This is a genomic window from Variovorax paradoxus, assembly GCA_016806145.1.
Classification (GTDB): domain Bacteria; phylum Pseudomonadota; class Gammaproteobacteria; order Burkholderiales; family Burkholderiaceae_C; genus Variovorax.
Window position 1 is genome coordinate 2,185,148 of sequence record CP063167.1, and the last position, 111,400, is coordinate 2,296,547.

Below are 111,400 nucleotides of genomic sequence, written 5' to 3' on the forward strand. Positions count from 1 at the left end.
TTCGACTTCGCCAGCGCCACCAGCTGGTCGAGCGTCCTGACGTTGAGCGACTCGCGCACGCCGATGGCGATGGGCGTGAGCGCGAGCATGCCGATGGGCGCGAGGTCGGCGAGCTTGTAGGGCTGTTGCGCGGGCTGCAGCACGAGGTTGCTGATCAGCGCGCTGTAGCCGACGCCGAGCGTGTAGCCGTCGGGTGCGGCGCGCGCCACCGCGGCGGCCGCGATCGCGCCGCTCGCGCCGGCCCTCGACTCCACGATGCACGGCTGGCCCCAGGCCTCGGTGAGCTTCTGGCCGACGACCCGCATCATCGTGTCGTGCCCGCCGCCGGCCGGCGTGGGAATGATGAACTTGATGACGTTGTCGGGATAGCCCGGCGCGGCACGCGCGGCCAGGGGAAAGGCGGGCAGCGCCGAGGCGCCCAGCAGGCCGAGGCCGGTGGCCAGCGCGTGGCGGCGGGAGTGGGTCATGAGGCTTGTCTCCTGGTCGGATGGTTTGTGATGTAATTGGTTGAACCATAGCGAAACCAGGGATGATGGTCAATTGGAGCCAGTGCCAAGGCAGGCACAGGCACACTATCGGGCTAGGCATCCAGCCATCGACGTTCGTGATCCAGAGGAGGAAAGGAGCCATGTCGGAATCCGCACCAGTCTTCGCGCCCGTGCGCATGCGCCGCGCCTTCGAGGCGATTTGCGACCAGATCCGCCAGCAGGTGGTGGAAGGCGTGCTGAGTGCCGGCGACCGCCTGCCCAGCGAGCGCGAGCTGTCCGAGCAGTTCGGCGTGAGCCGCAGCGGCGTGCGCGAGGCGCTGCGCAGCCTCGAGATGGCCGGCATGGTCGAGGCCGTGACCGGCATCAACGGCGGCTTCTACATCAAGCAGTCGCATCCCGAGGGCATCACGCAGGCGGTGCGCGACATGGTGGCGCTCAAGCAGGTGCCGGTGTCGGACCTGACCGAGGCCCGCATCCTGCTGTGCGGGCTGGCGATCCGGCTGGCCTGCGAACGCGCGACCGAAGAGGACTTCGCCGCCATCGAGGCCGACATCGAGCGCTTCGCCGAGCTGGTGAAGCAGGGCCGGCCGGTGCGCGACAGCGGGCAGATCACGGAGTTCTATCGCCTGATCGGCCGCGCCACCCACAACGAGGTGATCGTGATGCTGATCGACGCCCTGTCGGAGATCCTGCGCGGCCTGATCGCGCAGCTGCAGACGCCGCACAGCAACGTGGTGCAGGTGCGCCGCAAGGTGCTGCGACTGATGCGCGACCGCGATGCGGACAAGGCCGGCGCCGCGCTGGCCAAGCACCTCAACGCGCTGAACGTGCTGCTGCTCGAGATGGAGCGCAAGAAGCCGGCGCGCTGAGGCGCGCCGGCCCGGGGCGCGTTCAGCGCGGCAGGCCGAGCCCGCGCTGCGCGATCAGGCTGCGCTGGATCTCGTTGGTGCCGATGCTGATCACCCACATCAGCGCATGGCGCAGGTTCTGCTCGATGCGCCCGCGCAGCACCGCGCCGGGACTGCCCTCGCCGAGCGTGCCTTCCATGCCGAGCAGGTCGAGCGCCACCTCGCCGAAGCGCTCCATCAGCTCGCCCGAATAAACCTTGCTCGCGGCCGCGTCGTGCAGCGGCGTCTGGCCCGCGTCGACGCGCTCCGCGCAGTGCATCATCATGCGGCGCCCCGCCTCGATCTGCCCCGCGAGGTCGGCGATGCGCTCGCGCACCAGCGGATCGAGGCGCATCGGCCGGCCGTCGGCACCCGTCGCGCCGCGCAGGTGTTCGCACAGCTGCTCGAAGGCATGCGCCACCTTCATCACGATGCCGCCGCCGATGAAGCCGCGCTCGGTGGCCAGTGCCCCGACCAGCACCTTCCAGCCGCCGTGGAGCTCGCCCACCATCGCCTCGGCCGGCACGCGCACGCCGTCGTAGAAGACATTGGCGAAGCTGCCGCCGTACATCGTGGTCGAGGTGCGGATGGTGATGCCGGGCGTGTCCATCGGCACGATGAACAGGCTCAGGCCGGCATGCGGCGGGCTCGCGTCGGGGTCGGTGCGCGTGGCTAGCAGCATGTAGTCGCCCCAGTAGGTGGTGGTCCAGATCTTCTGGCCGTCGATCACGTAGTGGTCGCCGTCGCGTACCGCGCGGGTGCGCATCGACGCGAGGTCGGAGCCCGCGTCGGGCTCGCTGTAGCCCATGCCGTAGATCGCCTCGCCGCGCAGGATCTCGGGCAGGTAGCGCGCCTGCTGCGCCGCGCTGCCGTGTACCTGCAGCATCGCGGCCTGCACCGGCGCGCCCACGCGCGGTGCCTCGGCGCGTTCCATCTCCTCGACGAAGGCCAGTTGCTCGAAGGCGCCGCGCGCCTGGCCGCCGAAGCGCTGCGGCCACGAGAGGCCGATCCAGCCGGTGCGCCCGAGCGCGCGCGCGAACTCGCGGTCGTACTCGCGCGCCTTGAAGTCCAGCGCCTCGTGCGCGGCCTTGCGCTCGCCCGACCAGTGCGTCTGGAGCCAGGCGCGCACCTCCTCGCGAAAGGCGTTGCCGGCCGGGCCCAGGTCGTATTCGGGCAGCGTGCGCGGCGTCTCGCCGAGGAAGTGATCGGCCAGGGCCTCGCGCGCGCGGCGTCCACCGCCGTGGCGCAGCACGTCGAGATGCACCTGCTTGAAATGGCGCGGCGCCTCGTGCTCCTCGCTGTAGCCGATCGCGCCGAAGGTGTGCTGCGTTTCCAGCGACACCCGGCGCAGCGTCGTCGCGGCCAGCGCGCAGGCCGCCTCGGCGAACACGCGCCAGTTGTCGGCGCCGAGGTCGTGCTGCCGCGCGGCGCCCGCCTGCGTGAGCCGAGCGCCCAGCAGCGCGATGTGGCCGTCGGCGAGCTTGTGCTGGATCGCCTGGAAGCTGCCGATGGGACGGCCGAACTGCCGGCGCTCGCCCGCATAGGCCACGGCGAGCTCGAAGGCGCGTTCGGCGGCGCCGGTGGCGCGCGCGCACAGCGCGAGGCGGGCCGTCGCGTGCAGCGCGTCGAGCTGCTCCTTTGACAGTGCGAGGACGGAGGCGGCGATCCCGTCCAGCACGACGCGGAACAGCCCCTGCGTTCCCATCGCTGGCGTGGCCTCGATGCGCACGCCAGGCGCGCGCAAGTCGATCAGCGCGAGCGCGGGGCCGTCCACCATCACCGCGAGGTGGGTGGCGCTGTCGGCATGCTCGACGAAGGCGAGTTCGCCGTGGAGCCTGCCGTCGTCGTCGATGCGTGCCTCGCCCGCGCCGCGGTCGCCGTCGAAGGCCCCGAAGCACAGCACCACGCGCGCCTCGCCGGCGCGCTGCAGCGCGAGCACCGCGGGCTCCTCGCCCCGTGGCGTGCGCGGCGCCGCTAGGTTCAACAGCGTGCCGTGATGCAGCGGCAGCGTGCAACCCGCGCGGCCCAGTTCCTCCATGACCAGCGCGATCTCGCGCAGGCCGCCCTCCGAGGGATCCGATCCCAATGCGGCAAGGCCCTGCGCCGCGAGCTGCTGCCACAGCGCCTGCACGCGCGCGGGTTCGCGTGCCCATGGCACGGCGGTGGCGGGCGGCCAGTGGCGCTCGAGGAAGCCGCGCACCGAGTCGCGCAGCAGGGCGCGCTCTTCGTCGCCGGGAAGGGTGGTCGGGGGCATGGGCGTGTCTCTCCTGAGTCTCGGAAAATTCAATGGTAGAACCATTAATGAGATACGGCAACAGGCACCACCGCGAGGGCTTGGACTACGGCGGCCCGCGCCACGCCGCCCCTTATCATTTGGCTCAAAGGTCCAACTTTTAGTTTTTCCAACGGAGGATTCCCCATGGACGCCAAAGAACCGTCGCCACCCGCGGCCGACGCACGGAGCGCCAAGTTCCAGCCCATCCGTTCCGCGCGTGCCTTCGAGGAGATCGCCCAGCAGATCCGCGGCGAGCTGTCGCAGGGCCGGCTCAAGGTCGGCACGCGGCTGCCGTCGGAGCGCGCGCTGTCCGAGCAGTTCGGCGTGTCGCGCAACACCCTGCGCGAGGCGCTGCGCTCGCTCGAGCATGCGGGGCTGATCCGGCTGCAGAAGGGCGCCAGCGGCGGCGCCTTCATCAGCGGGCGCAGCGGCGACGCGATCGCCACCGGCCTGATGGACATGTACCACATGGGCGCGATCCAGCCGGCGCAGCTCACCGAGGCGCGCATCTGGCTCGAGTCGATCCTGGTGCGCGAGGCCTGCGCGCGCGCCACGCCCGCCGATCTCGAGGCGCTGGCGGCCAACATCGACGCGGCCGAGGAGGCGCTGCGGCGCGACGACTTCCCCGCGCGCGCGGCGACCAACCTCGAGTTCCACCGCATCCTCGCGCGCATGACCGGCAATCCGATCATGGTGATCGTGATGAACGGCGTGCTCAACGTGCTGGCCGAGTTCATCGGCCAGATCGGCCACGAGGAGAACGCCTACGTGCTGCCCTCGCGCCGCCGCTTCCTCAAGCACCTGGCGGCCAAGGACGCCGACGCGGCCGCCGCGGAGATGGAGTCCAGCCTCAAGCGGCTGCAGCGCAGCTACCTGTCGAAGGTGGGCGAGGACGCCGCGCAGGAAGCTCCGGCCGCGGCGCCGGCGCCACGCAAGGCGGCGGCCAAGGCCCCGGCCGAGAAACCGGCTGCGAAGGCCGCGACCAAGTCCGCCACCCGCGCCGCGAAGACCACGCGCTGAACCCGTGCGGCGCGCGGCGCCGCCCTTCACCCGATCCGACAAGGACCGCCCGCCGCAAGGCGCGCGGTCCTTTCTTCTTGCGCGCCCGGCAGGTGAAATCCGCTTGACAGTGTCATGGTTGATTCCTAGGATCAATGAATGGTTGAACCAAATATCAAGCAAACGACGCCGGGCGACGACAAGCCGTCGACCGGCGAACTGCTCGCCGTGCTGCTGGCACGCGACTTCGCCGATGGCGAGAAGGTCATCATCGGCACCAACTCCGACATCCAGTTGGCCGCCTGCAACCTCGCGCGCGAGATGCAGGCGCCGCGGCTGTGGTGGATCTCGGGCCCCGGCGGCATGGTGAACCCGGTGCGCGACCACCTGCTGTCCACGGCCGACTCGGAGAACATCGAGTCCTCCGAGGCCTGGATGGACCTGCCGAACATGATCGATTTCATCGACTGGAAGATCCACTTCTTCGATTTCGCGATCCTCTCGGCGCTGCAGGTCGATCGCTTCGGCAACATCAACACGGTGGTGGTCGGCGACCAGGCTCGGCCCAAGGTGCGCGGCCCCGGCACGGTGGGCATCAGCGCGCTGTGCGGGCTGGCCAAGCGCTTCTATGTCGCGCTCACGCGCCACGATCCCGGCGCCTTCGTGCCGCGCGTCGACTTCCTCTGCGGACCGGGCCACATGGAAGGCGGCAACTCGCGCGAGGAGGCCGGCCTCCCGCCGGGCGGGCCGCGCCTGGTGGTGTCGCCGCTGGGCGTGTTCGACTTCGAGCCCGTGAGCAAGGCCATGCGCGTGCGCTCTATCCATCCGGGCGTGACGCTCGAGCAGATCCGCAAGGCCACCGGCTTCGAGCTGGTGGTCGAGGGCACGCCGCCCGTCACGCGCATGCCCGAGCCCGAAGAGCTGCGCCTGCTGCGCACCCGCGTCGACACGCGCGGCACCCTGCGCCGCAAGTTCCCCTGAAGAGACGAGCCATGAGTTCCAACAAAAGCAAGCTGACCACCCTCGACGAGGCCGTGTCGGTCATCCAGGACGGCCACCGCGTCGGCCTGGGCGGCTGGATCTTCAATGCCCAGCCGATGGCGCTGGTGCGCGCGCTGATCCGCAAGGGCGCGCGCGACCTCGACCTGGTGCCAGCACCCGGCTCGATCGCGCCCGACATGCTGATCGGCGCCGGCTGCGCGCGCAGCACCGCCTGCGTGTTCATCAGCTTCGAGCAGTTCGGCCTCGCGCCGCACTTCCGCCGCCGCGCCGAGGCCGGCACGCTGAAGGTCTACGAGCTCGACGGGCCCGGCATCGCCGGAGGCTTGCGCGCCGGCATCTGCGACATGCCCTGGACCGCGATCCCCGACCTGGGCACCGACCTGCCGCGCCACACGCCCGAGCACTACTGGCCGCTGCCCTCGAAGCCCGGCGAGCGCAAGATGCTCGCCGCCGCCGCGATCAAGCCCGACGTGTGCCTGCTCCATGCGCAGCAGGCCGACGAGTACGGCAACGTGCAGTACCTCGCGACGCCGTTCTTCGACGCGATGCTCGCGCAGGCTTCGCGCCACGTGATCGTCTCGGTGGACCGCATCGTGTCGTCCGACACCATCCGCCGCTCGAACCACCTGACCAAGCTGCCGAGCGTGATGGTCGACGCGGTGGTGGAAGCGCCCTATGGCGCCCATCCGAGCGCCTCGCCCACGCTGTACCGCGCCGACGAGCGCCACCTGCGCGAGTACGTGAAGGCGAGCGCCGACGAAGCGGCCTTCGATGCCTACCTCGCGCGCTATGCGCGCGGCACCGCGGCGCACGCCGACTACCTCGACGCGCTCGGCGGCTCGCGCCTTGCCGGCCTCGCCGTGACGGAGAGCAACCTTGGCTGAGCCGACCCCGAACCCTACCGTCCCCGCCGCCGCGAAGCCCGGCGTGCTCGACGGCGTGCGCGTGCTCGACTTCACCGCGATGATGTCGGGTCCCTACTGCACGCGGCTGATGGCCGACCTCGGCGCCGAGGTCATCAAGGTGGAGCCGCCCGAGGGCGACCACATCCGGCTGCGGCCGCCGCGGCGCCAGGGCCGCAGCACCTACTTCGCGCAGCTCAACGCCGGCAAGAAGAGCCTCGCGCTCGACCTCAAGAAGCCCGAGGCGGTCGCGCTGGTGCGGGAGCTGGTCGGCCAGTGCGACGTGCTGGTGGAGAACTACCGCCCCGGCGTGATGCAGCGCCTGGGCCTCGACTACGCGACGCTCTCGGCGCTGAACCCGCGGCTGGTGTACTGCTCGATCTCGGGCTTCGGGCAGGAGGGTTCCTGGTCGGGCCGCAGCGCCTACGCCCCGGTGCTGCACGCGGCCAGCGGCTACGACATGGCCAACCTCGACTACCAGGAGGGCGACGTCGAGCGGCCGCTGAAGAACGGCATCTTCGTGGCCGACGTGCTCGGCGGCTCGCTGGCCTTCGGCGCGATCCAGAGCGCGCTGTTCCGCGCCGCGCGCACCGGCGAGGGCGACCACATCGACCTCGCGCTGATGGACGCGATGCTGGGCCTGCTCGTCTACGAGTGCCAGGAGGCGCAGTTCCCGGCCGAGCGGCGCCGCCCGCTCTATCGCCCGACCAAGGCGAAGGACGGCTTCCTGCTGATCGCGCCCGTGAGCCAGAACAATTTCGAGGCGCTGGCGCGCGGCACCGGCCATCCCGAATGGATCACCGACGCGCGCTTCGCGACCAGCCAGGAGCGCGAGCACCACTGGGGCGCGCTGATGCAGCTGCTCGACGACTGGGCCGCCGATCGCAGCGCCGCGCAATGCGAGGCCGAGATGAATGCCGCGGGCGTGCCGTGCTCGCGCTATTTCACCGTGCGCGAGGCGATGAAGCTGCCGCCGCTGGTGGAGCGCCAGGCCTTCCAGACCATCGACGACGGCGCCGGCGCGTTCCAGGTGCCCAACCCCGCCTTCCGCTTCGCCCGCACCGCGGCGCATGCGCGCGGCAGCGTGTCCGAGCTCGGTGCCGACGGCCCCGCGCTGCTGGGCAGCCTGCTCGGGCTGGGCGAGGAGCGCATCGCGGCGCTGCGCGAGAGCCGCGCGCTGCACGTGCGCGGCTGAGGCAGGAAGCGGCTGCCGCGCCGCCCGCCAGACCAGACACACAACGAAGGAGACAGACATGATGAACAGCTGGATGCGCCTGCCGGGAGTCGCCGGCAAGGCGGAGGGCCCGATGCGCGCCGCGGCCCGGGGCTTCTGGGCGGCGTTGCTCGCGGCCGGCGCGCTCGCGCTGCCGCAGGCCGGCATCGCGCAGTCCGCGGCGTCGGATTTCCCGAACCGCCCGATCACCATCGTCGTGCCCTATCCGCCGGGCGGCACCACCGACGTGCTCGCGCGCGTGCTGCAGGAGCCGATGCAGCGCTTCCTCAAGCAGCCCGTGATCATCGAGAACAAGGCCGGCGCCTCGGCCGTGCTGGGCACCAAGTTCGTCGCGAAGGCGCCGGCCAACGGCTATACGCTGCTGTTCCCCAACAACGGCCTGGTGATCTCGCCGCAGGTCTCGAAGGAGGCCGACTATGCGCCGCTGAAGGACTTCGCGCCGGTGTCGCTGGTCTCGCTGCAGCCGATGATCCTCGCGATCAATCCCTCGGTGCCCGCGAAGTCGGTGCAGGAGCTGATCGACTATGCGAAGGCCAATCCGCGCAAGCTCGATTTCGCGACCGCCGGGCCAGCCTCCTTCGGCCACCTCGCCACCGAGCTCTTCAGCCGGCGCGCCGGCGTCGAGATGACCCACATCCCTTACAAGGGCCAGGCTCCGACCACCCAGGCGATCCTGACCGGCGAGTCGAAGGTGCTGCTGAGCACCAGTTCGTCGCAGATGAATGCCTTCATCAAGGAGGGCAGGGTGCGGCTGCTCGGCGTGTCCTCGCTGCAGCCTTCGCCGCTCGCGCCCGGCGCGCCGCCGATCGCCAACACCTTGCCGGGCTTCAACCCCGAGGTCTGGTTCGGCCTGTTCGCCCCGGCCGGCACGCCGCGCGAGGTGGTGGCCCGGCTCAACGACGCGATCGTGAAGTCGCTGGCGCTGCCCGAGGTGAAGGAGAAGTTCGAGACCGCCGGGGCGGCGGCCACTGGCAGCACGCCCGAGCAACTGGGGGCGCGGATCGCGGAGGAGTATGCGACCTGGACTTCGGTGATTCGCGAAGCCAACATCAGGACGGATTGATTCGAGAATAGGAGGCCGGCTGTTTCCTTGACATCCATGCACAAAGAAAGAACATCGGGAGATGGATCGACTGCAGCAAGGTGAACCCGGTAACAAGCAGCTCGACCTTCACTCGGAGGTGGGAGTTTTCCGTGAAGAAAAAGAAAATCGTTGAGCGTGCCGCAGCTTCGACGGAACGTACATTGAACGAATCCATCGTCGGCGGTCCGCAGGAAGCGGCGGCGAAGATTGTGTTGGAGCACGAGATCATTCATCTGAGTCGAGAGGAACAGATTACTTTTGTGAGCGCTTTGCTCGCGCCGTCTGAACCAGGGCCGCGCCTCGAAACAGCGATCAGGAGTTACCGCCAAAAGATGGGGCAGTGATAACCGCTCCACCTTGACTCGAAGTACATCGATCCCGCTCGAGGAGACGAGCGGTCTCCGCTCGTTCGACTATCGCAATGGGGATTTGACTGGATGCTGGAGGGAGTGCGAAAGTCTGCCGAAGAGCAGATGCTCGCACTTTCCGCTTCGGCCTGGTCAGCCGTTGCAACTGGCGTAGATCGCCTTGGAAGGGGGGCGGTGGTTCCCGCCCAAGATCGGGTGTGGAAGACCATCAGGCGAAGCGCCTCCAATTGCCTTCGTTTTCTCGCGTTCAAGCCGGCGCAAACATCGGCACCGCGAACCCGCCTTCCGCCGGCTTGAAACACACCTTCACCCGATCGCCGATGCGCAGCGCATCGAGATCGGCATCGACGATGTTGGTGAGCATCGTCACTCCTTCGTCGAGCGTGACGTAGGCGATCGCATAGGGGATCGGGCCGGCGCGGCGCGTCACGCTGACGCTGTAGATCGTGCCGAGACCGCTGGCGTCTTCCCATGCGGTGTCGCCCAGGCAGTAGGGGCACAGCGCGCGCGGATACCAGTGGGCCTTGGCGCAGGCGGTGCAGCGCTTGATGCGCAGCACGCCTTCGCGCGCGGCGTTCCAGTAGGGCTCGGTGGCGGCGTCGACGATCGGCGCGCCGAGCGCGCGGTCCTGGTAGGGGGTGCTCATCTTCAGTTCCTTTCGAGGATCAGGGTGGCGCTGCCGTGGCGCGAGCCGAGCAGGCCGCCCGTGCCCTGCGCGAGCGCGAGGCCGCAACCGGGGACCTGTACCTTCGGATGCGCCTCGCCGCGCAGTTGGCGCACGGCCTCGATCACCTTGGTGATGCCGCCGCGGTTGGCGGGATGGTTGTTGCACAGGCCGCCGCCGTCGGTGTTGAACGGCAGCTTGCCGACGCCCGAGATCAGGTTGCCGTCGGCCACGAAGCGGCCGCCCTCGCCCTTGCGGCAGAAGCCCAGGTCCTCGAGCTGCATCAGCACGGTGATGGTGAAGCTGTCGTAGATCGACGCGTACTGGATGTCGGCCGGCGTCACGCCCGCTTCGGCGAACGCGATCGGGCCCGAGACGGCGGCGCCCGACCAGGTGAGGTCGAGCTGGCCGTTGGCCTGGCCCTTCACGGTCTCGCCGGCACCGAGCACGCTGACCACGGGCCGCGCGAGCGAGCGCGCGATCTCGGGGCGCACCACCAAGAGCGCGCCGCCGCCGTCGCTCACGACGCAGCAGTCGAGCTTGTGCAGCGGGTCGGAGATCATCGGCGAGGCCAGCACGTCCTCCACGGTGACGGGATCGCGCAGCATCGCGTTCGGGTTGTGCTGCGCATGCGCGGCGGCGGCGACCTTGATCCAGGCGAGCTGCTCGCTGGTGGTGCCGAACTCGTGCATGTGGCGCGCCGCGGCCAGCGCGTACATGTTGACCGTGACCGGCGCATAGGGCATTTCCCAGGCCACGTCGGGCGTGGCCGCGGTCACGTTGCGCGGGCCGGTGCCCACGCCGCTGGCCTCGGTGCGCGGGCGTCCCGCGAGCGTGATCAGCGCCACGTTGCACTTGCCCGCGGCGATGGCCTGCGCGGCATGCGAGACCTGCACCAGGTAGGCGGAACCGCCGGTGTCGGTGCTGTCGACATGGCGCACCTTGAGGCCGAGGTAGTCGACCATGCTCAGCGGGCCCAGGCCCGGCGCGTCGCCCGCGCAGAAGTAGCCGTCGACGTCCTGCAGCGACAGGCCGGCGTCGGCCAGCGCGCCGCGCGCGCATTCCGCATGCAGCTGCGGCACCGTCTTGTCGGGCGCCTTGCGCGTGGGGTGTTCGAAAGCGCCTGCGATGCAGGCCTGTCGCTTGATGCTCATTCCAATGGCTCCAGTGACTCCGTGTGGTCTCCCGTTGCCGGGATCGTGGTGCCGCGCGCCGGCCGGATCGTTGCCGCTCTGCCTTGACGCTGCGTCGTCGGCCTGATTATCATTGGTTCAACCAAAATAAATCAACAGGCAAATCGGCGGCGCTGTCTCGCGCGATGCCGCGGCCCGGCGAAGACCAAGGACGACAGCCATGACCCCGCACGATTCGAAGCACTGGCCGCGCACCCTGCCGCGCGACATCGACGTTCCGCCCACCAACCTGTGCGCGAACCTGCTGGTGTCGGCCATGCGTTCTCCGCAGCGCGCGGTGGTGGTCGACGATTTCGGCAGCCTGTCGTACGCGGCGCTGGTCGAGCAGATGGAACGCATCGCGGCCTTCCTGCAGCACGAACTGGCGGTGCGCCTGGGCGACCGCGTGCTGCTCTACCTGCCCAACGGCCGCGGTTGGATCGCGGCCTACTTCGCGATCCTGCGCATCAACGCGGTCGTGGTGCCCGTCAACCCGATGAACAAGCGCGACGAGCTGCCGCACTACCTCGAGGACAGCGAGGCGGTGGTGGCCTTCTGCGGCGCCGACAACGTGGCGGAGCTGCTGGCCGTGCCGGGCGCGCACCGGCTGCGCCGCGTGGTGATCGTCGGCAGCCCGGGGCCGGTGGACGACCTGGTGGAAGCCGCCGAGCCGTCGGATGCGGCATCCGGCGCGTCGCGCACCATCGGCCTGCGCCGGGTGCTGGCGGCCGCCGGCGCGCCCGCAGCCCCGCTCGAGCACCTGCCCGATGCGCTGGCGCTGATCCTCTACAGCTCGGGCTCCACCGGCGTGCCCAAGGGCTGCATGCACACGCACCGCACGCTCAATGCCAGCACGGTCGCGGTCGCGCACTGGATGGGCATGGTCCCGCATTCGGTGCAGCTGGTGGCGCTGCCGTACTTCCACATCACCGGCATGCAGAACCTGCTGAACGCGCCGATCTACGGCGGCGGCACGCTGGTGCTGATGAAGCGCTGGGACCGCGACCGGGCCGCGGCGCTGATCGCGCGGCACCGCGTCAGCCACTGGACGGCGATGCCGACCATGGTGATCGACTTCCTCGCGAGTCCGCGGCTGGCCGAGTACGACCTGAGCTCGGTGCGCCGCATCGGCGGCGGCGGCGCGGGCATGCCCGAGGCCGTGTGCGAGCGCCTGAAGCAGTTGACCGGGCTCGACTTCCTCGAGGGCTATGGGCTGTCGGAAACGGCGCATGTCTCGGGCAACCCCGCGCATGCGTTCAAGCGCCAGTGCCTGGGCATACCGCTGTTCGGCACCGACCTGCGCATCGTCGATCCCGAAACCCTGCGCGAGCTTCCGCCCGGAGAGGTCGGCGAGATCGTGATGTCGGGGCCGCAGGTGTTCGCGGGCTACTGGCGCAACGAGCAGGCCACGCGCGCGGCGCTGCTTGAGATCGACGGGCGGCGCTTCGTGCGCAGCGGCGACCTCGGGCGGCGCGACGAGGACGGCTACTTCTTCATCGTCGACCGGCTCAGGCGCATGGTCAATGCCTCGGGCTACAAGGTCTGGCCGGCCGAGGTCGAGGCGATGCTGCACGAGCATCCGGCCATCGCCGAGGCCTGCGTGATCGCCGCGCACGATCCCTATCGCGGCGAGACCGTGAAGGCGGTGGTGGTGCTGCGCGAGGCGCATGCGGGCCAGGTGCGCGAGGCCGACGTCATCGAATGGGCGAAGCAGAAGATGGCCGCCTACAAGTACCCGCGGCTGGTCGAGTTCGTGCGCGAGCTGCCCAAGTCGCCGACCGGAAAGATCGCCTGGCGCCAGCTGCAGGACGCCGAGCGCGCGAAGGCCCCGATGGCGTCCGCCTGAGCGAACCGCACCGCCTCGTACACCCAGTTCAACCCCCCATCCATCATCCAACGGAGACCTATGCAGAACCTCGTCAATCTCGAAGGCCGCACCATCGTCGTGACCGGCGCCGGGCAGGGCATCGGCAAGGCGATCGCGACGCTCGCCGTGCAGCTCGGCGGCAACGTCGTCGCGCTCGACCTCAACCCCGACACGCTGGGCGCGGCGATGTCCGCGCTGCCCGCCAACCGCGTGCAGCAGGTGGTCGGCAGCGTGACCGACGCGGACCTCGCCGCGCGCGCCGTCGCCGAGGCCGTGGAGCGCTTCGGCGGCGTGCACGGCCTGGTGAACAACGCCGGCATCACGCGCCCGGCCATGATCGAGAAGATGACGCCGCAGCAATGGCAGGAGGTGATCGACGTGCACCTCACCGGCACCTTCTACTGGTTGCAGGCCGTGGGCCGCCACATGGTGGCGCGCGCGAAGGCGGGCGACACCAGCGGCGGCGCCATCGTCAACATCTCCTCCGACGCCGGCCGCAAGGGCTCGATCGGCCAGGTCAACTACGCGGCCGCCAAGGCCGGCATGCTCGGCGTCACGATGACGGCGGCGCGCGAATGGGGCCGCTACAACATCCGCACCAACTCGATCTGCTTCGGCGTGGTCGAGACCCCGATGACCGAGGTGGTGCGCGGCGAGAAATTCCGCGACGGCATGCTCGCGCAGATTCCGCTGGGCCGCTGGTCCACGCCCGAGGAGGTGGTGAAGACGGTGTGCTTCCTGATGTCGGACGCAGCCTCCTACATCACCGGTCAGCACCTGGGGGTCAACGGCGGCTTCCACATCAGCCTGTAGCTACGGGGCGAACCATGTACATGCCGCCCCACAGCAAGCTGCGGCTCGATCCGCGGGACGAATACAACCACGTGCCCGAGGCCGTGTCCAACTACAACGAGAGCGCCTACTTCAACGCCTTCGACAGCGCGCGCGGCATCGGTGCCTGGATGCGCCTGGGCAACCGGCCGCACGAGGGGCATGCCGAGCTCAGCTGCTGCGTCTACCTGCCCGACGGCCGCGTGGGCTTCATGCACCAGCGCCCGAAGATCGCGCACAACGAGGCCCTGGACGCGGGCGGCATGCGCTTCGAGGTGATCGAGCCTTTCAGGCACCTGCGCGTGCACTACGAGGGCGAGCTGCTGCTGATGGACGACCCGCATGCGATGGCCGACCCGGGCAGCGCCTTCAAGCGCTATCCCAAGCGGCCCGCCTCGATCGCGCTCGACTTCCGCGGCGTCTCGCCGATGCACGGCGGCGAGATCGTCGCGCTCGACGGCAGCCCGATCGTGCTGGACCCCGAGCATGCGGTGTACCGTGGCCACATCGAGCAGAACATGGCGGTGGCCGGCCACATCGCGGTGGACGGCCTGCGCTTCGACATCGCCGGGCACGGCTACCGCGACAAGTCCTGGGGCCCGCGCCACTGGCACAGCTTCTACTGGTACAAGTGGCTGCCCGTGACCTTCGGCGACGACTTCGGCGTGCTGCTGTCGATCAAGGGCCGCAAGGGACAGCCGAACCACGTGAGCGGCAACGTGCTGCGCGACGGCCGCTACGAGCCGGTGGTCGACGGGCGCATCGAGACCGACTACGACGCGCAGCACTATCCGCGCGCCTTCACCGCGCAGGTTCGCACGGCCGAGCGCAGCTACACCCTGACCGGGAAGGTCGGCGCGCTGGTGCCGCTGCGGCATCGCCGCGTGGCAGGCGGCGCCGGTGACTACACGCGCATCACCGAGGGCATCACCGAGTACCGCTGCGAAGGGCGTGGCGCGCTGGGCATGTCGGAGTACTGCGACGTGATGGTGGACGGCGTGCCGATCTCGGTGCGCGAGACGGAGGCGCGATGAAGACCCTCGACTACCGGCTCGACGACGGCGTGGCGACGCTCACGCTCAACCGTCCCGAGGCGAAGAACGCGCTCGATCCGACGATGGCCGACGAACTCGGCGAATGTCTCGCCGCGATCCGCGCCGACGAGTCGGTGCGGGTGCTGGTGCTCGCCGGCGCCGGCGGCGCGTTCTGCGCGGGTGGCGACGTCAAGGCCATGGGGCAGGGCGGGCCGCGCACGCCCGAGCAGCGGCGCGCCGGCATGGCGCGCTACACGCGCATCTGCACCGAACTGATGGCGCTCGACCGCCCGGTGATCGCCGCCGTCGACGGCGTGGCCTACGGCGCCGGCTTCAGCCTGGCGCTGATGTGCGACATCGTGCTGCTTTCTGAACGCGCGCGCCTGTGCATGGTGTTCCAGCGCATCGGCCTCGTGCCCGACATGGGGGCCTTCTACACGCTGCCGCGCGTGGTGGGCCTGCAGCGCGCGAAGGAGCTGATCTTCTCGGCGCGCGAGATCGACGCCGCCGAGGCGCTGCGGCTGGGCCTGGCGATGGAGGTCGTGCCCGCCGAGGCGCTGGCGGCGCGCGCGCAGGTGATTGCGCGCAGCTTCGCGGGCGCTTCGCCGGTGGCGATGAGCATCGCCAAGCGCGCCTTGCAGGCCTCGCTCGGCAGCGACCTCCAGACGCTGCTGGAGATCGAGTCGTCCGGCCAGGCGCTGGCCTCGAACAGCGACTACGCGAAGGAGGCGGTGCGGCGCTTCGCGGCGCGCGAGCCCGCGCAGTTCCGCTGGCCGCCTGCCGCGTGAAGCGCGGCGACCTCGACAGATTTACCGACACGACAAGGCAAGCGACGATGCTCGACTATCAGAAGGCCCGCGACTGGCAATCCGGCGAGGTGCGCCACGACTACGCACCGAGGGACACCATGCTCTATGCGCTCGGCCTCGGCCTGGGCGCCGATCCGCTCGATGAGCGGCAGCTGCGCTTCGTCTACGAGAAGGAGCTCGCGGCGCTGCCGACCATGGCGGCGGTGCTGGCCTCGCCGGGCTTCTGGATGCGCGAGCGGCGCGAGATCGGTATCGACTTCATGAAGCTGGTGCACGGCGAACAGGCGCTGCGCCTGCATGCGCCGTTGCCGCCATCGGGCACGGTGCTCGGGCGAACGCGCGTCACGCGCGTGGTCGACAAGGGCGAGGGCAAGGGCGCGGTGCTGCATGTGGAGAAGGAACTGGCCGATGCCGAAGGCCGGGCGCTCGCCACCGTCGAGAGCGTGTATTTCCTGCGCGGCGACGGCGGCTTCTCCCAGGCCGATGGGCGCAGCGACGAAGCCGCCGCGCCGGCGCCGGCCACGCCCGAGGGCGCGCCGGAGCATGTGCTGGACCTGCCCACGCGGCCCGACCAGGCGCTGCTCTACCGGCTCTCGGGCGACCTCAACCCCTTGCATGCCGAACCGGCCTTCGCGGCCAGGGTGGGCTTCGCGAAACCGATCCTGCATGGCCTCGCGACCTGGGGCATCGCGGGCCGCGGCCTGCTCGAGGCGCATGCCGGCCTCGATCCGGCGCGGCTGGTGGCGATGCGCGCACGCCTGTCGGCGCCGGTCTATCCGGGCGAGACGATCCGCCTCGAGAGCTGGCGCAACGGCAACGAGGTGGCGTTTCGCGCGCGCGTGCTCGAGCGCGACCTGCTGGTGCTGACGCACGGCCGCGCCGAGCTGCGATGAAGGCCTGGCGCGTCGAGGCGATCGGCGATCCGGCCGGCCTGCGCCTCGCCGACGTGCCCACGCCGACACCGGCCGCCGACGAGTACCTCGTGAAGGTCGAGGCGGCGGGCCTCAACTTCCTCGACACCTTGCTGGTCGAGGGCCGCTACCAGGTACGGCCCGCGCTGCCGTTCACGCCCGGCATGGAGGTGGTCGGCACCGTGGTCGGCGGGCCCGAGGCGGGGCTGCGCGTGGCGGCCGCGACGCCATCGGGGCGCCTCGGCCATCGGCGTGCTGTGGGGCGAGGTGCGCAAGCGCGAGCCGGCCCTGGCGAGCCGGCTGGCGCAGGAGATCCGCGACTGGTGGCGCGAAGGGCGGCTGCGCCCGCTCGAGGCCACGGCTTTCGACTTCGCGCGGCTGCCCGAGGCGCTGGCCGCCCTGGCGCAGCGGCGCACCCGCGGCAAGGCGATCCTCACGATGTCCCCGATGTCGCCGACGGAACGTGCAGGATCGAGTTCGCTTGCGTAGAATCAATGGTTCTACCAAAGGAGACATGATGGACTTCAACCTGCCCGCCGACGCCGAGGAGATGCGCGTCGCCACGCGAGACGCCGTCGACGCGCTGCTCAAGCTCGAACCGCGCTACCACGAGACCGGGGAGGTGCCCGAGCAGGTCGAGAGCACCCTGCGCGAGATGGGCTTCTACGGCATGGCGATCCCCGAGGCCTACGGCGGCATGCCGGTGGACCACCTCACGAGCGTGGCGGTGCAGCTCGAGCTCGCGCGGCTGCCGCCGCAGTTCTGGCCCTTCGTGCGCTCGGCCATCGGGCCCGGCGTGCACATCATCGTGGACCACGGCAACGAGGCCCTCAAGAAGAAGTGGCTGCCCGAGATCGCCTCGGGCCGCTCGCGCAACTGCATCGCGATCACCGAGCCGCACGCGGGCTCCGACGCGGCGCGGATGCTGACCTCCGCCAGGCGCGAGGGCGACCACTACGTGCTCAACGGCACGAAGACCTTCATCTCGAACGCCAACCACGCGCACTCGATCACCGTGCTGGCCTCGACCGACCGCGCGGCCGGCAAGCACGGCATCTCGGCCTTCCTGCTCGACACCACCACGCCGGGCTTCGAGGTCGCGCGCACCATGCCGACCATGGGCTGGATGGACGACAGCCTCTGCGAGATCACCTTCACCGACTGCCGCATCCCGGTGGAGAACCTGCTGGGCGAGGAGGGCCGCGGCCTCTCGTACGCGATGTCGGGGCTCAACGAGGGCCGCCTCAACGTGGGCTGCCAGGCACTCGGCCCGGCGCAGATCGCGCTCGACGAGACCATCGAGCATGCGCGCACGCGGGTCACCTTCGGGCAGGCGCTGGCCGAGCATCAGGCGATCCAGCACATGATCGCCGACATGGCGATGGACCTGCATGCCGCGCGCATGGTGCTGTTCGAGGCCGTGTGGCGCGCCACGCGCGGCGAGGATGCGCGCATGAAGGCCTCGATGGTGAAAGTGATCTGCACCGAGGCGGCCTGCCGCATCGCCGACAAGGCGCTGCAGATCTTCGGCGGCTCGGGCTACTGCCGCGGCACCATCGTCGAGCGCGTGTACCGCGACCTGCGGGTGCTGCGCATCTACGAGGGCGCCTCGGAGATCCACCGCAACATGATCGCGCGGCAGTTGCTGGCTTGAAGCAAGGCCGGCGCGGGCGCGATGCCCGCGCCCGGCTTCACCGCATGAGTTCGCGCGCGATCACCACGCGCTGGATCTGGTTGGTGCCCTCGAAGATCTGGTTGAGCTTGGCGTCGCGCATCATCTTCTCGACCGGATAGTCCTTCACGTAGCCGTAGCCGCCGAAGACCTGCACCGCGTCGGTCGTGACCTTCATCGCGACGTCGCTCGCGAAGCACTTGGCCATGCTCGCGAACTTGGGCAGCGCGGCCCAGTCGCCGGTGTCGGCCAGGCGCGCGGTCTCGTAGACCAGGCAGCGCGCGGCCTCGATCTGCATCGCCATGTCGGCCAGCATGAACTGGATGCCCTGGAACTCGATGATGGCGCGCTTGAACTGGCGCCGCTGCTTGGCGTAGGCCAGCGCCGCGTCGAGCGCGCCCTGCGCCAGCCCGACCGAGGCCGCGGCGATGGCGGGGCGGTTGAGGTCGAGCGCGCGCATCGCCGAGCGGAAGCCCTTGCCTTCCTCGCCGAGGCGGTTCTCGGCCGGCACGCGCACGTTGTCGAGGTAGATCGGCACGTTGATCGTGCCCTTCATGCCCATCTTGCGCTCGTTGCGCCCGAAGCTCAGGCCCTTGCTGTTCTTCACGTCGACGATGAAGGGACTGATGTCGTCGGCGCCACCGCCTTCGCCGGTCTTGGCGAAGACCAGGATGTAGTCGGCGCGGCTGCCGAAGGTGCACCACTGCTTCTGGCCGTTGAGCACGTAGCTGTCGCCGTCGGCCACCGCGCGCGTGCGCATGCCGCCCACGTCGCTGCCGCAGTCGGGCTCCGACAGCGCGATCGCCGTCACCGTGCGGCCCTCGGCCAGCAGGGGCAGGAAGCGTTGCTTCTGTTCCTCGGTGCCGAAATGCATCAGCGGCAGCGCGAACATGGTGTTCATGCCGGCCATCAGCGCGCACGACTCCGACACGCGCGAGATCTCCTCGCGCGCGATGCACACCATCGTGAGGTTGGCGCCGGGGCCGCCATAGGCCTCGGGCACCCACAGCTGCAGCAGCCCCATGTCGCCGTAGATCGGGATCAGCTCCTCGGGAAAGCGGTCGTTCTCGTCGATCTCGGCGGCGATGGGCGCCACGTGGCGTTCGACCATGCGGCGCACGCTGTCGCGAAAGGCGATCTGTTCTTCGGTGAAGTTCATGGCGGGGTTTCCTTGGTGATCCAGCGGGGGTTGTTGATGGCCAGCGCCTCGGCCAGCGCGGCGCGCAGGTGCGCCGCGACGCCGGGCGCGTCGGGGTCGAGCCGGCCGTCGCGCAGCGCATCGGCCAGCGCGAGGGAAGGGGAGGTGGGAGTGGGCGCCTCCTGCAGCAGCGCGAGCAGGCGCTCGTGGGCCGCGGCATCGTGCGCGCCGCCGAGCCGCAATTCGCGCTCGACGATGCGCAGCACGTTGATCGCGATGCGGGTCTGGAAGCGGTGATAGCCCTCGAGCGAGGGCATCAGCTCGTCCTCGAGATAGCGCGCGGTCGCCGCGAGCAGGGTGGGGGCGGACGGTACGCTGTCGGACATGGCCGCGGCTCCTTTCTTCAACGATCGACGAGCTGGAAGAAGTCCCACAGCGGCTCTTCCATGCGCCGGCCCACGGCGCACAGCTCCAGGCTCGCGGACGTGCCGTCGTCGCGGGTGGCGAGGCCGCGGCGCACGCAGCCGATGGCCCACTTGAGGTTGGAGAAGGCTTCCCAGAAGCGCACGCGCGCGGGATCGACCGGCGCGCCGCCGGCGCGCTCGTAGGCCGCGTACAGGTCCTCGCGCGCACCGAAGCCGCCGACCTCGGGCGCGGCGCCGAAGCGCCAGGTCCGCATGCACAGCACGCCGAGGTCCTGCATCGGATCGCCGCGGCGCGCGATCTCCCAGTCGAGCACGCAGCGGATGCCCTCGGGCCCGACGATCAGGTTGCCGGTGCGGAAGTCCGCATGCACCAGCGCGTCGGCATCGTCCGCGGGCAGGTGGCGGCGTACCCATTGCAGCGCGAATTCGAGCGCGGGATGACGAAAGCCCGTGGCGTCGAGCAGGCTCGCGTACACCGCGAGTTCCTGCGCAGGCGAGAGCCGCTGCAAGAAGTCCAGTCCCGTGGTGGGCATGCGATGGATCGTCGCGAGAATCCGCCCGGCCTGCTCCGCCATCGCCGCGCGCGCACCGGCATGCGCGGGATCGGAGACCAGCTTGCGGCCCAGCGTCTCGCCTTCCACATGCTCGGTGACGTAGCCGCGGCCGAGGCCGTCGTGCAGGTCGAGGATCGCGCGCACCCTGGGCGCCGGCACGCCGTGGCTGCGCGCGGCGATCATCAGCCGCGCATCGTCGGCGGCATCGAGCTTGGGTGCCGACGATTCCTTTCTTTCGGGCGCGGCCGCCGGCGCCTGCTGCAGGATCAGCGCGACAGGGCCGTCGGCGGTCGCGAGCTCGAAGGACCAGGTGGTCTTGGTCGCGCCGCCCGTGAGGCGGCGCAGCGCCTCGACGCGGCCGTGCAGTCCCGCATGACGGCTCAGCGCGGCGGCGAGCCGTTGCGCCATCGCTTCCGTGGCGGGCGCCATCTCAGATCCTGCGGCCCGCGCCTTGCCAGAACGGATCGCGCAGGCGGCGCTTGAAGATCTTGCCGCTGTCCTCGCGCGGCAGCGCCGCATGGAAGTCGATGCGGCGCGGTACCTTGTACCTGGCCAGCCGCTCGGCGAGGAAGGCGCGGATCGCTTCCGCGTCGGGCGCGGCGCCGGGCATGCATTCGATGGCCGCGGCCAGCGACTCGCCCATCTCGTCGTCGGGAATGCCGAACACCGCGCAGTCGCGCACCGCGGGGCATTGCAGCAGCACGGCCTCGATCTCGGCCGGATAGATGTTCACGCCGGCCGAGATCACCATGTCGGCGCGGCGGTCGCACAGGTACAGGTGGTCGTCCTTGACGTAGCCCACGTCGCCGCAGCTGATCAGCCCGTCGCGCTCGACCTCGCGGCGCTTCTCGGGATGGTTGTGGTACGTGAAGTCGGCATAGGCCGGCACGCGCACGAAGATCTCGCCGACCTCTCCCGGTGCGACCGGGCGGCCGTCCTCGCCGTAGAGCGCCATGCGCGCGCCGGGCGTCAGCCGGCCCACGCTGCCGGGAAACTCCAGCCAGTCCTGCGGCGTGCTCAGCGTGGCGGTGCCGACCTCGGTGCCGCCATAGGTCTCGTACACCACCGGTCCCCACCAGTCCATGAGCGCGCGCTTGGTATCGGGTGCACAGGGCGCGCCGGTGTGGGTGACCCAGCGCAGCGAGCCCAGGTCGTAGCGGCGGCGCACCGCCTCGGGCAGCTTGAGCATGCGCACGAACATCGTGGGCACCGCCACCATGTGGCTGATGCGGTGGCGCTCGATCGCTGCGAGCACGGCCTCGGGATCGAACTTCGTCTGCATCGCCAGCACCTCGCAGGCGGGCAGCGCCTGGCGTGCGTAGGCATTGGGCGAGGAGTGGTACAGCGGCCCCGCGATCAGCGCGCGCACCCCGGGCTGCAGGCCGTACACGCTGCGCAGCAGCTCGACATAGGCGCGCGCCTGCTCGGGCGTGGCGGCCTCGCGCCGCACGCCCTTGGCGCGGCCGGTGGTGCCCGAGGTGTAGATCATGGTGGCGCGGCTGCGCATCGGCGGACCGTCCCAGGGCGCGAAGCCCGCGAGCCAGGCGTTCCATTCGAGCGCATCGGCCGGCACCGAGGTGGCTTCGCCGGTCAGCGAGAAGGCGCGCGCCGCCTCGGGCGGCGTCGGCACGGTCACGATGAGGGTGTCGGCGGGAATGCGGTGCCGCACCGGTGCGAGCAGGTCGGCATGACCCACGAGCACGCGCGGGCGCACGTCCTCGACGATGTAGAGCACCTCCTCGGGCTTGCCGTGCCAGTTGATCGGCACGGCGTAGGCGCCGAGCGCGGCCGCGGCCTGCTGCGCCTCGAGGAAGGCGAAGTCGTTGCGCAGCAGCAGCGCCACCGCGTCGCCCTCGCGCACGCCGAGCGCATCGAGGCCGCGCGCGGCCTGCAGGGCGCGGCGGGTCAGCAGGTCGCGCTCCATGGCGCGTCCGTCGAGGATCACCTGGCTCATGTCGTCGTGTCTCCGGTGGGGGCGAACGGCGGCTCGGTCCACCAGGGGTAGGGCGCGGGCATGCCGGTGCTGACGGCATCCGGAAAGCGCGCGGGCCGCTTCTCGCGGAACGAGGCCACGCCCTCGGCGGCGTCGGCCGAAGCACCGCGCGAGCGCAGCGCGGTGCTTTCGAGGCGATGGGCCTCCATCGGATGCGACGCGCCGAGCATGCGCCACATCAGTTGCCGCGTGAGTGCCACCGACACCGGTGCTGCATGCGTGGCGATCTCCGCGGCCAGCGATTGCGCGCGTGCCAGCAGCTCGCCGGGTTCGCACAGCTCGCTCACGAGGCCGCCCGCGCGGGCTTCCTCGGCATCGAAGACATGGCCACCCATGCTCCATTCCAGCGCCTTCGAGATGCCGGCCACGCGCGGCAGGAACCAGCTCGCGCAGGCATCGGGCACGATGCCGCGGCGCGCGAAGACGAAGCCGAAGTGCGCGTCGCGCGAGGCGATGCGGATGTCCATCGGCAAGAGCATCGAGGCGCCGATGCCGACCGCCGCGCCGTTCACGGCGGCGATCAGCGGCTTGGTGCTCGCGAACAGGCGCAGCGCGAGCACGCCGCCGCCGTCGCGTCCCGGTTCCTCGCCGGATTCGGCGTCGCGCGCGGCCGCGGCCGGATCGAAAGCCTGCGCGCCTTCCGAGAGGTCGAAGCCGGCGCAGAAGGCACGGCCCGCGCCGGTGATCACGATGGCGCGCACCGCGTCCTGCGCATCCGCGAGGTCGAGCGCGCGACACAGCTCGCGGCGCATCGCACGCGTCATCGCGTTCATGCGCTCGGGGCGGTGCAGCGTCAGCGTGAGCACCGGGCCCGACAGGTCCCAGCGCAGGGTCTCGAAAGTGGAACTGCTCATGCCATCGCCGCCAGCCGTGCCGACTGCGCGTCGACATCGCCGAAGAGCTGGTCGAGCAGCGCGAGGCGGCGCAGGCAATGGCCCACCGCATATTCCTCGGTCATGCCGATGCCGCCATGGAGCTGGATCGCCGCGTGGCACAGGCCGCGGCCGTGGCGGCCGATGATGAGCTTGGCGCGCGCGAGGTCGGCGCGCGCGCCGGGTGCGTCGAGGTCGTCGGCGGCGACCGCCGCCACCAGCGCCATGCTGCGGCACATCTCGAGGCTCACGAGCATTTCCGCGGCACGGTGGCGCAGCGCCTGGTTCTCGCCGATCAGGCGGCCGAACTGGCGGCGCGTCTTCAGGTAGTCGATGGCCAGCCGGTAGGCCGACTCCATGAGGCCGACCGCATCGGCGCAGACCGCTGCGGTGCCGGCCGCCAGCGTTCCCTCGAGCGCGCGCAGCGCGGTGGCGGCATCGCGCGGATCGTGCAGCGGCAGCGCGGTGGCGGATTCGAAGCGCAGTTCACCGGCCGGCGTGTCGTCGACCAGGCGATGGGCGCGGCACTGCACGCCCGGGTCCTGGGCATCGACCAGGAACAGGGCGAGGCCCTGCGCATCGTCGGGCGCGCCCGCCACGCGCGCGCTGACCACGACATGGTGGGCGGCCGTCGCATGCAGCACGTTGCATTTCGCGCCGTCGAGCCGCCAGCGTTCGCCATCGCGGCGCGCGACGGTCTCGATCCACAGCGGGGCCTGGTGCCCGGCCGCTTCGTCGTGGGCCCAGGCCAGGCGGACTTCGCCGCTGGCCACGCCGGGCAGCAGCCGCGCCTGCAGGGCGTCGTCGCCCGCGAGCCGCAGCGCGGTGGCGCCGAGCACGATCGAGGCGAGAAAGGGCTCGAGCGACAGCGCGCGGCCGAGCTCCTGCATCACCGGCAGCAGGTCGACGGCGCCGCCGCCGAAGCCGCCGTGGGCCTGCGGCAAGGGCAGGGCGGTCAGGCCCAGCTCGGCCAGTTGTCTCCACACCGCTTCGCTCCAGCCCGCGGGCGTGGCGGCGATCGCGCGGCGCTGCTCGAAGCCGTAGACATCGCCGAGCAGGCGCGAGAGGCTGGCCTGCAGCGCCTGCTGCTCTTCATTCAGTTCGAAGTTCATGCGGGCCTATCCCAGGATCGTCTTGGAAAGAATGTCCTTCTGGACCTCGCTCGTACCACCGTAGATGCTGGCCGCGCGGCTGTAGAAGTAGCGCATCGCGAGCGGCCCGGCCCAGTGCTCGGCGCCGGGCCCGTCGTGCGCGCGGCGCTCCATTGCCGCGGGACCGGCGATGCGCTGCAGCAGCTGCGCGATCTCCTGCTGCAGCTCGGTGCCCTTGAGCTTGAGCACGGAGGCGAAGCCCGGGTTCTTCCGCGCGGTGTCGTTCGACAGCAGGAAGCGCCAGTTCGTGACTTCGAGCGCGCGGATCTCGGCGTCGAGCACGGCCATCTCGGCGCGCAGCCGCGGGCTGTCGAGCAGCGGCCGGCCGGCCTGCGTGAGGCGGCCGGCCAGCTCGCGCGCATAGTCCAGCCGCTCGCGGCACAGGCCCACGTTGGCGATGCCGGTGCGCTCGTTCATCAGCAGGTACTTGGCGCAGTCCCAGCCGCGGCCTTCCTCGCCCACGAGGTTGCCGACCGGCACGCGCACCGCGTCGAAGAAGACCTCGTTGAGATGGTGCTGGCCGTCGATCGAGGTGATCGGGCGGATCGTGATGCCGGGGCTGCGCAGGTCGATCAGCAGGAAGGAGATGCCGTGCTGCTTGCTGCCCGTGCCGTCGGTGCGCACCAGCGCGAACACCCAGTCGGCCAGGTGCGCGGTGGTGGTCCAGATCTTCTGGCCGTCGACGACGTAGTGTTCGTCCTCGCCTTCGCCTTCCCGCCTGGCCGAAGTGCGCAGCGAGGCCAGGTCGGAGCCCGAGCCCGGTTCGGAGAAGCCCTGGCAGAACCAGAGGTCGAGGTTCGCGAGCCGGGGCATGAAGAAGCGCTTCTGCGCCTCGGTGCCGAACTTCAGCAGCACCGGCCCGAGCATGCCCACGTTGAACACCTGCGGCAGCGGCGCGGGCGCGCGGAACAGCTCGTCGAGCAGGATCAGCCGCTCGGCCTGGCCGAGCTCGGCGCCGCCGTATTCACGCGGCCAGTGCGGTGCCGCCCAGCCTTTCTCGTTGAGGATGCGCTGCCAGGTGACCGTGTCCTGCTTGCGCGGCGGATGGCCCAGGCGCAGGCGTTCGCGGATCTCGGCGGGCAGCCGGTCCTGGATGAACTGGCGGACCTCGCGGCGGAAGGCGGCTTGGTCGGGGGGCGTGGCTAGATCCATCGGGCGAAGCAGCGGTGGCTGAGAGTGGGCTCGGGCCATCATATGCCGGACTTCTAATTGGATCAACCATTGCTTCCCTGAGGCCGAAGCCGGGTTTCGCCGGAACCTGGATGCCTCGGCGGCCCGGGCCGGATCAGCGCTGCCGGGCAGGCGCGCAGGACCGGCCGATGACCAGGTCCCAGTCGACCATCAGCTTGCGCGGATGGGCCGGCGCTTCGTCGGCGACCCGGTCCATCATGAGCTTCACCGCCAGCTGGGCGCTGCGCTCGAAGTTGTAGCGCAGCATCGTCAGCGGCGGGTACATGAGCTCGAGGGTCGAGGCCTCGCCGATGCCGATGACCGACAGGTCGCGCGGAATCTCGAGGCCGGCCTCGTGCGCCACATGGACCGCGCCCGACAGCATGCGGGTGCCCAGCGCGATGATCGCCGTGGGCGGCGCGTCCAGTGCCAGCATCTCGGACATGCGCGTGCTCGACGACTCGATCCAGGAGTTGGGCATGAACACCAGCCGCTCGTCGAACGCGATGCCGGCGGCGGCCAGCGAGGCCTTGTAGCCCGCCAGCTTCTCCCGCCCGGGGCGCAGGCTCGCGCTCGACACGAACAGGGCGATGCGCCGGTGGCCCAGCGACAGCAGGTAGTCGACCGCGCGGCGCATGCCGCGCAGGTGGTCGATGAGCACGCTGTCGAAGGCCGCGCCCATGTCGCGGTCGCAGATGACGACGGGCAGCTTGGACTGCGCGAAGGGGCAGTCCTCGGGGTCGGGGTACTCGAAGGTCGGCGACGCGATGATCCCCTCGAGCCGGCGGTTCTCGAAGAAGGCGACGAGTTCGCGGTCGCGCGTCTGGCGCTCGGAACTGCCGACCAAGAGCGAGTAGCCCGCGGCCTGCGTCAGCCGCTCGACCTCGCTCAGGTGCGCGGCCAGCGAGGGGTTCGCGATGTTGGGCAGCAGGTAGCCGATGGTCTTGCTGCGTCCGGTGCGCAGATGGCGCGCCGTGAAGTCCGGCTCGTAGCCCAGCTTCGCGACCGCTTCCAGCACGCGCCGCCGCAGCTCGGGACTGGCGTAGCCGCTGTCGTTGAGCACGCGCGACACGCTGCCGATCGCCACGCCGGCCGCATGGGCCACATCTCGCACCGAGATCCGTTGTCTCATCGTTTACCAGTATAGAAACGTTCCACACCATTTGCGGAATCGGGTGCCTATCGTAGAGTGAAACGCATATGAAATCGTTTCTAGAAAACCCCCAATGCAGCTGATCGACTCCTTCGACCGCGGCTTGAGCCTCGGCCCCGACGCGCCCTGCCTCGTCGAACCCGGCGGACGCACCCTGAGCTATGGCGAAGTCGATGCGCTGACGCACCGCATCGCCAACGGCCTGCAGGCCGCGGGCATGGATGCGCAATCGCAGGTCGGCCTGCTGACCCAGAACCACCTGCTGACCATGGTCGCCGTGCTCGGCACGGTGCGCTCCAGCGCCGTGTGGCTGCCGGTCAACGCGCGCAACTCGGCCGAGGAGAACGTCAACATCCTCGCGCGCGGCGGCTGCCGCTTCCTGTTCATCCACAGCAGCTTCGAGGCGCAGCTGCCGATGCTGCGCGAGGCGATCCCGGAACTGCGCGGCGTGGTCTGCATCGACCGCGAACTCGACGGCGTGCCCAGCCTGGAAAGCTGGGCGGCGCGCCAGTCCGATGCGCGCCACCGCAGCCCCGCACGGTCCGACGACGTGGTCGCCATCCGCGGGACCGGCGGCACCACGGGACTGCCCAAGGGCGTGCTGGTCACGCACCGCGTCTACGGCGCCATGATGGCCAACTGGTTCGCGGCCATGCCGGTGGTGGGGCGCCCGGTGCACCTGGCCGTGGCCCCGATGACGCATGCGGCCGGTGCCGTCTGCTTCATGACCATGGCCTACGGCGGCTCGACCGTCGTGCTGGCGTCGGCCGATGCCGGCGCCATCCTCGAGGCCCTCGCGGCCTACCGGGTCACGCAGCTCTTCCTGCCGCCGACGGTGATCTACAAGCTGCTGGCGCACCCGGACCTGCGCCGGCACGACTACAGCGCGCTGCGCTATTTCGTCTACTCGGCGGCCCCGATGTCGGTCGACAAGCTGCGCCAGGCGCTCGATGTGTTCGGGCCGGTCATGGTGCAGTGCTACGGGCAGGCCGAGGCCCCGTTCATCTGCACCTGCCTCACGCCACAGGATCACGCCGACATCCTGGCCGACCCCGCGCTGCATGGACGGCTGGCGAGTTGCGGCCGCGCCTCGCCGTTCGTGCGCGTGGCGGTCATGGATCCGCAGGGCGGGCTGCTGCCGGCCGGCGAGCGCGGCGAACTCGTGGTGCAGGGCGACATCGTGATGAAGGGCTACTACAACGACGCCGAGAAGACGGCCGAGACGCTGAAGCACGGCTGGCTGCACACCGGCGACGTCGGCTACATGGACGAGGCGGGCTACTTCTACATCGTCGACCGCCTCAAGGACCTGATCGTCTCCGGCGGTTTCAACATCTCGCCCGGCGAGATCGAGCAAGTGCTGTGGACCCTGCCCGCGGTGAGCGACTGCGCGGTCATCGGCGTGCCCGACGCGGTCTGGGGCGAGGCCATCAAGGCCGTGGTCGAGCTCAAGCCCGGGCAGAGCCTGGACTCCGACGCGGCGCTCGCTTTGTGCCGCGAGCGGCTGGGCGGCATGAAGACACCGAAGACCATCGAGGTCTGGGAGCAGTTGCCGCGCAGCGCCGTCGGGAAGGTGCTCAAGCGCGAGATTCGCGAACGTTTCTGGCAGGGGAGTGCGCGCCGTGTCTGAGCTCTCACACCAACGCGCGGGCAGCGGGATCAGCCGCCGCTCGTGGATCGTCGAAGGACTGTGCGCTTTGGCTGCCGTGGCCTCGGCCGGCCTGCCGCTGGCGGCCCGCGCCCAGGCGACGGCATGGCCCGAGCGCGCGATCACGCTCATCCAGCCCTATGCGCCGGGCACCGCGACGGATGCCTCCTCGCGCTTCATCGCGCAGAAGATCGGCGAGCGCTGGAAGGTGCCGCTCGTCATGGACCACCGGTCCGGGGCCAACGGGCTGATCGGCACCGAGCTGGCCGCGCGCTCGGCGCCCGATGGCTACACGCTGATGATCACCTCGACGGGCTACTTCACCAACGAGGCGCTGATGCAGCGCATCAGCTACGACCCGCTGAAGTCCTTCGTGCCGATCGCCAAGGTCGGCGCGGTGCAACTGCTGCTGGTGGTGCCGGCCGAGTCGCGCTTCCGGAGCGTGCAGGATCTCGTCGCCCATGCCAGGGCGCATCCCGGCAAGCTCAGCTACGCATCCGGCGGCAATGGAAGCTCGCAGCACCTCTCGGCCGCGCTGCTCGCCACGCTCGCCGGCATCCAGCTGCTGCACGTGCCCTACAAGGGCCAGGTGCCCGCCGCCGTGGGCACCTCCACCGGCGAGGTCGATTTCTCCTTTGCCGCGATCACGACGGCGCGTCCGCTGATCGCGGCCGGCAAGCTGCGCGTGCTCGCGGCCAGCGGTGCGAGCCGCTCGGCCTCCTACCCCGACCTGCCGACGATGGCGGAAGCCGGCGTCCCGGGCTACGCCTACGTCGCCAACGCCTTCTTCTTCGCGCCGGCGGGCACGCCCGAGGCCATCGTGCGCAAGATGTCCGACGCGATCGGCGAGGTGGCCAGCGAGCCCGCGTTCAGGGAGTACGCCAAGTCGATCGGCATGGAGCCCGACTTCGTCGGCCATGCGGATTGGCGCAAGACCATCGCGTCGGAGCGCGAGCAATGGCTCAAGCTCGTGCGCGACAGCGGCGCGAAGGCGGAGTAGCGATGCCGGTGCAACGACCCTATCCGGCCTGCATCGTCGGCGCCTACGAACATCCCACGCGCCACGCGCCCGACAAGTCGGTGGCGCAACTGCATGCCGAGTGCGCACGCGGCGCGCTCGACGACGCCGGCCTGGGCTTCGCCGATGTCGACGGCTACTTCTGCGCCGCCGACGCACCCGCCGGCGTTCCCGCGCTGATGGCCGACTACATGAACCTCAAGGTGCGGCACGTCGACGGCACCGAGTCGGGTGGCTGTTCGTACATCAGCCACGTGGGCCGTGCCGCGCAGGCGATCGCCCAGGGGCGCTGCTCGGTCGCGCTCGTCACGCTGGCCGGCAAGCCGCGCAGTGGTGGCCAGGCGACGGGCACCGAGTTGCGCGTGCTGCCCGCGGACCGGCCCTGGTCGGCCTGGGAGAGCCCCTACGGCTGGACCGTGAGCGGCATCTACGCCAACTTCGCCTGCCGCCACATGCACGAGCACGGCACCACCAGCGAGCAACTGGCCTGGGTCAAGGTGGCGGCGTCGATGCATGCGCAGCACAACCCGCATGCGCTGCTGCGCAAGGTCTTCACCGTCGAGGACGTGCTGAACTCGCCGATGGTGGCCGATCCCCTGCATCGGCTCGACTGCTGCGTGATCACCGACGGCGGCGGCGCGCTGGTGGTGACGCGTCCCGAGATCGCGCGAACCCTGCGCCGCCCGATGGTGGCGGTGCGAGGCTTCGGCGAGACGGTGCGCACCGGCGAGGCCGGCGACTTCGACATGCTGCGCACCGGCGCGGCGATCTCCGGGCGCGACGCCTTCGAATCGGCGGGCCTCACGCCGAGCGACGTGAAATACGCGTCCATCTACGACAACTTCACCATCATGGTGATCCTGCAGCTGGAAGACCTGGGCTTCTGCGCCCGCGGCGAGGGCGGCCGCTTCGTCGCGGATGGCGGCCTGGTCTCGGGCGTCGGGCGCCTGCCATGGAACACCGATGGCGGTGGCCTGTGCAACAACCATCCGCAGAACCGGGGCGGCATGACCAAGGTGATCGAGGCCGTGCGGCAGTTGCGCGGCGAGGCGCATGCGGCCGTGCAGGTGCCGAACTGCGACATCGCGATGGCCACCGGTCCCGGCATGGTGTTCGGCATCGGCCATTCGCACGCCACCCTTTTGATGGAGCGCACCTCATGACGAAGCCCGACGTCGAGCAGGCGGCGGCCGGTGCGCTCGAGCGCACGCTGCGGGACCCCTACGTCCAGGCCTTTCCCGAGACCCAGGCCTTCTGGCGTGCCAGTGCCGCGGGGCAACTGCTGCTTCCGCGCTGCCGCGCGTGTTCGCGATGGCACTGGCATCCGCGCGCGTTCTGCCCGTTCTGCCATGCCGATGCGCTCGACTGGATCGAGGCATCGGGCCTGGGCGAGGTCTACAGCTTCTCGATCGTCAGGCGTACCGGCGCGCCCTATGTGCTGGCCTATGTGCGCCTCGAGGAGGGCCCGATCCTGATGACCAACATCGTCGACACCGACCTCGGCGACGTGCGTGTCGGCATGCCTGTCGCGGTGCGTTTTCGCGCGACCGAGCAAGGCCGCATGGCACCGGTGTTCAGCGCCCGGCCCTGAGCCGCTAGTGGTTTTCCCACATAGAAACGTTCCACGGGATTGCAGCGATGTTCTCGCTGCTTCCCAATAGAACGGCAGAGAAAAACGTTTTCAGATTCACCATGCCCAACACCCCCAACGACCCCTCGCGTCCCGCCATCCTGTCGCGCGACACGCGCCTGCTGATCGGCGGCGAATGGACCCCCGCGCGTTCCGGCCAGACCTTCGAGTCGATCGATCCTTCGACCGGCCAGGTCATCGCGCGGCTGGCCCAAGGCGGCGAAGCCGACATCGACGATGCCGTGGCGGCGGCGCGCCAGGCCTTCGAAGGCCCGTGGCGCGGCACCAAGCCGGTGGAGCGCCAGCGCCTGCTGCTGGCCATCGCCGACCTCATCGACCGGCACAGGGAAGAGCTGGCCTACCTGCAGTCGCTGGAATTCGGCGGCCCGATCAGCGTGGTGCGCGCGGGCATGGGCCGCCCCACCGGCCTGCTGCGCTTCTATGCGGGCATGGCGACGGCGATCCATGGCGAGACCATCGAGAACTCGCTGCCCGGCCACTTCCTGAGCTATGCGCTGAAGGAGCCGATCGGCGTGGTGGGTGCCATCACGCCGTGGAACGGTCCGCTGAGCGTGTGCATCACGAAGATCGCGCCGGCGATCGCGGCGGGTTGCACGGTGGTGCTCAAGCCGTCGGAAGAGGCATCGCTCGCCGCCGTGAGGCTGGGGGAACTCGCTGTGGAGGCGGGGGTGCCGCCCGGCGTGCTCAACATCGTCACCGGCGCGGGCGATGCCGGCGCGGCGCTCGCGGCGCATCCCGGTGTCGACAAGCTCGGCTTCACCGGCTCCACCGTCACGGGGCAGGCGATCATCCGCGCCTCGGCGGGCAACGTGAAGCGGCTCTCGCTCGAGCTCGGCGGCAAGTCGCCTGACATCGTCTTCGCCGATGCCGACCTCGACGCCGCGGCGCGCGGCGCCGCGATGGCGGTGTTCGCGAACTCGGGCCAGATCTGCTGCGCGGGGTCGCGCCTGCTGGTCGAGCGTTCGATCCACGACGAATTCGTCGAGCGCGTGGCCGCGGTCGGCCGCTCGCTCAAGATCGGCCACAGCCTGGACCCGGCCACCCAGATCGGTCCGCTGGTCTCGCGCAAGCAGCTCGATCGCGTCTGCGGCTACCTCGACGCCGGCCCGCGCGAGGGCGCGCAGCTCGTCTCGGGCGGCAACCGGTGCGACGACGATGCATTGCGCGACGGCTTCTTCGTGCCGCCGACGGTGTTCGCGGGCGTGCGCAACGACATGCGCATCGCACGCGAGGAGATCTTCGGCCCCGTGATCTCCGCAATTCCCTTCGACGACGCGGACCAGGCCCTGGCGATCGCCAACGACACGCCCTTCGGTCTCGGCGCGGGCGTGTGGACGCGCGATGTGAAGAAGGCGCATCGCGTCAGCGGCGCGCTGCGTTCGGGCACCGTCTGGATCAACTGCTACCTGCAGATGGACCCGTCGATCCCCTTCGGCGGCTATCGCATGAGCGGCTATGGGCGCGAGTTCGGCACGCGCCACATCGACGAGTTCATGCAGCTCAAGTCGGTGGTGCTCGACATGGGCTGAGCGCTTCGCCCCATCCGCATCCTCGAAAGAAACCTCAACGGAGACAACACCATGAAGATCGACAACCCCCTCGCCGGGCACACGAAGCGCCGCCGCCTGCTCGCCGCCACGGCGCTGATGCTGGTGTCGAGCGCGCTGCCCGCGCTCGCGGACACCTACCCTTCCAAGCCGATCCGCATGATCGTGCCCTACCTGGCCGGCGGCGTCACCGACGTGATGGCGCGCCAGTTCGCCACCGTCATGAGCGACAAGCTGGGCCAGCAGATCGTGGTCGACAACAAGCCCGGCGCGAACACGCTCATCGCGACGCAGGCCGCCGCCACCGCGCCGCCCGATGGCTACACCATCTTCTTCATGGACCTGTCGCTGCTCTCGTACAACGCCTACCTCTACAAGCAGCAGCCCTACGAACTCACGCGCGACTTCGTGCCGGTGACCTCGGTCGCGGAGATTCCGCTGGGCCTGGCCGTCAACAACTTCGTGCCCGCGAACAACGTCAAGGAATTCATCGCCTACGCCAAGGCCAACCCGGGCAAGATGAACTACTCCAGCACCGCGTCGGGCGGCCTGCCGCACCTTGCCATGGAGAACCTGAAATCGGTGGCCGGCATCGAAATGACGCACGTGCCGTACAAGGGCGCCGCGGCGGCCATCACCGACATGATCGGTGGGCAGGTGCAGGCCATGTTCAACGACGTGTCGACCTCGGTGCAGTACGTGAACGCGGGCCGCATGAAGGTGCTGGCCATCTCGGGCGACAAGCGCATGCCCCGAATGCCCGACGTGCCGACCTTCGCCGAACTCGGCATGCCCAAGCTCAGCACGGCCGCGTTCATGGGCATCGTGGCACCGGCCAGGACGCCGCCGGCGGCCATCGCCAGGCTCGACGCCGCGATCCGCGAGGCCTCGAAGAGCCCGGCCGTGGTGGAGTACCTGCAGACCAACAACCTGGTGCCGCGCGTCACCTCGGGCGCGGAGCTCGGCGGCATCATGGCCACCGAGCAGAAGAAGTGGCGCGAGCTCGTGACCAGGCTCGACCTGAAGGTCGACTGATCCCATGGACAGTTTCGACTACGTGATCGTCGGTGGCGGCACGGCGGCCGGCGTGCTGGCCTGGCGGCTCGGCGAGGCCGGCCACAGCGTCTGCGTGCTCGAGGCCGGGCCGTCCGACGACAGCGCCTGGACGCGCATCCCCGCCGGCTTCACGCGCCTGCTGCGCGATCCGCGCTACAGCTGGCAGCTCGAGTGCGAGCCCTCGGCGGGCACGGCGGGGCGCCGCACCGCCTTGGTCCAGGGCCGCACCCTCGGCGGCTCGAGCGCGGTCAACGGCGCGGTCTACAGCCGTGGCCAGGCGCAGGACTTCGACGGCTGGGAGCAGCTGGGCAACACCGGCTGGGGCTACCGCGACGTGCTGCCGTACTTCCGGCGCAGCGAAGGCTTCGTCGGGCCGGCGAGCGACGAATACCACGGGCGCGACGGTCCCATGCGCGTGCAGGAAACTCCCTGGCGCGACGCGCTGTGCGAGACCTTCCTGCAGGCGGCGCAGCGGGCCGGCATTCCGCGCACCGCCGACTACAACGGCGCCTCGCAGGCCGGCATCGGCTACACGCAGAGCGTGATCCACGAGGGCCGGCGCTGGAGCACGGCCCATGCCTTCCTGCATCCGGCCGAACGTCGCTTCGGCACGCGGGTCGTCACCGGTGCGCGCGTGAGCCGCATCCTGACCGAGCAGCGCCGCGCGACCGGCGTGGAGTTCCATCGCGACGGCGCGATGCAGCCCGAACGCATCGCCGCGCGGCGCGAGGTCATCGTGAGCGCCGGTGCCATCCACAGCCCGCAGCTGCTGCAGCTGTCCGGCATCGGGCCGGCGGGCCTGCTGCAGGCGCACGGCATCGAGGTCGTGCAGGCGCTGGCAGGGGTCGGCGAGAACCTGCGCGATCACTACTGCCCGCGCTTCGTCGCCCGCACGAGCCCGGGCGCCGACAGCATCAACCGGCGCGTGCGCGGCCTGCGGCTCGCGCGCGAGGTCGCGGCCTGGGCCGTGCGGCGGCCCAGCATCCTCTCGATCAGCCCGATCCTGATCTATGGCTTCTGGAAGACGCGCGCGGAGCTGCCTTCGCCCGACTTCGCGCTGTCCTTCATCTCGGCCAGCTATTCGCTCGGCCGGCTCGGCGAGGTGGACGACGAGCCCGGCCTCACCTGCGGCGCGTGGCAGCTGCGCCCGCAGAGCCAGGGCCATGTGCGCATCCGTTCGGCCGACGGCCGCGACGCGCCGCTGATTCAGCCCAACTACCTGTCGCATGCCACCGACCAGCGCGTGGTGGTGGATGCGCTGCGCTGGGTGCGCCGCATCTTCGAGACCGAACCCATGCGCGGCACGGTGCGCGCCGAACTGCTGCCCGGCCCGTCCGTGCAGACCGACGACGAGTTCCTGGACTTCGTGCGCCGCTATGCCGTCACCGGCTACCACGTGATCGGCACCTGCAAGATGGGCCCCGCATCGGACGCGCTCGCCGTGGTCGATCCGCAGTTGCGGGTGCACGGCATGCAGGGCCTGCGCGTGATCGACGCGTCCGTGATGCCGACCATCACGTCCTCGAACACCTGCGCCGCGACCGTGATGCTGGCGGAGAAGGCCGCCGACATGGTGCTTGGCAGGAACGTCGAGGCGCGGCGGGAGGAGACGGTGCAGCGTTCCGCCGCCGTGCCGAAGGACCATGAGGAGCCGCTCCATGCGTAGCCGCCACGTCTTCGGCCACCTGCGCGGCATCTCGGCCCTGCTGCTGGCGGCCATCGCCGCCGGGCCGGCCGCGGCGCAGAACTGGCCCGACCATCCGATCCGGCTGATCATTCCGCTCGCGGCCGGCGGCGCCACCGACAAGGCGGCGCGCCTGCTGGCCCAGCGGCTGGGCACGGCGCTCGGGCAGCAGGTCGTCGCGGAGAACCTCACCGGCGCCTCGGGCGAGATCGCATTGAAGCGCGTCGCCACCGCGCCCGCGGACGGCTACACCCTCGGCGCGACGGCCAACAGCCTGCACACCGTGGCGCCGCACATGTCCAGGCTTCCCTACGATGCCGTCGACGACTTCACCTGGCTCGGGACCTATGCGTCCTTCGAGTACGTGCTGGTCACGCGCGCCGATGGGCCCGACAAGGACCTGGGTGCGCTGCTCGCGCGGGCCCGCAAGGCGCCCGATGCCGTCTCGTACGGCTCGTCGGGCGTCGGCACCGGCAACCACCTGGCGGGCGCGTTGCTCGGCGATCTCGCGAAGGTTCGGTTCAACGGCATCCCCTACCGCGGCGGCAGCCCGGCAATGATCGATGTGATCGCCGGGCGCACCGACTTCATGTTCGACGTCGTCGGCGGTGCCAAGGCGCTGATCGACGGCGCCAAGGTCAAGGCGCTGGCGACCAGCGGCAAGGCGCGCTCGTCGCGGCTCCCCGACGTGCCCACCGTCGCCGAGACCGTGCCCGGCTACGAGGCGACGGGCTGGTTCGGCCTGGTGGCGCCCGCGGGGCTGCCGGCCGACATCGCGAAGCGGCTCGAGACCGAGGTCGCGCGCATCGCGCAGGACCCCGACTACCGGCGCCAGCTCGAAACCCTGGGCTATCACGCCCAGGCCATCCCGGCCGCCGCGCTCAAGCGCGCGGTCGCGACCGAATCCGAAAAATGGCGCGCCGTCGTGCAGCAGCTGCCCTGCAGCAGCCGTGGTGCGTCCTGCGAAGGCACGAAGCCATGACAAGAAGACTCGAAGGCAAAGTGGCGCTGGTGCTCGGCGCCGGCTGCGTGGTCGACGACTGGGGCAACGGCAATGCCGCGGCCGTGGCGTTCGCGCGCGAGGGGGCGCGCGTCGTCTGCGTCGACATGAACGAGGCGGCGGCCGCGCGCACCGCGGGCCTGATCCACGCGGAGGGCGGCGAGGCGATCCATGCCGCGGCGGACGTCGCCGATGCGGCGCAGGTCAATGCCGTGGTCGACGAGGCCATGCGGCGCTACGGCCGCATCGACGTGCTGCACAACAACGCGGGCATCAACACTCGCGGCGGGGTGGTCGAGACGGCGGAGGAGGACTTCGATCGCGTGTTCGATGTCAACGTCAAGGGCGCCTACCTGAGCTGCAAGGCCGTCATCCCGATCATGAAGGCGCAGGGCGGCGGCTCGATCATCCATGTGTCGTCGATCGCGAGCATCACCTGGACCGGCCATCCCATCGTGTCCTACCAGGCCTCGAAGGCGGCCCTCAACCACCTGACGCGGATGATCGCCGTCCAGCACGGCCCCGACAACATCCGCTGCAACAGCATCCTGCCCGGGCTCATCGACTCGCCGCGCGTCCACGTGACGATGCTGTCCTTCTACGACGGCGACGTCGAGCGCATGCGCGAGGCCCGCTCGCGTTGCGTGCCGATGAAGCGCATGGGCGATGTCTGGGACGTGGCCAACGCCGCGGTCTTCCTGGCCTGCGACGAATCGAAGTACATCACGGGCGCGGCGTTGCCGATCGACGGTGGGGTGACCTGCACGATGGCGCACTGACGCGCGGCGGCTTTCGTTGAAACCGGGGAAGCTCGATAATCGAGGGTTTTCCCCGTCGGGGCGGCCTCACACGTGAAGTCCCACTGCAGCGGTCATCCGACCGACCACCGCCCCGATCAACGACAGAGAGAGATCGAATGGAATTGGTTTTGGAAGAGATGCTCAAGTTGGGCGACATGCGCCCGAACTTCGTGCAGTCCATCCGCGCACTGCGCATCGGCGACCTGCAGGAAGCCGCGCAGCGCGAGCGAAACGTCTTCTGGCGCACATCGCTGCGCGACATGGCCACGAAGGCCGACGCGGTGGCGAAGATCGTCGAGGACTTCGGCCTGGGCGCGCAGAAGGGCCTGACCGAGCTCGGCGCCAGCATCGTGCGCTCGGTCCCGCGCTCGGCGGACACGGGCTTCGTCGTGGTCCTCGAACATCTGCCCACCCGCGCCCAGTACGCCCTGTGCCAGGAGATCCTCGACATGTTCCGCGACGTCGCGGAGGAAATGGGCGACAAGAACGTCGCGTTCCGCTGCTTCTTCTCGGCGGACTAGCGGCTCGGCGGTCATGACCAACCCGTCTCCGACCGTCGCCGTGCATGGCAACTCCTTCCATGCGGACGACGTCTTCGCCGCGGCCGTGCTGATGGCGCTGCATCCCGGTGCAACGCTGATCCGCACGCGCGACATGAAGCGCATTGCCGCGGCGGACTTCGCCATCGACGTGGGCGGGGAATGGGATCCCGCGCGCGGCCGCTTCGACCATCACCAGAAGGGCTTCGCCGAGCACCGGCCCAGCGGCGTCGTCTACGCGAGCTCCGGCCTGGTGTGGCTGGCCCATGGCCTGGACCTGATCCGCCAGCGCCTGCCGGGCATCGACGAGCAGATCGCGCTGCGCGTGCGCGACGCGATCGACGACGAGCTCGTGCAGCACCTGGACATGGCCGACACCGGCGCGCTCAACGCCGCGCCCGGGTACTTCGGCATCTCCGCGATGGTCAGTGCCTTCAACACCTCGCGCAGCGAGGAGGGCGCCGCCGGCGCACCGCCGGCGATCGCCGCGCTCGAGCTCGCGCAGTTCAAGACCGTGATGGGCTTCATGGGCCTTTTCATCGACCGTCTCATGGTGCGGTTCTCGGACAAGTTCGCCGGCGAGTCGCTGGTCCGGCAGGGCGAACTGCTGGCCGACGGGAAGATCCTGGTGCTGAAGACGTCGGGGCTGTCCTGGTCGGGTGTCGTCTGTGCCGAGATGCCCGATGTCCTGTTCGTGGTCTACCCGGAGACGCCGGGCGGCCAGCACCAGGTGCGCGTGGCGCCGATCGAGCCCCAGTCCTTCGTGGCGCGCCGCGACCTGCCGTCGGCCTGGGCCGGGTTGCGCAACCAGGACCTGGCCGCCGTGACCGGCGTCGACGACGCCGTCTTCTGCCACAACAACCTGTTCATCGCCGGCGCCGGGTCCCTGGCTGGCGCGATCGGGCTGGCGCAGGCGGCAGTGGCGCAGCTGCGGGAGGAGGGCGCGCCCCGTGCTCCGGCACGCTAGCCCGTGGCAACTACAGCACTTTATGTCGCGAATCTATAGTTTGCGACTGCTAACTATAATTCCGAACTCAAAGCTATAGTTTGCTGTAATCTCGCGACCTGACCCGGGCCGCAGCCCTTGAGGAGAGATCCATGGCGGACACGGTTTTTCACCGCACCCAGCTGGCCGAACGCATGGCCCAGGGCGTCATGGCTTCGGCCGTCGGCTCGGCGGCCGCTTCGGGCCTGTTTCTCGCCGCGCCCCGGCGCACCGGCAAGTCCACCTTCGTGCGCGAGGATCTCCGCCCCGCGCTGCAGAACCGGGGCGCCACGGTCCTCTACGTCGATCTCTGGGCGAACAAGAAGGCGGATCCAGGCGCCGTCATCGTCGGCGCGGTGCGCGCCGAGCTGGCCCGGCACGAGGGCGTCGTGGCCCGGCTTGCGAGGTCGGCCGGCATGGAGAAGGTCACCGTGGGCGGCGTGGCCTTCTCGCTCGATCGCGTCGGACTGGGCAAGGAGATCTCGCTGAGCGCGGCCCTCGCGGCGCTGTCCGACGAGACCGGGCAGCCGATCGTGCTGCTGATCGACGAGGCCCAGCACGCCATCACCACGGAGGGCGGCTACGACGCCCTGTTCGCGCTGAAGGCCGCGCGGGACGAGCTCAACAGCAGCGCGCACCACGGCCTGCGGATCGTGGCCACGGGATCCAACCGCGACAAGCTGGCGATGCTGCGCAACAGCAAGGACCAGGCCTTCTTCGGCGCTCCGCTGGTCGCATTCCCGCCCCTGGACGCCAACTACATCCAGTGGTTCTGCAAGGGTGTCGGCCTGGCGGGCCCGCTGGATCCGGATGCGGTCACGAAGCTCTTCGAGCGGGCGGGCCACCGGCCGGAGATCCTCGGTGCCGCCGCCGACAGCATCCGCTTCGACTTCAACATCGGGCCGGCCGATGCCGCGGCGGCCTTCGCCAAGGCCGTCGACGAGCAGATCGAGGAAGCCGACCTGCAGACCCTGCGGGTGATCCAGGCGCTCACCCCGCTGCAGTCCGCGGTCCTGCGGGTGCTGGCGCGCGAGGGCGAGAAGTACGCGCCCTTCGAGGCGGGGACCATGGAGCGCTACCGCGCGATGCTTTCGGCACTGGCGCCGGGCGAGGCGATGGTGCCGGAGGTGTCCAACGTCCAGGCGGCGCTCGGCGCGCTGCAGGACAAGTCGCTGGTCTGGAAAGAGAAGCGCGGTGTCTATTCGCTCGAGGAGAGCATGACCGCCGAGCTGATGCGCCGGCACGGCCTGCTGGACGTCGCGGCCTAGGAGCCTGCGCTGCTCAGCCCTCGGCCGCGGGCTTCTCCAGCAGCCGGTTGAGCCGCTCCAGGTGCGCGCGCATTTCCTTCACCGCGCCCTCCGCATCGCGCGCGCGCATCAGCCGCAGCACGTTGCGGCGCACGCCGATCACGTCGCTGCGCGGCACCGGGCTGGCCTTCGCGAGCAGCGCGCGCGTGAGCTCCGACAGCGACTCCACCAGCATGACCATCACCTGGTTGTGCGTGGCCTGCGCGAGGATTCGGTAGAACTCGGTGATGTAGGCATTGCGCCGCGAGAAGTCGCCGCGCAGGGTGAGTTCCTCCGCGCGGTCGATGTCCTGCTCGATGGCCTGGAAGTCCTCCTCGGTCGCGCGCTCGCAGGCGAGGCGGATCGCCTGCTCGGTCAGGATGATGCGCATCTCGGTCACGCTGTGCGAGGGGATCTGGCCGAGCATCACCATGTCGCCGACCGCCTGGGTCACGGTGCTCGAGTCGCGCTTGCGAATGAACGCGCCGCCGCCCATGCCCTGCTGGCACTGCACGATGCCCGCGTTCTCCAGGCTGCGCATGGCCTCGCGCACGGCCGTGCGGCTCACGCCGAGCTGCTCGGCGAACTCGCGCTCGGGCGGCAGGCGGTCGCCGGGCTTGAGCGTGCCCAGCGCCACCTCGCGGCGGACCTGGTCGCACACCGCCTCGAAGGCGCGTTTGGCCTTGATCGGCTGAAAGCTCGGTCCGGCACGGCCAGCCATGCCGGCTTCGGCGTTCTCGATGTCGGTCTGTTCGGCAGTCATGCGGCGCCTCCTCTTTTTTGCAGTTCGGACAAAGGTTATACCTTATGTCCTTGTCTCGATAGAGGGGTGTCTCTGCAGGGATTCTCAGCCCGTGCCATCCCAATTCCTAAAAGGTCTGACCTTAGCACCTAACGCCAAAACGCTTCTGCCGGTATCGGGGTTTGCCTCATGTATAAGGTATGACCTTATTAGCTATCGTACCTTCCATGATGAAGGAGACACGATGAGTACCGCTGGACGTCACCTGGTGGGATGGGCCCTGTCCCTGGCCGCAGGCATGGCATGCGCCGCCTACCCGGACAAGCCGATCACGCTCGTCGTGCCCTATGCCCCGGGCGGCATGGGCAGCACCTTCGGCAACCTGGTGAGCGAGGCGCTGAGCCCGGCGCTCGGGCAGCGCGTGGTGGTCGACTACCGGCCCGGTGCCAACGGCGGGCTCGGCGCGGCCCTGGTCGCCAAGGCGCCGGCCGACGGCTACACGCTGCTGATGGCGGTCAACAGCACGATGGCGATCAACCCGGCCATCTACCCCAAGCTGCAGTACGACCCGATCAAGGACTTCTCGCCGGTGGCCATGGTCTACACCTCGGCCAACGTGCTGATGGTCAATGCCAAGAGCCCGTACCGCAGCGTGGCCGACCTGGTGAGCTACGCCAAGGCCAATCCAGGCAAGCTCAACTACGGCTCCTCGGGCAACGGCGCGACGCCGCACCTGTCGGGCGAGATGTTCCGGCGCATGGCCGGCATCTCGATCAATCACGTGCCCTACAAGGGCATCGGGCCGGCCATCGTCGACCTGATCGGCGGGCAGATCGAGCTGGTGTTCAGCGACACCTCCGCGATGACGCAGGTGACGGGCGGCAACCTGCGCGCACTGGCGGTTACCGGCCCGAGCCGCCTGGGCATGGCGCCGAACCTTCCGACGATGCAGGAGCAGGGCTTCCCGGGCTTCTCGATCCGCTCCTGGTACAGCATCGCCGCGCCGGCGGGCACGCCCAAGGCCGTGGTCGAACGGCTCAACGCCGAGATCGCCAAGGTGGTCCGCTCGCCCGAGATGCGCCAGCGCATGAAGGACATCGGCGTGGACCCGGCCGAGGACACCTCGGTGCACTACCTCGACGCCACCACCCGTGCCGACCTGGCGATGTGGAAGAAGTTCGTGACCGAGGCGGACATCAAGCTCGACTGAGCCGCCGCCACGTTCCCTCCGAGACCTGAAAGGAAAAGCCAAGTGAAGATTGCCGTGTTCGATGACGACCGCGTGGGCCTCGTCGAGGAAGACCTGATCTACGACGTGACCGCGGCCGTGCCCGATGCCGGGCCCGAGTTCCCGCGCGTCTACATGTCGCGGCTGATCGCGCAATGGGACCGGCGCAAGGCCGACATCGAGAAGGCACGCCGCGAGGCGCGGGCGCGCCCCCTGTCCGAGGTGACGCTGCGCGCGCCCAATCCCTTCCCGCTGCACGTGGTGGCCGCGCCGGTCAACTACCGCAAGCACATCGGCGAGATCGGCGCGCGCTCGGTCAGCGGCGGCGCCTCGGCGGTCGAGCGCGGCTTCTTCCTGAAGGCCTCCTCGTCGGTGATCGGCGCGGGCGAGGCGATCCGCCTGCCGCGCGGCTCGACGCGCCGCTTCGATCACGAATCCGAACTCGCCGTGGTGATCGGCAGGCAGGCGCGCAACGTGCCGCGCGAGCAGGCCCTCTCGCACGTGTTCGGCTATTGCTGCCTGATCGACGTGACCCTGCGCATCGAGCCCGGCCGGTTCGAGGAGGAGCGCGTCGCGCGCAAGTCCTTCGACACCTTCACGCCCGTGGGCCCGTACATCGTGACGGCCGACGAGGTCGGCGATCCGGGCGACCTCGCGAACCGCCTGTGGGTCAACGACGAGCTGCGCCAGGACTCGCGCACCAGCGCGCTGATCCTCGACGTGCCCGGGCTCATCGAGTGGGCCTCCTCGGTCATGACCCTGCAGCCCGGCGACATCATCGCCACCGGCACGCCCGAGGGCGTGGGCCAGTTCTCGCCCGGCGACCGTGTGCGCATGGAGATCGAGCGCGTGGGCGCGATGACCTTGCCGGTCGTCGAGGACGAGGACTTCGCGCCGCGGCGCTTCTGAAGACAGGGATGGCGATGCGAACCCTGCGTCTTCTGGCCTGCGCGCTCGCGCTGCACGGCGGCGGCGCCACCGCCGTGCACGCGCAGCAGGACTATCCGTCCCGGCCGGTGCGCATCATCGTGCCGTTCCCGGCCGGCGGCGGCGTCGACGTGCTGATCCGGTCGGTCGCGGCCGAACTGTCGAAGCGCTGGGGCCAGGCCGTGGTCATCGACAACCGCGGCGGCGCCGGCTCGCTGATCGGCGCGGAGGCGGTGGCGCGTTCGGCGCCCGACGGCTACACGCTGATGGCGACCATCAACCAGACGCTGACCTCGAACCGTTTCCTCTACAAGTCGCTGCCCTACGACCCCGACAAGAGCTTCGCGCCGGTCGCACTGATGACCACCAGCGACCAGTTCCTGATCGCCAACCCCTCGGTGCCGGCGAAGGACCTGCGCGAACTCGTCGCGGCGGTGCGCGCCCAACCCGGCACGCTGGCCTACGGCTCGTTCGGCAACGGCAGCCAGCCGCACCTGGTCTACGAACTGCTCAAGGTCAAGGCCTCGCTGGACATCACCCATGTGCCCTACAAGGGCGTGGCGCCGGTCATGACCGGGCTCGTCGGTGGCGAGATCCAGCTGGCCACGGGCAGCGCGAGCGTCGCGGGCGAACTGCTCAAGGCCGGAAAGATCAAGCCGCTGGCGGTGGCCGGCGCCAGGCGTTCCACGCTCTTCCCCGATGTGCCGACCACGGCCGAGCAGGGCTATCCGCAGCTGCGCGCCGCCGTCTGGTACGCGCTGGTCGCGCCGGCCGGCACGCCCGAGGCGGTGATCGAGCGCATCGCCGCCGACGTCAAGGCGATCCTCGGCGAGCCGGAGTTCGCACGCAAGAACGCCACCGCGCGCGGCCTCGAGGTCAACGCCGGCGGGCCGGCCGAACTGCGCCAGGCCATCCGCGACGACGTGGCCGTCACGCGCGAGATGGTGCAGGCCGCGGGCGTGAAGCCCGAGTGAAGAAGACAACGCAAGGCCCACCGCCATGAACACCACCGCCACCGCCCGACCCGATTTCGACAGCGCGAGCGATCTCGCGCAGTTGCACCGCATGCTCGAGGACATCCAGGTGAAGAACGGCTGGAACAAGCCGACGCCCTCGCTCTATCCGCAGCCCAAGCAGCACTACATGCCCGCGCACTGGCAGTACGCCGACGCGCGCGCCGCGCTGCACGCGGCCGGCCGCCTCGTGGGCACCGAATGGGCCGAGCGGCGCAACCTGATCCTGGCCAACCCGATCCCCGGCAACGACTACCCGACCGTGACCACGCTGGTGGCGGCCTACCAGATGGTCAAGGGCGGCGAGGCCGCGCGCAGCCATCGCCACACGCCCAACGCCATGCGCGTGGTGGTCGAGGCCGCGCCCGGCACCTTCACCATCGTCGATGGCACCGACGTGCCGATGGAGCCCGGCGACGTGCTGCTCACGCCCAACTGGAGCTTCCACGGGCACGACAACCGCAGCGAGGTCGATGCCTACTGGATCGACATCCTCGACGCGCCGCTGGTGCAGCTGCTCGGGCCGATGTTCTTCGAGCACCATCCCGACAAGGTCGAGAAGGCCGAGCGCGTCGATCCTGCGAGCCCGATGCGCTTCGCGCTGCGCGACTACAAGCCGCGGCTGCTGGACGCGCCCGAGATCGCGCCGGGCGTGCGCACGCTCGAGCTCGGACCGCCGACGCTCGACACCTTCGACCGCGTGGCGGTGGCGCTTGCGGCCGGCCGCGAGTGGCAGGTCGCGCAGAGCACCGCGAACCAGATCTTCATCGTGGTCGAGGGCGAGGGCAGCTCGCGCATCGGCGAGCACGGCTTCGAATGGCGACGCGGCGACGTGATCGCGGCGCCGGCCTGGCTCGCGCAGCGGCACCGCGCCACGCGCGACGCGCTCCTGGTGCGCATGTCCGATGCCCCGGTGATGCGCGCCTTCCGCTGGCTGCGCTCGGGGACGCTCCCACCGTGAGCGATCGCCATGCACCGATGAACTGAGGCGGGCCGGCAGGTGCCGGCCGCCCACCTTCCATTTCGCTCTCCATGCCAGGCCCCGTGCCGGCAGGAGCCGGTTCGTCCCTTCCACCCACGCAGCCTCCGTTCGCCACCATGGACACCACCACCCGCCGACTCGCGACCTTCGCCATCGAGACCCGCCACGAGGACATTCCCGAGGCGGTGCGCCGCAGTGCCAGGCTGCTGCTGCTGGACACGCTGGGCTGCGCCATCGGCGCGGTCGGCACCGATCCCGGCCTGGCGGTGCGGCGCATGGTGCAGCGCAACGGCACCGGCGGCCCGGCCAGCGTGCTCGGCACGGGCCAGAAGACCTCGGTCGCCACCGCCGCCTGGGCCAACGGGCGGCTCGGGAACATCCTCGACATCGACGAGTGCTACAAGGTCCAGGGCCACCATGCGCAGGCCAGCCTCGGCGCGGCGCTCGCGCTCTCGGAGGAGCAGGGCGGCAACGGCGCCGACCTGCTGGCCGCCTTCACGCTGGGCTTCGAGGTGGGCGTGCGGCTGGGCAACTTCCTGAGCCCGCGCGTGACCGTCGACGAGCAGGGCCGCACCAGGGGCTGGACCGGCCTGGTCGGCCCGGGGCAGGGCGTGCATGCGGCCTGCACCGCGGCCTCGCGCCTGATCGGCGCCACGCCCGCGGAGCTCGCCGATGCCTTCGGCAACTGCGCCCAGTACATGGTGGGCCGCGACTGGTCGCGCCAGTGGGGGCGCGACACCGACCTGGGCACCTTCAAGTACGCCGACACCGGCTGGAACGCGCAGGGCGGGCTGATGGCCGCCTGGCACGCGCGCGAAGGCATCCGCGGCATCCGCGACATCTTCGACACCGACAGCTACGCGCAGGTGTTCCAGGGCGTGATCCTCGATCCCGGCGCCATGCTCGCGAAGCTGGGCAGCGAGTGGTACCTGCCCGGCACCTCGATCAAGTTCTGGCCCTGCTGCCGCTGGATCCACTACGCGCTGACTGCCTTCGACCAGCTGCTGCGCCGCCATGCGCTGCGCGCCGAGGAGATCGAATCGATCGAGCTGCGCTCGTTCCCGATGATTCCGTACCCGCGCTTCGCCGACGACGGCGATCCGCCGAACCTCGTGGCCGCCACCTTCAGCTTCCCGCATGCGGCCGCGATGGTGGCGCTCGGCGTGCCGGCCGGCCCCGAGTGGTTCAGCGACCGGAACATGCGCGGCGAGGCGGCGCGCGCGATGCGCCGCAAGGTGCGCCTGGCCAACGAGCCCAGGGGCTACGACCCCGCGACCTGGGGCCTGGAACAGCAGGTGCTCAAGGTGCCGTCGCGCGCCGTGGTGCGCGCGCGCGGCCGCGAGTTCGAACTCGAGAGCGACTTCGCGCTCGGCGACAGCTGGGAGGGCGCGCCGCGCTATGGCGAGCAGGACGTGGTCGACAAGTTCCGCCGCATGGCGCGCACGCTCGCGCCGATGTCCAGCCGCTGGGACGCGCGCATCGACGAGGCGGTCGACATGGTGATGGCGCTCGAATCGCTCTCCGACGTGCGCGCACTGACCCGCGCGCTCGATCCGGCCTGCTGAGGCCTTCCCCATCCATCCCCAGGAGCCGACATGAGCCCCATCGTCCGTCCCTTCCTTCCCCGCATCGCATCGCGGGTGCTGTGCGCGGCCATGGCGCTGGGCGCCGTGCTCGCGCCGCTCACGCAGCCGGCGCGCGCGGCCGATGCCTTCCCGAACAAGCCGATCCGCATCGTGGTGCCGTTCCCGCCGGGCGGCCTGACCGACGTGAGCGCGCGCCGCATCGGGCAGCTCGTGGCCGACGACCTGGGCCAGCCGGTGGTGGTGGAGAACCGGCCCGGCGCCAATGGCCTGATCGGCACCGCGCAGGTGCTGCGCGCGCCGGCCGACGGCTACACGCTGGTGGCCGTCACCACCAGCGTGGTGCTGATCAGCCCGCTCTTGACCAAGGCGCCCTTCGATCCGCTCAAGGACATCGCCTACGTGCTCAACTACGCCGGGCCCTCGCATGCGCTGGTGGTCAAGGCCGACTCGAAGTACCGCACGCTCGACGACCTGATCGAGGATGCGCGCGCGCGTCCCGGCGAGCTGAGCTTCGGCACGGTCGGCACCTCCGACACCGCCTATTTCGGCGCCAAGGCCCTCGAGCGCGCCAAGGGCGTGCGCTTCAACCACATTCCCTACCAGGGCGCCAACCAGAGCCTGATGGCGGTGGTGTCGGGCGAGACCACCTTCGCGCCGACCTCCAACTACGCCGAGATGGTCAAGGCCGGCAAGCTGCGCGCGCTCGCGCTGCTCGACCGCCAGCGCATGCCCTCGATGCCGCAGGTGCCGACCTTCACCGAGCTCGGCGTGGACTGGCAGTTTCCCTGGATCACCGGCCTCGCGGTCTCCGCGCAGACGCCCGAGCCCATCCGCAGGACGCTGGAGACCGCCTTTCTCAAGGCCGCGCGCAGCCCGGCCTTCGGCAGCCTGCTGGAGCAGATGCAGGTGCCGCTGTACGTGCTCGACGGCGAGGCCATGAAGAAGGACCTGGCCGCCAAGATTCCGCAGTACCGCCGCATCGCCGACGAGTACGGCCTGGTCCAGCAGTGAGGCATCCGCCGCCTTGCCATCTCCATTCAACGAGGACCCCTTCATGAAACTCCAGGACCAGGTCGCCATCGTCACCGGCGCCGCGCGCGGCATCGGCCGCGGCTTCGCGCTGCGCCTCGCCCGGCTCGGCTGCCACGTGGTGGTGGCCGACGTCGACCTCGACGCGGCGCGCCGCTTCGACGAGCAGCTCAGCGCGGCCAGCGTGAGCGACGAGATCGTCGCGCTGGGCCGGCGCAGCATCGGCGTGCAGGGCGACCTGCGCCAGCGCGCGGCCGCCGACGCGCTGGTGGCGCGCGCCGTCGAGGCCTTCGGCCGCGTCGACATCCTCGTCAACAACGCGGGCGGCGCCTTCGCGCCGATCGAAGCTAGCCGCGCCTCGCAGATGAGCGACCGCGACATGGCCGACATGTTCGACGTCAACCTCATGACCACCGTGTACTGCAGCCAGGCCGTGCTGCCGCACATGCGCGCGCGGCGCAGCGGCAACATCATCAACGTGGGCTCGACGCTGGGGCTCGACGCCGCGCACCGCGCCGGCGCCTATGCGCACTACGGCATGGCCAAGACCGGCGTGGTGCAGTTCACCCGCTTCCTCGCGGCCGAGGTCGGGCCCGACGGCATCCGCGTCAACTGCATCGCGCCCGGTTCCACGGCCACCGCGCGCGTCGCGAGCCAGGCCCGCGCGCGCGGCATGGTGGGCGATGCCGACCTGCCGAAGATCCCGCTGCGCCGCCTCGCCACCGTCGAGGACATGGCGGGGCCGCTCGAGTTCCTCGCGACCGATCTTTCCTCCTACGTGACCGGCCAGTGCATCTCCGTCTGCGGCGGCAAGGTGCTCACGCCGTCGTGACCCTCATTGCTTTTTATCGATTGACCGGAACCGGAGACACGCCATGAACCATTCGAACCGACCCCTTCGCCGCCGCCTGCTCGCGGCCGTCTCGGCCACGCTGCTCGCCACCTGCGCCGCGCTGCCGTCCGCCGCCTTCGCCCAGGGCGAGCCCGTGAAGATCGGCGTGCTGATGCCCACCAAGAGCGTCATCGGCCAGCAGGGCCAGCAGGGCGCCGAGCTCGCGGCCGAGATGATCAACGACCAGGGCGGCATTCTCGGCGGGCGCAAGGTGCAGCTCATCGTCTACGACAGCAACTTCCAGCCCGTCGAGGGCGTGGCCGCGGCGCAGCGGCTCATCAACCAGGACCGCGTGAAGTTCATCGCCGGCGAGATCAGCAGCACGGTGGCGCTGGCGGTGCTGCAGATCGCGCGCGCCAACAACGTGCTGTTCATGGCGGCGGTGCCCAAGCACCCCGACCTCACGAAGTCCGGCTACGACAAGGTGTTCCGCCTCACGACCACGCTCGACGCCGATTCGGAGTACTTCGATCGCCAGCTGCTCGAGCGCGTGAAGCCGCAGAAGCTCGCGGTGGTGGCGGAGAACACGGACTACGGCCGCTACGTCATCGAGGGCTCGAAAAAGCGCTTCGGCGACAAGTTCGTGGCCGGCGAGACCTTCGAGCTCAGCCAGAGCGACTTCAGCACCTTGATGACCAAGGTCAAGGCCAGCGGCGCGGACACCGTGTGCATCGTGGCGGGCAAGCCCGAGCAGGCCGCCAACGCATTGCGCGCGATGGGCACCGTGGGCCTGCAGGCGCGCAAGTGCACGGCCACCGGCGTGCTCAACAACCAGATCCTGCGGCTGGCGGGCGACGCCGCCGAGGGCGCCTTCGGTTCCGACATCTACGTCTCGACGCGGCGCAATCCGCTCAACGACGAATTCGTCAAGCGCTTCCAGGCCAAGCATGGCCACGTGCCCGAGAAGGTCGAGGTGCTGGGCTTCGAATCGGTGTGGCTCACCGCCAAGGCGATGGCCGCGGCCGGCACCAGCACCGACACGGCCAAGGTGGCACAGGCGCTGCACAAGAACGCCTGGACCACGCCGCGCGGCGAGATCCGCTTCGATGCCGGCGGCCAGTCGCAGGCCCGCGACTACGTCGACTTCGTCGCCAAGGGCGGCAAGCTGACGGCGTCGCAGTGAGCGGACGGCACCGATGACGGAATTCGTCCTTCAGCTGCTGGCCAACGGCCTGTCGAACGGCGTGGGCTACGCCTTCGTCGCGCTCGGCCTGACGCTGGTCTTCGGCGTGCTGCACGTGATCAACTTCGCGCACGGCGAGGTGTTCATGGTCGGCGCGCTCGCGGCCCTGCTGGGCACGCGCTGGGGCCTGCCCTACCTGGCGACGCTGCCGCTGGCGGTGCTGGCGGGCGTGGCGCTGGGCGCGCTGCTCGACCGCGTCTGCGTGGCGCCGCTGCTGGCGCGCAGCCACGACAAGTCCGAGGTGCTGCTCGCGACCTTCGCGGCCTCGATCATCGTGTTCGAGGCGGTGTTCGTGAGCTTCGGCGCGCAGGCCGAGAACGTGCCGGGCATCCCGGGCGTGTGGACGGCCGGCGGCGTCGCGGTGCCGTGGCAGCGCGTGTTCGTGCTCGGCGCGGGCGTCGTGGTGCTGGTGGCGATGGAGTTCCTGCTGCGGCGCACGGCCTTCGGCGTGCAGCTGCGCGCCGTGGCCCAGAGCGCCTTCGCCGCGCGCGTGGTGGGCATCCGCGTGCAGCGCGTCAACAGCCTGACCTTCGTGCTGGCCAGCGCCATCGCGGGGCTCGGCGGCGCGCTGCTCGCGCCCGTGATCCTCTATTCGCCGCAGATCGGCCATGCCGTGATCATCAAGGCCTTCGTGGTGGTGGTGATGGGCGGGCTGGGCAGCGTGCGGGGCGCCGTGGTGTTCGGCGTGCTGCTGGGCGTGGTCGAGGCGCTGGCGGGCGCGTTCATGTCCGAGGGCTTCGCCGCCGCGGCCATCTACGCGCTGATGCTGGTCACGCTGCTGTGGCGGCCGCACGGCCTGATGGGGCGCGCGGCATGAAGGCGCTCCTCACTCGGCTGCCGGTGCTGCTCGCCGGCGTGGCGCTCGCCAGCGCCGCCATCGCCGGCCTCGCGACCGCGCCCTACGTGGCCGACGTGCTGAGCTACGCGGTGGTGCTCGCGCTGTTCTCGCTCGCGGTGGGGCTGACCTTCGGGCAGCTCGGCTACGTGAGCTTCGGCCACGCGGCCTTCCTCGGCGTGGGAGCCTACGCGGTCGGCCTGCTGGTCACGCGCGGCGGGCTCGACTACTGGAGCGCGGTGCCGCTGGCGCTGCTGCCCGGCGCGGCGCTCGGCGCGCTGGTCGGCCTGGCCTCGGTGCGGCTGGGCGGCGCCTACTTCGCGATCGCCACTCTCACGCTGGCCGAGATGCTGCGGCTGGTGGCCACCAACTGGATGGACGTGACGCGCGGGCCGCTGGGCATCATGGTCATGGTCCAGCCCATGGCCTGGACCGAGCGCCTGGGCTGGAGCGGCCAGCAGGGCTACCTGTTCGTGCTGCTCGCGACGCTGGGCCTGGCGCTGCTGCTGCTGGCCCGGCTGCGCGCGGGGCCGCTCGGGCGCGCCTGGACCTTCGTGCGCGAGGCGCCCGCGCTGGCCGAATCGGTCGGCATCCCGACGCTGCGCGCGCGCGTCATCAACATCGCGCTGTCGGGCGCGCTGGCCTCGCTGGCCGGCGGCCTGCTGGTGCCCAAGGCGCTGGTGCTCTCGCCCGACCTGTTCGGCGTGCAGCACTCGGCGGCGGGCCTGCTGGCGGTGATCCTCGGCGGCAAGGCCACGCTGATCGGGCCCGTGATCGGCGGCATCGCCTTCGGCGTGCTGCCCGAGATGCTGCGCGCCATCGACGAGTACCGGCTCGGCCTGTTCGCGCTGCTGCTGCTGGTGGTGGTGCGGCTGCTGCCCGAGGGCTTCGTGTCGCTGCTGCCGCGCTGGCGCAGGCCGGCGACTTCCGGCGGGGCGGCCACGGTCGCCGCGGCGTTGCCCGCGGTGGCGGTGGTGGAGGCGAGCGAGGCGCGCTCCGTGGCCCCCGCGGTCGGCGCGCCCATCGTCACCGTCCGCGGCGTCGGCCGGCGCTTCGGTGGCCTGATCGCGGTCGACGGCGTCGACATGCAGATCGCCAGCGGCGAGCTGCTCGGCATCATCGGACCCAACGGCGCGGGCAAGACCACGCTGCTGTCGATGCTCGGCGGCTTCATGGCGACCAGCACGGGCGAGATCCGGCTGGCCGGCGAGGCCATCGATGCCGGTGCGCCGAACCGGGTCGCGCGGCGCGGGCTGGTGCGCACCTTCCAGCAGACCGCGCACTGCGCGTCGCTGAGCGCGTTCGACAACGTGCTGTTCGCCAGCTACCTGCTGCATCGCGAACGGCCCTGGGCGGGCCTGGTGCGCACGCCGGCCTTCGAGGCGCGCGAGCGCGAGCGACGCGAGAACGCGGCGCGCTGCCTCGCGGCGGTCGGCCTGGCCGACCGCGCCGATGCCGTGGCCGGCACCCTGCCGTACGGCGAGCAGAAGCTGCTCGGCGTGGCGGTGGCGCTGGCCACGCGGCCGCGCGTGCTGCTGCTGGACGAGCCCGCCGCCGGGCTCAACCACACCGAGGGCATGCGGCTGGCGGCCGTGCTGCAGCGGGTGCGCGCCGACGGCTGCACGATCGCGATCATCGACCACAACCTGCCGCTGCTGATGTCGATCTGCGACCGCATGGTGGTGCTGCAGCAGGGCCGCAAGATCGCCGAGGGCACGCCGGCCGCCATCGCCGTGCATCCCGAGGTGCTGCGCGCCTACCTGGGCACGCCCGCCGAGCCGGCCGCCGCGCAAACCGCGACCGAGGAGGTGCCGGCATGAGCTTCTCCATCGAGGGATTGCAGGTGCGCTACGGCGCCGTCACGGCGGTGCACGACGTCTCGCTGCGCATCGCGCCGGGCGAGGTGGTGGCGCTGATCGGCGCCAACGGCGCGGGCAAGTCGTCCATCCTCAAGGCCGTGATGGCGCTCACGCCGCACACGGCGCGCAAGGTGGCCATCGACGGGCGGGCGCTGGAGCGCTCCGACACGCGCGAGCGGCTGCTCGCGGGCATCTCGCTGTCGCCCGAGGGGCGCCACGTGTTCCCGCAGCTCACGGTGCGCGAGAACATCGACCTCGGCTACCTGGGCAAGGACGGCGGCGAGCGCGCGGCGCGCCGCGAAGCCATGTACCAGCGCTTCCCGCGGCTGCGCGAGCGCGAGGCCCAGGCGGCCGGCAGCCTCTCGGGCGGCGAGCAGCAGATGCTGGCGATCGCGCGCGCCGTGATGGCCGGCCCGCGCCTGCTGATGCTCGACGAGCCCACGCTCGGCCTCGCGCCGATCGTGGTACGCGAGCTGGCCGCCGCGATCCGGCATTTCGCGCGCGGCGGCATCGCCGTGCTGCTGGCCGAGCAGAACGCCGAGATGGCGCTGTCGACGGCCGACCGCGGCTACGTGCTGCAGGGCGGGCGCGTCGTCACCGAGGCCCCGGCCCAGGCGCTGCGCGCGAGCGAGGAGGTGCGCGCCGCCTTCATGGGCATGTAGAGCGCGCCGCGCACGAACCCATTCCATTCTTCGAGGACACCGGATTCCATGACCCCACAGACATCCATCGATCCATCCGCGCCCGGCGCCGCGCTCGTGCGCGTGGCCGCCGTCACCGGCGCGGGCGGCGGCCTCGGCCTCGGCGTGGCCGTGGCGCTGGCGCAAGCCGGCCTGCACGTGATCGCCATCGACCGCTCGCCCAAGGTCGCGGAGGCAGTCGCCGCCCATGCCGCGCGGGACCTGCGAATCGAGGCGGCGGTGCTCGACGTCACCGACGAGGACGGCGTGCGCGCGCTCGTGGCCTCGGCGCTCGAGCGCTTCGGCCGGCTCGACGTGCTGGTCAACAACGCCGGCATCCATCCGAAGACCGACGGCGAGCGCACCGGCGTCACGGCCATGAGCACCGCGCAGTGGAAGGAGGTGCTCGACGTCAATCTCACGAGCGCCTTCGTGTTCAGCCGCGAGGCCATTCCCGCGATGCGGCGCAACGGCTGGGGCCGCATCGTCAACATGTCCTCGCGCGCGGGCCGCACGCTGGTCGGCACGGCCGGCGTGCACTACGCGGCCTCCAAGGCCGGAATGATCGGCATGAGCCGCGTGCTGGCCGCCGAGGTGGCGGCCGACGGCATCACGGTCAACTGCATCGCGCCCGGGCGCATCGAGTCGCCGATGACGCAGCAGGGCGACGAGGCGCAGCGCGCGCGGCTGGTGGGCGCGATTCCCGTCGGCCGCATCGGCACGCCCGAGGAGATCGGCCACGTCGCCGCCTTCCTGGCCTCGGAGCACTCGGGCTACCTGACGGGCGCCGTGATCGACGTCAACGGCGGCACCTTCATGGCCTGAGCGCCGCGTCGCCCCAAAAAAAGGAAAACGCCATGTCGACCGCTCATCACGCCAAACCCCTGCGCGGCGCCGCGCCGCACCATTTCGTCGACGAGGAATGGCTGGCCCTGCGCAGCGAGCCCGTGCTCGAACCCGAGCTGCCGATCTTCGATCCGCACCACCACCTGTGGGACCGGCGCCCGCACAGCCTGTACCTGCTGCCCGAGATCCTGGCCGACATCCATGCGAGCGGCCACCACGTGCGCGGCACCGGCTTCGTCGAATGCACCTCGATGTACCGCGCCGACGGCGACCCGCGCCTGGCCTGCCTGGGCCAGGTGGAGTTCACCAACGGCATCGGCGCGATGAGCGCGAGCGGCGTCTACGGACCGGTGCGCGTGTGCGCGGCCATCGTGGGCAAGGTCGACCTGAGCGAGGGCGCCTCCGCGCGCGAGCTGCTCGAGGCCTGCGTCGCACGCGCGCCCGATCGCTTTCGCGGCATCCGCCACATGGCAGCCTGGGACGCGAGTCCCGAGGTCAGCACCCTGGTGCGGCCGCCGCCGCGAGGGCTGTTGATGGACAAGGGCTTCCGCGCCGGCTTCGCGCAGCTCGCGCCGCTCGACCTGGTGTTCGATGCCTGGGTCTACCACCCGCAGCTGGCCGAACTCATCGACCTGGTCGACGCGCATCCCGAGGTCCGCGTGGTGCTCAACCACATGGGTGGACGCGCGGGCCTCGGCCCCTACGCGGCCGATCCCGCGGCCACCTTCGCGCAGTGGGCGGCCGGCATCCGCGAGCTCGCGAAGCGGCCCCAGGTCTCGATCAAGATCGGCGGCCTCGGCATGCGGCTGGGCGGCTTCGGCTTCCACGACCGCGACCTGCCGCCCACGTCGGCGGAACTGGCCGAGGCCTGGCGGCCGTCCTTCGAGGTCTGCCTCGAGGCCTTCGGCCCGGCGCGCGCGATGTGCGAGAGCAACTTCCCGGTCGACAAGTCCCTGTGCAGCTACCGCACGATGTGGAACACCTTCAAGCGGCTGGCCGCGCCGTTGTCGAGCGACGAGCGCGCGGCGTTGCTGGCGGGCACGGCGGTGCGCACCTACCGGGTGCCGGCCGCGCTGGCGCAGCGCGCGCCGGAGCACACCGCATGACGGGACAGCGCGAGATCGCGGCGACCTGGATGCGCGGCGGCACCAGCAAGGGCCTGTTCTTCGACACGCGCGCGCTGCCGCAAGGCATGGCCAGCGATGCCGCGCTGCGCGACCGGGTGCTGCTGCGCGCGATCGGCAGCCCCGACCGCTACGGCAAGCAGATCGACGGCCTGGGCGGCGCGACCTCGAGCACCAGCAAGGTGGTGCTGGTGGGCCCCGCGAGCCGGCCCGACTGCGATGTCGACTACCTGTTCGGCGCCGTCGCCATCGAGGCGCCGGTGATCGACTGGAGCGGCAACTGCGGCAACCTGAGCGCCGCGGTCGGTCCCTTCGCGATCGCGTGTGGCCTGGTGGATGCGCCGCGCGATGGCATGGCCACGGTGAGGATCTGGCAGGCCAACATCGGCAAGCGCATCGTCGCGCAGGTACCGATGCGCGACGGCCAGGTGGTCGAGGAGGGCGATTTCGAACTCGATGGCCTGAGCTTTTCGGGCGCGGCGATACGGCTGGACTTCCTCGACCCGGCGGGAGGAGAGGAGGGCGGTGGCGGCGCTCTATTCCCCACCGGCCGGGCCATCGACATCCTCGAAGTGCCCGGCGCCGCGAGCGTCGAGGCCAGCCTGGTCGATGCGGGCAACCCGACCGTGTTCGTCGCGGCCGCCGACCTCGGGCTCAGCGGCACCGAATCGCAGGGCGAGATCAATGCGAACACCGAACTGCTCGCCCGGCTGGAACAACTGCGCGCGCATGCGGCGGTGCGAATGGGGCTGGCGCGCACGGCCCAGAAGGCCACCGAATCGCGCCCCGCGACGCCCAAGCTCGCCTGGGTCGCGCCGCCGGTGGACCATCGCGTGGCCGGCGGACGCCGCGTGGCGGCGCATGAGATCGATCTCGTGGCCCGCATCCTGTCGATGGGCAAGCTGCATCACGCGATGACCGGCACCGGCGCGGTGGCGATCGCCGCGGCCGCGGCGGTGCCTGGCACCGTCGTCTCGCGCATCGCGCCGGCGAAGGCCGATGGCAGCGTGCGCTTCGGCCATGCCTCGGGCGCGATCGAGGTCGGCGCGCAGGCCGAACGGGCACCCGAGGGGCACTGGCGGATCCGGCGCGTATCGCTGTCGCGCAGCGCGCGCCGGCTGATGGTCGGCGCCGTCTGCGTGCCGGCGGCCTGCTTCGAGGCGGCCCCCGCGAATTCAACGAACAAGGAGCAATGAACATGACCTCTACACGAACCGCCCTGGTGACTGGCGCGGCCAGCGGCATCGGCCGCGAGAGCGCGCGGCTGCTGGCCGAGGCCGGCATCCGCGTGATCCTGCTCGATCGCAGCGAGCAGGTGCGCGAGGCGGCCGCCGAGCTCGCCGCCGCGGGCGCGCAGGCCGAGGCCGTCGTCGCCGATCTTTCCGACCTGGCGGCGCTCGATCGCGTCGGCGACCAGGTGCTGGCGCTGTGCGACGGCGTCGACATCCTGGTCAACAACGCGGGCGTGCATCCCAAGGTCGATGGCCGCATCGCGCAGTTCGAGGCCATCGCGCTGGCGGACTGGGAGTTCGTCTTCCGCGTCAACACCACCGCGCCTTTTTTGCTGTGCCAGAAGATGCTGCCGGCGATGAAGCGCAAGGGGTGGGGCCGGATCGTCAACATCGCCTCGCGCGCGGGCCGCACCTATTCGCCGCGCGCCGGCACCCACTACTCGGCGTCGAAGGCCGCGGTGATCGGCATGACGCGCAAGATCGCGGGCGACTACGCGCCCTTCGGCATCACGGCCAACTGCATCGCGCCCGGGCAGATCGAGACGCCGCTGGCGCGGACCTCGGCACCGGAGGTGCTCGCCGAGGCTGCGAAGAAGATTCCGGCCGGCCGGCTCGGTACGGTCGGCGAGATCGCCTCGGCCGTGCTCTACCTCGCCAGCGACGGCGCCAGCTTCGTCAACGGCACGGTGGTCGACATCAACGGCGGCGAAACCATGGCCTGACGCGGACGCTGGGCCATGCGCCCGCCGTTCCTCGCCCTTTTTCCAACAATCAAGGAGTTATCCCGATGGAGCAGACCCTGGAGCAGGAAGCGCCCGTGCCGTTTCCGCAGATCCGGTCGGTGTTGAAGCACAAGCGCCGCATCGTCGGCGCGGCCAGCGCGGGCGTCGCCGCGCTGGGCATCTGGCTGGCATGGCGCACCGGCGTCGTCGAGCTGTATGCGATCGCGCTGGTGCTCGCGGCGGCGGTGCACATGGGCATGAAGGTGGCGGTCGAGGTGATCGAGCTGGTCGCCGAGACGCTGATGCCGAGATGAGCACGATGACATTCGACGTCTGCGTGGTGGGCGCGGGCCTGGCGGGGCTGACCGCCGGCGTGCGCGCGGCCGAGGCCGGGCTGCGCGTGGTGGTGCTCGAGCGCTCGGCCGATCCCGAGTACCTGTGCAATTCGCGCCTGACCGGCGGCGCCTTCCACGTCTGCCTCAACGACATCCAGACCGAGGCCGGCCGGCTCGAGCGGATCATCCTCGACGCGACGCACGGCGCCGCGCACGCGGGCCTCGCGCGCGCCATCGCGACCGATGCGCGCCGTGCCGTCAAGTGGCTGCAGTCGCAGGGCATCCGTTTCATCAAGGGCGGTTCGGAGCCGCATCACAACTTCGTGCTGTCGCCGCCTTCGCTGCAGCGCGTGGGCTCGGAATGGCGCGGCCGCGGCGGCGACGTGCTGCTGCGCACGCTGGGCGCGGCCCTGGCGCGCCACGGCGGCGAGCTCAGGCGCGGGCACCGGGCGCAGGAACTGCTGGTGGCGAACGGACGCTGCGTCGGCGTGAAGGGCGCGGCGCAGGAGGGCCCGTTCGCGATCGAGGCCGATGCGGTCGTGATCGCCGACGGCGGCTTCCAGTGCGATCCGGCGCTGCTGCGCCAGAGCATCTCGCCCGAGCCCGCGAAGCTGCTGCAGCGCAATGCGCGTTCGGGCCTGGGCGATGGCGTGCGCATGGCGCAGGCGGCCGGGGCGCGGCTGTCGGACCTGCGCGGCTTCTACGGCCACGTGATGAACCGCAACGCGATGACCGACGACCGGCTGTGGCCGCTGCCGTGGATGGACAACGTGGCCACGGCCGCCATCGTGGTGGACGCGGGCGGGCGGCGCATCGCCGACGAGGGCCGCGGCGGCGTCTACCTGGCCAACCGCATCGCGGCGCTGGTGGATCCGCTGTCGGCCTTCGTGGTCTTCGACCAGCCGATCTGGGACGGGCCGGGCACCTCGCGCTTCCTGCCGCCCAATCCGCACATGGAGAAGTGCGGCGGCGCCATCGAGCGGGCCGATTCGATCGAGGCGCTGGCCGGCAAGCTCGGCATCGACGGCGCGGCGCTCGCGGCCACGGTCGAGGCCCACAACGCCGCGCTGGCGGCGGGCACGACGGGGCAGTTGGCGCCGCCGCGCACCTTGGCGAGCTACAAGGCGCTGCCGATCGCGACCGGCCCCTTCTACGGCGTGCCGGTGTGCGCCGGCATCACCTACACCATGGGCGGCCTCGCGATCGACGAATGGTCGCGCGCCATGGACGAACAGGGCGCGCCCTTCGCGGGGCTGTATGCGGCCGGCGGAGCCAGCGGCGGCCTCGAGGGCGGCGAGGACGTCGGCTACGTGGGCGGCCTGGCGAAGGCCGCCACCACCGGCCTGCGCGCCGCTGAGCACATCGTGGGCGAGCGCGCAACGGCGCGCGCTTGAGCGATGCGCAACATCAAGACTGGGAAGCAATGGAACAACAAGCAGTGAAGACGGACGTGCTCGTGGTGGGCGGCGGTCCTGTGGGGCTGTCGCTCGCGGGCGACCTGGGCTGGCGCGGCCATGCGTGCGTGCTGATCGAGCAGGGCGACGGCGTGGTGCGGCAGGCCAAGATGGACGGCGTGGGCGTGCGCACCATGGAGTTCTGCCGGCGCTGGGGCATCGTGGGCGACGTGGAGGGCAGCGACTACAACCGCGCCTATCCGCAGGACAACGTCTACCTGACCACGCTCGACGGCTACGAACTGGGCCGCCAGCCGATGCCGGCGATGCAGGACGACCGGCCGCCGCCCGAGAGCCCGCAGAAGCGCGAGCGCTGCCCGCAGAACATGTTCGACCCGATCCTGCAGAAGTTCGCGCGCTCGCGCCCGGGCGTCTCGCTGCGCTACGGCCAGCGGCTGCTCGACTTCGAGCAGGACGCCGAGGGCGTGACCGCCACCGCCGAGCATGCCGCCACCGGCGTCAGGACCGTCTACCGCGCGCGCTACCTGGTCGGCTGCGACGGCGGGCGCAGCACCGTGCGCGAGCGGCTGGGCATCGGCATGCAGGGCAAGGGCGTGCTCACGCACACCACCAACGTGATCTTCCGCTGCGCCGGCTTCAACGCGCTGCACGACAAGGTGCCGGGCTATCGCTACATGTTCGTCGGCGCGCAGGGCGTGTGGGCCACCATCGTCGCGATCAACGGCAAGGACCAGTGGCGCATGTCGATCATCGGCACCGCCGATGAACGCAAGGTCTACGGCGACGACGAGCTCAAGGCCTTCGCGCACCGCGCGGTGGGGCGCGTGTTCGAGCTCGAGATCCTCAGCATCCTGCGCTGGACCCGCATCGAGCAGGTGGCCGACGCCTACGGGCGCGATCGCGTGTTCATCGCGGGCGATGCCTGCCACCTGACCTCGCCGACCGGCGGGCTCGGCATGAACACCGGCATCGGCGACGCGGTCGACATCTCGTGGAAGCTCTCGGCCTGCCTTGAGGGCTGGGGCGGTCCGGCGCTGCTGGCGTCCTACGGCATCGAGCGCCGCCCGATCGCGCACCGCATCACGCGCTTCTCCACCAGCAACCTCGAGGTGATGCAGCAGGTGCCGCACACCGCGCAGGTCTTCGAGGCCGGCGAGGCGGGCGACCGCGCCCGCGCGCAGGTGGGGCAGGCGCTGTCCGACGGGCTGCGCAAGGAGTGGTTCTCGAAGAACATGCACCTGGGCAACCGCTACACCGGATCGCCCGTGTGCGTCTACGACGAGCCCGAGTCGCCCGAGCAGATCCAGGCCGAGTTCCTCGACGCCGTGAACTACCGGCCCGGCACGCGGCCCGGTGCGCGCGCGCCGCATGCCTGGCTCGAGGACGGACGCTCGACGCTCGACCTGTTCGGCCGCGGCTTCGTGCTGATGAGCGATGCGGCCCACACCGGCGAGGCCGCCGCGCTGCTGGCCGCGGCCGAGGCGGCGGGCGTGCCCGTGCGCCAGCATGCGATGCGCGAGCCCGAAGTGATCGCGGCCTACCAGAAGCGCCATGTGCTGGTGCGGCCCGACGGGCACGTGGCCTGGCGCGGCGATGCGATGCCGCGCGATCCGGCGGCGCTGGTGAAGACCGTGGCCGGACATTGAGCGGGATGGACAAGGACATGGAAACGAGAGGAATGCAATGACACAGCAAGAGAACCAGCACGACGTGGTCGTGATCGGCGCCGGCATGGCCGGCCATTGCGCGGCCATCGAGGCGGCGCGGCGCGGCGCCAGGGTGCTGCTGCTCGAGAAGACCGCGCTGTACGGCGGCAGCACCCGCATGTGCGGCGGCGCCTTCGCGTTCGCGGGCACCGAGGTGCAGCGGCGCAACGAGATTCCCGACAGCGCGCAGCTGCTCGAGCAGGACCTGCTCGAGGCCGGCAAGCACCGCAACGACAAGGCGCTGGTGCATGTGTACGCCGAGCGCCAGTACGAGACCTACGAATGGCTGCAGGCGATGGGCCTGCGCTTCGACAAGGTCTCGTTGAGCGGCAGCCAGTCGGTGCCGCGCAACCACAGCATCGACCCCGTGCTGGTGCTCGAGACGCTGCATGCGCAGGCGCTCGCGGCCGGCGTCACGTACCGCGCCGGCGCCCACGTCGAGCGGCTGCTGACCGAGGGCGAGGGCGATGCGCGCCGCGTGACCGGCGTGGTGCTGAAGAACGGCGAGCGCATCGGTGCACGCGGCGGCGTGGTGATCGCCACCGGCGGCTTCTCGCGCGCGCCCGACCTGGTCGAGCGCTTCGCGCCGCACCTGCGCGAGGCACGGCCCATGGGCGGCCACGGCAACACCGGCGACGGCCTGCGCATGGCCTGGGCGCTCGGCGCCGACCTGATCGACCTCGGCTACGTCAAGGGCACCTTCGGCGCGCCCGTGGCGGAGCCGGCGCCGGGCAAGGAGGAGGTGGCGCCGCGGCTGGTGTCGGCCATGTACCGCGGCGCGATCATCGTGAACAGGGCAGGGCGCCGCTTCGTGAACGAATCGGTGTCGTACAAGACCATCGGCGACCGCTGCCTCGAACAGCCCGAGCTGCTGGGCTTCCAGGTCTTCGACCAGCGCGTGATGGACCAGTCCTCGCCGCTGCCCACGGTGGCCGACTACCAGGGCGCGCTCGATGCCGGCCTGGTGAAGCAGGCCGATTCGCTCGAGGCGCTGGCGGCAGCACTCGGCATCGATGCCGGCGCGCTGCGCGAGACCGTCGACGCCTACAACCGCGCCTGCGACGGCGCCGAGCCCGATGCCTTCGGCCGCACCTCGCTGAGCACCGGCTACGGCAAGCCCACGCGCGTGGAGACCGGGCCGTTCTACGGCCTGGCCTGCACCACCGGCCTGACCTCGACCTACTGCGGCCTGCACATCGACGTCGATGCGCGCGTGCTCGACGTCTACAAGCGGCCGATCGAGGGCCTCTATGCGACGGGCGAGGTGATGGGAGGTTTCCATGGCGAGACCTACATGAGCGGCTCCTCGCTGGCCAAGGGCTGCATCTTCGGCCGCCTGGCGGCGCAGCATGCCGTGGCGAGGGCCGCGGCATGAGCGCGGGCCAGACCAGCCCCGGCGCGCGTTTCCGCGCCGCGCTGCGCGAGGAATCGCCGCTGCAGATCGTCGGCACGATCAACGCCAACCATGCGCTGCTGGCGCGCCGCGCCGGCTACCGCGCGATCTATCTCTCGGGCGGCGGCGTCGCCGCGGGCTCGCTGGGCCTGCCGGACCTCGGCATGAGCGGCCTCGAGGACGTGCTGGTCGACGTGCGCCGCATCACCGACGTGTGCGACACGCCGCTGCTGGTGGACATCGACACCGGCTTCGGCCCCAGTGCCTTCAACATCGCGCGCACCGTGCGCAGCCTGGTCAAGGCCGGCGCGGCCGCCTGCCACATCGAGGACCAGGTCGGCGCCAAGCGCTGCGGCCACCGGCCGGGCAAGGAGATCGTCGGCGTGCGCGAGATGGCCGACCGCGTGAAGGCGGCCGTGGATGCGCGCACCGACGACGCCTTCTTCGTGATCGCGCGCACCGACGCGATCGCGATGGAGGGCGTCGAGGCCGCGATCGAGCGCGCCCGGGCCTGCGTCGAGGCCGGCGCCGACGCGGTCTTCGCCGAGGCCGCGCTGGACCTGCCGACCTACCGGCGCTTCGTCGACGCCACCGGCGTGCCGGTGCTCGCGAACATCACGGAGTTCGGCCAGACGCCGCTGTTCTCGGTCGAGGAACTGCGTTCCGTCGGCGTCGCGATGGTGCTCTATCCCTTGAGCGCCTTCCGCGCGATGAACAAGGCGGCCGAGGCGGTTTACGGCGCGATCCGCCGCGATGGTCACCAGCGCGCGGTGCTCGATGCGATGCAGACCCGCGAGGAGCTCTATGAACGCATCGGTTATCACGCGTTCGAGCAGCGGCTCGATGCGTTGTTTGCCGAGGGGCGCCGCTGAGCTTGGGCGGGCCGTGGCCGGGATGGCTGTCGTCGCTTCAAAATCACAATGAGTGTTATGTTAACTCGATCGGACGAGCGGCCACGGCGTATTGACAGGGTCAGCGTATCAAGGCCTTCCTGATTCACGAATCGGAGCATCGATCGCTTCTGCAGATCCGCGATAGCCGGCCCGCCAGGGTCGGCGCCGATTTCCGGGCTATAATCGCAGGCTTCGCGGCTGTAGCTCAGCTGGATAGAGTACTTGGCTACGAACCAAGGGGTCGTGGGTTCGATTCCTGCCAGCCGCACCAGAATTTCGGTTCTAGAACACGGGTTAGACGTTCAGGCGTCTGGCCCGTTTTTCTTTGCGCGCGACCTTCGCGCCTACTTGGCGAACAGCATCTCGATGTTCGCGAAAGCCTTGATCTCGATCGCGTTGCCCGACGGATCGAGGAAGAACATCGTCGCCTGTTCGCCCGCTTCGCCCTGGAAGCGGATGTAGGGCTCGATGATGAACGCGATGCCGGCCGCCTTCAGCCGCTGCGCCATCGCATCCCAATCGGCGCGAGGAAGCACGATGCCCATGTGGCGCACCGGAACGCCCTTGCCGTCGACGTCGTTCTTCTGCGCGACACCGGCCTCTTCGGGCGAGAGGTGGGCCACGATCTGGTGGCCGTAGAAATTGAAGTCGATCCAGTCCGGGGAACTGCGGCCTTCGGGGCAGCCGAGGGTCTCGCCATAGAACCGGCGCGCGAGCGCGAGGTCGTGCACGGGAAAAGCGACATGGAACGGCGACAGCATCGCGGGGTTGGTGCGAAGGGCAAGCATGGGGTCTTCTGTGGGGTTGAGCAGGCCCGAACGATAGGCACTCCGATGCAATAAAAAAAGCAATTAATATTCTTGGTTCATACAAATTATTTTTGTATGAAACCCGAGAACGGAGGCTGACCCATGATCCGAGAACTGAAGACCCTGCTGGCGGTCGCGAGCGAGGGCACCTTCTCGGCCGCCGGCGACAAGATCGGGCTGACCCAGTCCGCCATCAGCGCCCAGATGCAGCGCCTCGAAGCCGAGGTGGGCCACGACCTCTTCGACCGCGCGGGCCGCACCGCCCGCCTCAACGACCGCGGGCACCAGATGGTCGGCCAGGCCGAGCAGTTGATCCGCATGTATGCGGACCTGTGTGCCGGCAATGAGGCGACGACGACCTCGTTCCGGTTCAGCATCGGCTCGATCGCCTCCGCGCAATCGCATCTGCTGCCCGAAGCGATCGCCAGGTTCCATCGGCAATTCCCGGAGGTCCGCACGCGGCTGGTGCCGGGCCTCTCGATGGACCTGGCCCATCTCGTCGACGCCGGCGAACTCGAGATGGCGATCGTCATCCGGCCGCCCTTCTCTCTGCACAGCGACCTCCGATGGACCACCCTGGCGCGGGAACCCTTCCGGCTCGTCGTGCCGCGGGACGCGCCGGACATCGGCTGGCGCGAGCTGCTGATGACGATCCCCTTCATCCGCTACGACCGCGCATCGCTGGCCGGCCGGCAGGTGGACCGGTTCCTGCGGCGCGAACACATCGCCGTGAAGGACGTCTGCGAGGCTGACGAACTCGATGCGCTGATCCGCCTGGTCGCGCTCGGCCTGGGCGCGTCACTGGTGCCGCAGACGATGCGCAACCGCCGCTGGCCCGCGGCGGTCCGCGTCATCGACCTCGGGGAGGACACCTTCCATCGCGACATCGGCCTGGTCCATCGCAGCAAGCGCAACATGAACGAAGCCTCGCGCGCGCTCGCGCAGCTGATCGCCGAGGCCTATGGCGCGGGGCCGCCGGAAACCCCCTCTTGAGTTGCCCCGCAACATCCCGACCTGCAGGGTCTACGGCCCACCGCGTTGCGCCATCGCGAGCGCTGCCGTAGCCTGCACTTCCCGTGGCCCTGCACTCGTTTCACCCCTCCGTCGCCCGCTGGTTCTCGCGAACCTTCCTCGGCCCCACCTCGGCCCAGGCCCAGGCGTGGCCGGCGATCCGCGCCGGGCGCGACACGCTGGTGGCAGCGCCCACGGGCTCGGGCAAGACGCTCACGGCCTTCCTCGCGGCGCTCGACGATCTGGTGCGCCGGGGCCTCGAGCCCGCCGGCCTGCCCGACGAGACCGCGGTCGTCTACGTCTCGCCGCTGAAGGCGCTGTCCAACGACATCCGCCTGAACCTCGATGCGCCGCTCGCCGGCATCCGCGCCGAGCTGGCGGCGCTGGGCCTGCCCGAGGTCGACATCCGCACCGCCGTGCGCACCGGCGACACGCCGCAGCGCGAGCGCCAGCAGAGCCTGCGCCGGCCGCCGCATGTGCTGGTGACCACGCCCGAGTCGCTCTACGTGCTGCTGGGCTCCGCCTCGGGCCGCAAGATGCTGTCGACGGTGCGCAGCGTGATCGTCGACGAGATCCACGCCATCGCCGCGAGCAAGCGCGGCAGCCACCTGGCGCTGTCGCTCGAGCGCCTGCAGGCGCTGTGCGCGGCACGGCCGGTGCGCATCGGCCTGTCGGCCACGCAGAAGCCCATCGACGAGGTGGCGCGCTTCCTGGTCGGCGCGGGCGCGCTGCGCGCCGACGGCACGGCCGATTGCGAGATCGTCGACATCGGCTATGCCAAGCAGCGCGACCTCGCGCTCGAGCTGCCGCCCACGCCGCTCGAGGCGGTGATGTCGGGCGACCAGTGGACGCAGGTCTATGCGCGCGTGGCCGAGCTCGTGTGGCTGCACAAGACCACGCTGGTGTTCGTCAACACGCGCCGCATGGCCGAGCGCGCGGCGCGGCACCTGGGCGACATCCTCGGCAAGGAGGCGGTGGCCGCGCACCACGGCAGCCTGTCGAAGGAGACGCGGCTGGCCGCCGAGCAGCGTCTCAAGCGCGGCGAGCTCAAGGTGCTCGTCGCCACGGCCTCGCTCGAGCTGGGCCTGGACATCGGCGACGTCGACCTCGTGTGCCAGCTCGGCTCGCCGCGCGCCATCGCCACCTTCCTGCAGCGCGCCGGGCGCTCGGGCCATGCGGTGGGCGGCGTGCCGAAGGCGCGGCTGTTCGCGCAGTCGCGCGACGAGCTGGTCGAATGCGCCGCCCTGCTCGACTGCATCCGCCGCGGCGAGCTCGACGCGCTGCGCGTGCTGCCGGCGCCGCTGGACGTGCTGGCGCAGCAGATCGTGGCCGAGACCGCCTGCCGCGAATGGAACGAGGACCAGCTGTTCGCCCTGGTACGTCGCGCCTGGCCCTATGCGCAGCTGTCGCAGGCGCGCTTCATGGAGGTGGTGCGCATGGTGTCCGAAGGCTTCGCCACGCGGCAGGGCCAGCGCGCGGGCTATGTGCACCGCGATGCCGTGCACCACCTGCTGCGCGAACGCAAGGGCGCGCGCATGACCGCGCTGACCTCCGGCGGCACCATCCCCGAGACCGGCGACTACACGGTCGTGCTGGAGCCGCAGGCCGACAAGATCGGCTCCGTCAACGAGGACTTCGCAGTCGAGAGCCTCGCGGGCGACGTGTTCCAGCTGGGCAACACCAGCTACCGCATCCTCAAGATCGAGCCGGGCCGCGTGCGGGTGGAGGACGCGCAGGGCGCGGCGCCCAACATCCCGTTCTGGCTCGGCGAGGCGCCGGGGCGCAGCGACGAGCTGTCGTTCGGCGTGTCGCGGCTGCGCGAGGAGGTGGCGCAGGCGCTCGCATCGGGCGGCCACGACGCGGCGATGGCGCTGCTGACGCGGACCGTCGGCCTCGACGACGAGGCCGCGCGCCAGATCGTCGCGCATCTCGCGCAGGCGCGCGCCGTGCTCGGTGACCTGCCCACGCAGCACACGCTCGTGATGGAGCGCTTCTTCGATGCCTCGGGCGGCATGCAGCTGGTGATCCACGCGCCCTTCGGCAGCCGGCTCAACCGCGCCTGGGGCCTGGCGCTGCGCAAGCGCTTCTGCCGCACCTTCAACTTCGAGCTGCAGGCCGCGGCGACCGAGGACGCGATCGTGCTGTCGCTGTCGACCAGCCACAGCTTCCCGCTCGACGAGGTGGCGCGCTACCTGCATTCGGCCTCGGCGCTGCACGTGCTGGTGCAGGCGCTGCTCGACGCGCCGCTGTTCGGCGTGCGCTGGCGCTGGAACGCCACCACCGCGCTCGCGCTGCCGCGCTTCACTGGCGGGCGCAAGGTGGCGCCGCAGCTGCAGCGCATGCGTTCCGAGGACCTGCTCGCGGCCGTCTTTCCCGACCAGGTCGCGTGCGCGGAGAACATCGTCGGCGAGCGCGAGATCCCCGAGCATCCGCTGGTCGCGCAGACGCTCGACGACTGCCTGCACGACGCGATGGACGCCGACGGCTGGCTCGCGCTGCTGCGGCGCATGGAGGCCGGCGCGGTGCGCGTGCTGGCGCTCGACCTGCCCGCGCCCTCGCCGCTCGCGCTCGAGGCGCTGAACGCGCGGCCCTATGCCTTCCTCGACGACGCGCCGCTGGAAGAACGCCGCACGCAGGCCGTGCAGAACCGGCGCTACACCGATCCGCAGAGCGCCGACGACGTCGGCCAGCTCGACGCGCAGGCCATCGCGAGCGTGCGCGAGGAGGCCTGGCCGCAACCGCGCAGTGCCGACGAGATGCACGAGGCACTCGGCATGCTCGGCGCCCTCAACGACGACGAGGTGGCCCGGCAGGCGGACTGGAAGAAATGGCTGGCGGCCCTGGCCAAGGCCGGCCGCGCGACGCGCCTGATCTTCGAAGGCAAGGGGCGCGCAGCGCGCGGCCTCTGGGTGACGGCCGAGCGACTGGGCCTGCTGCGCGCCGTGGCGCCCGATGCGCCGATGCAGCCCGCCATCGTCGCGCCCGACGACGCCGAGCAGCCCGCCGATCGCGACACCGCGCTGCGCGAACTGCTGCGCTCGCGCCTGGGCGGGCTCGGCCCCGTGACGGTCGCGCAGCTCGCCGAGTCGCTGTTCCTGCCGGCCGCGGATGTCGAAGGCGCCCTGCTCGCGCTGCAGGCCGAAGGCAGCGTGCTGCAGGGCCGCTTCACGCCCGGCGGCACCGAGCCCGAGTGGTGCGAGCGCCATCTGCTGGCACGCGTCCACCGCTACACGCTTGGCCGGCTGCGCCGCGAGATCGAACCGGTCGAGCCGCGCGACTTCGTGCGCTTCCTCTTCGAATGGCAGCACATCGGCGCGGGCTCGCGCGTGAGCGGCCCGGAGGCGCTGTCGGGCATCCTCTCGCAGCTCGAAGGCTATGAAGCACCCGCGCCGCTGTGGGAGGCCGAGCTGCTGCCCGCGCGCGTGAGCGACTACGCGGGCGCCTGGCTCGACGACCTGTGCACCGCCGGGCGCGTGCTGTGGACGCGGCTGCGGCCGACGGCCACCGAGGGGCGCAAGGGCGCGGGCAGCCTGTCGCTGCGCGCCACGCCGGTGGTGCTGCTGCCGCGCCGCAGTTCGGCGCTGTGGACCACGCTCGCGCCCGCGCCCGCCGACGACGACAACCTGGGCTCGCGCGCTTCACGCGTCGCCGCGCACCTGGCCCAGCATGGCGCCTGCTTCTTCGACGAGATCGCGCACGGCACCCGGCTGCTGCCGGTCGAGATCGAGGAGGCGCTGACCGAACTGGTCGCCAAGGGCCGCGCGCGCTGCGACAGCTACGCGGGCCTGCGTGCCCTGCTGGTGCCGGCCGCCAAGCGCGCCTCGGCCGACCTGCGGCGCCGGCGGCGCGCGCCCCTCTTCAGCATCGAGGACGCCGGGCGCTGGACCCTGGTGCGGCCGCCCGCCGCCGCCGACGCGCTGGCCGCCGGCTCCGCCGAGGCGATCGAGCAGGTGGTGCACGTGCTGCTGCGCCGCTATGGCGTCGTCTGCTGGCGGCTGCTCGAGCGCGAGGCCGCGTGGCTGCCGCCCTGGCGCGAGCTGGTGCGCGTGTGCCGCCGGCTCGAGGCACGCGGCGAGATCCGTGGCGGCCGCTTCATCGCCGGCGTGTCGGGCGAGCAGTTCGCCTTGCCCGAGGCGGTGGCATCGATGCGGCGCGTGCGCCGCGAGCCGGGCGACGGCGCGCTGATCGCGCTCGCGGCCAGCGATCCCGCCAATCTGCTGGGCACCGTCGTGAACGGCCCGAAGGTGCCGCGCGTCGCGGGCTCGCGCGTGCTGTATTGCGACGGCGTGCCGATCGCGACCAGCGTGGCGGGAGAGATCCGCCTGCTGGTCGAACTCGATGCCACGCGGGCGCAGGCGGCGCGGCGCGCGCTCTCGCTCGATCCGTCGTTGCGCAGCTACGAACTCGCCGCGCAGCCGGCGGCTTGAGCCCACGCCACGGCCTCAGCTGGCCTCGGCCCCGTGCCCGCCGCCGCGCGTCACGACCTCGACCGACTGCACGCCTTCCAGCGCCTCGAGCCGTCGCACGAAATTGCCGATGTCGGCCGAGGACACGCGCACCAGCTGCACCGTGATGTCGTCGAGCGCCCCGCCCGACCGCACCGCGACCAGGAAGCGCCGCAGCCGCGCGGGCTGCAGGTCGAGGCCCTGCTCGAGCGACTCCGGGCTCACCGCGCCGTGCGTCGCGACCACGCGCAGCCGGCAGCTCTGGCTGCGCGCGCGGTAGGCCTCTTCGAGCGGCTTGATGCCCGCGAGGATCACCAGGATGATCACGGTCGAGGCGGCCGCCGGAAAGTACAGCCCGCCGCCGACCGCGAGCCCGATCGCGGCCACGGTCCAGATGCTCGCGGCGGTCGTGAGCCCGCGCACGATCTCCCCGCGCGCGAGGATCGCGCCGGCGCCGAGGAAGCCGATGCCCGACACCACCTGCGCGGCCGCGCGCGACGGGTCGAGCACCACGTGCTCGCCGCGCAGGCTGTCCGCGAAGCCGTAGGCCGACACCAGCATGAAGAGGCAGGCGCCCACGCTCACCAGCATGTGCGTGCGGATGCCCGCGGCCCACAGCAGCCGCTCGCGCTCCAGGCCGACCAGGCTGCCGAGCGCGGCGGCGACGAAGAGACGCAGCAGCGTCTCGCCATGGGACAGAAGAACGTTGCCGTGCAGCATGGACAGGCTCGGCGTCATTCGGTGAAGTTGTCCTTGATCAGGTCCACCACGTCCGACGATCGTCCGCCGAGCACCGCCTTGGCGGAGTACAGCATCGTGCCCGCGACCTGGCTGAACTCCACCTTCGGCGGCATCACCAGCTCCGTGCGGTTGACCTTCACGTCGAGCAGCGCCGGCCCGGGATGGGCGAGGAAGGCGCGCACGGCATCGGGCAGCTGCTCGGCGCGCTCCACCTTCTGTCCGTAGAAGCCGATCACTTCCGCTAGCCGCGCGAAGTCGGGGTTCAGCAGGTCGGTGTAGTTGTCGAGCAGCCCTTCGACCTTCTGCTCGAGCTCCACGAAATTCAGGCTCGCGTTGTTGTAGACCACCACCTTGATCGGCAGCTTCTCCTGCACGGCCGTCATCAGGTCGCCCAGCAGCATCGCGATGCCGCCATCGCCCGACAGCGAGATCACCTGCCGCCCGGGAAAGGCCTTCTGCGCGCCCAGCGCCTGCGGCATGGCGTTGGCCATGGTGCCGTGCAGCAGGCTCACGAGCGTGCGGCGGCGGCCGTTCATCGTGAGGTGGCGCAGCGACCACACCATCGGGCTGCCGCCATCGGCGGTGAAGACGGCGTCGTCGGCCGCCAGTTCGTCGATCACGCGCGTGAGGTGCTGCGGATGGATCAGCCCCGCCTTGCCGGGCCGCTCGTCGCGGCGCAGCGTCTCCAGCGAGGCCTTGCGATGGCGCAGGCAGTCGTCGAGAAAGCTTCGGTCGGCACGTTCCTCGAGCAGGGGGATCAGCGCCTCGATCGTGTGCGCGATGTCGCCCACCAGCCCCAGCGCCACCGGATGGCGCCGCCCGAGATGGCTGCCGTCGACGTCGATCTGCAGGATGGTCGCCTTGGCCGGATAGAACTGGCTCCAGGCGAAGTCGGCGCCCAGCAGCAGCAGCGTGTCGCACTCCTGCAGCGCGCGGTAGCCCGACTCCACGCCGAAGATGCCGGTCATGCCCATGTTGAAGGGGTTGTCGTACTCCACGAAATCCTTGGCGCGCGAGGTGTGGGCGATCGGCGCCTTCAGGCACTGGCCCAGCGCCAGCAGCATCTCGTGCGCGCCCTCGCAGCCATGGCCGGCATAGATCGCGATCTTCTTTCCCTGGCCCAGCAGCGCCGCCAGCCGCGCGAGCTCGGCATCGTTGGGCCGGATCACGGGCGCGGCGCGGTGCACCGAGAAGCCGAGCCCCTCCTTCACCTCGGTCTGCGCGATGTCGCTCGGCAGGATGACGACCGCCACGCCGCGGCGCGACAACGCCGCCTGCGCGGCCAGCGCCACCACGCGCTGCGCCTGCTCGGCCGACTCCACCTGTTCGCAGAAGACGCTGCAGCCCGCATACAGCGACTTGAAGTCCACCTCCTGCGGAAACTCCATGCCCAGCTCGGCCGTCACGATCTGGCTCGCGATCAGCACCACCGGCGCGCGGTTGCGGTTCGACTCGAAGACGCCGTTGATGAAGTGCAGTCCGCCCGGCCCGCATGAGCCCGCGCACAGGCTCAGCTCGCCCGTCAGGTACGACTCCGCGCCGGCGGCGAAGGCGGCCGCTTCCTCGTGGCGCACATGCACCCATTCGATCTCGCTGCGGCGGATCGCGTCGGTCACGTGGTTCAGCGTGTCGCCGACGATCCCGTAGCAACGTCTGGCGCCGGCCTTCTGCAGGGTTTCGATGACGAGGTCGGCGACTTTCTTGTGGGCCATGCGGAGCTTCCTTTGCGACAAAGAGAAGAGGCTACGCACCCGCCTCGCGCGGCCCGTGGGCAGCGGTCGAAACCATGGGTAGGATTTCGCCGCGCAGGCAGAATGCGCCAAACATCCGCAAAGCCCGACGGCGGCAAGCACCCGCCCCGTCGCGAGACGACCCACCCGATGCAATCGACCGGAACCCTGCGCGGCATCGCCGCGATGCTGCTGGCCTGCGCCTTCTTCGGCTGCATGGACGCGCTGCTCAAGACCCTGGCCGGCCACTATCCGCCGGCGCAGGTGATGGCGCTGCGCGGCCTGACGGCGCTGCCCCTGGTCTGCCTCTACGTCGCGTGGCGCCGCGAGGCGGCCGGGGTCTTCAACCGCCGGTTGCGCTGGCGCCTGCACCTGCTGCGCGCCGCGCTGAACATGGCGATGCTCATGCTCTTCGTCCATGGCCTCAAGACGCTGGGTCTGGCCGAGGCCTACACGCTGACCTTCATCGCGCCGCTGCTGATGGTGCTGATCGCCGTGCCGATGCTCGGCGAATCGATCCACGCGCGGCACTGGGTCGCCATCGGGCTGGGCTTCGCGGGCGTGGTGATCGCGCTGCGGCCCGAGCAAGGCGCCTTCCTCTCGATGGGCGCGATCGCGATCCTGGTCGCCGCGGTCTGCTATGCGCTGTCGAACATGCTGGGCCGGCTCATCAGCCGCACCGAACCGAGCGCCGCGCTGGTGTTCTGGACCACGGCCGGCATGGCGGTGGGCGGCAGCCTGCTGGCGGCGCCGCAATGGGTGCCGATCCGTGCCGAGCACGCGTGGATGCTCGCGGGCCTGGCCCTCAGCGGCTTCCTCGGGCAACTGGCGATCGCCGAGGCCTTCCGCCATGGCCAGGCCGCCGCCATCGCGCCCTTCGAATACAGCGCGCTGGCCTGGGCATTGCTGCTCGACTGGCTGTTCTGGCAGGCCGTGCCCGATGCCTGGACCCTGGGCGGCGGCGCGCTGATCGTCGCGAGCGGCCTGTGGCTGGCGCGCAGCGAGGCGGCCAGATCGGCCCGCGGCAAGCGGCAGCCGGCCGCCCCCGCGACGCGCTCGTCCTCATGAGCGCGCCGGCAGCACGACGCCCGAAGCCTCCCGCGCACGGTGGCCGGCGATCCGGCGGCCGGCCATGTGCGAGGTGAAGATCGCGAGCATGAAGACCGCCACGCTCAGCAGGCTCAGCCAGTGGGCGCCGAGCAGATGGATGCCCACGGCACCGAGGATGCCGGCGGTCGTCACACCGAGGTAGGTCGCCGCGGTATTGAGGCCGAGCAGCACCGGCGCGATGGGCGGCGCGATATTGACCAGCCGATACTGCTGCGGCCCCTGGATGCCCCACCCTGTCGCCCCCCAGATCGCAACGGCCACGACGGCGGGCCATAGCGAGGCGCTGGTCCAGGGCAGGAAGGCCATGTCCACCGCCTGCGCCAGCAGCACCACGAACATGACCTTCGTCGGACTGGTCCTGTCGAGCACGCGCGCCAGCGCGATGTTGGTGAGCGTGCCGCTCGCGCCCCAGACCACCAGCAGCGCGCCGAACACGAGGGCATTGGACAGCACGCGATCGAACACCACCGAGAAGTAGACGTAGACCAGGAAATTGCCCGCCATGCCCAGGTAGGTGGTCAGCAGGGTCCAGCCGATGCGCGAATCCTTCAGCGGCGCCAGCCGCGCCATGAGGCCGATCCTCGGCGCCAGCGGCACCCGCTCGAGCAGCACCAGGATGCCCAGCCCCGCCGCAAGCCCCACGGCCGAGACGAAGTACATCGTCCAGCGCCAGTCGCCGAGTCCGCCGAGCACCGTGCCGATCGGCGAGCCCAGCGCCGTGGCCGCCGTCAGGCCCGCGACGATCACGGCGATCGCCTGGCCGCGGCGGTTCGGTTCGACGATGCTCGCGCCCGTCCCGGTCGCGGTCGGCGAGTACATGGCCGCGCCCAGTCCGGCGAACACGCGCGATGCCAGCGCGACCGCGAAGCTGGGCGCGAGCGCGGTCGCCAGGTTCGCGAGCACGAAGATGCCCAGCCCCGCCAGCATCAGCTGCTTGCGCGGCACGTTGCCCGCGACGGCGGCGATGGTCGGCGCCAGCAGCGCATAGGCGATCGCATAGAGCGTCGTCAATTGGCCGGCCACCGCGATGTCGACGTCGAAGCTGTGCGCCAGCTGCGGCAGGATGCCGGCCATCACGAAGGTGTCCGTGCCGAGCGCGAACATCCCGAGGGCCAGTACCAGCAGTCGCTTGTCCATGGCTTTTCCCTCAGCGCGATGCAACGAAGAGCCGCTGCACTTCGGCGAAGGGCTTGGCGCCGGCCGACAGCGGATCGGAATGCCCGGTCTCGAGGAAGTCCCTGGCGGCGCGCTCGGCCTGCCCCCACACCAGCTGCGGGATCGCGGAGCCCGCGCTGAGCCGCCGCACGCCGAGCTTGTAGAGCGCCGCCGCACCGGGCAGGCCGCCCCAGGCCATGAGGTTCAGCGGCAGCCGCGTGGCGAGGGCGACGTCCTCGATCTCCGTCGGCTCGCGCAGGCCCGGCACGAACAGGCTGTCGGCGCCCGCCGCGGAGTACAGCGCCGCGCGCCGGATGCTTTCCTCCACGCGCTCCGGAGGCTCGGCGAGCCCCGCGAGGAAGACGTCGGTGCGCGCGTTCACGAACAGGTCGGCGTTCGTCCGGCGCAGGAAGGTTCCGATCGCCTCGATCTTGGCCGCCAGGAGCTCCGGCGCGTCGCGCCCGTCCTCGATGTTGATGCCGGTCACCCCGAGGTCGAGCAGGCGCCGCACGAGCTCGACGACGGCCTTCGGGTCGTCCGAGTAGCCGTTCTCGATGTCGACCGACAGCGGCACCGTGAGCACCCGCGCGATGCGGGCGACCGCGCCCACGGCTTCGTCGACCGGCAGCGCCCGGCCGTCCGCATGGCCCAGCGACCAGGCGAGTCCCGCGCTGGTGGTTGCGATGGCCGTGGCACCGGCGCTCTCGAACAGCCGGGCCGAGACCGCGTCCCAGGCATTGGGCAGCAGCAGCGGCGTGGCGGCATGGTGAAGCTGGCGGAAATGCGCGGCCGTGTTTCTGGCCGTGGCGAGGTGGTTGGAAGTCAATGCGTGCTCCTGGAGTGGGCCCCTCGCGGGGTGACAGGCATCGATCTTCGTCATAAACTGCGATGGCGTTAAGGTCAGGTTTCCGTCTTTTTGCGCCATCGGCGCGGCAATGCTCCATCAGCAGCGAGGTGTCGGATGATTCGTGTCGGCGTGGTGATCTATCCCGGTTTTCAGCTGCTCACCCTGGCGGTGGTCTCGGTGTTCGAGTACGCCAACATGTCGCTGGCCGAGCCGCTGTATGTCCACACCCTGCTGTCCGAGCACGGCGGGCCCGTCCGCTCCTCGTGCGGCGTGGAGGTCGGCACGGTGCCGTTCGGCAACGCGCGCTACGACACCGTGCTGGTGGTCGGCGATACCGTGGTGACCGAGGGCTCGCCCGCCATGCTGGCCTTCCTGCGCAAGTCGGCGCGCCGCGCGCGGCGCATGGGCGCGGCCTGCACCGGCGCCTTCAACCTCGCGCAGGCCGGGCTGCTCGACGGCAGGCGCGCGACCACGCACTGGGCCCATGTGGTCAAGATGCGGCGCCATCACCCGGAGGTGCTGCTCGAGGAGGACAGCATCTTCGTGCAGGACGGCAGCGTCTGGACCTCGGCCGGCGCCACCGCCTGCATCGACCTCGGCCTGGCCCTGGTCGAGGAGGATTGCGGCCCCGAGGTCGCCAAGCTGGTGGCGAAGCGCATGGTCGTGTACCACCGTCGCACCGGCGGCCAGTCGCAGCATTCCGCGCTGCTCGAGCTGCGCCCGCGCACCGATCGCATCCAGAAGGCACTCAGCTATGCCAGGAGCCACCTGACGAACGAGCTCTCGCTCGAGGAGCTCGCCGAGGCCGCGAGCCTCAGCCCGCGCCAGTTCGGCCGCGTGTTCAGGGAGGAGACCGGGCAGACGCCCGCCAAGGCGGTCGAGCGGCTGCGCACCGAGACGGCGCGGCTGATGATCGAGTCGCAGCTGCTGCCGATCGAGACCGTGGCGCGCGACACCGGCTTCGGCGATCCCGACCGCATGCGCCGGGCGTTCCTGCGGGCCTACGGGCAGCCGCCGCAGGTCATCCGGCGGGCCAATCGGTCGGTGGCGCGGCGCGCTTGAGCGTCAGCCGGATGGGCCCGCCGGGGCTCATCGCATCGACCACGACGCCACCGCGGGTCGCCTCGATCTGGCCGTGCCGCGCGAGCCGCTGCGCCACCTGTCGCACCCGCGGCATCAGCGCACGCCAGCCGTGGTCGTCGCCCTTCAGCGCCCGGGCCACTTCGGAGGGACAGATGCTCGCGCCCGGACGACGGGCATCGAGAAGCCGAAGGATCTGCGCCTCGATGTCGGCATCGGGCGTCGGATCGATTTTCACCATGGGTTCGAGATCTTCCCCGGCCCCGCGAGGCCTGGCTGACCAGGCGCCTCGTCGGTGGCAGCACCCGACGGCCGGACCCGGCGTGCTTTCCTGACCGGCATGTCCTCGAGCAGCGAGGGCTGCTGCCGACGAGCGCGCACGAGCGCCGAAAGCCCTTCGGCCGTCACCTCCAGGACGACCGCGCGCGCGATCGAAAGCTCGCCCGTGCGCTTGCGCGTCGGCGGGTCGAAGCGTGCCTTCACGAGGCCCGCCGCGTCCAGGCCGAGCAGGTGCTCGATCTCGTCGCTGGATGTGGATTCGGCCGGCAGGCACCGCTGCCAGAACGAGGCCAGCAGCTTCATGCTGACGAGCACGCGTGTTTCGCGCTCGGTGAAAGTCTTTCGCGGCATGGATGGCTGCCTCCCCGAATGAGAAGAAGAAACTGGCCCCCTGCGGCAGATTCTGGGAAGCACGCCATCACCCGGTCGTAGGCGCACATCGGCTGTGCGCCTCGTCCGAGCGCCTGCGGGTGGATGGCCGGGGCTCCCGCGCGCGCGGCTTGCGGCATTCCTGCGTGGCGATGCGCCTAAACCCTACGCGCCGCGACGGGGCCCGACCCGAGTGTGATGACTCCCACGACACCCAACAGGAGCGATCCATGACCACCAAACGCGCCGAACCCGATGCCTGCAGCCTGCTCGATACCGACCACAAGAACGTGAAGAAGCTCTTCACGGCCTACGACCAGCTCGCCGGCTCCAAGGCCGCGAGCGCGACCGAAAAGAAGCGCCAGCTGGCCCAGCAGATCTGCGCCGAGCTGACCGCGCACACCCAGATCGAGGAAGAGATCTTCTACCCCGCGTTGCGCGAGGCCCTGAAGGAAACCGACCTGCTCGACGAAGCCGAGGTGGAGCACGCCAGCGCCAAGGACCTGATCGCCCAGATCCAGGACGCCGAGGAGATCGACGAGATGTTCGATGCCAAGGTCAAGGTGCTCGGTGAGTACATCGACCACCACGTGAAGGAAGAGCGCAACGAGATGTTCCCCAAGGCCCGCGCGGCCAAGGGCCTGGACCTCGTGACCATGCGCGAGCTGCTGGCCGCGCGCAAGGAAGAGCTGATGGCCGAACAGACGGCCACGGCGTGACCCGCGGCACTCCCCGCCCCGAGCCCGCTGCCGCGGGCTTTTTCTCGTGGGGCCGGCCCCGGCGCCCGAATGCTCGCGAGCGTCGGCGCGCCACGACGAGCTGGCGCGGCGGGCACCTACACGCCGCCCTCGGCACGAGCCCCACCGTAGGTATCGATCAGTCAATCAACCCCCAGGAGTCACACCATGTCCACCGCATCCATCACCAATGACGAAGTCCTGTCGATCCTCGACGACCTGCTCGAGAACTCGCGCGACGGCGAATACGGATTCCGCGCCTGCGCCGACGAAGTGGAGGACACGCAGGTCAAGCAGGTCTTCGAGAACCGCGCGGTCCAGTGCGCCACGGCGGCCGAGGAGCTGGCGACCCTGATCCGCTCGCTCGGCGGCGAAGTCGACAAGGGCGGCAGCGTCAGCGGCGCGCTGCACCGCGGCTGGGTCCATGTGAAGGGCACGCTCGGTGCGGACAGCGCCCTGTCGATGCTCGAGGAATGCGAACGCGGCGAGGATTCGGCCGTGGCGCGCTACCGCAAGGCGCTGAAGAACGACCTGCCCGCCGAAGTGCTCGCCGTCGTGCAGCGCCAGGCCGATGGCGCCCAGCGAAACCACGACCAGATCCGCGACCTGCGCGACCAGTACAAGGCCAAGGGCTGAACATGAGCACGCGCAAGCCCATGTCGCCCGTGAACATCGAGCAGAACCGCGAGGTCGGCATCGATACGCCGCTGGACGGCAGCCGCATGGGCCGCGAGGCCGACAAGGCCTCGGGCGATCCGGGCGAGCGCGGACACGATGCCCCCGCGCCCGACGCCGAGCGCGCGAGGCGGCCCGCGCAAACCCGACGCAACGGCGAGAAGGCCTAGACATTCCACAGGAGGTCCCATGGCAGACGATCCCAAGAAGACCGCGCTCGATCGCAAGCTCATCGCGCTGCACGAACCCCATGAGGTCCGCTCGTGGACCGAGAGCCTGGGCTGCAGCGAGACCCAGCTGCGCGATGCGGTGAAGGCCGTCGGCAACTCGGCCGACGAGGTTCGCCAGTACCTGGCCGAGAAACTCAAATGAACCGGCTTCGGCGAATCGCCGTATTCGTCGAGGAAGTCGGGGCCGGAAACTATCACTGGGTGCTGCACGAGCAAGGCGACGACGCCTCCGAATGGATCGAGCTGTCCGCCAGCCCGATGGCCTACGACCTGTGGCTCGACGCCTTCGAGGACGGCTGCGCGGAGCTCGTGCGCATGGTGCCCGACGAGCGCGCCGGGCCGCGAGCCACCGGCGAGGACGACGAGGACGAGGATGCACCGCCCGTCGGTCCCATCGACGGACCGGATTGAGCCGAAGCGTCGCCCCCGCGATGGCTTCACACGTCTGAACAGGAACATTCCATGACCCAACCCAACATCACGGGCAGCGGAGACGGCACGCGCCCCACTACCAGCGGCGGCGTCGACAACATCGGCGGCGGCGAACGCTTCTCGACCCGACGCACGGCCGCGGGCGAGGAAGTGGCGTCGCCCGCGCCCAGGGAACGCATGCAGGACAAGCGAAAGAACGTCGAGAACACGAAGCGCGACGATTCGGCCGCCTTCGGATTGCACGAGGACCTCGCGCAGCAGCCCAATCCCGGTCCGGGCCAGCGCTGAATGCGCGGCGTCCCGGGACCGAGCGCTGCTGCCTGCCGCGCTGCAGGAGCTGCATGCATGACCTGCCGATATCTCGCCGAACGGGCTGGAGCACGATGTGAACGACGCGAGCAAAGTTGAGCCCTACGACCACCCGGCCGGTGGCTGGGGCTCGCTGAAGGCGGTGGGCACCATCCTGCTGCGCGAGCACATTCCCATCCTGGGCGCACAGGCCCTGCTCAAGCAGAACAAGCCCGATGGCTTCGCCTGCGTGAGCTGTGCCTGGGCCAAGCCCGGCCATCCGCGCACGGCCGAGTTCTGCGAGAACGGCGCCAAGGCCACGGCCTGGGAGCTCACGGCCAAGCGCATGCCGCCGGCGTTCTTCGAACAGCACACGGTCGAGCAACTGCTCGGCTGGAGCGACCACGAACTCGAGGCCGGGGGACGGCTCACGCGGCCGATGCGCTGGGATGCCGCGAGCGACCGCTACCTCGAGGTCTCGTGGGACGACGCACTCGCCGAGATCGGCGCCGAATTGCGCGCGCTGCGGCACGAGGATCCGGCCTCGGTGGTGTTCTATGCCTCGGGCCGCGCCTCGCTCGAGACCAGCTATCTCTACCAGCTGCTGGCGCGGCTGTATGGCAACAACAACCTGCCCGACAGTTCGAACATGTGCCACGAGACCACCTCGGTGGCGCTGCCCGAGACCATCGGCGTGCCCGTGGGCACGGTGCGGCTCGACGACTTCGAGCAGTGCGACGCGATCTTCATCTTCGGCCACAACACCGGCGTGAGCAGCCCGCGCATGCTGCACCAGCTGCAGGAAGCCCGCCAGCGCGGCGCGAAGATCGTCACCTTCAATCCGCTGCGCGAACCCGGGCTGGTGCACTTCGCCAACCCGCAGTCGCCCCTGCAGATGCTCACGCCCGCCGAGACGCAGGTCAGCACCCAGTACCTGCAGGTGCGCAACGGCGGCGACCTCGCGGCGCTCGCGGGCCTGTGCAAGGCGCTGGTGGCGGCCGACGATGCGGCGCTCGCGGCCGGCGCACCGCGCGTGCTCGATGCCGACTTCCTCGCCGCGCACACCGAGGGCTTCGAGGATTTCGCGGCCTGGCTGCGCGAGGTCTCGTGGACCACGATCGCCGCCGAATCGGGCCTGTCGCGCGAGGCGCTGGAACAGGCGGCCGCCACCTTCGCCGAGTCGCGCGCCGTGATCGGCATCTACGGCATGGGCCTGACCCAGCATGTGGAAGGGGTCGCGAACGTGCAGATGGTGTCGAACCTGCTGCTGCTCGGCGGTCACATCGGGCGCCCTGGCGCGGGCATCTGCCCGGTGCGCGGCCATTCGAACGTGCAGGGGCAGCGCACCGTGGGCATCACCGAGAAGCCCGAGCTCGCGCCGCTCGACGCGATGGCGAAGCTCTACCGCTTCGAGCCGCCGCGCGAGAAGGGCCTCAACACGGTGGAGGCCTGCCGCGGCGTGCTCGACGGCTCGGTGCGCGCCTTCGTCGCGCTCGGCGGCAACTTCACGCGCGCCGTGCCCGACACCGACCGCATCGAGCCCGCATGGAAGAAGCTGCGCCTCACGGTCAACATCGCCACCAAGCTCAACCGCAGCCACCTGGTGCATGGCGAGCTGTCGTACCTGCTGCCCTGCCTGGGCCGCATCGAGATCGATCGCCAGGCCGGCGGCGAGCAGTCGGTGTCGGTCGAGGACTCCACCGGCGTGATGCATGCGTCGCGCGGCATGGCCGAGCCCGCGGCCGACACGCTGCGTTCCGAGGTCGCGATCGTCGCGGGCATCGCGCTCGCGACCCTGCCGCCGAACCCGGCCGTGCCCTGGGAGGCCTGGACCGAGAACTACGCGCGCATCCGCGAGCACATCGCGCAGGTGCTGCCCGAGGTGTTCCACGATTTCAATGCGCGGCTGGAAGACCCGGCGGGCTTTCCGCGGCCGCTGCCAGCGCGCGAGCGCGTGTGGAAGACGAAGAACGGCAAGGCCAACTTCAAGGGCTACGGCCTGCCGCGCGAGGGTGAAGCGCCTTCGTCGCCGGTGCTGCGGCTCATGACCCTGCGCAGCGACGACCAGTTCAACACCTCCATCTACAGCCTCGACGACCGCTTCCGCGGCATCCACGGCACGCGCCAGGTGCTGCTGATGAACGCGCGTGACATGGCCCGGCTGTCGCTGGCCGAGGGCGACCTGGTCGATGTGAACGCCGAGGGTTTCGAGGACGCCGAGCGCCGGGTGGCGGGCCTGCGCGTCACCCCTTACGACCTGCCCGAAGGCTGCGTGGGCGGCTACTACCCCGAGTGCAATCCGCTGATTCCGCTGGAGCACTTCGCGCGCCAGAGCATGGTGCCGGCGGCGAAGGCGATTCCCGTGCGCGTCGCGCGCGCAGCACTTGCCTGACGGTCCTCAGGGCCCGGATCGGGCGTTCACCTCGGCCTCGGCATCCAGCCAGTCCTGCTCGGGGTTGCCCTCGGTCTCGCCGCGGCGCTCGTAGGCGGCATAGGCGGCTTCGCGGATCGCCTGTTCCCGGTCGCCCTCGCCCGTTTGCTTCGGCGCGGCGCCGTCCAGACCTTCGGTGATCGAATCGACCGGAGGATTCGCGCCGCCCGCCGGCGCGACCAGGGTCTGGTCGTCGCCATTCTTCGAACTTGCCATCTGAGGCTCCTTGCAGTGTGGTTGGGTTCGATGGACGGTAGGCCGGCCAGTCGGCGGCGCCGTCTCTTCTTGGCGATCGATTTCGTAGGATCAGGTCGTACCGCGCCGACATGCCGCGACGCTGCGCGAGCCACCGGCGAAGGCGCACTCCTGCAAGTGGATGCGCGCGCGGATGTCGTGGGCAGGCCGTCCTCGAACGCAGGCTGCGACGGATCGCAGGAGCACTCCCCCTATGTCAGACATTCAGCCCGCCCTACGCCCGCACCCACCCGAGGACGAGGACGGCCCCGTGGGCGGCATGCCCAACACCGCCACCGTCGCCTATGCCGGCAGGTCGCTCTGGCTCGCGCGCTTCGATCGCTTCGCCAGCCGCGTCACGCGCTGGGCCGGCACGCCGACCGCGTTCTGCGTCGCCCTGATGGCGGTGGCCGCCTGGGCGCTGTGCGGTCCGCTGTTCAAGTTCTCGGAGAACTGGCAGCTCGTGATCAACACCGGCACCACGATCGTGACCTTCCTCATGGTGTTCCTGATCCAGCAGAGCCAGAACAAGGACAGCGTGGCCGTGCACCTCAAGCTCGACGAACTGCTCGCCACCAGCCAGCGTGCGAGCAACCGCATGATCGGCATCGAGGCGCTCGACGAGCAGGAGCTGCAGCGCGTGGCCGCGTTCTATGCGCGGCTCGCCGAGCGCGCCAAGGCCGGCAACCTGACCTCCGAGGCGGCGCAGAAAGTGGCGATGGGCCGGGACATGGCCAAGTGCGAGGACCGATCCGAGCCCGCGTCGGCCGACACGCGCCTGCGCACCGGGCCCGCCAACGCGCCCTCCTGAGGGCACCCCTTTTCCTTCCCTTGACATGCACAGAGGACCAGCCATGACCGATCCCCGCGAAGCAGGCCCCCGGCCGCCCTTCTCGACCTCCCAGCAGACGCCGCCCGGCCTCGAATCGGAGATGTCGCCGCGCCCCGACTTCGGCGAGAGTTCCTACGTGGGCGCCGGCAAGCTGCTCGGCAAGGCCGCGCTGATCACGGGCGGCGACAGCGGCATCGGCCGCGCCGTCGCGCTGGCCTTCGCGCGCGAGGGCGCGGACGTGGTGATCTCCTACCTGGCCGAGGAGGAATCCGATGCGCAGGTCACCCTGGGCCTGGTCGAAGCCGCCGGACGCCGTTGCGTGCTCGCGCCCGGCGACATCCGCGAGGAGGCGCAATGCCAGGCCCTCGTGGCCACCACGCTCGAGCACTTCGGGCGCATCGACGTGCTGGTGAACAACGCCGCTTTCCAGATGTCGCACAAGTCGCTCGAGCAGATCAGCGCCGAGGAGTTCGACCGCACCTTCCGCACCAACGTCTACGCGAACTTCTACCTCTGCAAGGCCGCGGTGCCCCATATGAAGCCCGGCAGCTCGATCATCAGCACCGCCTCGGTCAATGCCGACAAGCCCAATGCCACGCTGGTGGCCTATGCCGCGACCAAGGGCGCGATCCAGAACCTCTCGGGTGGCATGGCGCAACTGCTCGCCGACAAGGGCATCCGCGTGAACTGCGTGGCACCGGGGCCCTTCTGGACCCCGCTGATCCCCTCGACCCTGCCGGCCGGCAATGTCCGGGAGTTCGGCACGCAGACGCCGATGAAGCGCCCGGGCCAGCCGCGCGAGCTGCAGGCGGTCTATGTGCTGCTGGCCTCCGACGAAGGCAGCTACATCTCGGGCGCGACGATTCCCGTGACCGGCGGCGTGCCCTTTCTGTGAACCGCGGGCTGAAGCGCATCGGTTAAAATCCGCCCTGGGTGGCATGCCGTTTCGGGCATTCCAGGATTTGCGCAGGTCGGGCCGCCTCGCGGCTTCGCCTCGTCGAGGAATCCCATGTCCCCCACCCCGATCCAGTGGATCGCCGCGGCCATCTTTGCCGTCGCCCTGCTCCACACCTTCAGCGCCAGGCAGTTCGAGCGCCTCTCCCACCGCTATCCACGCCACGCCGGCCTGTTCCATCTGCTCGGTGAAGTCGAGGTGGTGTTCGGCTTCTGGGCCATCGTGCTGGTGGCGTCGATGGCGCTGCTCGCCGGCGGCGGCACCGCGCTCGACTATGCCGAGTCGCGCAACTACACCGAACCGCTGTTCGTCTTCGTCGTGATGGTGATCGCGGCCTCGCGTCCCGTGCTGCGCACGGCGATGTCGCTGGTCGACGCGCTCGCGCGCATCGCGCCCGTGCCCACGCCGCTGGCGAGCGCATGGCTGGGCCTCGCGGCGGTGCCGCTGCTCGGCTCGCTGATCACCGAGCCCGCCGCCATGACCATCGCCGCGCTGATGCTCGCGCCGCAGATCTTCCGGACGCGCGTGCCGGAGGCGGTGAAGTACCTGGCGCTGGGCGTGCTGTTCGTCAACATCTCGATCGGCGGCACGCTGACCTCCTATGCCGCGCCGCCGGTGCTGATGGTGGCGACCACCTGGCAATGGGACAGCGCCTTCATGCTCGCGAGCTTCGGTTGGAAGGCCGCGCTCGCGGTGCTGCTGAACGCCACCGTCGCGACCTGGGTGCTGCGCAGGCATCTGCAGCCCGCGGTGGACGACGCGGGCGCGGCGCCCGAAGCGCGCGTTCCGCTGCCGGTGGTCGCGGTGCACCTGGGCCTGCTCGCCGGCGTGGTGCTGTTCGCCCACCATCCCGTGGTGTTCCTCGGCCTGTTCCTGATGTTCCTCGGCTTCACCCAGGCCTACGAGCGCCATCAGAGCCCGCTGATCGTGAAGGAGGCGCTGCTGGTCGGCTTCTTCCTCGCGGGCCTGGTGGTGCTGGGCGGCATGCAGCAGTGGTGGCTGCAGCCCATCGTCTCGGCGCTCGCGCCGGTCGCGCTGTTCCTCGGCGCGCTGGGCCTCACCGCCGTCACCGACAACGCCGCCCTCACCTACCTGGGCTCGCTGATCGTCGGCATCTCGGACGAATCGAAGTACATGCTGGTGGCGGGCGCCGTGGCCGGGGGCGGCCTGACGGTGATCGCCAACGCGCCCAATCCCGCGGGCGTGGTGCTGCTCAGGCGCGGCTTCGCCGACGAGACCATCGGCGCGGGCGGCCTGCTGCTCGGTGCGCTGGGGCCCACCGCCGTGGCGGCGGCGGCGTTCCTGTTCCTGTGAGCCTTGGCGCGCTCAGCGCATCACGAACGGATTGCCCGTCGCCGCGCCGGTGTTGATCCACACCGACTTGGTCTGCAGGTACTCGCGGACCGCGTCGACGCCGTTCTCGCGGCCCAGGCCCGAATCCTTGTAGCCGCCGAACGGGGCCATGAAGCTCACGGCACGGTAGGTGTTGATCCACACCGTGCCGGCCTGCAGCTTCTCCGACATGCGCATCGCGCGGCCGATGTCCTGCGTCCACACCGCCGCGGCGAGGCCGAAGCGCACGTCGTTGGCGATGCGCAGCGCGTCGGCCTCGTCCTCGAAGCGGATCACCGACAGCACGGGGCCGAACACCTCCTCCTGCGCGATGCGCATGTGGTTGCGCACGCCCGTGAAGATGGTGGGCTGCACGAACCAGCCCGTGCCGCATTCGGGCGCCGTGCCCTTGTCGCCCCCCAGCACGGCGGTCGCACCCTCGGCGCGGGCGATGTCGATGTACTCGAGCACCTTGCGGTATTGCGGCGGCGTGGTGATCGGGCCGACCTGGGTGTCGGCGCTCATCGGGTCGCCCATGCGCGCGGTGCGCGCCACCGCCAGCAGGCGTTCGACGAAGGCATCGTGGATGCTGTCCTGCACCAGCAGCCGCGAGCCGGCGATGCAGGTCTGGCCGGTGGCGGCGAAGATGCCCGAGATCGCGCCGAACGCGGCCTGCTCGAGGTCGGCGTCCTCGAACACCACGTTGGGCGACTTGCCGCCGAGTTCCATGGCCGTGTGCTTGAGCAGGCGGCCGGCCTGCTCGTTGATCAGGCGGCCGGTCGCGTCCGAGCCCGTGAAGCTGATCTTGGTCACCAGCGGATGCTCGACCAGCGGCGTGCCGACCTCGGCGCCGAAGCCCGTCACCACGTTGAACACGCCCGCGGGAAAGCCGGCTTCCTCGAACAGCTGCGCGAACTCGAGTGTCGAGGCCGAGGTGAACTCGGAGGGCTTGACCACCACGGTGCAGCCCGCGGCCAGCGCCGGCGCGAGCTTCCAGGCCAGCAGCAGCAGCGGCGAATTCCACGGCGTGATGGCCGCCACCACGCCCACGGGCTCGTGGCGCGTGAAGGCGAAGTAGCCCTTCTTGTCGAGCGGCAGCGTGCTGCCCTGCACCTTGTCGGCCAGGCCGCCGTAGTAATAGAACCACTGCGGGAGGTAGTCGAGCTGGCCGCGCATCTCGGCGAGCAGCTTGCCGTTGTCGCGGACCTCTGTGGCGGCGAGCCGGGCCGCGTCGCGCGCGATCAGGTCGCCGAGCTTGCGCATCAACGCGCCGCGCTGCGTCGCGGTCAGCTCCGACCAGGGACCGACGGTCAGCGCCTGGTGCGCGGCGCGCACGGCGCGGTCGACGTCCTGCGCGTTGCCGCGCGGGATCTGTGCCCAGCGCTCGCCGGTGAAGGGGTTCTGGGTGTCGAACCAGGTGCCGCCGTGCGGCTCGCAGGCCTCGCCGCCGATGTGCAATGAATAGCGTTGCATGGCGCGCCCGTCAGAAAGGCCCGAAGCCCAGCGCGGCGCGGAAGCGGTTCTTGATGTACGAACCATCGCGCGGCGGCAGCGCGCGCGGCGGCTCGTTGGCATCGATGAACACCTGCGCGAAGGTGGTCCGCCGGCGCGCGTTGATGCGCTCGGCCAGGTCCTCGCAGGCCTCGATGCCGTTCACCGAGAACGCATCGGCGATGCCGAAGCCCCTGGCCACCGCCACCAGGTCGGCGCCCAGGCTCGAGTGGCTGCGCTGCATGCCGGTCTCGCCGAAATGGCCGTTGTCCAGCATCACGATGCTGAGGTTCTTCGGCTGCTTGACGCCGATGGTGCCGAGGCTGCCGATGCCCATGAGCTGCTCGCCGTCGCCGGTGATCACGACCACCGACTTGTCGCGCTGCGCCAGCGCCAGGCCCAGCCCCAGCGAGGCGGCGCCGCCCATCGCGCCCCACAGGTAGTAGTTGCGTTCGCGGTCGCCGCTGGCGAACACGTCGTAGGAGGCCGAGCCCAGGCCCGTGACGATCAGGGCATCGGGAATGGCGGCGATCAGCCTTGCCACGAATTCGCGGCGGTCGGCGCGCTGCGCCGGGGTCTTGGTGTTCATCACTTGCGCTCCCACTTCTTGCGGCCGATCAGTTCCTGTCCCAGCAGCACGGCGACCTTCTCGCCGGCCTCGAAGGCGGCATCGAAGCCCGCGCTGACGATCTCCTCGACCTCCTCGGGCTTCGAGGCGCGCAGCACGTGGATGCCCATGAGCTCGAGCGCGGCCTGCGTGGCCTTGCCCATCGGGCCTTGCCAGGGATTGAACTCGGCGTATTCGCCGCGCATGGTCACGAGCGTGAAGAACGGGAAGTCCGCGGCCTGCAGCAGCGAGAACATGTTCACGCAGTTGCCCACGCCGCTGCTCTGCATCAGCAGCACGGCGCGCTGGCCGCCGAGCCAGGCGCCGCTCACCAGCGCCACGCCCTCCTCCTCGGTGGTCAGCACCACGTCCTCGATGTCGGGGTCGGCGATGGCGCTGCGGATCACATGCGAATGGCCGGCGTCGGGCACGTAGGCGATCTGCCGGACGCCGCCCGCCTTGAGCACGCGAAAGGCGGCCTGCTGCCAGTCGGGCGCGGCCTGGGTGGTCTGGTTCATGAATCGGGGTTGGTTGGTGAAGGTGCCAGAAATCATAGAATTTGATGCCTGGGAATGTGAAATAGAAATTCGAGATTCCACGATCACGTTTGCGCATGGAGACAGCCACATGGACCTGAAACAACTGCGCGCCTTTCTCACGGTGGCGGAGACCGGCAACGTCACGCGCGCGGCCGAGGTGTTGCACCTGGTGCAGCCCGCGGTGTCGCGGCAGATCCGCCTGCTCGAGGAGGACATCGGCGCGCCCCTGTTCGAGCGCGAGCGCCATGGCATGGTGCTGACCGACGCGGGGCTGGCGCTCGTCGGCTATGCGCGCCGCGCGCTGCTCGAGCTGGACCGTGCCCGGGCCGAGATCGGCACCGTCGACAACAGCATCGGCGGGCTGGTGACCTTGGGGCTGCTGCCGAGCACCATCGACATCCTTTCGAGCTCGCTGGTGACCGCGCTGGCCAGCGACTACCCGGGCATCCGCGTGCGCATCGCGATGGGCTATGCAGGCACGCTGCTGCGCTGGCTCGAGTCGGGCGAGGTCGATGCCGCGCTGCTCTATGGCGCGGAGCGCTCGCCCAACATCCAGACCACGCCGCTGATCGAGGAGGCGCTGTGGGTCATCGGCCCGAAGAGCAGCAAGCTGCGGCCCGACCGGCCGGTGGCGCTGGCCGAGCTCGCGGGCCACAAGCTGGTGCTGCCGAGCGCGCCGCACGGCATCCGCACGCTGGTCGAGCATGCCTGCGCCGTGGCCCAGGTGACGCTCGACCTGTCGGCCGAGACCAACGCGCTGAGCGTGCAGCGAAGCCTGGTGCTCGGTGGCCATGGCCTGACCATCCTGCCGCCGATCGCGGTCGCGGAGGACCTGCGCACGCAGAAGCTCAGGGGCGCGCCGCTGGCCGATCCCGGCATCAGCCGGACCATCGTGCTGGCCCTGCCCATCAACCGGCCGATCGCGCGGCATGTGCGCTGCGCGGTCGACGTGCTCACGCGGGAGGCGCGGCGCGCGATCGATGCCGGCGCCTGGCCCGAGGGGCGCTGGCTCGGTGCCTGAGGCGGGCTATGCCAGCACGACGCCGCTGATCAGGTTCTCGGCCATCAGGCGGCTCGGCAGGCTGCCCGGCGGTCGGGCCATCTCCTGCAGGAGGCGGCTCCTCAGCGGCGCTTCCAGGCGCACCAGGCGGATCGCCTCGGCCGGGTCCACGGCCTGGAAGCGCAGCCCGTCGCCCGGTCGAAGCTGCGACAGGCCATCGAGGTCGCAGGACAGGACGGTGGCGATCTTCGGATAGCCGCCCGTGGTCTGGTGGTCGGCCAGCAGCACCGAGGCCACGCCGTCGCCACCGACCTGGATCGAGCCGCGCACGATCGGCTCGGAGGGAATGGACAGGGCATCCTTCAAGGCCAGCGTCGGCCCCGCGAGGCGCATGCCCATGCGGTCGCGGGCGGGCGTAACCGAGAAGCCCGCGTCGAGGAACGCAGCCACCGAGGCGGCCTCGAAGCTGTCGGTCTGCGGCCCCAGCACGACGCGCACGAGCTGGCGCGGACCGGCCAGCGCGGGCGCCATGCGGTCTCCCTCGCGCTCGTGCACGACCTGCGTATTGCGCAGCACGATCTCGTCGCCCGGCGCCAGGCTGCCGCCGCCGAGGCCCGAGGTCGAATGCGTGGCGCTGTGGCCGGCCCAGCGTTCGCACACCGGCTCGCCGCTGAAAGCCAGGTAGGCCCAGCTGCCCCAGCGGCCCGGACGGATCGACAGCGTGTCGCCCGCGCGCAGCGTTCGCACGCACCACGAACCCGTCGCCGCGCCCGAATGGCGGACCTGGAACTCGCCGCCGGCGATGCCGCAGCTCACCTCGCCCGCCTCGCACAGCAGCTCCAGCCCGCCCAGCGAGATCTCGATCGCGGTGGCATCCGCCGGGTTGCCGAGCGCGACATGGGCCGCGGCATGCGCGAGCCGGTCCATCGGGCCCGAGGCGGGCACGCCGAAGCGCAGCATGCCCGGTCGGCCGCCGTCCTGGTACGTGACCAGCGGGCCGCAGGCGCGCACGCGCAGCCTGGCCTCAGCCATGGGCTTCGCGCTCCAGCCTTGCCTCGTACTGCGCGCGGTCGATGCGCTTGAAGCGCACGCGGTCGCCCACGCCGAAGAGAAAAGGCGCGCTGTCGTCGCGCGTCAGGATGCGCGTGGGCGAGCGGCCGACGATCGACCAGCCCGTGGGCATCCGCAGCGTGGTGACGAGGCATTGCGGTCCCGCGATCAGCACGCTGCCCGCGGCGATGTCGCGCAGGGCCGAGGGCTTGCGCGGCACCTGGATCTCCGTCGGCACGCCCGACATGTAGGCATAGCCCGGCGCGAAGCCGTACATGCGCACCCGGTAGTCGCCCCGCAGGTGGAGGTCTATCGCCGCGTCGATGCCCAGACCCGAGGCCCGTGCCACCGCTTCGAGGTCGGGCGCGAAGTCGTCGTCGTAGCAGACCTCGACCTCGCGCGCTTCTCCCGCCGGCAGGCCGGCCGGTGGATCGCGTTGCAACTGCTCGGCCGCCTCCCGGATCCGCGCGTGATCGGTGACCAGCGGATCGAAGACGACCAGCAGGCTGACGAAGGCCGGGATGCATTCGAGCAGGCCCTCGGGCGGCGCATGGGCCAGGGCCCGGTCGAGCGCGAGCACGGCGGCGTTGGCCGGGTCGGCGATCGCGTCGCCGAAGGACACCAGCAGCGAGTGGTCCGCGACCGGCGTGTAGCGCGGCCATTCGGGGTTCGGCATCGGCGTCCCTACGGCTGGTCGAGGAACGAGGCCAGCTCGATCCCTTCGGCCGTCAGTCGCTTGCGGATGTGCCGCGCCATCTCGACCGATTCCGCGTTGTCGCCATGGACGCAGACCGAGTCGGCCTTCAACGCGATCGGCGCCGCGCCCTGCACCGGCATCCTTCCGGTTCGCACGAAGCCGATGAGCCGGTCCGCGGCCTCTTCGGCATCGTGCAGCACCGCGCCGGGCTGACCGCGCGGCACCAACTGGCCATTGGGCAGGTAGGCGCGGTCGGCGAAGATCTCCGAGAAGGCGCGCAGCCCCTGCGCGCGCGCGGCCTGCTCGAGGCAGGTGCCCGAGATGGCGAGGATCGCGAGCGCGGCGTCGACCTTCTCGAGCGCGGCGACGATGGCCTGGGCCACGCCCATGTCCGCGGCCGCGAGATTGCCGAGCGCGCCATGCGGCTTGACGTAGCGCACCTCGGTGCCCGCGAGCCTGGCCATCGCCGCGAGCGCGCCGACCTGCGCCGCGACCATGCGGCCGATCTCGGCGGGCGGCATCGGAATCACGCGCCGTCCGAAGCCCTCGCGGTCGTTGTAGCCCGGATGGGCGCCGACCTTCACGCCGCGCTCCGCCGCCAGACGCAGGGTGCGGTACATGGTTTCCGCATCGCCCGCATGGCCGCCGCAGGCGATGTTCGCGCTGGTCACGCAGTCGAGAATCTGCGCGTCGTCGCCCATCGCCCACGGGCCGTAACCCTCGCCCAGGTCGGAATTCAGATCGATCCGCATGGCCCGCTCCTCGCTGCTATTTGGCCGGATGGGGGGTCGCCCGCGTGAGCAGCGTGACGCCCGCGCCCTCGGCGCTGTCGTAGTAGGTGAAGCCCGTGCGGTTCGCGCGGCGCCCGCGCATCAGCACCGGCAGGCCCAGCGCCGTGGCCTGTGCCTGCGCGGCATCGGCGTCGGGCACCTCGAAGCCGACGTGGAACACGCCCTCGCCCTTGCTGTCCAGGTGCAGCCGCTGCGGCGTCGGCTCGTCGCCGGGCTGGCACAACTGGAGCTGCACGGTCGGCAGGTTGCATACGCGGTACTTGAGTGCGAGGAAGCCGGGCTTGCTGGGCGCCTCGAGCTCCTCGTACTCGGCCAGCGGCGGGTATTCGGTCCAGGGGCCGATGCCGATCGACTCGTAGTAGGCCTGCGTCCGGTCGATGTCGTGCACCACGATGCAGAGGTGATGCAGCTTGGCGAAGGGATGCGTCATCGCTCAGCCCTTGACCGGGACCACGTAGTTCAGCACGCGCCGGCCGCCGTCCACGTACATGGTTTCGCCCGTGATGTACGAGGCATCGTCGCTCGCCAGGAAGGCGACGACCGACGCGATCTCGGAGGGCTGGCCGTAGCGGCCCAGCGGCGTGCGCGAGAGGATGGCATGGTTGCCCGCGCTCTGCACGAAGGCGCCGGCCACCATGTCGGTCATGATCGTCCCGGGCCCGACGCCGACCACGCGGATGCCGTGCGGCGCGAAGGCCACGGCCGCGGTCGAGGTCACCTGGTTCATGCCGCCCTTGGAAATCGCGTAGGGCGCGACGTTGGGATTGGCCAGCCCCGAGTTGATCGAGGACATGTTGATGATCACCCCGCCCTTGCCGCGCGCGACCATCTCGCGGCCCGCCGCCTGGGTGCCGTAGAAGGCACCCTTGAGATTGACGTCGAGCACGCGGTCGAGCATCTCCTCGGTGACGTCGAGGAACTCCACCACCGGCGCGATGCCGGCGTTGTTCACCATGATGTCGAGGGTGCCGAAATGCCGGACCGCCGCCTCGACCAGGCCGACTACCTCGCTCTTCTTCGAGACGTCCGCGCGCACCGCGAAGACGTTGGCCGCCGGGCCGATCTCGGCGGCCGTCTTCTCGAGGGTCTGCGCATCGATGTCCGACACGACCACCTTCGCGCCCTCGGCCAGAAGCCGTTCCGCCGTCGCGCGCCCGATGCCGCGCGCGGCGCCCGTCACCACTGCCACCTTGCCTGCCAGTCTCATGGCGATCTCCTTTTCAGTAAACGATGGATTCGAACAAGGGCGTGGCGCTGCGGATGCGCGCCCAGCCCAGGGGACTCATGTCGATGCTGCGGAACGCGCCCGTCGTGATCAGCTCGGCCACGCCGCGGCCGACCGCCGGCGCGTGCATCACGCCATGGCCCGAGAAGCCGGTCGCGAAGATCAGGTTGCCGAGCGCGTCATGCGGACCGACGACGCCGTTGTGGTCGAGCGTGTTGACCTCGTAGTGCCCGGCCCAGGCGCGTTGCAGCCGCAGTTCCTCCATGGCCGGGATGCGCTTGGCGAGCAGGGGCCAGAACAGCGACTCCATCAGGTCGTGGTGCGGCTCGAAGTCGCCGTCGGCATCCCCGTCGATCTCGGCCGGGGGCTGGATGCCGCCGATGAAGCCCTCGCCTTCGGGCCGGACCCAGATGCCGCTCGAATCGAACAGCATCGGCAGCTCGCTCGCCTTGAACGGCGTCTTGAACGAGAACACGGTGCGCTTCTTCGGCACCACCGGCAGCGCGATGTCGAGCAAGGCGGCCAGCCGCCCCGACAGCGCGCCCGCGGCCAGCACGCAGAAGTCGCAGGCGAGCACCTCGCCGTTCGAAAGCTCGACGCCGGTCACGCGCATGCCTTCGGTGCGGAAGCCGCTGGCCGTCGACTCCACGTAGTCCACGCCGAGCCGCCGCGCCGCGCGGCGCACCTCCGACAGCAGGCTCCAGGCATCGAACCAGCCTTCGTGCTGCACGCCCAGCGTTCCGATGCCGACGTCGCCGAAGTCCACGCCCGGATAGCGCGCGGCCAGCTCGCCGGGATCGAGCACCCGGATGTCGGCGCCATGGCTGCGCTGCATCCGCACGGCCTCCAGGCGCTGCGTGACCTGGTCGTGGCCGCCGAGGATCAGGTAGCCGCGCTCGCGGTAGCCGATGTCGGCCTGGTCGCCGAACACGGCCTTGATGTCGCGGAACATCTGGGCGCCGTAGAGGCTCATGCGGATGTTCGCGGCCGTGCCGAACTGGGTGCGTATCGAGGCCGCGGACAGCGCCGTCGACGAGAACTGGTACGAGGCATCCTTCTCGACCACGGTGATCGGTCCCGCGAAGCTGGCCTGGCGCAGCGACCAGGCGCAGAAGCTGCCGATGATGGCGCCGCCGACGATGACGACGCAAGGTGTGTTGGACGAGGACATGCGGGTTTCCTGCACAGGACGGTCAAGCGTTGGCCGACGCCGAGGCCTCGAAGCTCTGGCTGGCGCGCGGATTCCACTGCACGCCCGAGCGCGCGATCACGCCCGGCTTGAGTCGCTGCGATTCGTCGTAGTCGCTCCAGGGATGGAAGAACAGTGGCTCGATGCGGTCGATGCCGCGCAGGCGCTCGGCATGGGCGTCGAGGCAGGCCTGGCGCTCCTGCGGCGACAGACGCGCGGGCATCCAGGCGGCGAAGGGCGGCAGCACGGTGAAGCCGGTATAGGCCAGGATGCCGTTGTGGATCGGCCAGAGCACGTGATGGAGGTCGCCATCGATGCCGTTCGGCTCGTAGAGGGTGGAGGCCGTGCCGGTCGTGATGCTGAGCATCGCGCGCTTGCCCCTGAAATGCCCGGTCTCGTACTTGCGCCCCGCCGAGTAGGCGAAGCCGCGGCTCAGCACGCGATCGACCCAGCCCTTGAGGATGGCGGGCATCGAGAACCACCAGAGCGGAAACTGCAGCAGCACGAAGTCGGCCGCCGCGAGCCTGGCCTGCTCGGCCGCCACCGCGGGGTGCTGCGTGCCGGCCGCGAAGGCATGCTCCTGCTCTTTCGAGAGATCGAGGTAGTCGGCGTCGGCGCGCCCGCCCTCGAAATCGTCGGGGCCCAGCGCCGGGTTCCAGCCCATGCGGTAGAGATCGCTGACGACCACCGAATGGCCCATCTGCTCGAGCTCTCGGACCGCGACGTCCTTCAGTGCGCCGTTGAACGACGCGGGTTCGGGGTGGGCATAAACGATCAGGCAGTTCATGCCGCGAATTCTGAGCGCCGGGCTCAGGCGCAGCTAGAACGTACGGCGCACCGGGTTGCGGTTTTCTGCATAGTCACGGCGCGCGGCGCGGTACTGCGCCGGCGTCATGTTCGTCGCCACCTTGAACTGGCGCGAGAAGGCGCTGTGGTCGGCATAGCCGCAGGCGGCCGACACCTCCGTGATCGAGGCCGGCGTCTCCTCCAGCAGCTGGCAGGCCTTGTCGATGCGCTTCTTCATCAGCAACTGCTTGGGCGTCACGTGGAAGACCTCGAGCACCAGGCGTGCCAGCGTGTCCATCGACACCGAGGCATGGGCGGCCGCCTCGGTGATCAGCACCGGTCCGTCGAGGCCCGCGTCGATGAAATCGAGGAAGCGCCGCAGCCGCCGGTAGCTGTGATGGCGCTCGTTGGGGCGCGGCAGGTCGCGCGACAGCCCGGCCAGGCCGACGATGCGGCCGTCGGCGTCGAGCAGCGGGAACTTGGAGCTCAGGCACCAGTAGCGGTCGCCGCGCCAGGTCTGGTACATGCGCAGCAGCTCGCGCATCGGCCGGCCGCTGTCGATGACCTCGAGGTCCTGCGCCACCGTGCTGAGGCCGCTGGCCGGGAACAGCTGGTCCGCGGTCTTGCCGACCACGCTCTCGCCGTCCTGCAGGCCGGCGCGGTCGATCAGCGTCTGGTTGGCCCAGAGGTAGCGGCCCTGCTGATCCTTGACATAGAACAGCACGTCGGGCAGCCGGTCGAACAGGGTCTCGATCAGCCCCGGCGTGCGCGTGAGCCACGCCTGCACCTGTTCGTCGAGTCGCATCGTGTGTCCCGGCCCGGCGCGGTTCAGGGCGAGGGCCGGAACCGGCTGCCCAGGCTGTAGCGCGAGGCCGGGTTCAGGCAGCGCACCCAGGTCACGGGCACCTCGCGCAGCCAGGTGCGCCGCGTCAGCTGCAGGCAGGGCTCGGTGGGCTTCATCTCGAGGATGCGCGCCTGCTCCGCCGTCGGCATGACGGCATCGACCACGTGCTCGACCAGATCGGCCTGCACCAGCGAGAGCAGGTACTCGCCCGGCGTGATGTCCGAGAAGTCCTGGTCGAGGAAGGCCGGCGCCATCTTCGGGTTGACGTAGCGGTCCTCGAGCTGCACGGGCACGCCGTTCTCGAGGTGCACGCTCTGCAGCCGGAAGATCGACTGCCCCGGCAGCATGTTGAGCCAGGCCGCGATGTCGGGCGCGGCCGCCACGCGCTCGCGCGACAGGCCGCGCCACCGGTGCTCGTGGCCGCGAGCCCGGATCTCGCTCGCGATGTTGGCGATCTGCAGCAAGGTGGACTGCGGCTTCTTCTCCGCCACGAAGGTGCCGACCCCCGCCACGCGCACGATCCGGCCCGCGTTCGCGAGCTCGCGCAGCGCCTTGTTGACGGTCATGCGCGAGACGCCGAACTGCGTGACCAGCTCCAGCTCGGACGGCAGCCGCTGGCCCGGTTGCCAGGTGCCGTCGAGGATGCCCTGCGTCACATGGGCCTTGATTCGCTCGTGCAGGGTCGTCGTCATTCCCTCTAGCATGCCACGGCCGCCCTCGACGGCCGGCGCGTCGGAACGCGGCGGGCGGCCAGTGCCACGGTCGCTCATCTAGATGCGCTTCGCCTCTCGGATGCTGCGCAGGAACGAACGGGTCCGGTCCTGTTGCGGCTCGGCGAAGATCTGCTCGGGCGGCCCCTCCTCGCAGACGACGCCGTCGCACAGGAAGCAGACCTTGGACGAGACCTCGCGCGCGAAGCCCATCTCGTGCGTGGCCAGCAGCATGGTCATGCCCTCGTTGGCGAGGTCGCGCACGATGTTGAGCACCTCCGACACCAGTTCGGGGTCGAGCGCCGAGGTGATCTCGTCGAGCAGCAGCACCATCGGGTCCATGGCCAGCGCGCGCACGATCGCCACGCGCTGCTGCTGGCCGCCCGACATGCGGTCGGGGTATTCCTTCGCCTTGTGCGCGAGGCTGAAGCGCTTGAGCAGCGCCATCGCGCGGTCCTCGGCCTCCGCGCTCGACTGCTTGAGCACCTGGATCGGCGCCAGCGTCACGTTCTGCAGCACGGTCATGTGCGGGAACAGGTTGTAGCCCTGGAACACGATGCCGATGTCGCGCCGCAGCGAGTTGACATCGACGCCCGGCCCGGTGATGCGGTCGCCGTGCACGCGGATCTCGCCCGCGTCGATGGGCTCCAGGCCGTTGATGCAGCGCAGCAGCGTCGACTTGCCGGAGCCCGAGGGGCCGATCAGGCTCACCACCTGGTGCTCCTCGACCGCCATCGCCAGCCGGTTGAGCACCGGCAGCTCGCCGTAGGACTTCGAAATTTCCCTGATCTCGATGAAGGACATGTGTGGGGACTCGGTTATGCGTTGCCAGCGCGCATGCGGGCGCGATCGCGGCGGGCCATGCGCTCCACGAAGCGCGTCTGCGGGATGGAGATGACGATGAAGAGCAGCGCAACGGTGGTCGCGGCCGACAGGTTGTAGTAGTTGGAGGCCACGATCATCGATTGGTTGAAGGAGTCGACCACCCCGACCACGTTGACCAGCGCGGTGTCCTTCTGCAGCGCGATGAAGGCATTGAGCAGCGGCGGAATGATCTGGCGCACGCCCTGGGGCACGACCACGAAGCGCAGCGTCTGCATGTGCGACAGCCCCAGCGACCGCGAAGCGGCCGTCTGGCTCCAGTGCACGCTCTGGATGCCCGCGCGGTAGATCTCGGCCACGTAGGCACCGACCGTCAGGGTCAGCGCGATCACCACATAGGTCGTGAGCGACAGGTCCTTGAGGATGGGCACGCCCGTCAACGGCAGGCCGAAGCCGACCAGGTAGATCACCAGCACCGCGGGGATCGAGCGGAACACGTCGACATAGGCCGTGGCGATGAAGCGCAGCGGCTTGCCGGCGGCCCCGGGCGCGAACATGGCGAGCGCCACGATCAGTCCCCAGACCAGCACCAGCACCTCGGCGATCAGGAAGATCTTCACGTTGACCCAGAACGCATCGAGGACCAGCGGGAAGGTCTTCACGATCAGCGGCACCAGGAAGAAGGTCTTGGCGACCGCCTGGTTGTTGGCCAGCAGGAACTGGAAGCCCAGCACCACGAGGAACTGCGCCAGCGTGTGGCCGAGCGCGATCCAGCTCTGCACGCAGGCGTCGGAGCGCTCGATGCGCGCCGCCACGATGTCCATGCGGCTCGCCGCCGCGCGCACGCCGCGGCAGCGCTGGAAGGCGCGCACGAGCGGCCGGACCACGGCCAGCGACGCGAGCGCCAGGACCCCGGCCCCGGCCGTGATCCACCAGCCACCCCAGGCGCTGCCTCGCAGGGCCTCGCGCAGGGACTGCAGGGTGTACCAGCTGGCCGCGACGACCAGGATCACGCCCGCCAGCGCGAAGAGGAAGAGCATCAGCGGCACCTTCGGCATGCCTCCGATGTTCAGGCGGCGCTCCTGCCCCGCGACGGGCGAAGGCAGGCCGGCGGACTGCTGCGTTGCACTGTTCATGGTCGGATCTCGGTCTCAGGGATTGAAGACGGGCACTTTGGTGGGATCGGCGCCGAGGCTGGGCGTCAGGTACTGGTTCGCCAGGCGCGCGAAGGTGCCGTCGCGCTTCATCTCGTCGATCAGCTTGTTGAAGGTCGCCATGTTCTGCGAGTCCTTGTTGACGAGGCCGCCCCAGCGCTCGCCGGTGTCGTAGCGGCCGACCACCTCGAACAGGCCGTTCGACTGCTTGGCGCGCGCCAGCAGGTTGGGCGTGTCGTAGAGCACGGCATCGACCTGGCCGGCCGCCAGCGCCGCGTACATCGCGGCCGCCTCGGCGAAGACCTTGGGCTGTTCCACCGGCTTGACGTTGTCGGCGAGGTAGCCAAGGATGGTCGTGCCCTGCTTCACGCCGAGGCGCAGCTTCTTGATGCTCTCCTTGTCGACCTTGACGCCGGCCTTCACGAGGATGCCCTGGTCCGAGCTGAAGTACGGCTCGGTGAAGTTCACCACCTTCTTGCGCTCGTCGGTGATGGTGATCTGGCTCAGCGCGATGTCGAAGCCCTGCGCCTGGCCCGTGAGGATCTGCGCGAACGAGCGGTTCACCACCACCACCTTGTCGAGGCCGGCGCGGTAGGCCATGTTGGCGGCCATGCAGTACTCGAAACCGTCCTTGATGGTGTCGATCGAGTCACCGTTCCACCAGCCCGGCGAGGGCAGCACGGGCCGCACGGACAGCGCGCCCGGCACCACGGTCTCGAGCTTCACCGAGCCTCGCTGGCCCGTGACTTCGCACTTGCCGTAGTCCGGTGCCGCGGAAGCCGCGAACGAGGCGGCGCTCACGAGGAGGGCAGCGAGTACCGAGGCGATCGGCCTGGCGTGGGAAGTGGTTCGCTGGCGCTGGGGGGATGTCATGTCGGGGCTCCGTTGGGTTGGTTGGAATCGAGGAAAAAAAGCGGTCCGGGTGGCGAGAGGTGGGGTGTTCAGGGCGTGACTTCGATGCGGTGGTCCTGGATGATTCGGGCCCAGCGGGCGGTCTCCTTGTCGATGCCGGCCTGGAACTCGGCCGAGGACATCGGCAGATAGATCAGCCCCTGCGCGGCCAGCAGCTTCTGGATCTCCGGGGTCTGCGCGGCATCGCCGTAGGCCTTGTACAGCTTCGCGACGATCGCGGCGGGCGTGCGCGCCGGCGCGATCAGCGCATACCAGGACAGCACGGGATCATCGAGCAGGCCGAGCTCCTTGAGCGTCGGCACCTCGGGCAACTGCGCGACGCGCTCGGCCGTGGTGACGGCCAGCGGTCGCAGCTTGCCGGCCTTGATGAAGGGCTGCAGGCTCGACAGCGTGTCGAAGGTGGCGTGCACGTCGCCCGCGATGACCGCGGGCAGCGCCTCGTTGGTGCCCTTGTAGGGCACGTGGACGATCTGGATGCCGGCCTTGGCGTTGACCAGCTCGAAGGTCAGGTGCGCGGGGCTGCCGAGCCCGACCGAGGCGAAGTTGTAGGCGCCGGGCTTCGCGCGCGCCGCCTCGACCAGCTCGCGCGCCGACTTGAACTGCGACGTGACCGGCACCACCAGCACCAGCGGCGAGGCGGCGAACATCGCGATCGGCAGCAGGTCCTTCTTCACGTCGTTGGGCATCTGCTTGTAGAGCACCGGATGGATCGTCAGCGGCCCGAGGTTGCCCATGCCGACGGTGTAGCCGTCGGGCGCGGAGCGCGCCACGTCCGACACGCCGATGCGGCCCGCGGCACCGGGCTTGAAGTCCAGCACCACCGGCTGCCCCAAGACCTGCCCGACGCGGTCGTTGAACGCGCGGGCGATGGTGTCGTTGAGTCCGCCGGGCGGCCAGGGCACGACAAAGCGGATCGGCCGGTTCGGCCAGTCCTGCGCCGAAGCCGTGCCGGCCGTGCAGACCAGGAACGCCACGGCCAGCCATCGCATCCATCGATTCATAGGCACCTCCAGAGAGAACGCACGCAAGTTGCAAAAGGCAGCACCCCCGTTGCAAAGGGAGTCCTGCAGCGAAGCAAGAGAGATCGAAGGCCGGGCCTTGCCGGGCGGCCGGCAGGGCGCGGCGCGGGTTCAGGCCGGCAGCGCCGCCGCCGGCTGCGCGATGCCGCCGTGCGGCTTGCCCGAGCCGACGTCGCCCCACAGCACCGCATGGTCGTCGGGCAGCGCGCGCGAGTTGGGCACCGACAGCCACAGGCGCATGAGCATGCGGTCCTGGCCGGTCTGCACGTTGTCCTTGAAGGCGGTGCGGCCGTGGTAGATCACGTGGTTGTTGAGCAGCTGGATGTCGCCGGGCGCGAAGCGCATCTCGAAGCACTCCTCCTCGGCCACCGCCATCAAAAGCTGGATGGCTTCGTGCTCGGCCTCGCCGAGCTTGCGCACGCCGGGCAGCATCTGCGCGTTCTCGATGTAGGTCAGCGAGAAGTGGCTCGTGAGCTTGCCGTCGCGCACGCCGAAGATCGGCAGGTCGTAGGCCACGTGCTCGCCGCCGGCCTCCTCGCCGAAGCGGCTGCGCGGAATCGCCTGGCACAGCAGCGCATGCAGGTCGGGCCGGCGCTCGAGGATGCGGTTGTAGACGGTCGCGCTGCTCGCGAGCTTGCTGACGCCGCCTTCGGAAGCCTGGCGCACGCACAGCAGCCCGACCACGTCGCAGCGGTCGGTGTGGAAGCGCAGCTGTCCCGGCGACAGCGTGCGAGCGCCCGACGAGAGGAACTGCTTGCCGTGCTCGTCGACGGTCGCGCCGTAGAGCCTGGCGCCGACGCCCATCCCCTCGTCCTTGATCTCGCGCATCACCTCGCCGCGGTAGTTCTGGAACATCGGCGTGCCCAGGTGCGCGCCCAGCGCGTACCAGATGCGGCGCAGCTGCTCCTGCTGGTAGCGCCCCACCTCCAGGCCGCGGATCTTGACCATGCCCGAGCCGTTCTCGAGTTCCTCGCGCACCTCGTCGAAGAAGGGCTTGGCATCGGGCAGCGGGAAGTTCTGGCGGTCGATCCTGCGCCAGTCGAGGCCCTCGGTCTTTTGCAACGCAGTATCGATTTGATCCAGAACGACGGCGGGAAACTGCTTGACCCACCGATCGTTGTGGCCCATCTCGGCACCCGACCAAACGCAGGCGCCGCTCAGATAACTCGACTCGGACATGAACTCTCCAGAAAGATGATTGGGCTTTGTCTACTGATGTATAGACAGGTACAGATGTTAGGCAGCCATCCGCTTCCGACGCAACGGGCGCGAGGGCAAATCAAGGGCAAATACCTACGAATGGCTCCATGATTGAATTCAGGATTGGATCCAATGTGGGGCGCAACGCACACATTCGGCACCTCGGAGGCCGCCCTCGAAACTCGGGGAAACGGCGAGCAAGAAGCGTTCCAGATTGGATCCAATCCAGGATCTAGGTTTTAACCGCTGCGGCCGCCGCCGGCTATACAGGATGTCCCGGGCACCCTCGCCCGAGGGATCCGAAATGGGATCTTCCGTAGAATCTCCCGCAGTTCATGGCGACGACAACAAGGGAGTTCGAATGGTGGCCCAGGCACCGACCGGCGAGCAGATCCTCTCGGCCGATTCCGTCACGGAATCCTTGCGGCAACTGATCCTGAGCGGCGAACTGGGGATCGGCGTGCAGCTCAAGCAGCAGGCGCTGGCCGAGCGCTTCGGCGTCAGTCGCATCCCCGTGCGCGAAGCCCTCAAGCGGCTCGAGGCCGAGGGCCTGATCGAGCACCGCGCCCACGCGGGCTCGACCGTGGCGTCGCAGTCGATCAAGGACCTGGTCGAGGCGCTCGACATCCGCATCGCGCTCGAGACCCGCGCGCTCAAGCTCGCGATTCCGCACCTGCGCCCCGCGCACCACCGCGCCGCGCGCGAGATCATCGCGCGCTACGACGGCAGCGAATCGCCGCAGGAATGGGCCGACCTCAACCTCGAGTTCCACCTGACGCTCTACCGCCCCTGCGGGCGCGACAAGCTGCTCAAGATGATCGAGGAGAGCGTGCGCGGCATCGCGCGACACCTGCGCGCCCTGCAGTCGCACAAGGTGGGGCGCAAGTCCTCGCAGTCCGAGCATTCGCAGATCCTCAAGGCCTGCATCGCCAAGAACATCCCCCTGGCGGTGGAACTGCTCGAGAAGCACATCGAGCACACGCAGGCGGCGCTGCAGGAATAGGCGCGCGCGGCGCGGTCCCGGTGGCCGGCGCGATGTAGCGCTAAAGTTCCGCGCCATGAATCTGCGTCAAATCGAAGTGTTCCGGGCCATCATGGCCACCGGCTCCGTGAGCGATGCCGCCCGCCTGCTGCATGTGTCCGTTCCCGCCGTGAGCCGGGTGCTCTCGCACACCGAGACCCAGCTCAACTTTCCGCTCTTCATGCGCATCAAGGGCCGGCTGTCGCCCACGGCCGAGGCGCGGCGCCTCTACCACGAGGTCGAGGACGTCTACCAGGGCGTGCAGCGCATCAGCGACCTCACGCACGAGCTCATGGCGCGCCGCTCGGGCCTGATCAGCGTGGTGTCGAGCCCGGGCATCGGCCACATGCTGGTGCCGATGGCGATCGCGCACTACCACCAGGCCAATCCCGAGACGCGCGTGCATTTCAAGTGCCTCAACCAGGACCTGCTGCGCGAGCGACTGCTGAGCCGGCACTTCGACCTCGGCATCTCGCTCGAGGCGGTGGACCATCCGAACCTGATCACGATGCCGGTCGCGCGCTGCCGCATCGTGTGCATCTGCCCGCACACGCATCCGCTGGCCGCGCGCAACGCGGTCGGCGCGCAGGACCTGCTGCCCTACGACCTGATGTCGTACCCGCGCGGCACGCCCTTCGGCGAACTGGTGCGCCACTTCTTCGCGTCGCTCGACGAGGCACCGCGCACCATGCTCGAGGTGGGCTCGCCGCAGAACGCCTGCGCGCTCACGCACCTGGGCGCGGGCATCGCGCTGGTCGACGAGTTCTCGCTGCAGGCCTGGCCCGACGCGCGCTTTCGCATCCTGCCGGTGGAGGGCATCGAGCCGCTGGTCGCGCACCTCGTGCACCTGCGCACCGACCCGCTCTCGCCGGCGGCCGAAGCCTTCGTGCGAACGCTGCGCAGCGTGCTGATGCAGCGCGGACTCGCCGCGCCGCAAGCGCCGGAAGACTGATCGCCGCTGTCGTTGGGCCTGGCGCTCGAAGCCAGGGAATGCCCCAATAGCATGCGCTTCGCACCGCATATAGGCACGCAAAAACACAGCGCACCAGCCCGGGGCCAGGTGTTAACCAGCGCGTAAGGACGCCGCACAAAGCATCAATCGACGCCGCTTTTCTCGCTCGAAATAATTCGTCGCATCGCCACCGCACACCAACGCGGTGCAGTTCGCTCCCCGCGAATCCCGCCGTTTCGACCGCGACTATTTCTGGAGAAAAGCCCATGTTCCGTCACCTCAAGTCCCTGCTGGCGCCGCTGGCCTTCGCCCTCATCGCCGGTGCCGCCGGCACCGCCGCCGCCCAGCCCGCGCCGCTGCGCACCGGCGTCGATCCCAACTTCCCGCCGCATGCCTTCCCCAAGCTCAGCGGCGGCTACCAGGGCTTCAACGTCGAGCTCGGCGAGGAGATCGCCAAGCGCCTGGGTCGCCGCATCGAGATCGAGGGCGCGCAGTACTCGGCGCTGATCCCGGCGCTCAACGCGGGCAAGTTCGACTTCCTGATGGCGCCGACCACCGTGTCGCCCGAGCGTGCGAAGTCGGTGCTGTTCACCGAGGGCTACCTCGAGAACAACTTCACGCTGGTCGTGAAGAAGGAGCGCAACGACATCCAGCGCCTCGAAGACCTCAAGGGCAAGACCATCGCCGTGAACAAGGGCTCGGGCCCCGAGGAATGGGCGCGCAACAACCAGGCGCAGTACGGCTACGAGATCGCCGTCTACGGCACCAACGCCGACGCGGTGCAGGCCGTGATCTCGGGCCGCGGCGACGCCAACCTCGCGGGCGTCACGCCCTCGGCCTGGGCCGTGAAGAGCACGCCGGCGATCAAGACCACCTTCGTCATCAAGACCGGCTCGGTCTGGGCCATTCCGTTCCGCATCGACGACAAGGCCGGGCGCGACCAGGTGAGCAACGTGCTCAAGTGCATGAAGCTCGACGGCTCGCTGCAGAAGCTGCACACGAAGTGGTTCGGCGCCGAGCCCGCGGCCGACTCGGCCACGGTGGTCTCGCCGGCCGGCCACGGCATCCCGGGCCTGTTCGGCTACGAGGCCACGAGCGCCAAGCCGGTCTGCAAGTAAGCGCGCCCCTGCCCTTCCCGTCCACCCCGTCCCCCACAAGCCGAGCATCGCCGTGACGTCCTCCCCGCTCCTGCAAGTCCGCAACCTGCACAAATCCTTTGGCAGCGTTCCCGTGCTCAACGGCATCGACCTCGACGTGCAGGCGGGCGAGCTGGTCTCGGTGATCGGCCCCTCGGGCTCGGGCAAGAGCACGCTGCTGCGCTGCTGCAACCGCATGGAGGACGCGAGCCGCGGCGAGGTGCGCGTGGAAGGCCACGACATCTATGCGCGCGGCGCCAACCTGAACCGGCTGCGCGAGCGCGTGGGCATGGTGTTCCAGGCCTTCAACCTCTATCCGCACCTCGACGTGCTGGGCAACGTGACGCTGGCGCTGCGCAAGGTCAAGAAGATGGCGCGCGACGCGGCCGAGCACAGCGCGATGGAGGCGCTCGCGCGCGTCGGCATGGAGCACAAGGCGCGCGTGCGTCCCACCCAGCTGTCGGGCGGCCAGCAGCAGCGCGTGGGCATCGCGCGCTCGATCGCGCTGAAGCCCGCGCTGGTGCTGTTCGACGAGCCGACCAGCGCGCTCGACCCCGAGATGGTCGGCGGCGTGCTGCAGGTGATGCGCGAGCTGCGCGCCGACGGCATGACCATGGTGGTGGTGACGCACGAGATGGGCTTCGCGAAGGCGGCGTCCGACCGCGTGGTGTTCATGGACGGCGGCGCCATCGTCGAGCAGGGCTCGCCCGCGCAGGTGTTCGAGGCGCCGGTGCATGCGCGCACCGCGGCCTTCATCGCCAGCATCGGCAGCCGCGCGCTCTGAGCGACCGACCGGAAGCGCCGCATGCAGTTCGACAAGCTCGTCTTCACCTTCTTCAACGGCGACATCGCCGCGCGCTACCTGCCCCAGGTGCTGGACGGCGCGCGCGTGACGATCGAGCTGGGCCTGGCCGTGATCGCCGCCGGCCTGGCGCTGGGCATCGTGCTGGCCTACCTGCGCAGCCTGCCGGTGCGCGGGCTGCCGCTGCTGGTGTCGACGCTGGTCGACATCCTGCGCGCGCTGCCGCCACTGGTGCTGATCATCCTGTTCTATTACGCGCTGCCCTTCCTGGGCCTGTCGCTCGGCGCCTTCGCCTCGACCTGGCTGGCGCTGACGCTGGTGCTCGCGGCCTTCTCCGAGGAGGTGTTCTGGGCCGGCATCGAGTCGCAGCCGCGCGGCGTGATGGAGGCCGCGCGCTCCACCGGCCTGAGCCACACGCAGGCCATGGTGCACGTGCTGCTGCCGCAGTCGTGCCGGCTGATGGTGGCGCCGCTGACCAACCGCGTGATCGCCATCACCAAGGGCACGGCCTACGGCTCGGTGGCCGCGCTCAACGAGATCTTGAACCAGGCCACCTCGGCCACCAGCTTCGCGGGCAATCCCACGCCGCTGATGCTGGGCGCGCTCGGCTATCTCGTGATCTTCCTGCCCGTGGTGATCGCCGGGCGCTACATCGAGCGGCGCCATGGCGCGGGCCGCCACTGACGCCGCCGAACGGAGCCCTCCATGGAACTCATCCTCCAGTACTTCTTCAACCTCGGCGTGGTGCGCGAGGTCGGGCCCTACATCCTGCAGGGCCTGCTCAACACGCTGCTGCTGTCGGCCTGGGTGATCCCGCTCGGGCTGGCGGCCGGCATGGTGCTGGCGCTGGCCGGCTTCGTGATCCGCAACCGGCTGGTGCGCGCGCTGCTCGTGGTCTACATCGACTTCTTCCGCGCCTTCCCGCCGCTGGTGCTGCTGATCTTCCTCTACACCGGCCTGCCCTACCTCGGTGTGGAGCTCTCGCCCATGGCCTGCGTGGCGCTGGGCTTCATGCTCAACAACTCGAGCTACTTCGGCGAGATCCTGCGCGCGGGCCTGGAGTCGGTGCCGCGCGGCCAGCGCGAGGCCGCGCTGTCCACCGGCATGGGCCGCCCGGCCAGCCTGCTGTTCGTGGAGATCCCGCAGGCGGTGCGCAACGTGTTCCCCGACCTCGTGAGCAACATGATCGAGGTGGTGAAGCTCACCACCATCGCCAGCGTGGTGTCGGTGCCCGAGATGCTGTATGCCGCGCGCTCCGCGCAATCGATGCTCTACAACCCCACGCCCATCGTGCTGGCCGCGCTGATCTATCTCGCGCTGCTGTGGCCGCTGGTCGTGCTGCTGGGGCGGCTGGAGAAACGCCAGCGCCGCCCGAACCCCGAGGCCGCCTGAGGCGCCTGACCACTACAACCACCAACGCTGATTGAGGAAGCAATGATGACAAGCAAACGTACCCTGGGCCTGGCCGTCGCCCAGATGGGCCCGGTACATCTGGCGGACACCCGCGAGGCGGTCGTGCGCCGCATGGTCGAGCTGATGCGCGACGCCAAGGGCCGCGGTGCAGAGATGGTCGTGTTCCCCGAGCTCGCGCTCACCACCTTCTTTCCGCGCTACTGGATGGACGAGGCCGAGGCCGAGGCCCGCTTCTTCGAGCCGGCCATGCCCAATGCGCAGGTGCAGCCGCTGTTCGACGAGGCGAAGGCGCTCGGCGTGGGTTTCTACCTCGGCTATGCCGAACTCACGCCCGAGGGCACGCGCTACAACACGGCGATCATCGTGGACCGCGCGGGCGCCATCGTCGGCAAGTACCGCAAGATCCACCTGCCCGGCCACTCCGAGCACAAGCCCGAGGCGCCGTTCCAGCACCTGGAGAAGAAGTTCTTCGAGGTCGGCGACCTGGGCTTCCGCGTCTTCGACACCATGGGCACGCGCTTCGGCATGTGCCTGTGCAACGACCGGCGCTGGCCCGAGACCTACCGCGTGATGGCGCTGCAGAGCGCCGAGGTGGTGGTGCTGGGCTACAACACGCCCTCGCTCAACATCCACTGGAACGAGCCGGTGCACCTGCGCACCACCACGCACCTGGTGTCGCTGCAGGCCAATGCCTACCAGAACGGCATCTGGGTGGCGGCGGCCGCCAAGTGCGGCTCGGAGGACGGCCACCACATGATCGGCAGCTCGGCCATCGTCGCGCCCACGGGCGAGATCGTGGCGCGCTCGCTCACCGAAGACGACGAGGTGATCTGCGTGAAGGCCGACATGTCGCTGGGCGAATACTTCCGCCAGCATGTCTTCAACTTCGCCAAGCACCGCCGCCCCGAGCACTACCGCCTGATCGTCGAGCGCACGGGCGCGGGCGAGCCGCTGGTCTGAACGCGCGCACGGAACCCCTCATGGACACCACCATCGCTTCGCTGATCGGCGAAGAACCCTTCGACCTCACGATCCGCGGCGGGCGCATCGTCACCGACGGCCGCGTGGTCGAGGGCGACCTCGGCGTGCGCGACGGCCGCATCGCCGCCATCGGCGGCTCGCTGCCGCCGGGCCGCCGCGACGTGGACGCCACCGGCCGCTGGGTGCTGCCGGGCGGCATCGACAGCCACTGCCACGTCGAGCAGCGCTCGGGCATGGGCATGATGTGCGCCGACGATTTCTACTCGGCCACCGTGTCGGCCGCCTTCGGCGGCACCACCACCATCCTGCCCTTCGCGGCCCAGCACCGCGAGATGTCGGTGCCCGAGGTGCTGGCCGACTACAGCCGGCGCGCGGCCGAGAAGGCGGTGATCGACTACGGCTTCCACCTGATCCTGGCCAACCCCGACGACGCCACGCTCTCGACCGACCTGCCCGCGGCCATCCGCGACGGCATCACCTCGCTCAAGGTCTACATGACCTACGACCGCATGAAGCTCGAGGACTACCAGTTGCTCGAGGTGCTCGCGCTGGCGCGGGCCGAGGGCGCGCTGGTGATGGTGCATGCCGAGAACAACGACATGATCCGCTGGATCGCGCAGCGCCTGATCGACCGCGGCCACACCGCGCCCAAGTTCCATGGCGTGGCGCACGACCCGCTGGCCGAGACCGAGGCCACTTACCGCGCGATCGCGCTGGCGCGGCTGGTCGACGTGCCGCTGCTGCTGGTGCACGTGGCCGGCGGCGACACGGTGGAGGTGATCCGCCAGGCCCAGACCCTGGGCGCCAACGTGCTGGCCGAGAGCTGCCCGCAGTACCTGTTCCTGACGGCCGACGACATGGACCGTCCGGGCCTGGAGGGCGCGATGTTCTGCTGCTCGCCGCCCGCGCGCGATGCCGATGCGCAGGAGGCCATCTGGCGCGGCCTGATCGACGGCACCCTGGCCACCTATTCGTCGGACCATGCGCCCTACCGCTTCGACGAGACCGGCAAGCTGCCCAAGGGCGACGCCACCACCTTCAAGGAGATGGCCAACGGCGTGCCCGGCATCGAGCTGCGCCTGCCGCTGCTGTTCAGCGAAGGCTTCCTCAAGGGGCGCATCGACATCCACCAGTTCGTGGCCCTCACCGCCACCAACCACGCCCGGCTCTACGGTCTGGCACCGCGCAAGGGCGCGATCGCGCTGGGCGCAGACGCCGACATCGCGGTGTGGAACGCCGAGCGCGAGACCACCATCAGCGCCGCCATGCTGCACGACAACGCCGGCTACACGCCCTACGAGGGCCGGACCATCCAGGGCTGGCCCGAGGTGGTCGTGAGCCGCGGCCGCGTGGTGATCGAGAACGACACGCTGCATGCCGAGCGCGGCAGCGGCCAGTACCTGCGCCGCGGCGCGCCCGACCTCAGGCGCCGCGCACCGGTGGCGCCCGCGCAGCGCCCGCATGGCCATGTGCTGAAGGCGCTGATCGGCCTGGGCGAGGAGAAGGCATGAACACCACCGCCACCCCGCCGCGCGTGCGCGTGCTGAACCCGAACAGCAGCGTCTCGGTGACCGAGGCCGTGGCACGCGCCTTCCGCGCCACCGTGCCGCCCGCGCAATGCGACTTCGACTGCGTCACCGCGCACGCCGGCCCGCCGGGCATCGTCACGCAGGACGACTTCGAGCGGGGCGCGCGCCTCGCGGCCGACGACGTGGCCGCGCATGCCGCCGAGGCCGATGCCTTCGTGCTGGCCTGCTTCAGCGACCCCGGCATCGCCGCCGCGCGCACGCGCAGCGAGCGCCCGGTCGTCGGCCTGGGCGAGGCCGGCATGCATGCCGCCATGGCGCGCGGCGAACGCGTGGGCGTGATCGCCATCGCCAGTGCCGCCATCCCGCGCCACCTGCGCTACTGGGAAGCGCTCGGCGTGCGCGACCACGTCGTGGCCGAACGCCCGCTCGACCTGCCGGTGCACCTGTCGGGCGATGCCGCCCATGCGCTCGCACCGATGATCGCGGCGGCGCGCCTGCTGGTCGACGAGGACGGCGCCGACGTCGTGCTGCTCGGCTGCGCCGGCATGGCCGAACTGCGCGCTCCGCTCGAAGCCGCGGTGGGCGTGCCTGTGATCGATCCCTGCGAGGCGGCGGCCGAACGCTCGGCCCGGCTCGCGCGGGCCTGGCGCGACGGAGCCGCCACGTGATCGACGCCGCACCGCGGCGGCTGGGCGTGCTCGGGGGCATGGGCCCGCTGGCCGGCGCCGCCTTCGCGCTGCGCATGGTGCAGCTCACGCCGGCCGACAACGACCAGCAGCACATCCCGGTGCTGCTGTGCAACGACCCCGCCATTCCCGACCGCTCCTCGGCCTATCTCGGCCACGGGCCGAGCCCGCTGCCCGGCATGCTGCGCGGCATCGACACCCTGGTGGCCGGTGGCGCCGACTGCATCGCCATTCCCTGCAACACCGCCCACCTGTGGTTCGACGAACTGCAGGCCGCCAGTCCGACGCGCCTGCTGCACATCGTCGAGGCCGTGGTGGCGGACCTGCGCCGCCAGGGCGTGACCGGGGGCAAGGTCGGCATCCTCGGCACACCCGCGACCATCGCGATGGGGCTCTACCAGCGCCACCTGCGTGCCGCCGGCTACGAGACCATCGAGCCGTCGTCCGAGGAGGTGCAGCGCCTGTGCGTGCCCGCGATCGCGGCCGTGAAGGCGAACCGCATCGACGAGGCTTTCGCGCCCGCGGCCGAAGGCATTCGCGCGCTTGCGCGGCAAGGCGCGCGTGCGGTGGTGCTCGGCTGCACCGAGCTGCCGCTGGCCGTGCCGGCGGCGCGGCGCGGCGAGTTCGATGTGGTGCTGACCGATTCGATCGATGCGCTGGCGCGCGAGGCCATCGGGCTGATGCGGCCCGCCGATGCGACGGCTCGCGCGTTCATGTCGCGCAGGTAGGCGGTTTCTTCGGGACTTCGCGGGCGGGTGCGTGCACAGGACAGCGGGCACTTCCCTCCGCGAATGTTCCACGACATAGGGGTCGAACGGCGCCGAGGCGCCGCCGTCGATCTCGGTGTCGGTGACGATCGCTCATCCGGTGCCAAGCGAAGGCACGATGCCGGCCTCGCTACAGGCCGGCCGGGATGCCCGCTAGTCGGATGCCAGCGCGCGCGATGCCTCGTGCGGCAAGGGCTCGGCATCGAAACGGTCGGCCCCGCTGTAGCAGAGGAAATGGCGATTCGCCGCGCGCCCGAACAGGGTCATGCCGAGCTGCTCGGCCAACGTGTGGCCCATGGCGGTGACGCCGTTGCGCGAAACGATGATCGGCACGCCCATGTGGGCGGACTTCATCACCATCTCGCTGGTCAGGCGGCCGGTGGTGTAGAAGACCTTGTCGCCGCCGCCGATGCCATGCACCGCCATCCAGCCCGCGATGGTGTCGATCGCGTTGTGCCGGCCGACGTCTTCCACGAACACCAGCATCTCGGTGCCGTGGAACAGCGCGCAGCCATGCACCGAGCCCGCCTGGCGATGCACGCTGTCGCGCGATCGCATGAGTTCGAGGATGCGCAACAAGGTGGCCTGGCCGATGCGCGCGGTCTCGGCCGTCGGCAGCCGGATGGCACCGATCTGCGTCATGGTGTCGCCGAAGACCGTGCCCTGGCCGCAGCCGGTGGTGACCACGCGCCGCGCGGTCCTGGCGTCGAGGTCGTCGACGCCCGCATGCGTCCGGATCGCGGCCGCTTCCACGGCCCAGTCGACGTCGATGCTCTCGACCTCGCCCGCGCCGCGGATCAGGTCCTGGTTGAGCAGGTAGCCCAGCACCAGCAGCTCGGGCGAGGCACCGAGCGTCATCAGGGTCACGAGCTCGCGCTTGTCGAGGAACACCGTCAGCGGCCGTTCGGCCGGGATGTCGAGGCCGCGGCGTTCGCCGTGCTGGTCGAGGATCTCGATGCGTTTCAGCAGCACGCCCCGCGCGTGGCTCAGCCGGGGCGCATCGGCACGCCGCGGCAGCGGCGCTGCCGAGAATGCGAGCGACTCGTCGTCGGAAGGAAGCATGCGGAATCCTAAGCGATCGCCGGTTCCGCCTCCGTGCTGTCCCGGCCATACCCGGTCACGGGCGGCGGCGTGCCCCCGGCCGTGATGGCCACGGCGCAGTACTTGAACTCGGGGATCTTGCCGAACGGGTCGAGCGCCGCATTGGTCAGCAGGTTGGCGGCGGCCTCGTAGTAGGCGAAGGGAATGAACACGGCGCCGGTCGGCGTGCCGTCGTCGCGCCGCACGTTCAGCGCCACCTCGCCGCGGCGCGACCTCACGGTGATGACATCGCCGGCCTCGACGCCGAGCCGGCGCAGGTCGCCGGCATTCATCGACGCGGTGGCGATCGGCTCGATCGCATCGAGCACGCTGGCGCGCCGCGTCATGCTGCCGGTGTGCCAGTGCTCGAGCTGGCGCCCGGTGATCAGCACGAAGGGATAGGCCGCGTCGGGACGCTCGTTGGCCGGAATGATGTCCGCCGGCACCAGCTTCACGCGGCCGTCCTTGGTCGCGAAGTTGTCGATGAACACGGTGGGCTGGCCTGGATCGTCCTCGGACAGGCAGGGATAGGTCACGCTCTGCTCGCGCTCGACGCGCTCCCAGGTCACGCCCTCGATCACCGCATGCATCGCCTGGCGCATCTCCTCGTAGACCGCGGCCACGCCGCACTCCGGACCTTCGTAGTTCCAGCGCAGGCCCATGCGCTGCGCGATCTGCTGGATGATCCAGAGGTCGGGCTTCGCGTCGCCCGGCGGATTCAGCGCGCGGCGCCCCATCTGGATCATGCGGTCGGTGTTCGTCACGGTCCCGGTCTTCTCGGGCC

General features: G+C 70.3%; 111 protein-coding genes, 1 tRNA gene and 1 pseudogene (2 of these 113 cut by a window edge). 73 read left to right on the plus strand and 40 right to left on the minus strand.

The window, feature by feature from the left end; translation table 11 throughout:
* Positions 1–467, minus strand: partial view of a tripartite tricarboxylate transporter substrate binding protein gene (locus INQ48_41265; GenBank protein ID QRF61794.1) — the beginning only. 517 nt of this gene lie to the left of the window's left edge; the window shows 467 of its 984 coding nt (coding positions 1–467); its start codon is at positions 465–467; its stop codon lies beyond the left edge, outside the window.
* Positions 468–628: 161 nt separating this feature from the next.
* On the opposite strand from INQ48_41265, the gene INQ48_41270 reads away from it, so the two are divergent.
* Positions 629–1,357 (plus strand): FadR family transcriptional regulator, encoded by a 729-nt coding sequence (locus INQ48_41270; protein ID QRF61795.1) that lies wholly within the window; start codon positions 629–631, stop codon positions 1,355–1,357.
* 22 nt (positions 1,358–1,379) lie between these two features.
* Here the strand turns inward: INQ48_41270 and INQ48_41275 are convergent, their stop codons facing one another.
* Positions 1,380–3,629: an acyl-CoA dehydrogenase gene (locus INQ48_41275; GenBank protein ID QRF61796.1), complete on the minus strand. Its 2,250-nt coding sequence runs from the start codon at positions 3,627–3,629 to the stop codon at positions 1,380–1,382.
* A 165-nt stretch (positions 3,630–3,794) separates the two neighbouring features.
* On the opposite strand from INQ48_41275, the gene INQ48_41280 reads away from it, so the two are divergent.
* From INQ48_41280 to INQ48_41305, 6 genes are all read left to right on the plus strand, one after another.
* Positions 3,795–4,670 (plus strand): FadR family transcriptional regulator, encoded by an 876-nt coding sequence (locus INQ48_41280; protein ID QRF61797.1) that lies wholly within the window; start codon positions 3,795–3,797, stop codon positions 4,668–4,670.
* 138 nt (positions 4,671–4,808) lie between these two features.
* On the plus strand, positions 4,809–5,630 hold the full coding sequence (locus INQ48_41285) for a 3-oxoadipate--succinyl-CoA transferase subunit B (protein QRF61798.1): 822 nt from the start codon (positions 4,809–4,811) through the stop codon (positions 5,628–5,630).
* Positions 5,631–5,641: 11 nt separating this feature from the next.
* A complete protein-coding gene (locus INQ48_41290) occupies positions 5,642–6,535 on the plus strand; it encodes a CoA transferase subunit A (GenBank protein ID QRF61799.1) in 894 nt (297 codons plus the stop codon).
* A 79-nt stretch (positions 6,536–6,614) separates the two neighbouring features.
* Positions 6,615–7,748, plus strand: coding sequence for a CoA transferase (locus tag INQ48_41295; GenBank protein QRF63192.1), 1,134 nt, complete (start codon positions 6,615–6,617; stop codon positions 7,746–7,748).
* Positions 7,749–7,806: 58 nt separating this feature from the next.
* Entirely contained in the window at positions 7,807–8,850 is a 1,044-nt protein-coding gene (locus INQ48_41300) for a tripartite tricarboxylate transporter substrate binding protein (protein QRF61800.1), read from the plus strand.
* A gap of 80 nt (positions 8,851–8,930) precedes the next feature.
* The gene (locus tag INQ48_41305; protein ID QRF61801.1) at positions 8,931–9,215 is read left to right on the plus strand and encodes a DUF1778 domain-containing protein; all 285 of its coding nucleotides are present in this window, start codon (positions 8,931–8,933) and stop codon (positions 9,213–9,215) included.
* A 271-nt stretch (positions 9,216–9,486) separates the two neighbouring features.
* Here the strand turns inward: INQ48_41305 and INQ48_41310 are convergent, their stop codons facing one another.
* Positions 9,487–9,885 (minus strand): OB-fold domain-containing protein, encoded by a 399-nt coding sequence (locus INQ48_41310; GenBank protein ID QRF61802.1) that lies wholly within the window; start codon positions 9,883–9,885, stop codon positions 9,487–9,489.
* Positions 9,886–9,887: 2 nt separating this feature from the next.
* Positions 9,888–11,057: a thiolase domain-containing protein gene (locus INQ48_41315; protein QRF61803.1), complete on the minus strand. Its 1,170-nt coding sequence runs from the start codon at positions 11,055–11,057 to the stop codon at positions 9,888–9,890.
* Between the two features lie 199 nt (positions 11,058–11,256).
* Between INQ48_41315 and INQ48_41320 the strand changes: the two genes are divergently transcribed.
* From INQ48_41320 to INQ48_41355, 8 genes and pseudogenes are all read left to right on the plus strand, one after another.
* Positions 11,257–12,921 (plus strand): AMP-binding protein, encoded by a 1,665-nt coding sequence (locus INQ48_41320; GenBank protein QRF61804.1) that lies wholly within the window; start codon positions 11,257–11,259, stop codon positions 12,919–12,921.
* Between the two features lie 60 nt (positions 12,922–12,981).
* Positions 12,982–13,755, plus strand: a complete 774-nt coding sequence (locus INQ48_41325) for an SDR family oxidoreductase (GenBank protein QRF61805.1) — start codon at positions 12,982–12,984, stop codon at positions 13,753–13,755.
* 14 nt (positions 13,756–13,769) lie between these two features.
* Positions 13,770–14,807, plus strand: coding sequence for a hypothetical protein (locus INQ48_41330; GenBank protein QRF61806.1), 1,038 nt, complete (start codon positions 13,770–13,772; stop codon positions 14,805–14,807).
* Positions 14,804–15,595: an enoyl-CoA hydratase/isomerase family protein gene (locus INQ48_41335; protein QRF61807.1), complete on the plus strand. Its 792-nt coding sequence runs from the start codon at positions 14,804–14,806 to the stop codon at positions 15,593–15,595. Before INQ48_41330 ends, INQ48_41335 begins: the two co-directional genes overlap by 4 nt.
* Positions 15,596–15,642: 47 nt before the next feature.
* Positions 15,643–16,509: a MaoC family dehydratase N-terminal domain-containing protein gene (locus INQ48_41340; GenBank protein ID QRF61808.1), complete on the plus strand. Its 867-nt coding sequence runs from the start codon at positions 15,643–15,645 to the stop codon at positions 16,507–16,509.
* Positions 16,506–16,712: pseudogene (locus INQ48_41345) on the plus strand (alcohol dehydrogenase catalytic domain-containing protein). The gene INQ48_41340 and the pseudogene INQ48_41345 overlap by 4 nt, the downstream one beginning before the upstream one ends.
* A gap of 67 nt (positions 16,713–16,779) precedes the next feature.
* Positions 16,780–17,016, plus strand: coding sequence for a zinc-binding dehydrogenase (locus INQ48_41350; GenBank protein ID QRF61809.1), 237 nt, complete (start codon positions 16,780–16,782; stop codon positions 17,014–17,016).
* 28 nt (positions 17,017–17,044) lie between these two features.
* Positions 17,045–18,181, plus strand: a complete 1,137-nt coding sequence (locus tag INQ48_41355; protein ID QRF61810.1) for an acyl-CoA dehydrogenase family protein — start codon at positions 17,045–17,047, stop codon at positions 18,179–18,181.
* Between the two features lie 37 nt (positions 18,182–18,218).
* On the opposite strand, the gene INQ48_41360 is transcribed toward INQ48_41355, so the two are convergent.
* The 8 genes from INQ48_41360 to INQ48_41395 all read right to left on the minus strand — a co-directional run bounded on the left by INQ48_41360 (position 18,219) and on the right by INQ48_41395 (position 26,634).
* A complete protein-coding gene (locus tag INQ48_41360; protein QRF61811.1) occupies positions 18,219–19,358 on the minus strand; it encodes an acyl-CoA dehydrogenase family protein in 1,140 nt (379 codons plus the stop codon).
* Positions 19,355–19,723, minus strand: a complete 369-nt coding sequence (locus INQ48_41365; protein QRF61812.1) for a hypothetical protein — start codon at positions 19,721–19,723, stop codon at positions 19,355–19,357. Before INQ48_41365 ends, INQ48_41360 begins: the two co-directional genes overlap by 4 nt.
* A gap of 17 nt (positions 19,724–19,740) precedes the next feature.
* Positions 19,741–20,724, minus strand: coding sequence for a phosphotransferase family protein (locus INQ48_41370; GenBank protein ID QRF63193.1), 984 nt, complete (start codon positions 20,722–20,724; stop codon positions 19,741–19,743).
* A 22-nt stretch (positions 20,725–20,746) separates the two neighbouring features.
* Complete coding sequence (locus INQ48_41375; protein ID QRF61813.1) at positions 20,747–22,270, minus strand: AMP-binding protein; 1,524 nt, start codon at positions 22,268–22,270, stop codon at positions 20,747–20,749.
* A complete protein-coding gene (locus INQ48_41380; protein ID QRF61814.1) occupies positions 22,267–23,163 on the minus strand; it encodes an enoyl-CoA hydratase/isomerase family protein in 897 nt (298 codons plus the stop codon). Before INQ48_41380 ends, INQ48_41375 begins: the two co-directional genes overlap by 4 nt.
* The gene (locus tag INQ48_41385) at positions 23,160–24,293 is read right to left on the minus strand and encodes an acyl-CoA dehydrogenase family protein (protein QRF61815.1); all 1,134 of its coding nucleotides are present in this window, start codon (positions 24,291–24,293) and stop codon (positions 23,160–23,162) included. The genes INQ48_41380 and INQ48_41385 overlap by 4 nt, the downstream gene beginning before the upstream one ends.
* 6 nt (positions 24,294–24,299) lie before the next feature.
* Positions 24,300–25,484: an acyl-CoA dehydrogenase family protein gene (locus INQ48_41390; protein ID QRF61816.1), complete on the minus strand. Its 1,185-nt coding sequence runs from the start codon at positions 25,482–25,484 to the stop codon at positions 24,300–24,302.
* Positions 25,485–25,617: 133 nt separating this feature from the next.
* Complete coding sequence (locus INQ48_41395; protein QRF61817.1) at positions 25,618–26,634, minus strand: LacI family DNA-binding transcriptional regulator; 1,017 nt, start codon at positions 26,632–26,634, stop codon at positions 25,618–25,620.
* Between the two features lie 94 nt (positions 26,635–26,728).
* On the opposite strand from INQ48_41395, the gene INQ48_41400 reads away from it, so the two are divergent.
* From INQ48_41400 to INQ48_41455, 12 genes are all read left to right on the plus strand, one after another.
* Positions 26,729–28,285 (plus strand): AMP-binding protein, encoded by a 1,557-nt coding sequence (locus INQ48_41400; GenBank protein ID QRF61818.1) that lies wholly within the window; start codon positions 26,729–26,731, stop codon positions 28,283–28,285.
* Between the two features lie 28 nt (positions 28,286–28,313).
* The gene (locus INQ48_41405) at positions 28,314–29,303 is read left to right on the plus strand and encodes a tripartite tricarboxylate transporter substrate binding protein (GenBank protein QRF63194.1); all 990 of its coding nucleotides are present in this window, start codon (positions 28,314–28,316) and stop codon (positions 29,301–29,303) included.
* Between the two features lie 2 nt (positions 29,304–29,305).
* Positions 29,306–30,484 (plus strand): thiolase domain-containing protein, encoded by a 1,179-nt coding sequence (locus tag INQ48_41410; GenBank protein ID QRF61819.1) that lies wholly within the window; start codon positions 29,306–29,308, stop codon positions 30,482–30,484.
* Positions 30,481–30,912, plus strand: coding sequence for a Zn-ribbon domain-containing OB-fold protein (locus INQ48_41415; GenBank protein ID QRF61820.1), 432 nt, complete (start codon positions 30,481–30,483; stop codon positions 30,910–30,912). The genes INQ48_41410 and INQ48_41415 overlap by 4 nt, the downstream gene beginning before the upstream one ends.
* A 101-nt stretch (positions 30,913–31,013) precedes the next feature.
* Positions 31,014–32,501: an aldehyde dehydrogenase family protein gene (locus INQ48_41420; protein QRF61821.1), complete on the plus strand. Its 1,488-nt coding sequence runs from the start codon at positions 31,014–31,016 to the stop codon at positions 32,499–32,501.
* 51 nt (positions 32,502–32,552) lie between these two features.
* The gene (locus INQ48_41425) at positions 32,553–33,554 is read left to right on the plus strand and encodes a tripartite tricarboxylate transporter substrate binding protein (GenBank protein QRF61822.1); all 1,002 of its coding nucleotides are present in this window, start codon (positions 32,553–32,555) and stop codon (positions 33,552–33,554) included.
* Positions 33,555–33,558: 4 nt separating this feature from the next.
* Positions 33,559–35,241 carry a GMC family oxidoreductase N-terminal domain-containing protein gene (locus INQ48_41430; protein ID QRF61823.1) on the plus strand — a complete coding sequence of 561 codons (1,683 nt, stop codon included), beginning with the start codon at positions 33,559–33,561 and terminating at the stop codon, positions 35,239–35,241.
* Positions 35,234–36,241, plus strand: coding sequence for a tripartite tricarboxylate transporter substrate binding protein (locus tag INQ48_41435; GenBank protein QRF61824.1), 1,008 nt, complete (start codon positions 35,234–35,236; stop codon positions 36,239–36,241). The genes INQ48_41430 and INQ48_41435 overlap by 8 nt, the downstream gene beginning before the upstream one ends.
* Complete coding sequence (locus INQ48_41440) at positions 36,238–37,038, plus strand: SDR family oxidoreductase (GenBank protein ID QRF61825.1); 801 nt, start codon at positions 36,238–36,240, stop codon at positions 37,036–37,038. Before INQ48_41435 ends, INQ48_41440 begins: the two co-directional genes overlap by 4 nt.
* 137 nt (positions 37,039–37,175) lie before the next feature.
* Positions 37,176–37,580: a hypothetical protein gene (locus INQ48_41445; protein ID QRF61826.1), complete on the plus strand. Its 405-nt coding sequence runs from the start codon at positions 37,176–37,178 to the stop codon at positions 37,578–37,580.
* A 13-nt stretch (positions 37,581–37,593) separates the two neighbouring features.
* Positions 37,594–38,565 (plus strand): MYG1 family protein, encoded by a 972-nt coding sequence (locus tag INQ48_41450; protein ID QRF61827.1) that lies wholly within the window; start codon positions 37,594–37,596, stop codon positions 38,563–38,565.
* 131 nt (positions 38,566–38,696) lie between these two features.
* Complete coding sequence (locus tag INQ48_41455) at positions 38,697–39,851, plus strand: ATP-binding protein (GenBank protein QRF61828.1); 1,155 nt, start codon at positions 38,697–38,699, stop codon at positions 39,849–39,851.
* A gap of 13 nt (positions 39,852–39,864) precedes the next feature.
* Here the strand turns inward: INQ48_41455 and INQ48_41460 are convergent, their stop codons facing one another.
* Positions 39,865–40,632, minus strand: a complete 768-nt coding sequence (locus tag INQ48_41460; protein ID QRF61829.1) for a FadR family transcriptional regulator — start codon at positions 40,630–40,632, stop codon at positions 39,865–39,867.
* Between the two features lie 223 nt (positions 40,633–40,855).
* On the opposite strand from INQ48_41460, the gene INQ48_41465 reads away from it, so the two are divergent.
* From INQ48_41465 to INQ48_41565, 21 genes are all read left to right on the plus strand, one after another.
* Positions 40,856–41,821 carry a tripartite tricarboxylate transporter substrate binding protein gene (locus INQ48_41465; GenBank protein QRF61830.1) on the plus strand — a complete coding sequence of 322 codons (966 nt, stop codon included), beginning with the start codon at positions 40,856–40,858 and terminating at the stop codon, positions 41,819–41,821.
* A 42-nt stretch (positions 41,822–41,863) separates the two neighbouring features.
* Positions 41,864–42,748, plus strand: a complete 885-nt coding sequence (locus tag INQ48_41470) for a fumarylacetoacetate hydrolase family protein (GenBank protein QRF61831.1) — start codon at positions 41,864–41,866, stop codon at positions 42,746–42,748.
* Between the two features lie 14 nt (positions 42,749–42,762).
* Entirely contained in the window at positions 42,763–43,740 is a 978-nt protein-coding gene (locus INQ48_41475) for a tripartite tricarboxylate transporter substrate binding protein (GenBank protein ID QRF61832.1), read from the plus strand.
* 25 nt (positions 43,741–43,765) lie between these two features.
* The gene (locus INQ48_41480) at positions 43,766–44,740 is read left to right on the plus strand and encodes a cupin domain-containing protein (protein ID QRF61833.1); all 975 of its coding nucleotides are present in this window, start codon (positions 43,766–43,768) and stop codon (positions 44,738–44,740) included.
* Positions 44,741–44,877: 137 nt separating this feature from the next.
* On the plus strand, positions 44,878–46,326 hold the full coding sequence (locus INQ48_41485; GenBank protein ID QRF61834.1) for an MmgE/PrpD family protein: 1,449 nt from the start codon (positions 44,878–44,880) through the stop codon (positions 46,324–46,326).
* A gap of 30 nt (positions 46,327–46,356) precedes the next feature.
* A complete protein-coding gene (locus tag INQ48_41490) occupies positions 46,357–47,358 on the plus strand; it encodes a tripartite tricarboxylate transporter substrate binding protein (GenBank protein ID QRF61835.1) in 1,002 nt (333 codons plus the stop codon).
* Between the two features lie 43 nt (positions 47,359–47,401).
* Complete coding sequence (locus tag INQ48_41495; protein ID QRF61836.1) at positions 47,402–48,208, plus strand: SDR family oxidoreductase; 807 nt, start codon at positions 47,402–47,404, stop codon at positions 48,206–48,208.
* A 43-nt stretch (positions 48,209–48,251) separates the two neighbouring features.
* Entirely contained in the window at positions 48,252–49,391 is a 1,140-nt protein-coding gene (locus INQ48_41500; protein ID QRF61837.1) for an ABC transporter substrate-binding protein, read from the plus strand.
* A 13-nt stretch (positions 49,392–49,404) separates the two neighbouring features.
* Complete coding sequence (locus tag INQ48_41505; protein QRF61838.1) at positions 49,405–50,268, plus strand: branched-chain amino acid ABC transporter permease; 864 nt, start codon at positions 49,405–49,407, stop codon at positions 50,266–50,268.
* On the plus strand, positions 50,265–52,106 hold the full coding sequence (locus tag INQ48_41510; GenBank protein QRF61839.1) for a branched-chain amino acid ABC transporter ATP-binding protein/permease: 1,842 nt from the start codon (positions 50,265–50,267) through the stop codon (positions 52,104–52,106). The genes INQ48_41505 and INQ48_41510 overlap by 4 nt, the downstream gene beginning before the upstream one ends.
* Entirely contained in the window at positions 52,103–52,807 is a 705-nt protein-coding gene (locus INQ48_41515) for an ABC transporter ATP-binding protein (protein ID QRF61840.1), read from the plus strand. The genes INQ48_41510 and INQ48_41515 overlap by 4 nt, the downstream gene beginning before the upstream one ends.
* Before the next feature lie 48 nt (positions 52,808–52,855).
* Positions 52,856–53,650 (plus strand): SDR family oxidoreductase, encoded by a 795-nt coding sequence (locus INQ48_41520; protein ID QRF61841.1) that lies wholly within the window; start codon positions 52,856–52,858, stop codon positions 53,648–53,650.
* Positions 53,651–53,682: 32 nt separating this feature from the next.
* Complete coding sequence (locus tag INQ48_41525; protein ID QRF61842.1) at positions 53,683–54,777, plus strand: amidohydrolase family protein; 1,095 nt, start codon at positions 53,683–53,685, stop codon at positions 54,775–54,777.
* Positions 54,774–55,991: a 2-methylaconitate cis-trans isomerase PrpF gene (gene prpF / locus INQ48_41530; protein ID QRF61843.1), complete on the plus strand. Its 1,218-nt coding sequence runs from the start codon at positions 54,774–54,776 to the stop codon at positions 55,989–55,991. Before INQ48_41525 ends, prpF begins: the two co-directional genes overlap by 4 nt.
* 2 nt (positions 55,992–55,993) lie before the next feature.
* Positions 55,994–56,749 carry an SDR family oxidoreductase gene (locus INQ48_41535; protein ID QRF61844.1) on the plus strand — a complete coding sequence of 252 codons (756 nt, stop codon included), beginning with the start codon at positions 55,994–55,996 and terminating at the stop codon, positions 56,747–56,749.
* Positions 56,750–56,814: 65 nt separating this feature from the next.
* Positions 56,815–57,063 carry a hypothetical protein gene (locus tag INQ48_41540; protein QRF61845.1) on the plus strand — a complete coding sequence of 83 codons (249 nt, stop codon included), beginning with the start codon at positions 56,815–56,817 and terminating at the stop codon, positions 57,061–57,063.
* Entirely contained in the window at positions 57,060–58,478 is a 1,419-nt protein-coding gene (locus INQ48_41545) for an FAD-binding protein (protein ID QRF61846.1), read from the plus strand. Before INQ48_41540 ends, INQ48_41545 begins: the two co-directional genes overlap by 4 nt.
* A gap of 29 nt (positions 58,479–58,507) precedes the next feature.
* A complete protein-coding gene (locus INQ48_41550) occupies positions 58,508–60,145 on the plus strand; it encodes an FAD-dependent monooxygenase (protein QRF61847.1) in 1,638 nt (545 codons plus the stop codon).
* Between the two features lie 37 nt (positions 60,146–60,182).
* Positions 60,183–61,580, plus strand: coding sequence for an FAD-dependent oxidoreductase (locus tag INQ48_41555; protein ID QRF61848.1), 1,398 nt, complete (start codon positions 60,183–60,185; stop codon positions 61,578–61,580).
* The gene (gene prpB / locus INQ48_41560; protein ID QRF61849.1) at positions 61,577–62,470 is read left to right on the plus strand and encodes a methylisocitrate lyase; all 894 of its coding nucleotides are present in this window, start codon (positions 61,577–61,579) and stop codon (positions 62,468–62,470) included. The genes INQ48_41555 and prpB overlap by 4 nt, the downstream gene beginning before the upstream one ends.
* Positions 62,471–62,685: 215 nt before the next feature.
* Positions 62,686–62,762, plus strand: a tRNA-Arg gene (locus INQ48_41565).
* 73 nt (positions 62,763–62,835) lie between these two features.
* Here INQ48_41565 and INQ48_41570 read toward each other — a convergent pair.
* Positions 62,836–63,279 carry a VOC family protein gene (locus INQ48_41570; GenBank protein ID QRF61850.1) on the minus strand — a complete coding sequence of 148 codons (444 nt, stop codon included), beginning with the start codon at positions 63,277–63,279 and terminating at the stop codon, positions 62,836–62,838.
* A 123-nt stretch (positions 63,280–63,402) separates the two neighbouring features.
* Here INQ48_41570 and INQ48_41575 point away from each other — a divergent pair, with 123 nt between their 5' ends.
* A complete protein-coding gene (locus INQ48_41575; protein ID QRF61851.1) occupies positions 63,403–64,293 on the plus strand; it encodes a LysR family transcriptional regulator in 891 nt (296 codons plus the stop codon).
* Between the two features lie 83 nt (positions 64,294–64,376).
* Positions 64,377–68,738 (plus strand): DEAD/DEAH box helicase, encoded by a 4,362-nt coding sequence (locus INQ48_41580; GenBank protein QRF61852.1) that lies wholly within the window; start codon positions 64,377–64,379, stop codon positions 68,736–68,738.
* 15 nt (positions 68,739–68,753) lie between these two features.
* Here INQ48_41580 and INQ48_41585 read toward each other — a convergent pair whose 3' ends face one another.
* Together INQ48_41585 and INQ48_41590 are read right to left on the minus strand one after the other, a co-directional pair.
* Complete coding sequence (locus INQ48_41585; GenBank protein QRF61853.1) at positions 68,754–69,494, minus strand: MgtC/SapB family protein; 741 nt, start codon at positions 69,492–69,494, stop codon at positions 68,754–68,756.
* Positions 69,491–71,209, minus strand: coding sequence for a ubiquinone-dependent pyruvate dehydrogenase (locus INQ48_41590; protein QRF61854.1), 1,719 nt, complete (start codon positions 71,207–71,209; stop codon positions 69,491–69,493). Before INQ48_41590 ends, INQ48_41585 begins: the two co-directional genes overlap by 4 nt.
* A gap of 168 nt (positions 71,210–71,377) precedes the next feature.
* Here INQ48_41590 and INQ48_41595 point away from each other — a divergent pair, with 168 nt between their 5' ends.
* Positions 71,378–72,295, plus strand: coding sequence for a DMT family transporter (locus tag INQ48_41595; GenBank protein ID QRF61855.1), 918 nt, complete (start codon positions 71,378–71,380; stop codon positions 72,293–72,295).
* Here INQ48_41595 and INQ48_41600 read toward each other — a convergent pair.
* Together INQ48_41600 and INQ48_41605 are read right to left on the minus strand one after the other, a co-directional pair.
* Positions 72,290–73,474 carry an MFS transporter gene (locus INQ48_41600; GenBank protein ID QRF61856.1) on the minus strand — a complete coding sequence of 395 codons (1,185 nt, stop codon included), beginning with the start codon at positions 73,472–73,474 and terminating at the stop codon, positions 72,290–72,292. The two genes, INQ48_41595 and INQ48_41600, sit on opposite strands and share 6 nt — an antisense overlap.
* 10 nt (positions 73,475–73,484) lie before the next feature.
* A complete protein-coding gene (locus INQ48_41605; protein ID QRF61857.1) occupies positions 73,485–74,372 on the minus strand; it encodes an isocitrate lyase/phosphoenolpyruvate mutase family protein in 888 nt (295 codons plus the stop codon).
* A gap of 81 nt (positions 74,373–74,453) precedes the next feature.
* On the opposite strand from INQ48_41605, the gene INQ48_41610 reads away from it, so the two are divergent.
* Positions 74,454–75,401, plus strand: coding sequence for a GlxA family transcriptional regulator (locus tag INQ48_41610; protein ID QRF61858.1), 948 nt, complete (start codon positions 74,454–74,456; stop codon positions 75,399–75,401).
* Here INQ48_41610 and INQ48_41615 read toward each other — a convergent pair.
* Together INQ48_41615 and INQ48_41620 are read right to left on the minus strand one after the other, a co-directional pair.
* Positions 75,361–75,660, minus strand: a complete 300-nt coding sequence (locus INQ48_41615) for a DUF3253 domain-containing protein (protein QRF61859.1) — start codon at positions 75,658–75,660, stop codon at positions 75,361–75,363. The genes INQ48_41610 and INQ48_41615 overlap by 41 nt on opposite strands.
* Positions 75,654–76,049 carry a hypothetical protein gene (locus tag INQ48_41620; protein ID QRF61860.1) on the minus strand — a complete coding sequence of 132 codons (396 nt, stop codon included), beginning with the start codon at positions 76,047–76,049 and terminating at the stop codon, positions 75,654–75,656. The genes INQ48_41615 and INQ48_41620 overlap by 7 nt, the downstream gene beginning before the upstream one ends.
* A gap of 248 nt (positions 76,050–76,297) precedes the next feature.
* Here INQ48_41620 and INQ48_41625 point away from each other — a divergent pair, with 248 nt between their 5' ends.
* From INQ48_41625 to INQ48_41655, 7 genes are all read left to right on the plus strand, one after another.
* Positions 76,298–76,786 (plus strand): hemerythrin domain-containing protein, encoded by a 489-nt coding sequence (locus INQ48_41625; GenBank protein ID QRF61861.1) that lies wholly within the window; start codon positions 76,298–76,300, stop codon positions 76,784–76,786.
* A gap of 186 nt (positions 76,787–76,972) precedes the next feature.
* Positions 76,973–77,440 (plus strand): PA2169 family four-helix-bundle protein, encoded by a 468-nt coding sequence (locus INQ48_41630; GenBank protein QRF61862.1) that lies wholly within the window; start codon positions 76,973–76,975, stop codon positions 77,438–77,440.
* Between the two features lie 2 nt (positions 77,441–77,442).
* Positions 77,443–77,649: a hypothetical protein gene (locus INQ48_41635; GenBank protein ID QRF61863.1), complete on the plus strand. Its 207-nt coding sequence runs from the start codon at positions 77,443–77,445 to the stop codon at positions 77,647–77,649.
* 19 nt (positions 77,650–77,668) lie between these two features.
* Entirely contained in the window at positions 77,669–77,851 is a 183-nt protein-coding gene (locus INQ48_41640) for a DUF3606 domain-containing protein (GenBank protein ID QRF61864.1), read from the plus strand.
* Positions 77,848–78,120: a hypothetical protein gene (locus INQ48_41645; protein ID QRF61865.1), complete on the plus strand. Its 273-nt coding sequence runs from the start codon at positions 77,848–77,850 to the stop codon at positions 78,118–78,120. Before INQ48_41640 ends, INQ48_41645 begins: the two co-directional genes overlap by 4 nt.
* A gap of 51 nt (positions 78,121–78,171) precedes the next feature.
* Entirely contained in the window at positions 78,172–78,429 is a 258-nt protein-coding gene (locus INQ48_41650) for a hypothetical protein (GenBank protein QRF61866.1), read from the plus strand.
* A gap of 85 nt (positions 78,430–78,514) precedes the next feature.
* Positions 78,515–80,821: an FdhF/YdeP family oxidoreductase gene (locus INQ48_41655; protein QRF63195.1), complete on the plus strand. Its 2,307-nt coding sequence runs from the start codon at positions 78,515–78,517 to the stop codon at positions 80,819–80,821.
* 6 nt (positions 80,822–80,827) lie between these two features.
* On the opposite strand, the gene INQ48_41660 is transcribed toward INQ48_41655, so the two are convergent.
* Positions 80,828–81,076: a DUF2934 domain-containing protein gene (locus INQ48_41660; GenBank protein ID QRF61867.1), complete on the minus strand. Its 249-nt coding sequence runs from the start codon at positions 81,074–81,076 to the stop codon at positions 80,828–80,830.
* Positions 81,077–81,374: 298 nt separating this feature from the next.
* Between INQ48_41660 and INQ48_41665 the strand changes: the two genes are divergently transcribed.
* The 3 genes from INQ48_41665 (at position 81,375) to INQ48_41675 (ending at position 84,195) form a co-directional block, all read left to right on the plus strand.
* A complete protein-coding gene (locus INQ48_41665; GenBank protein QRF63196.1) occupies positions 81,375–81,905 on the plus strand; it encodes a low affinity iron permease family protein in 531 nt (176 codons plus the stop codon).
* A 43-nt stretch (positions 81,906–81,948) separates the two neighbouring features.
* The gene (locus INQ48_41670; protein QRF61868.1) at positions 81,949–82,821 is read left to right on the plus strand and encodes an SDR family oxidoreductase; all 873 of its coding nucleotides are present in this window, start codon (positions 81,949–81,951) and stop codon (positions 82,819–82,821) included.
* Positions 82,822–82,935: 114 nt separating this feature from the next.
* A complete protein-coding gene (locus INQ48_41675) occupies positions 82,936–84,195 on the plus strand; it encodes a putative Na+/H+ antiporter (protein ID QRF61869.1) in 1,260 nt (419 codons plus the stop codon).
* A 12-nt stretch (positions 84,196–84,207) separates the two neighbouring features.
* Here the strand turns inward: INQ48_41675 and INQ48_41680 are convergent, their stop codons facing one another.
* Genes INQ48_41680 through INQ48_41690 form a run of 3 tightly spaced genes read right to left on the minus strand, consistent with a single transcriptional unit; the run spans position 84,208 to position 86,829 of the window.
* A complete protein-coding gene (locus INQ48_41680) occupies positions 84,208–85,686 on the minus strand; it encodes an aldehyde dehydrogenase (GenBank protein ID QRF61870.1) in 1,479 nt (492 codons plus the stop codon).
* A gap of 10 nt (positions 85,687–85,696) precedes the next feature.
* Positions 85,697–86,293 (minus strand): aldehyde dehydrogenase, encoded by a 597-nt coding sequence (locus tag INQ48_41685; GenBank protein ID QRF61871.1) that lies wholly within the window; start codon positions 86,291–86,293, stop codon positions 85,697–85,699.
* Positions 86,293–86,829 carry a phosphonopyruvate decarboxylase gene (locus INQ48_41690; protein QRF61872.1) on the minus strand — a complete coding sequence of 179 codons (537 nt, stop codon included), beginning with the start codon at positions 86,827–86,829 and terminating at the stop codon, positions 86,293–86,295. The genes INQ48_41685 and INQ48_41690 overlap by 1 nt, the downstream gene beginning before the upstream one ends.
* A gap of 109 nt (positions 86,830–86,938) precedes the next feature.
* Between INQ48_41690 and INQ48_41695 the strand changes: the two genes are divergently transcribed.
* Complete coding sequence (locus INQ48_41695; protein QRF61873.1) at positions 86,939–87,871, plus strand: LysR family transcriptional regulator; 933 nt, start codon at positions 86,939–86,941, stop codon at positions 87,869–87,871.
* Positions 87,872–87,877: 6 nt separating this feature from the next.
* Here the strand turns inward: INQ48_41695 and INQ48_41700 are convergent, their stop codons facing one another.
* The 14 genes from INQ48_41700 to INQ48_41765 all read right to left on the minus strand — a co-directional run bounded on the left by INQ48_41700 (position 87,878) and on the right by INQ48_41765 (position 100,228).
* Positions 87,878–88,882: a biotin-dependent carboxyltransferase family protein gene (locus tag INQ48_41700; protein ID QRF61874.1), complete on the minus strand. Its 1,005-nt coding sequence runs from the start codon at positions 88,880–88,882 to the stop codon at positions 87,878–87,880.
* Complete coding sequence (locus tag INQ48_41705; protein QRF61875.1) at positions 88,875–89,576, minus strand: allophanate hydrolase subunit 1; 702 nt, start codon at positions 89,574–89,576, stop codon at positions 88,875–88,877. Before INQ48_41705 ends, INQ48_41700 begins: the two co-directional genes overlap by 8 nt.
* An 8-nt stretch (positions 89,577–89,584) precedes the next feature.
* Positions 89,585–90,349 (minus strand): LamB/YcsF family protein, encoded by a 765-nt coding sequence (locus tag INQ48_41710; protein ID QRF61876.1) that lies wholly within the window; start codon positions 90,347–90,349, stop codon positions 89,585–89,587.
* 16 nt (positions 90,350–90,365) lie between these two features.
* Positions 90,366–90,818 (minus strand): VOC family protein, encoded by a 453-nt coding sequence (locus tag INQ48_41715; GenBank protein ID QRF61877.1) that lies wholly within the window; start codon positions 90,816–90,818, stop codon positions 90,366–90,368.
* A 3-nt stretch (positions 90,819–90,821) separates the two neighbouring features.
* On the minus strand, positions 90,822–91,595 hold the full coding sequence (locus INQ48_41720; GenBank protein QRF61878.1) for an SDR family oxidoreductase: 774 nt from the start codon (positions 91,593–91,595) through the stop codon (positions 90,822–90,824).
* Positions 91,596–91,608: 13 nt separating this feature from the next.
* Positions 91,609–92,784, minus strand: a complete 1,176-nt coding sequence (locus tag INQ48_41725; GenBank protein QRF61879.1) for an FAD-binding oxidoreductase — start codon at positions 92,782–92,784, stop codon at positions 91,609–91,611.
* 22 nt (positions 92,785–92,806) lie between these two features.
* Positions 92,807–93,589, minus strand: coding sequence for an NAD(P)H-dependent oxidoreductase (locus INQ48_41730; protein ID QRF61880.1), 783 nt, complete (start codon positions 93,587–93,589; stop codon positions 92,807–92,809).
* Between the two features lie 33 nt (positions 93,590–93,622).
* A complete protein-coding gene (locus INQ48_41735; protein QRF61881.1) occupies positions 93,623–94,393 on the minus strand; it encodes an AraC family transcriptional regulator in 771 nt (256 codons plus the stop codon).
* A 23-nt stretch (positions 94,394–94,416) separates the two neighbouring features.
* Positions 94,417–95,202 carry a histidine utilization repressor gene (gene hutC / locus INQ48_41740; GenBank protein QRF61882.1) on the minus strand — a complete coding sequence of 262 codons (786 nt, stop codon included), beginning with the start codon at positions 95,200–95,202 and terminating at the stop codon, positions 94,417–94,419.
* The gene (locus INQ48_41745; GenBank protein ID QRF61883.1) at positions 95,203–95,946 is read right to left on the minus strand and encodes an amino acid ABC transporter ATP-binding protein; all 744 of its coding nucleotides are present in this window, start codon (positions 95,944–95,946) and stop codon (positions 95,203–95,205) included.
* 14 nt (positions 95,947–95,960) lie between these two features.
* Positions 95,961–97,100 carry an amino acid ABC transporter permease gene (locus INQ48_41750; GenBank protein QRF61884.1) on the minus strand — a complete coding sequence of 380 codons (1,140 nt, stop codon included), beginning with the start codon at positions 97,098–97,100 and terminating at the stop codon, positions 95,961–95,963.
* Between the two features lie 15 nt (positions 97,101–97,115).
* Positions 97,116–97,991, minus strand: a complete 876-nt coding sequence (locus INQ48_41755; GenBank protein QRF61885.1) for an amino acid ABC transporter substrate-binding protein — start codon at positions 97,989–97,991, stop codon at positions 97,116–97,118.
* Between the two features lie 68 nt (positions 97,992–98,059).
* Entirely contained in the window at positions 98,060–99,031 is a 972-nt protein-coding gene (locus tag INQ48_41760) for a tripartite tricarboxylate transporter substrate binding protein (GenBank protein ID QRF61886.1), read from the minus strand.
* A 129-nt stretch (positions 99,032–99,160) separates the two neighbouring features.
* On the minus strand, positions 99,161–100,228 hold the full coding sequence (locus INQ48_41765) for a TauD/TfdA family dioxygenase (GenBank protein QRF61887.1): 1,068 nt from the start codon (positions 100,226–100,228) through the stop codon (positions 99,161–99,163).
* 382 nt (positions 100,229–100,610) lie between these two features.
* Between INQ48_41765 and INQ48_41770 the strand changes: the two genes are divergently transcribed.
* From INQ48_41770 to INQ48_41815, 10 genes are all read left to right on the plus strand, one after another.
* Positions 100,611–101,252 (plus strand): GntR family transcriptional regulator, encoded by a 642-nt coding sequence (locus INQ48_41770; protein QRF61888.1) that lies wholly within the window; start codon positions 100,611–100,613, stop codon positions 101,250–101,252.
* Positions 101,253–101,307: 55 nt separating this feature from the next.
* Entirely contained in the window at positions 101,308–102,222 is a 915-nt protein-coding gene (locus INQ48_41775; protein ID QRF61889.1) for a LysR family transcriptional regulator, read from the plus strand.
* Positions 102,223–102,488: 266 nt separating this feature from the next.
* Entirely contained in the window at positions 102,489–103,340 is an 852-nt protein-coding gene (locus INQ48_41780) for a transporter substrate-binding domain-containing protein (GenBank protein ID QRF61890.1), read from the plus strand.
* A gap of 52 nt (positions 103,341–103,392) precedes the next feature.
* A complete protein-coding gene (locus tag INQ48_41785; GenBank protein ID QRF61891.1) occupies positions 103,393–104,142 on the plus strand; it encodes an amino acid ABC transporter ATP-binding protein in 750 nt (249 codons plus the stop codon).
* A 21-nt stretch (positions 104,143–104,163) separates the two neighbouring features.
* Positions 104,164–104,844: an amino acid ABC transporter permease gene (locus INQ48_41790; GenBank protein QRF61892.1), complete on the plus strand. Its 681-nt coding sequence runs from the start codon at positions 104,164–104,166 to the stop codon at positions 104,842–104,844.
* Positions 104,845–104,865: 21 nt separating this feature from the next.
* Positions 104,866–105,552: an amino acid ABC transporter permease gene (locus INQ48_41795; protein ID QRF61893.1), complete on the plus strand. Its 687-nt coding sequence runs from the start codon at positions 104,866–104,868 to the stop codon at positions 105,550–105,552.
* Between the two features lie 45 nt (positions 105,553–105,597).
* Positions 105,598–106,533 carry an N-carbamoyl-D-amino-acid hydrolase gene (locus INQ48_41800; GenBank protein ID QRF61894.1) on the plus strand — a complete coding sequence of 312 codons (936 nt, stop codon included), beginning with the start codon at positions 105,598–105,600 and terminating at the stop codon, positions 106,531–106,533.
* 20 nt (positions 106,534–106,553) lie between these two features.
* On the plus strand, positions 106,554–108,065 hold the full coding sequence (gene hydA, locus INQ48_41805; protein ID QRF61895.1) for a dihydropyrimidinase: 1,512 nt from the start codon (positions 106,554–106,556) through the stop codon (positions 108,063–108,065).
* The gene (locus INQ48_41810; protein ID QRF61896.1) at positions 108,062–108,751 is read left to right on the plus strand and encodes an aspartate/glutamate racemase family protein; all 690 of its coding nucleotides are present in this window, start codon (positions 108,062–108,064) and stop codon (positions 108,749–108,751) included. Before hydA ends, INQ48_41810 begins: the two co-directional genes overlap by 4 nt.
* Positions 108,748–109,497, plus strand: a complete 750-nt coding sequence (locus tag INQ48_41815) for an aspartate/glutamate racemase family protein (protein ID QRF61897.1) — start codon at positions 108,748–108,750, stop codon at positions 109,495–109,497. Before INQ48_41810 ends, INQ48_41815 begins: the two co-directional genes overlap by 4 nt.
* Before the next feature lie 192 nt (positions 109,498–109,689).
* Here INQ48_41815 and INQ48_41820 read toward each other — a convergent pair whose 3' ends face one another.
* On the minus strand, positions 109,690–110,598 hold the full coding sequence (locus INQ48_41820) for a formate dehydrogenase accessory sulfurtransferase FdhD (GenBank protein ID QRF61898.1): 909 nt from the start codon (positions 110,596–110,598) through the stop codon (positions 109,690–109,692).
* Positions 110,599–110,606: 8 nt separating this feature from the next.
* A protein-coding gene (gene fdhF / locus INQ48_41825) for a formate dehydrogenase subunit alpha (GenBank protein ID QRF61899.1) crosses the window boundary here: on the minus strand, positions 110,607–111,400 show its end. 2,080 nt of this gene lie beyond the right edge of the window; only the last 794 of its 2,874 coding nucleotides appear in the window; its start codon lies beyond the right edge, outside the window; the stop codon is at positions 110,607–110,609.

What these genes read in the sequence shown, in the direction of transcription:
- INQ48_41330 (QRF61806.1), top strand. Translation starts at nt 13,770, where the DNA reads ATGTACATGCCGCCCCACAGCAAGCTGCGGCTCGATCCGCGGGACGAA.
- INQ48_41485 (QRF61834.1), top strand. Translation starts at nt 44,878, where the DNA reads ATGGACACCACCACCCGCCGACTCGCGACCTTCGCCATCGAGACCCGC.
- INQ48_41680 (QRF61870.1), bottom strand. Translation starts at nt 85,686, where the DNA reads ATGCAACGCTATTCATTGCACATCGGCGGCGAGGCCTGCGAGCCGCAC.
- INQ48_41630 (QRF61862.1), top strand. Translation starts at nt 76,973, where the DNA reads ATGTCCACCGCATCCATCACCAATGACGAAGTCCTGTCGATCCTCGAC.
- INQ48_41510 (QRF61839.1), top strand. Translation starts at nt 50,265, where the DNA reads ATGAAGGCGCTCCTCACTCGGCTGCCGGTGCTGCTCGCCGGCGTGGCG.
- INQ48_41540 (QRF61845.1), top strand. Translation starts at nt 56,815, where the DNA reads ATGGAGCAGACCCTGGAGCAGGAAGCGCCCGTGCCGTTTCCGCAGATC.
- INQ48_41300 (QRF61800.1), top strand. Translation starts at nt 7,807, where the DNA reads ATGATGAACAGCTGGATGCGCCTGCCGGGAGTCGCCGGCAAGGCGGAG.
- INQ48_41585 (QRF61853.1), bottom strand. Translation starts at nt 69,494, where the DNA reads ATGACGCCGAGCCTGTCCATGCTGCACGGCAACGTTCTTCTGTCCCAT.
- INQ48_41695 (QRF61873.1), top strand. Translation starts at nt 86,939, where the DNA reads ATGGACCTGAAACAACTGCGCGCCTTTCTCACGGTGGCGGAGACCGGC.
- INQ48_41635 (QRF61863.1), top strand. Translation starts at nt 77,443, where the DNA reads ATGAGCACGCGCAAGCCCATGTCGCCCGTGAACATCGAGCAGAACCGC.
- INQ48_41295 (QRF63192.1), top strand. Translation starts at nt 6,615, where the DNA reads ATGATGTCGGGTCCCTACTGCACGCGGCTGATGGCCGACCTCGGCGCC.
- INQ48_41285 (QRF61798.1), top strand. Translation starts at nt 4,809, where the DNA reads ATGGTTGAACCAAATATCAAGCAAACGACGCCGGGCGACGACAAGCCG.
- INQ48_41605 (QRF61857.1), bottom strand. Translation starts at nt 74,372, where the DNA reads ATGACGAAGATCGATGCCTGTCACCCCGCGAGGGGCCCACTCCAGGAG.
- INQ48_41525 (QRF61842.1), top strand. Translation starts at nt 53,683, where the DNA reads ATGTCGACCGCTCATCACGCCAAACCCCTGCGCGGCGCCGCGCCGCAC.
- INQ48_41275 (QRF61796.1), bottom strand. Translation starts at nt 3,629, where the DNA reads ATGCCCCCGACCACCCTTCCCGGCGACGAAGAGCGCGCCCTGCTGCGC.
- INQ48_41810 (QRF61896.1), top strand. Translation starts at nt 108,062, where the DNA reads ATGAACACCACCGCCACCCCGCCGCGCGTGCGCGTGCTGAACCCGAAC.
- INQ48_41780 (QRF61890.1), top strand. Translation starts at nt 102,489, where the DNA reads ATGTTCCGTCACCTCAAGTCCCTGCTGGCGCCGCTGGCCTTCGCCCTC.
- INQ48_41370 (QRF63193.1), bottom strand. Translation starts at nt 20,724, where the DNA reads ATGGCGCAACGGCTCGCCGCCGCGCTGAGCCGTCATGCGGGACTGCAC.
- INQ48_41665 (QRF63196.1), top strand. Translation starts at nt 81,375, where the DNA reads ATGCCCAACACCGCCACCGTCGCCTATGCCGGCAGGTCGCTCTGGCTC.
- INQ48_41315 (QRF61803.1), bottom strand. Translation starts at nt 11,057, where the DNA reads ATGAGCATCAAGCGACAGGCCTGCATCGCAGGCGCTTTCGAACACCCC.
- INQ48_41340 (QRF61808.1), top strand. Translation starts at nt 15,643, where the DNA reads ATGCTCGACTATCAGAAGGCCCGCGACTGGCAATCCGGCGAGGTGCGC.
- INQ48_41460 (QRF61829.1), bottom strand. Translation starts at nt 40,632, where the DNA reads ATGACTGCCGAACAGACCGACATCGAGAACGCCGAAGCCGGCATGGCT.
- INQ48_41410 (QRF61819.1), top strand. Translation starts at nt 29,306, where the DNA reads ATGCCGGTGCAACGACCCTATCCGGCCTGCATCGTCGGCGCCTACGAA.
- INQ48_41365 (QRF61812.1), bottom strand. Translation starts at nt 19,723, where the DNA reads ATGTCCGACAGCGTACCGTCCGCCCCCACCCTGCTCGCGGCGACCGCG.
- INQ48_41270 (QRF61795.1), top strand. Translation starts at nt 629, where the DNA reads ATGTCGGAATCCGCACCAGTCTTCGCGCCCGTGCGCATGCGCCGCGCC.
- INQ48_41705 (QRF61875.1), bottom strand. Translation starts at nt 89,576, where the DNA reads ATGCCGAACCCCGAATGGCCGCGCTACACGCCGGTCGCGGACCACTCG.
- INQ48_41575 (QRF61851.1), top strand. Translation starts at nt 63,403, where the DNA reads ATGATCCGAGAACTGAAGACCCTGCTGGCGGTCGCGAGCGAGGGCACC.
- INQ48_41280 (QRF61797.1), top strand. Translation starts at nt 3,795, where the DNA reads ATGGACGCCAAAGAACCGTCGCCACCCGCGGCCGACGCACGGAGCGCC.
- INQ48_41400 (QRF61818.1), top strand. Translation starts at nt 26,729, where the DNA reads ATGCAGCTGATCGACTCCTTCGACCGCGGCTTGAGCCTCGGCCCCGAC.
- INQ48_41690 (QRF61872.1), bottom strand. Translation starts at nt 86,829, where the DNA reads ATGAACCAGACCACCCAGGCCGCGCCCGACTGGCAGCAGGCCGCCTTT.
- INQ48_41440 (QRF61825.1), top strand. Translation starts at nt 36,238, where the DNA reads ATGACAAGAAGACTCGAAGGCAAAGTGGCGCTGGTGCTCGGCGCCGGC.
- INQ48_41685 (QRF61871.1), bottom strand. Translation starts at nt 86,293, where the DNA reads ATGAACACCAAGACCCCGGCGCAGCGCGCCGACCGCCGCGAATTCGTG.
- INQ48_41725 (QRF61879.1), bottom strand. Translation starts at nt 92,784, where the DNA reads ATGTCCTCGTCCAACACACCTTGCGTCGTCATCGTCGGCGGCGCCATC.
- INQ48_41550 (QRF61847.1), top strand. Translation starts at nt 58,508, where the DNA reads ATGGAACAACAAGCAGTGAAGACGGACGTGCTCGTGGTGGGCGGCGGT.
- INQ48_41700 (QRF61874.1), bottom strand. Translation starts at nt 88,882, where the DNA reads ATGGCTGAGGCCAGGCTGCGCGTGCGCGCCTGCGGCCCGCTGGTCACG.
- INQ48_41790 (QRF61892.1), top strand. Translation starts at nt 104,164, where the DNA reads ATGCAGTTCGACAAGCTCGTCTTCACCTTCTTCAACGGCGACATCGCC.
- INQ48_41610 (QRF61858.1), top strand. Translation starts at nt 74,454, where the DNA reads ATGATTCGTGTCGGCGTGGTGATCTATCCCGGTTTTCAGCTGCTCACC.
- INQ48_41745 (QRF61883.1), bottom strand. Translation starts at nt 95,946, where the DNA reads ATGTCCTTCATCGAGATCAGGGAAATTTCGAAGTCCTACGGCGAGCTG.
- INQ48_41360 (QRF61811.1), bottom strand. Translation starts at nt 19,358, where the DNA reads ATGAACTTCACCGAAGAACAGATCGCCTTTCGCGACAGCGTGCGCCGC.
- INQ48_41335 (QRF61807.1), top strand. Translation starts at nt 14,804, where the DNA reads ATGAAGACCCTCGACTACCGGCTCGACGACGGCGTGGCGACGCTCACG.
- INQ48_41795 (QRF61893.1), top strand. Translation starts at nt 104,866, where the DNA reads ATGGAACTCATCCTCCAGTACTTCTTCAACCTCGGCGTGGTGCGCGAG.
- INQ48_41720 (QRF61878.1), bottom strand. Translation starts at nt 91,595, where the DNA reads ATGAGACTGGCAGGCAAGGTGGCAGTGGTGACGGGCGCCGCGCGCGGC.
- INQ48_41420 (QRF61821.1), top strand. Translation starts at nt 31,014, where the DNA reads ATGCCCAACACCCCCAACGACCCCTCGCGTCCCGCCATCCTGTCGCGC.
- INQ48_41675 (QRF61869.1), top strand. Translation starts at nt 82,936, where the DNA reads ATGTCCCCCACCCCGATCCAGTGGATCGCCGCGGCCATCTTTGCCGTC.
- INQ48_41445 (QRF61826.1), top strand. Translation starts at nt 37,176, where the DNA reads ATGGAATTGGTTTTGGAAGAGATGCTCAAGTTGGGCGACATGCGCCCG.
- INQ48_41385 (QRF61815.1), bottom strand. Translation starts at nt 24,293, where the DNA reads ATGAACTTCGAACTGAATGAAGAGCAGCAGGCGCTGCAGGCCAGCCTC.
- INQ48_41320 (QRF61804.1), top strand. Translation starts at nt 11,257, where the DNA reads ATGACCCCGCACGATTCGAAGCACTGGCCGCGCACCCTGCCGCGCGAC.
- INQ48_41390 (QRF61816.1), bottom strand. Translation starts at nt 25,484, where the DNA reads ATGGATCTAGCCACGCCCCCCGACCAAGCCGCCTTCCGCCGCGAGGTC.
- INQ48_41755 (QRF61885.1), bottom strand. Translation starts at nt 97,991, where the DNA reads ATGACATCCCCCCAGCGCCAGCGAACCACTTCCCACGCCAGGCCGATC.
- INQ48_41770 (QRF61888.1), top strand. Translation starts at nt 100,611, where the DNA reads ATGGTGGCCCAGGCACCGACCGGCGAGCAGATCCTCTCGGCCGATTCC.
- INQ48_41570 (QRF61850.1), bottom strand. Translation starts at nt 63,279, where the DNA reads ATGCTTGCCCTTCGCACCAACCCCGCGATGCTGTCGCCGTTCCATGTC.
- INQ48_41660 (QRF61867.1), bottom strand. Translation starts at nt 81,076, where the DNA reads ATGGCAAGTTCGAAGAATGGCGACGACCAGACCCTGGTCGCGCCGGCG.
- INQ48_41435 (QRF61824.1), top strand. Translation starts at nt 35,234, where the DNA reads ATGCGTAGCCGCCACGTCTTCGGCCACCTGCGCGGCATCTCGGCCCTG.
- INQ48_41775 (QRF61889.1), top strand. Translation starts at nt 101,308, where the DNA reads ATGAATCTGCGTCAAATCGAAGTGTTCCGGGCCATCATGGCCACCGGC.
- INQ48_41395 (QRF61817.1), bottom strand. Translation starts at nt 26,634, where the DNA reads ATGAGACAACGGATCTCGGTGCGAGATGTGGCCCATGCGGCCGGCGTG.
- INQ48_41505 (QRF61838.1), top strand. Translation starts at nt 49,405, where the DNA reads ATGACGGAATTCGTCCTTCAGCTGCTGGCCAACGGCCTGTCGAACGGC.
- INQ48_41640 (QRF61864.1), top strand. Translation starts at nt 77,669, where the DNA reads ATGGCAGACGATCCCAAGAAGACCGCGCTCGATCGCAAGCTCATCGCG.
- INQ48_41520 (QRF61841.1), top strand. Translation starts at nt 52,856, where the DNA reads ATGACCCCACAGACATCCATCGATCCATCCGCGCCCGGCGCCGCGCTC.
- INQ48_41600 (QRF61856.1), bottom strand. Translation starts at nt 73,474, where the DNA reads ATGGACAAGCGACTGCTGGTACTGGCCCTCGGGATGTTCGCGCTCGGC.
- INQ48_41535 (QRF61844.1), top strand. Translation starts at nt 55,994, where the DNA reads ATGACCTCTACACGAACCGCCCTGGTGACTGGCGCGGCCAGCGGCATC.
- INQ48_41645 (QRF61865.1), top strand. Translation starts at nt 77,848, where the DNA reads ATGAACCGGCTTCGGCGAATCGCCGTATTCGTCGAGGAAGTCGGGGCC.
- INQ48_41455 (QRF61828.1), top strand. Translation starts at nt 38,697, where the DNA reads ATGGCGGACACGGTTTTTCACCGCACCCAGCTGGCCGAACGCATGGCC.
- INQ48_41750 (QRF61884.1), bottom strand. Translation starts at nt 97,100, where the DNA reads ATGAACAGTGCAACGCAGCAGTCCGCCGGCCTGCCTTCGCCCGTCGCG.
- INQ48_41590 (QRF61854.1), bottom strand. Translation starts at nt 71,209, where the DNA reads ATGGCCCACAAGAAAGTCGCCGACCTCGTCATCGAAACCCTGCAGAAG.
- hutC (QRF61882.1), bottom strand. Translation starts at nt 95,202, where the DNA reads ATGAGCGACCGTGGCACTGGCCGCCCGCCGCGTTCCGACGCGCCGGCC.
- INQ48_41380 (QRF61814.1), bottom strand. Translation starts at nt 23,163, where the DNA reads ATGAGCAGTTCCACTTTCGAGACCCTGCGCTGGGACCTGTCGGGCCCG.
- INQ48_41625 (QRF61861.1), top strand. Translation starts at nt 76,298, where the DNA reads ATGACCACCAAACGCGCCGAACCCGATGCCTGCAGCCTGCTCGATACC.
- INQ48_41760 (QRF61886.1), bottom strand. Translation starts at nt 99,031, where the DNA reads ATGAATCGATGGATGCGATGGCTGGCCGTGGCGTTCCTGGTCTGCACG.
- INQ48_41355 (QRF61810.1), top strand. Translation starts at nt 17,045, where the DNA reads ATGGACTTCAACCTGCCCGCCGACGCCGAGGAGATGCGCGTCGCCACG.
- prpF (QRF61843.1), top strand. Translation starts at nt 54,774, where the DNA reads ATGACGGGACAGCGCGAGATCGCGGCGACCTGGATGCGCGGCGGCACC.
- INQ48_41595 (QRF61855.1), top strand. Translation starts at nt 71,378, where the DNA reads ATGCAATCGACCGGAACCCTGCGCGGCATCGCCGCGATGCTGCTGGCC.
- INQ48_41670 (QRF61868.1), top strand. Translation starts at nt 81,949, where the DNA reads ATGACCGATCCCCGCGAAGCAGGCCCCCGGCCGCCCTTCTCGACCTCC.
- INQ48_41620 (QRF61860.1), bottom strand. Translation starts at nt 76,049, where the DNA reads ATGCCGCGAAAGACTTTCACCGAGCGCGAAACACGCGTGCTCGTCAGC.
- INQ48_41495 (QRF61836.1), top strand. Translation starts at nt 47,402, where the DNA reads ATGAAACTCCAGGACCAGGTCGCCATCGTCACCGGCGCCGCGCGCGGC.
- INQ48_41325 (QRF61805.1), top strand. Translation starts at nt 12,982, where the DNA reads ATGCAGAACCTCGTCAATCTCGAAGGCCGCACCATCGTCGTGACCGGC.
- INQ48_41465 (QRF61830.1), top strand. Translation starts at nt 40,856, where the DNA reads ATGAGTACCGCTGGACGTCACCTGGTGGGATGGGCCCTGTCCCTGGCC.
- prpB (QRF61849.1), top strand. Translation starts at nt 61,577, where the DNA reads ATGAGCGCGGGCCAGACCAGCCCCGGCGCGCGTTTCCGCGCCGCGCTG.
- INQ48_41475 (QRF61832.1), top strand. Translation starts at nt 42,763, where the DNA reads ATGCGAACCCTGCGTCTTCTGGCCTGCGCGCTCGCGCTGCACGGCGGC.
- INQ48_41715 (QRF61877.1), bottom strand. Translation starts at nt 90,818, where the DNA reads ATGACGCATCCCTTCGCCAAGCTGCATCACCTCTGCATCGTGGTGCAC.
- INQ48_41545 (QRF61846.1), top strand. Translation starts at nt 57,060, where the DNA reads ATGAGCACGATGACATTCGACGTCTGCGTGGTGGGCGCGGGCCTGGCG.
- INQ48_41555 (QRF61848.1), top strand. Translation starts at nt 60,183, where the DNA reads ATGACACAGCAAGAGAACCAGCACGACGTGGTCGTGATCGGCGCCGGC.
- INQ48_41735 (QRF61881.1), bottom strand. Translation starts at nt 94,393, where the DNA reads ATGCGACTCGACGAACAGGTGCAGGCGTGGCTCACGCGCACGCCGGGG.
- INQ48_41820 (QRF61898.1), bottom strand. Translation starts at nt 110,598, where the DNA reads ATGCTTCCTTCCGACGACGAGTCGCTCGCATTCTCGGCAGCGCCGCTG.
- INQ48_41480 (QRF61833.1), top strand. Translation starts at nt 43,766, where the DNA reads ATGAACACCACCGCCACCGCCCGACCCGATTTCGACAGCGCGAGCGAT.
- INQ48_41710 (QRF61876.1), bottom strand. Translation starts at nt 90,349, where the DNA reads ATGCGGATCGATCTGAATTCCGACCTGGGCGAGGGTTACGGCCCGTGG.
- INQ48_41730 (QRF61880.1), bottom strand. Translation starts at nt 93,589, where the DNA reads ATGAACTGCCTGATCGTTTATGCCCACCCCGAACCCGCGTCGTTCAAC.
- INQ48_41310 (QRF61802.1), bottom strand. Translation starts at nt 9,885, where the DNA reads ATGAGCACCCCCTACCAGGACCGCGCGCTCGGCGCGCCGATCGTCGAC.
- INQ48_41650 (QRF61866.1), top strand. Translation starts at nt 78,172, where the DNA reads ATGACCCAACCCAACATCACGGGCAGCGGAGACGGCACGCGCCCCACT.
- hydA (QRF61895.1), top strand. Translation starts at nt 106,554, where the DNA reads ATGGACACCACCATCGCTTCGCTGATCGGCGAAGAACCCTTCGACCTC.
- INQ48_41430 (QRF61823.1), top strand. Translation starts at nt 33,559, where the DNA reads ATGGACAGTTTCGACTACGTGATCGTCGGTGGCGGCACGGCGGCCGGC.
- INQ48_41615 (QRF61859.1), bottom strand. Translation starts at nt 75,660, where the DNA reads ATGGTGAAAATCGATCCGACGCCCGATGCCGACATCGAGGCGCAGATC.
- INQ48_41765 (QRF61887.1), bottom strand. Translation starts at nt 100,228, where the DNA reads ATGTCCGAGTCGAGTTATCTGAGCGGCGCCTGCGTTTGGTCGGGTGCC.
- INQ48_41515 (QRF61840.1), top strand. Translation starts at nt 52,103, where the DNA reads ATGAGCTTCTCCATCGAGGGATTGCAGGTGCGCTACGGCGCCGTCACG.
- INQ48_41800 (QRF61894.1), top strand. Translation starts at nt 105,598, where the DNA reads ATGACAAGCAAACGTACCCTGGGCCTGGCCGTCGCCCAGATGGGCCCG.
- INQ48_41450 (QRF61827.1), top strand. Translation starts at nt 37,594, where the DNA reads ATGACCAACCCGTCTCCGACCGTCGCCGTGCATGGCAACTCCTTCCAT.
- INQ48_41490 (QRF61835.1), top strand. Translation starts at nt 46,357, where the DNA reads ATGAGCCCCATCGTCCGTCCCTTCCTTCCCCGCATCGCATCGCGGGTG.
- INQ48_41500 (QRF61837.1), top strand. Translation starts at nt 48,252, where the DNA reads ATGAACCATTCGAACCGACCCCTTCGCCGCCGCCTGCTCGCGGCCGTC.
- INQ48_41290 (QRF61799.1), top strand. Translation starts at nt 5,642, where the DNA reads ATGAGTTCCAACAAAAGCAAGCTGACCACCCTCGACGAGGCCGTGTCG.
- INQ48_41425 (QRF61822.1), top strand. Translation starts at nt 32,553, where the DNA reads ATGAAGATCGACAACCCCCTCGCCGGGCACACGAAGCGCCGCCGCCTG.
- INQ48_41375 (QRF61813.1), bottom strand. Translation starts at nt 22,270, where the DNA reads ATGAGCCAGGTGATCCTCGACGGACGCGCCATGGAGCGCGACCTGCTG.
- INQ48_41415 (QRF61820.1), top strand. Translation starts at nt 30,481, where the DNA reads ATGACGAAGCCCGACGTCGAGCAGGCGGCGGCCGGTGCGCTCGAGCGC.